Annotated in this window: 82 protein-coding genes, 12 pseudogenes, 1 riboswitch and 1 other annotated feature; of the genes and pseudogenes, 53 read left to right on the forward strand and 41 right to left on the reverse strand. The window is 62.0% G+C overall.

Annotation, left to right across the window (positions count from 1 at the left end):
- Positions 1–179 precede the first annotated feature (179 nt).
- The 9 genes and pseudogenes from X773_RS78370 to X773_RS75065 all read left to right on the forward strand — a co-directional run.
- A pseudogene (locus X773_RS78370) lies at positions 180–629 on the forward strand (transposase); the annotation flags it as partial.
- A gap of 1529 nt (positions 630–2158) precedes the next feature.
- Complete coding sequence (locus tag X773_RS65650) at positions 2159–3430, forward strand: amino acid ABC transporter substrate-binding protein (protein ID WP_031212438.1); 1272 nt, start codon at positions 2159–2161, stop codon at positions 3428–3430.
- 165 nt (positions 3431–3595) lie between these two features.
- Positions 3596–4468, forward strand: a complete 873-nt coding sequence (locus X773_RS65655; protein ID WP_023679126.1) for a branched-chain amino acid ABC transporter permease — start codon at positions 3596–3598, stop codon at positions 4466–4468.
- 8 nt (positions 4469–4476) lie between these two features.
- Complete coding sequence (locus X773_RS65660) at positions 4477–5463, forward strand: branched-chain amino acid ABC transporter permease (RefSeq protein WP_023679127.1); 987 nt, start codon at positions 4477–4479, stop codon at positions 5461–5463.
- Between the two features lie 2 nt (positions 5464–5465).
- Positions 5466–6206, forward strand: coding sequence for an ABC transporter ATP-binding protein (locus X773_RS65665; protein ID WP_156937422.1), 741 nt, complete (start codon positions 5466–5468; stop codon positions 6204–6206).
- Positions 6203–6919 (forward strand): ABC transporter ATP-binding protein, encoded by a 717-nt coding sequence (locus X773_RS65670; RefSeq protein ID WP_023679129.1) that lies wholly within the window; start codon positions 6203–6205, stop codon positions 6917–6919. The genes X773_RS65665 and X773_RS65670 overlap by 4 nt, the downstream gene beginning before the upstream one ends.
- Before the next feature lie 419 nt (positions 6920–7338).
- On the forward strand, positions 7339–8679 hold the full coding sequence (locus X773_RS65675; RefSeq protein WP_023679130.1) for an ISNCY family transposase: 1341 nt from the start codon (positions 7339–7341) through the stop codon (positions 8677–8679).
- A gap of 327 nt (positions 8680–9006) precedes the next feature.
- Positions 9007–9168: pseudogene (locus X773_RS76660) on the forward strand (ISNCY family transposase); the annotation flags it as partial.
- Between the two features lie 14 nt (positions 9169–9182).
- Positions 9183–9341 (forward strand): RES domain-containing protein, encoded by a 159-nt coding sequence (locus X773_RS75065; protein WP_023679132.1) that lies wholly within the window; start codon positions 9183–9185, stop codon positions 9339–9341.
- A gap of 30 nt (positions 9342–9371) precedes the next feature.
- On the opposite strand, the pseudogene X773_RS0138935 reads toward X773_RS75065, so the two are convergent.
- Positions 9372–9548 (reverse strand): annotated as a pseudogene (locus X773_RS0138935) (segregation and condensation protein B); the annotation flags it as partial.
- Between the two features lie 156 nt (positions 9549–9704).
- On the opposite strand from X773_RS0138935, the gene X773_RS65690 reads away from it, so the two are divergent.
- Together X773_RS65690 and X773_RS79370 are read left to right on the forward strand one after the other, a co-directional pair.
- Positions 9705–10694, forward strand: coding sequence for an ROK family transcriptional regulator (locus X773_RS65690; protein ID WP_348625943.1), 990 nt, complete (start codon positions 9705–9707; stop codon positions 10692–10694).
- The gene (locus X773_RS79370; protein WP_348625944.1) at positions 10622–11065 is read left to right on the forward strand and encodes an ROK family protein; all 444 of its coding nucleotides are present in this window, start codon (positions 10622–10624) and stop codon (positions 11063–11065) included. Before X773_RS65690 ends, X773_RS79370 begins: the two co-directional genes overlap by 73 nt.
- A 16-nt stretch (positions 11066–11081) precedes the next feature.
- Here X773_RS79370 and X773_RS65695 read toward each other — a convergent pair whose 3' ends face one another.
- From X773_RS65695 to X773_RS65730, 9 genes and pseudogenes are all read right to left on the reverse strand, one after another.
- Positions 11082–12557 carry an amidase gene (locus X773_RS65695; RefSeq protein WP_023679134.1) on the reverse strand — a complete coding sequence of 492 codons (1476 nt, stop codon included), beginning with the start codon at positions 12555–12557 and terminating at the stop codon, positions 11082–11084.
- 23 nt (positions 12558–12580) lie between these two features.
- On the reverse strand, positions 12581–13540 hold the full coding sequence (locus X773_RS65700) for a cyclase family protein (RefSeq protein ID WP_023679135.1): 960 nt from the start codon (positions 13538–13540) through the stop codon (positions 12581–12583).
- Complete coding sequence (locus tag X773_RS65705; RefSeq protein ID WP_023679136.1) at positions 13537–14316, reverse strand: ATP-binding cassette domain-containing protein; 780 nt, start codon at positions 14314–14316, stop codon at positions 13537–13539. Before X773_RS65705 ends, X773_RS65700 begins: the two co-directional genes overlap by 4 nt.
- Positions 14317–14319: 3 nt before the next feature.
- Positions 14320–15375, reverse strand: a complete 1056-nt coding sequence (locus tag X773_RS65710; RefSeq protein ID WP_031212446.1) for an ABC transporter permease — start codon at positions 15373–15375, stop codon at positions 14320–14322.
- 67 nt (positions 15376–15442) lie between these two features.
- Entirely contained in the window at positions 15443–16375 is a 933-nt protein-coding gene (locus X773_RS65715) for a sugar ABC transporter substrate-binding protein (RefSeq protein WP_023679138.1), read from the reverse strand.
- 219 nt (positions 16376–16594) lie between these two features.
- The gene (locus X773_RS65720; protein ID WP_023679139.1) at positions 16595–16777 is read right to left on the reverse strand and encodes a hypothetical protein; all 183 of its coding nucleotides are present in this window, start codon (positions 16775–16777) and stop codon (positions 16595–16597) included.
- A gap of 113 nt (positions 16778–16890) precedes the next feature.
- A complete protein-coding gene (locus X773_RS79110) occupies positions 16891–17013 on the reverse strand; it encodes a hypothetical protein (RefSeq protein WP_023679140.1) in 123 nt (40 codons plus the stop codon).
- Between the two features lie 43 nt (positions 17014–17056).
- Complete coding sequence (locus X773_RS65725; protein ID WP_245274778.1) at positions 17057–17761, reverse strand: gamma-glutamylcyclotransferase; 705 nt, start codon at positions 17759–17761, stop codon at positions 17057–17059.
- A gap of 198 nt (positions 17762–17959) precedes the next feature.
- Positions 17960–18685, reverse strand: a pseudogene (locus X773_RS65730) (NADP-dependent oxidoreductase); the annotation flags it as partial.
- Positions 18686–18748: 63 nt separating this feature from the next.
- On the opposite strand from X773_RS65730, the gene X773_RS65735 reads away from it, so the two are divergent.
- On the forward strand, positions 18749–18922 hold the full coding sequence (locus X773_RS65735) for a hypothetical protein (RefSeq protein ID WP_245274779.1): 174 nt from the start codon (positions 18749–18751) through the stop codon (positions 18920–18922).
- Between the two features lie 307 nt (positions 18923–19229).
- On the opposite strand, the gene X773_RS65740 is transcribed toward X773_RS65735, so the two are convergent.
- The gene (locus X773_RS65740) at positions 19230–22091 is read right to left on the reverse strand and encodes a winged helix-turn-helix domain-containing protein (RefSeq protein WP_023679144.1); all 2862 of its coding nucleotides are present in this window, start codon (positions 22089–22091) and stop codon (positions 19230–19232) included.
- A 273-nt stretch (positions 22092–22364) separates the two neighbouring features.
- Between X773_RS65740 and X773_RS65745 the strand changes: the two genes are divergently transcribed.
- From X773_RS65745 to X773_RS65775, 7 genes are all read left to right on the forward strand, one after another.
- Positions 22365–23618, forward strand: a complete 1254-nt coding sequence (locus X773_RS65745) for an epoxide hydrolase family protein (RefSeq protein ID WP_051406212.1) — start codon at positions 22365–22367, stop codon at positions 23616–23618.
- 130 nt (positions 23619–23748) lie between these two features.
- Positions 23749–24285, forward strand: a complete 537-nt coding sequence (locus X773_RS65750) for a hypothetical protein (protein ID WP_023679146.1) — start codon at positions 23749–23751, stop codon at positions 24283–24285.
- A gap of 47 nt (positions 24286–24332) precedes the next feature.
- A complete protein-coding gene (locus X773_RS65755) occupies positions 24333–24980 on the forward strand; it encodes an isochorismatase family cysteine hydrolase (protein WP_023679147.1) in 648 nt (215 codons plus the stop codon).
- Positions 24981–25192: 212 nt separating this feature from the next.
- A complete protein-coding gene (locus tag X773_RS65760) occupies positions 25193–25858 on the forward strand; it encodes a VOC family protein (protein ID WP_156937417.1) in 666 nt (221 codons plus the stop codon).
- A 91-nt stretch (positions 25859–25949) separates the two neighbouring features.
- Entirely contained in the window at positions 25950–26516 is a 567-nt protein-coding gene (locus X773_RS65765) for an SDR family oxidoreductase (protein ID WP_198023623.1), read from the forward strand.
- 108 nt (positions 26517–26624) lie between these two features.
- Positions 26625–27686, forward strand: a complete 1062-nt coding sequence (locus X773_RS65770; protein ID WP_023679149.1) for an alpha/beta hydrolase — start codon at positions 26625–26627, stop codon at positions 27684–27686.
- Positions 27687–27741: 55 nt separating this feature from the next.
- Positions 27742–28161, forward strand: a complete 420-nt coding sequence (locus X773_RS65775; protein ID WP_023679150.1) for an Ohr family peroxiredoxin — start codon at positions 27742–27744, stop codon at positions 28159–28161.
- 289 nt (positions 28162–28450) lie between these two features.
- On the opposite strand, the gene X773_RS65780 is transcribed toward X773_RS65775, so the two are convergent.
- The 12 genes and pseudogenes from X773_RS65780 to trbB form a co-directional block, all read right to left on the reverse strand.
- Positions 28451–28738, reverse strand: coding sequence for a DUF2274 domain-containing protein (locus X773_RS65780; protein ID WP_023679151.1), 288 nt, complete (start codon positions 28736–28738; stop codon positions 28451–28453).
- A 41-nt stretch (positions 28739–28779) separates the two neighbouring features.
- Positions 28780–28887 (reverse strand): annotated as a pseudogene (locus X773_RS65785) (DUF2274 domain-containing protein); the annotation flags it as partial.
- Positions 28884–30089, reverse strand: a complete 1206-nt coding sequence (locus X773_RS65790; RefSeq protein ID WP_023679153.1) for a TrbI/VirB10 family protein — start codon at positions 30087–30089, stop codon at positions 28884–28886. The pseudogene X773_RS65785 and the gene X773_RS65790, both read right to left, overlap by 4 nt.
- The gene (gene trbG / locus X773_RS65795; RefSeq protein WP_023679154.1) at positions 30086–31114 is read right to left on the reverse strand and encodes a P-type conjugative transfer protein TrbG; all 1029 of its coding nucleotides are present in this window, start codon (positions 31112–31114) and stop codon (positions 30086–30088) included. Before trbG ends, X773_RS65790 begins: the two co-directional genes overlap by 4 nt.
- Before the next feature lie 32 nt (positions 31115–31146).
- Complete coding sequence (gene trbF, locus X773_RS65800) at positions 31147–31833, reverse strand: conjugal transfer protein TrbF (RefSeq protein ID WP_023679155.1); 687 nt, start codon at positions 31831–31833, stop codon at positions 31147–31149.
- Positions 31830–33179, reverse strand: a complete 1350-nt coding sequence (gene trbL / locus X773_RS65805) for a P-type conjugative transfer protein TrbL (protein WP_023679156.1) — start codon at positions 33177–33179, stop codon at positions 31830–31832. Before trbL ends, trbF begins: the two co-directional genes overlap by 4 nt.
- Positions 33176–33544, reverse strand: coding sequence for a putative entry exclusion protein TrbK-alt (gene trbK-alt / locus X773_RS0138955; RefSeq protein ID WP_023679157.1), 369 nt, complete (start codon positions 33542–33544; stop codon positions 33176–33178). Before trbK-alt ends, trbL begins: the two co-directional genes overlap by 4 nt.
- Before the next feature lie 12 nt (positions 33545–33556).
- The gene (gene trbJ, locus X773_RS65810; RefSeq protein WP_156937423.1) at positions 33557–34270 is read right to left on the reverse strand and encodes a P-type conjugative transfer protein TrbJ; all 714 of its coding nucleotides are present in this window, start codon (positions 34268–34270) and stop codon (positions 33557–33559) included.
- 32 nt (positions 34271–34302) lie between these two features.
- Positions 34303–36810 (reverse strand): conjugal transfer protein TrbE, encoded by a 2508-nt coding sequence (gene trbE / locus X773_RS65815; protein ID WP_023679159.1) that lies wholly within the window; start codon positions 36808–36810, stop codon positions 34303–34305.
- 9 nt (positions 36811–36819) lie between these two features.
- The gene (locus X773_RS65820) at positions 36820–37083 is read right to left on the reverse strand and encodes a VirB3 family type IV secretion system protein (RefSeq protein ID WP_023679160.1); all 264 of its coding nucleotides are present in this window, start codon (positions 37081–37083) and stop codon (positions 36820–36822) included.
- Positions 37083–37424 (reverse strand): TrbC/VirB2 family protein, encoded by a 342-nt coding sequence (locus tag X773_RS65825; RefSeq protein ID WP_023679161.1) that lies wholly within the window; start codon positions 37422–37424, stop codon positions 37083–37085. The genes X773_RS65820 and X773_RS65825 overlap by 1 nt, the downstream gene beginning before the upstream one ends.
- Positions 37421–38437 carry a P-type conjugative transfer ATPase TrbB gene (gene trbB / locus X773_RS65830; protein ID WP_023679162.1) on the reverse strand — a complete coding sequence of 339 codons (1017 nt, stop codon included), beginning with the start codon at positions 38435–38437 and terminating at the stop codon, positions 37421–37423. Before trbB ends, X773_RS65825 begins: the two co-directional genes overlap by 4 nt.
- 482 nt (positions 38438–38919) lie before the next feature.
- On the opposite strand from trbB, the gene X773_RS79115 reads away from it, so the two are divergent.
- From X773_RS79115 to X773_RS65835, 4 genes are read left to right on the forward strand one after another with little or no spacing between them, the layout of a single operon-like run.
- Entirely contained in the window at positions 38920–39105 is a 186-nt protein-coding gene (locus tag X773_RS79115) for a type II toxin-antitoxin system VapB family antitoxin (RefSeq protein WP_084641534.1), read from the forward strand.
- Complete coding sequence (locus tag X773_RS79120; protein WP_280952127.1) at positions 39026–39244, forward strand: type II toxin-antitoxin system VapB family antitoxin; 219 nt, start codon at positions 39026–39028, stop codon at positions 39242–39244. Before X773_RS79115 ends, X773_RS79120 begins: the two co-directional genes overlap by 80 nt.
- Positions 39207–39305: a hypothetical protein gene (locus X773_RS79125; RefSeq protein WP_280952128.1), complete on the forward strand. Its 99-nt coding sequence runs from the start codon at positions 39207–39209 to the stop codon at positions 39303–39305. Before X773_RS79120 ends, X773_RS79125 begins: the two co-directional genes overlap by 38 nt.
- Entirely contained in the window at positions 39305–39691 is a 387-nt protein-coding gene (locus X773_RS65835) for a type II toxin-antitoxin system VapC family toxin (protein ID WP_023679165.1), read from the forward strand. The genes X773_RS79125 and X773_RS65835 overlap by 1 nt, the downstream gene beginning before the upstream one ends.
- 226 nt (positions 39692–39917) lie before the next feature.
- Here the strand turns inward: X773_RS65835 and X773_RS65840 are convergent, their stop codons facing one another.
- A complete protein-coding gene (locus X773_RS65840) occupies positions 39918–40973 on the reverse strand; it encodes a nucleotidyltransferase domain-containing protein (protein WP_245274780.1) in 1056 nt (351 codons plus the stop codon).
- A gap of 338 nt (positions 40974–41311) precedes the next feature.
- Positions 41312–41434: a hypothetical protein gene (locus X773_RS79130; RefSeq protein ID WP_280952129.1), complete on the reverse strand. Its 123-nt coding sequence runs from the start codon at positions 41432–41434 to the stop codon at positions 41312–41314.
- 268 nt (positions 41435–41702) lie between these two features.
- Between X773_RS79130 and X773_RS65850 the strand changes: the two genes are divergently transcribed.
- Together X773_RS65850 and X773_RS65855 are read left to right on the forward strand one after the other, a co-directional pair.
- A complete protein-coding gene (locus X773_RS65850; protein ID WP_023679168.1) occupies positions 41703–42605 on the forward strand; it encodes a hypothetical protein in 903 nt (300 codons plus the stop codon).
- A gap of 517 nt (positions 42606–43122) precedes the next feature.
- Positions 43123–43428 (forward strand): preprotein translocase subunit YajC, encoded by a 306-nt coding sequence (locus tag X773_RS65855; RefSeq protein WP_023679169.1) that lies wholly within the window; start codon positions 43123–43125, stop codon positions 43426–43428.
- A 768-nt stretch (positions 43429–44196) separates the two neighbouring features.
- Here the strand turns inward: X773_RS65855 and X773_RS65860 are convergent.
- Positions 44197–44373 (reverse strand): hypothetical protein, encoded by a 177-nt coding sequence (locus X773_RS65860; RefSeq protein WP_156937418.1) that lies wholly within the window; start codon positions 44371–44373, stop codon positions 44197–44199.
- 246 nt (positions 44374–44619) lie between these two features.
- Positions 44620–44850 (reverse strand): annotated as a pseudogene (locus X773_RS78375) (CopG family transcriptional regulator); the annotation flags it as partial.
- A 25-nt stretch (positions 44851–44875) separates the two neighbouring features.
- On the opposite strand from X773_RS78375, the gene X773_RS65865 reads away from it, so the two are divergent.
- The gene (locus X773_RS65865; protein ID WP_245274781.1) at positions 44876–45238 is read left to right on the forward strand and encodes an Lrp/AsnC ligand binding domain-containing protein; all 363 of its coding nucleotides are present in this window, start codon (positions 44876–44878) and stop codon (positions 45236–45238) included.
- Positions 45239–45453: 215 nt separating this feature from the next.
- Here the strand turns inward: X773_RS65865 and X773_RS76665 are convergent, their stop codons facing one another.
- Complete coding sequence (locus X773_RS76665) at positions 45454–45795, reverse strand: hypothetical protein (protein WP_198023624.1); 342 nt, start codon at positions 45793–45795, stop codon at positions 45454–45456.
- Positions 45796–45897: 102 nt separating this feature from the next.
- Here X773_RS76665 and X773_RS0138975 point away from each other — a divergent pair, with 102 nt between their 5' ends.
- The 10 genes from X773_RS0138975 to X773_RS65915 all read left to right on the forward strand — a co-directional run bounded on the left by X773_RS0138975 (position 45898) and on the right by X773_RS65915 (position 68711).
- Entirely contained in the window at positions 45898–46452 is a 555-nt protein-coding gene (locus tag X773_RS0138975; protein WP_031212469.1) for a DUF1566 domain-containing protein, read from the forward strand.
- A 372-nt stretch (positions 46453–46824) separates the two neighbouring features.
- Complete coding sequence (locus X773_RS65875) at positions 46825–47955, forward strand: hypothetical protein (protein ID WP_245274782.1); 1131 nt, start codon at positions 46825–46827, stop codon at positions 47953–47955.
- On the forward strand, positions 47952–49280 hold the full coding sequence (locus X773_RS65880) for a hypothetical protein (protein WP_156937419.1): 1329 nt from the start codon (positions 47952–47954) through the stop codon (positions 49278–49280). The genes X773_RS65875 and X773_RS65880 overlap by 4 nt, the downstream gene beginning before the upstream one ends.
- Positions 49277–53125, forward strand: coding sequence for a hypothetical protein (locus X773_RS65885; protein WP_023679177.1), 3849 nt, complete (start codon positions 49277–49279; stop codon positions 53123–53125). Before X773_RS65880 ends, X773_RS65885 begins: the two co-directional genes overlap by 4 nt.
- Complete coding sequence (locus X773_RS65890) at positions 53122–54462, forward strand: hypothetical protein (RefSeq protein ID WP_023679178.1); 1341 nt, start codon at positions 53122–53124, stop codon at positions 54460–54462. Before X773_RS65885 ends, X773_RS65890 begins: the two co-directional genes overlap by 4 nt.
- Positions 54463–54476: 14 nt before the next feature.
- Positions 54477–56504, forward strand: a complete 2028-nt coding sequence (locus X773_RS77560) for a hypothetical protein (RefSeq protein ID WP_198023625.1) — start codon at positions 54477–54479, stop codon at positions 56502–56504.
- Between the two features lie 19 nt (positions 56505–56523).
- Positions 56524–58650 carry an RICIN domain-containing protein gene (locus tag X773_RS73835; protein WP_023679180.1) on the forward strand — a complete coding sequence of 709 codons (2127 nt, stop codon included), beginning with the start codon at positions 56524–56526 and terminating at the stop codon, positions 58648–58650.
- 65 nt (positions 58651–58715) lie between these two features.
- Positions 58716–61550, forward strand: a complete 2835-nt coding sequence (locus tag X773_RS65905) for a leucine-rich repeat domain-containing protein (RefSeq protein ID WP_023679181.1) — start codon at positions 58716–58718, stop codon at positions 61548–61550.
- 25 nt (positions 61551–61575) lie between these two features.
- Complete coding sequence (locus X773_RS65910; RefSeq protein ID WP_023679182.1) at positions 61576–68028, forward strand: RHS repeat-associated core domain-containing protein; 6453 nt, start codon at positions 61576–61578, stop codon at positions 68026–68028.
- Positions 68022–68711, forward strand: a complete 690-nt coding sequence (locus X773_RS65915; RefSeq protein ID WP_156937420.1) for a hypothetical protein — start codon at positions 68022–68024, stop codon at positions 68709–68711. Before X773_RS65910 ends, X773_RS65915 begins: the two co-directional genes overlap by 7 nt.
- A gap of 194 nt (positions 68712–68905) precedes the next feature.
- On the opposite strand, the pseudogene X773_RS78380 reads toward X773_RS65915, so the two are convergent.
- The 7 genes and pseudogenes from X773_RS78380 to X773_RS65945 all read right to left on the reverse strand — a co-directional run.
- Positions 68906–69156 (reverse strand): annotated as a pseudogene (locus X773_RS78380) (type II toxin-antitoxin system Phd/YefM family antitoxin); the annotation flags it as partial.
- A 288-nt stretch (positions 69157–69444) separates the two neighbouring features.
- A complete protein-coding gene (locus X773_RS65920) occupies positions 69445–70434 on the reverse strand; it encodes a substrate-binding domain-containing protein (RefSeq protein ID WP_023679184.1) in 990 nt (329 codons plus the stop codon).
- A 73-nt stretch (positions 70435–70507) separates the two neighbouring features.
- A complete protein-coding gene (locus X773_RS65925) occupies positions 70508–71563 on the reverse strand; it encodes an ABC transporter permease (RefSeq protein WP_031212475.1) in 1056 nt (351 codons plus the stop codon).
- The gene (locus X773_RS65930) at positions 71563–73080 is read right to left on the reverse strand and encodes a sugar ABC transporter ATP-binding protein (protein WP_023679186.1); all 1518 of its coding nucleotides are present in this window, start codon (positions 73078–73080) and stop codon (positions 71563–71565) included. The genes X773_RS65925 and X773_RS65930 overlap by 1 nt, the downstream gene beginning before the upstream one ends.
- Positions 73077–74075 (reverse strand): LacI family DNA-binding transcriptional regulator, encoded by a 999-nt coding sequence (locus X773_RS65935; protein ID WP_023679187.1) that lies wholly within the window; start codon positions 74073–74075, stop codon positions 73077–73079. The genes X773_RS65930 and X773_RS65935 overlap by 4 nt, the downstream gene beginning before the upstream one ends.
- 364 nt (positions 74076–74439) lie before the next feature.
- Positions 74440–74874 (reverse strand): hypothetical protein, encoded by a 435-nt coding sequence (locus tag X773_RS65940; RefSeq protein WP_023679188.1) that lies wholly within the window; start codon positions 74872–74874, stop codon positions 74440–74442.
- Positions 74875–74878: 4 nt separating this feature from the next.
- Positions 74879–76876 (reverse strand): conjugal transfer protein TraG, encoded by a 1998-nt coding sequence (locus tag X773_RS65945; protein ID WP_023679189.1) that lies wholly within the window; start codon positions 76874–76876, stop codon positions 74879–74881.
- Positions 76877–77410: 534 nt separating this feature from the next.
- Here X773_RS65945 and X773_RS78385 point away from each other — a divergent pair.
- Positions 77411–77596, forward strand: a pseudogene (locus tag X773_RS78385) (hypothetical protein); the annotation flags it as partial.
- Positions 77597–77673: 77 nt separating this feature from the next.
- On the opposite strand, the gene X773_RS65950 reads toward X773_RS78385, so the two are convergent.
- Together X773_RS65950 and X773_RS65955 are read right to left on the reverse strand one after the other, a co-directional pair.
- Complete coding sequence (locus X773_RS65950; protein WP_023679191.1) at positions 77674–77931, reverse strand: hypothetical protein; 258 nt, start codon at positions 77929–77931, stop codon at positions 77674–77676.
- Positions 77932–78166: 235 nt separating this feature from the next.
- Positions 78167–78466, reverse strand: a complete 300-nt coding sequence (locus X773_RS65955) for a DUF1236 domain-containing protein (RefSeq protein WP_023679192.1) — start codon at positions 78464–78466, stop codon at positions 78167–78169.
- A 497-nt stretch (positions 78467–78963) separates the two neighbouring features.
- Between X773_RS65955 and X773_RS65960 the strand changes: the two genes are divergently transcribed.
- On the forward strand, positions 78964–79287 hold the full coding sequence (locus X773_RS65960; RefSeq protein WP_023679193.1) for a DUF3606 domain-containing protein: 324 nt from the start codon (positions 78964–78966) through the stop codon (positions 79285–79287).
- A gap of 199 nt (positions 79288–79486) precedes the next feature.
- Positions 79487–79694: pseudogene (locus X773_RS75090) on the forward strand (transposase); the annotation flags it as partial.
- A 386-nt stretch (positions 79695–80080) separates the two neighbouring features.
- Here the strand turns inward: X773_RS75090 and X773_RS65970 are convergent.
- Entirely contained in the window at positions 80081–80632 is a 552-nt protein-coding gene (locus X773_RS65970) for a hypothetical protein (protein ID WP_023679195.1), read from the reverse strand.
- Between the two features lie 148 nt (positions 80633–80780).
- Here X773_RS65970 and X773_RS0139010 point away from each other — a divergent pair.
- The 3 pseudogenes from X773_RS0139010 to X773_RS65985 all read left to right on the forward strand — a co-directional run.
- Positions 80781–81284: pseudogene (locus tag X773_RS0139010) on the forward strand (IS3 family transposase); the annotation flags it as partial.
- Positions 80901–81017 (forward strand) — a sequence feature (AL1L pseudoknot). Its footprint overlaps the pseudogene before it by 117 nt.
- Positions 81285–81674: 390 nt before the next feature.
- Positions 81675–81893, forward strand: a pseudogene (locus X773_RS65980) (tyrosine-type recombinase/integrase); the annotation flags it as partial.
- Positions 81894–82003: 110 nt separating this feature from the next.
- A pseudogene (locus tag X773_RS65985) lies at positions 82004–82150 on the forward strand (transposase domain-containing protein); the annotation flags it as partial.
- Between the two features lie 27 nt (positions 82151–82177).
- Here the strand turns inward: X773_RS65985 and X773_RS65990 are convergent.
- Together X773_RS65990 and X773_RS79135 are read right to left on the reverse strand one after the other, a co-directional pair.
- On the reverse strand, positions 82178–82600 hold the full coding sequence (locus X773_RS65990) for a cysteine hydrolase (protein WP_280952130.1): 423 nt from the start codon (positions 82598–82600) through the stop codon (positions 82178–82180).
- Between the two features lie 4 nt (positions 82601–82604).
- A complete protein-coding gene (locus tag X773_RS79135; RefSeq protein WP_280952131.1) occupies positions 82605–82958 on the reverse strand; it encodes an isochorismatase family protein in 354 nt (117 codons plus the stop codon).
- Between X773_RS79135 and X773_RS65995 the strand changes: the two genes are divergently transcribed.
- Both X773_RS65995 and X773_RS75100 read left to right on the forward strand, forming a co-directional pair.
- Positions 82957–83310, forward strand: coding sequence for a hypothetical protein (locus X773_RS65995; RefSeq protein WP_023679200.1), 354 nt, complete (start codon positions 82957–82959; stop codon positions 83308–83310). The two genes, X773_RS79135 and X773_RS65995, sit on opposite strands and share 2 nt — an antisense overlap.
- A gap of 118 nt (positions 83311–83428) precedes the next feature.
- Complete coding sequence (locus X773_RS75100; protein ID WP_084641544.1) at positions 83429–83674, forward strand: DUF6074 family protein; 246 nt, start codon at positions 83429–83431, stop codon at positions 83672–83674.
- 768 nt (positions 83675–84442) lie between these two features.
- On the opposite strand, the gene X773_RS66000 is transcribed toward X773_RS75100, so the two are convergent.
- Positions 84443–85093 (reverse strand): DUF4440 domain-containing protein, encoded by a 651-nt coding sequence (locus X773_RS66000; protein WP_084641548.1) that lies wholly within the window; start codon positions 85091–85093, stop codon positions 84443–84445.
- Between the two features lie 1145 nt (positions 85094–86238).
- On the opposite strand from X773_RS66000, the gene X773_RS66005 reads away from it, so the two are divergent.
- The 9 genes from X773_RS66005 to X773_RS66045 all read left to right on the forward strand — a co-directional run.
- The gene (locus X773_RS66005; RefSeq protein WP_023679202.1) at positions 86239–87783 is read left to right on the forward strand and encodes a Fic family protein; all 1545 of its coding nucleotides are present in this window, start codon (positions 86239–86241) and stop codon (positions 87781–87783) included.
- A 182-nt stretch (positions 87784–87965) separates the two neighbouring features.
- A riboswitch (TPP riboswitch) is annotated at positions 87966–88082 on the forward strand.
- Positions 88083–88186: 104 nt separating this feature from the next.
- Complete coding sequence (gene thiC / locus X773_RS66010) at positions 88187–90022, forward strand: phosphomethylpyrimidine synthase ThiC (protein WP_023679203.1); 1836 nt, start codon at positions 88187–88189, stop codon at positions 90020–90022.
- Complete coding sequence (gene thiO, locus X773_RS66015) at positions 90019–91020, forward strand: glycine oxidase ThiO (protein WP_023679204.1); 1002 nt, start codon at positions 90019–90021, stop codon at positions 91018–91020. The genes thiC and thiO overlap by 4 nt, the downstream gene beginning before the upstream one ends.
- Positions 90989–91186, forward strand: a complete 198-nt coding sequence (gene thiS, locus X773_RS66020) for a sulfur carrier protein ThiS (protein ID WP_023679205.1) — start codon at positions 90989–90991, stop codon at positions 91184–91186. Before thiO ends, thiS begins: the two co-directional genes overlap by 32 nt.
- 1 nt (position 91187) lies before the next feature.
- Positions 91188–91961 carry a thiazole synthase gene (locus tag X773_RS66025; protein WP_023679206.1) on the forward strand — a complete coding sequence of 258 codons (774 nt, stop codon included), beginning with the start codon at positions 91188–91190 and terminating at the stop codon, positions 91959–91961.
- Positions 91958–92563 carry a thiamine phosphate synthase gene (locus tag X773_RS66030; protein ID WP_023679207.1) on the forward strand — a complete coding sequence of 202 codons (606 nt, stop codon included), beginning with the start codon at positions 91958–91960 and terminating at the stop codon, positions 92561–92563. Before X773_RS66025 ends, X773_RS66030 begins: the two co-directional genes overlap by 4 nt.
- Positions 92554–93327 carry a hydroxymethylpyrimidine/phosphomethylpyrimidine kinase gene (locus tag X773_RS66035; protein WP_023679208.1) on the forward strand — a complete coding sequence of 258 codons (774 nt, stop codon included), beginning with the start codon at positions 92554–92556 and terminating at the stop codon, positions 93325–93327. Before X773_RS66030 ends, X773_RS66035 begins: the two co-directional genes overlap by 10 nt.
- A 411-nt stretch (positions 93328–93738) precedes the next feature.
- Positions 93739–94464: a GntR family transcriptional regulator gene (locus X773_RS66040; protein WP_023679209.1), complete on the forward strand. Its 726-nt coding sequence runs from the start codon at positions 93739–93741 to the stop codon at positions 94462–94464.
- A gap of 27 nt (positions 94465–94491) precedes the next feature.
- Positions 94492–95065 (forward strand): ADP-ribosylglycohydrolase family protein (locus X773_RS66045; RefSeq protein ID WP_245274784.1); only part of this gene is annotated, 574 nt, incomplete at its 3' end.

The raw sequence follows: 95065 nt of genomic DNA on the forward strand, positions 1-95065 counted from the left end.
GGCTGATGGAGGCGTTCCCGACCTACACGCTCACCCTGCAGAGACAGATCAACCCGTGGCGGGACAAGGTGTTCGCCGAGCGTTACGTCGAGGCGCTGGGCATCTCCGGCGTGCCGGAGTGATCGTCGCGTTTGCAAAGATGCCCTCTCCTGCGCGTCACGTCCGGCCAGGCGACGTCCCTTGATCCCGTGTCGCTTCTGGAAGGATAGTTCTCTGGCCGGCTTGTCCGAGGTGAGCGCGTAGAGCAGCTGTGAACAGCCGGCGCGAAGGCCGACGGACGGTTCGGCAAGCAGGACTTCGCCTATCTACCTGATCAGGATGTCTATCGCTGCCCGTCCGGAGCGTTGCTGACCTACCACTACAGCAACGTCGAGAATGGCATGACGCTGCGTCGCTGCTGGTCGACCGCAGCTTGCGCGGCCTGCCCGATCAAGCGGCAATGCACGCCGTCCAAGGAGCGCCGGATCACCCGATGGGAGCGCGAGCATGTCGTGGAGGAGATCCAGCGCCGGCTCGACGCCAATCCCGACGCCATGCGGACAAGGCGCGAGACGGTCGAGCATCCCTTCGGCACGATCAAGGCCCGCATGGGCGCCACCCACTTCCTGATGAAACGCCTCCACAACGTCCCTTGCCTGCCCATGTATGGCCATGGTTGTTCCAGCGCTTTCGCGGCGTCAGCTATCGTCTTGACTACCGTGGCGTTGCGATCAAGGTAGACGCCGGCATTGTTGTCGCTCTCCGCGTTGGGCGGCTCAACGCGAAGGTAGGGCCCGAGGTTGCATGAACGGGTACAGATTCCGACCGTGAAGAGCGTGCAGCGATGAACAGGCAGTAGAACCTCGGCTGTCGGCGCCATTTGCAAGATAGTTGTGCATGTCGGTTGCAGCGACCGCGGCGTGGCCGAATGCTACGGCAAGCTGATTGATCTCGTCGACGACGTCCCCGGCGGCACTATTGCAAGGTCCAAGGCTGACACTATGGCAGCAAAAGTCTCGCGACTAGAACGAGTGCTCAAGATAAAACCCGCCGCGCTCCGAAGCGCGACGGTTCGATCGAGCGTTGCACCAAGCACGGGGGCTTGGGGTCTGGTCGGGCTGTACCCCTGTGTCGCGGATCGTGAGAAACGATACGCGCGGTGCCAGTTTGCGTCTACCAACGCCAGTGGGACGAGTGTCCGTAGCCGGTTGGGGCGTGACGATCATCGCGAATGTCCGCTTCTTACACGCCGTTGACTTAGCCAGCCCAATGGCCCTTTCAAAATGCCTTTCAAACGCGCCGGCCCATATCCTTCCGACGTCGATCTTTGCCAGCGGATTTTCGACCAGATATGCAGCGACCAGCATATCGCCCGCTCATCCTTGGACGCCGAGCACCTAGCCCTGGAAATTTTGGTCGCCTTGCAGGAGGCTGACGCGGATGAGGCTGAGCTGCTTGAACTCGTCAGATCGAAACGGCGGGATACTCGTCATCTCAGAAATCCTGCAGTGAGGCATGGCGGAAGTCTTCTTCGCCCCTGAGAGGATGCTCCACGGGGACCATGATCCCCGGCCTGGATTCAGTGCGTGGTCGGCCCCTTTGGCAGATTCTTGGATGCTCGCTCACGCGTCCAGTCGGCCGTCTGGAACCTGCGCCAAACTGCCAGTTCTGGACAATGCCAAAGCACTCTCCTGTGGGGCATCGCGATCACCCTTTTGTTGCCCTGCTGGCCATATTCGTCCTCGGGCCCTCCTAATCGTTGCGACAGCAGGATTTGACCTGCGGGCGCCGGGTCGCTCCATCCTGGCTTGAGCTAAGCCGCCACTTCCGGCGTTTCTCCTCTCGATCGCGGAGTCGAGCAGCGACGAGCTGACCTGTCGTGATGACGACTGTCCCCTTTCTGCAGTTGACGGCGAGCGGCGCGGCATTGGGGAAGCGCCGGCCCGCGCTGGCATTAATCAAGCCGATGAGCAATCAGCTGGCGAGTTTGCAATAGTCATCAACATAGGGCTACCGAGCGGGAGCCATCGTCATTCCAGATGGCTTTCATCGCCGCCTGCGCCGCCGTGAGCCGAGGACGGCAGCGAAATCTTCCTTATCCGCACAAAGGGCATATAGTGGTAGGAACAAGAATATGGTCGGTTTCCAAATCTCATAGCCGGGCAAAGGGAGTTGAATGATGTCCACGAACAGCAAAGGTTTTTCGCGTCGCTGGGTCCTCGGCGGCAGCGCTGTCGCCTTCGCGGCCGGTCCGTTGGGAATGCCGTTCGTGCGAACGGCACACGCGCAGGTGGCGACCTACAAGGCCGGCGTTATTACCTCGCTGTCGGGCGAGAACATCCTCGGCGGCAACCTGACCAAGCGCGGTTACGACCTGTGGGCGGCGGCCATCAATGCCAAGGGGGGCGTCGAGGTCGCCGGCGAGCGTTTCAAGGTCGACATGTTCTACGGTGACGACCAGAGCAACCCGGCGACCGGCGCCGACGCCGCCGAGCGCCTAATCGTGCAGAACGAGGTGGACGTGCTGTTCGGCCCCTACACCAGCGGCTCGACCATCGCCGTGCAGCCGATCTGCCAGAAGTATCAGGTGCCGATGATTTCCGGCTCCGCGGAATCGCCGAACGTCTGGAAGGCCAAGCCGGAATTCAACTTCGGCATCATCCCGGCCGTAGACACCACTGCCGGTAAGTCGCTGGCCGTGCTGGCGAAACTGTCCAACCCCACGGCCAAGACGATTGCGGTGATCGGGGTCAACGAGCCTTTCTCGAAGGAAACCGGCGAAGGTTTCCGCGACGGAGCCAAGGAGGCCGGGCTGGAAGTCGTCGCCTACGAATTGGTGCCCGCCTCGGGCGACCTAACCCCAGTTATCTCTAAGATCGCAGCGCTCAATCCCGACATCGTCGCCGTCGGCGGCCATGAGGAGCCGCTGATCAATGTCGTCAAGACCTCGAAGTCGCTAAACTTCCGGCCCAAGGCGCTGATAATGCACTACGGCGTCACCGACCCGGCCTTCGCCGAGGCGCTGGCCGCGGACGCCGACGGCACCTGCGGCGTCTCGGTGTGGCTGCCATCGGTTCCGTACAAGGACGACGTCTTCGGCACCGCAAGGGAGTTTGCCGAGATGGCGCAAAAGAAGTCCGGGCACGAGCCCGACTACACCGAAGCGGCCTGCGCGGCCAGCGGGCTCGTTTTCGGCGATGCCGTCAAGCGACTCGGCAAGAAGCCGGCACTAACGCCCGAAGACAGGGTGGCGCTGAAGGACGCGATCGCGGAGACAGACATCCAGACCTTCTATGGGCCGATCAAGTTCGAGAAGGAAGGCAACCACTACCATGACAACGTCCAACCGGTTCCGGTGCTGATCCAGATTCAGAGCGGCAAGACGGTGGCGGTGGGCCCGAAGGAGGCCGCGTCGGCAAACCTCACCTACCCGCTGCCGGCCTGGAAATAAGCGGCTTCGGACAGGGGGTGGGCAGCCTCATCGCCATCACCCTGTCTGGGGGAACGACGACGGTTGCGCGTGCTCAGAAAATAACGGACCATGCCTAGAGTGCGGCCGCCTTGCCGCGGCACCCCGCGTTTTTTTGGTTTGGCTGACTGACGGATGGTTCCCGCCTTGGATCTTTTCCTACAGACCTTGCTGAACGGCCTTCTGATCGGCGGCGTCATCGCCACCTTTACGATCGGATTCCAGCTCGCTTTCGGCGTGCTGCACGTCATCGATTTCGCTGTGGGCGGCTGGGTCGTACTGGGTGGCTATCTCGGGTACTACATGGCCGCCGGACTGGGCGTAGACGGATTCCTGGCGATCCCCGTGGCATTCGTGCTGTTCGGCGCCATTGGCTATCTGATTGGGCCGATCCTCTACAATGTCCGCAACAGCCGCACGGCGCGGCCGGAATTGATGGCGCTGGCACTGACCTTCGGCCTGTTCACGCTGCTACGCGGCGGCATGCTGACCGCGTGGGGCTTCAATACCCACAGCGTTCCGACGGCGTTGAGCGGCGAGAGCCTTGCCGTCGGGCCGGTGACGGTGCCGCTGATCCGCGTGGCGGCGGCGGTGTTCGCCATCGCCATCGCCGGCGGGCTGTTCCTGTTCCTCTACCGCACCCGCTATGGGTTGGCCATCCGAGCGACGGCCGAAAACCGGCAGAACGCTGCGCTGATGGGCGTCAACATTCGCCGCCTCAGCGCCAATGTGTACGGGCTCTACGCAGGCATCACCGCCATGGCCGGCGTGCTGATGGGTGCAATTTTTTCAGTCAATCCGGAGGTCGGCCTGCGCTATACGCTGTTCGCGTTCTTCGTGGCTGTGCTTGCCGGGTTGGGCTCCGTCGGCGGTGCCCTTGTCGCCGCCTTGCTGCTCGGCGTCATCGAAGCCTTCGTCGCGACCTATGTCGGGTCGAGCTATTCGCTGCTGGCGATCTTCGCCACGCTGTTCCTCGTCCTGCTCCTGTCCCCGAGCGGGATCCTGCGACACGGCCTGTGAGGCCGGACATGAAGCAACGCCGGACCGGCCTCCTCCTGCTGATTGGGGTGATCATTGTGCTGGCGCTCCTGCCGATGCTGGTCAACAACTACTGGCTGCGCATCGCCACCGGCGCGCTGATGTGGGCGGGGCTGGCCTGCTCCTGGAACATGCTCGGCGGCTATGCCGGCTACATCAATTTCGGCCATTCGGCTTTCTTCGGGCTCGGCGCCTATGTCACGGCGCTGCTGATGGGCGACAAACTCGCCTGGCCCTTCTTTGCCACCGTCCCGGCCGGTATCGTGGTGACGGCGCTGTTTGCCATCATGATCGGCGCGCCGACACTTCGCCTGCGCGGCGCCTATTTCGCTATAGCCACCTGGGCCTTCGCCGAGGTGCTCATCCAGTTCACCTCGGTGATGGACTTCACCGGCGGCATTGGCGGAATTGGGCTGCCGCCCTTTCTCGACGAGCGCTTCTTCTACTTCGCCATGTTCGGCGCGGCTGCGCTGACCTACCTTATCACCTGGGCGCTGTTCGAGCGGTCGCGTTTCGGGCTGAAGGTCAAGGCGCTGCGCGACCACGAGCCGGCTGCCGAGGCAATCGGTATCAACACGTCGCTGGTCAAGCTGCAAACCTTCGTACTCAGCGCCGTCACCGCTTCGGTGTTCGGCGCGATCTTCGCCTACTGGGTCACCTTCATCAATCCGAAAAGCGTCTTCGGCGGCGACATCACCGACCAGATGGTGGTAATGGTGCTGCTGGGCGGGTTAGGCAGCCTGTGGGGGCCGGCACTGGGCGGTGTAGGGCTGTTCGTCGTCAACCGCGTGATCTGGATGTACTGGGGCGACACCGCCTTCTATATCGCCATATTGGGCGCGGCCATCGTGTTGGTGGTGCTGTTCATGCCGAACGGCATCGCCGGTCTGTTTTCGCGGGACGGGGCCAAGTCCGGCGCCGTGCTGGACAAGGCGGTCGGCAAGGTTGTCGGCGACGGCCAAGGAGGGCCCAATTGAGCGTGGTCGAGGGCAAAACGGCCGGGGCCGGCGACCCTATCCTCGTCGTGCGCGAACTCTACCGCCATTTCGGCGGCATCAAGGCTGTCAACGGTGTGTCTCTGGAGGTCGGTCGGCGCGAGATCGCCGGCCTGATTGGGCCCAACGGGTCCGGCAAGTCGACTCTGTTCAGCCTGGTGTCGGGCACGGTGGCGCCGGATCGTGGCCAGATCCGCTTCGACGGTCACGAAATTGGCGGCCGAAAGGCTCACGCGATCGCGCGGCTGGGGCTTGCGCGCACCTTCCAGATTCCGGCCATGTTCGACAATATGAGCGTCACCGAAAACCTGCTAGCGGCAGCGGCCGAGGGCCATTGGCAGGGCGCCCGTGATCGGGCAGCCGAAACGCTGGCGCTGCTCACGCTGGACCATGTCGCCGACAATCGCGCTTCGGACCTTTCGGGCGGCCAGCAGAAGCTGCTGGAGTTCGGGCGCGTCATCATGCGCCAGGCCACGCTCATTTTGCTCGACGAGGTGACGGCGGGCGTGCATCCCAACATCCGCAAGATCATCCTAGAGGCCATCGCGCGGCTGCGCGAACACGGCATCACCTTCCTGGTCATCGAGCACGACATGGAGATGGTACGCAACGTGTGCGATCGCATCATCGTCATGGATGCAGGGCGCGTCGTGGCCAGCGGCTCTTTTAACGACATCGTTCGCAATTCGGAAGTTATGCAGACCTATCTGGGGCGGCCGCAATGAGCACCACCCTCACCGCCGAAAACATCGTCACCGGCTACGGCAAGCAGGAGATCGTCCATGGCGTTTCACTAAGCGCGGAGGCTGGTAAGATCACCTGCATCTTCGGACCGAACGGCTGTGGCAAGTCGACCCTGCTAAAGGCGATTGCCGGCGCGCTGCCGGTGTGGAGCGGCACGGCCAGCCTGGGCGATGCAACGCTCTCCAACCTTGCCGTCCATGAGGTGGTGCGCCAGGGGCTGGTGCTGATGCCGCAGGGCGGCGGTGTGTTTCCGCGCCTCACAGTGATGGAGAATTTGCGCATGGGGGGCTACGCCATCGCGGACAGCCGGCTAGTCGAACAGCGCATCGAGGCGGTGATCGAGCAATATCCTTCTTTGGCGCGGCGACGGCGAACCGCGGCCGGTTCGCTTTCTGGCGGCGAGCAGGCAATGCTTGGGCTGGGGCGAGCGCTGGTCTCGGAACCGCGCTTCATTCTGCTCGACGAGCCTTCCGCCGGATTATCGCCGGCCATGGTCATCGAGACGCTCGAGCGCATTGGCAGCCTCACCGCGCACGGCATCGGCATCGTGATGGTGGAGCAGAATATCCGTGAGGCGATGCCGATGGCAGACAAGCTTTACATCCTGGCGGCCGGCGAAAGGCGCTTCGAGGGAAAGCCTCAGGATGTGCGCGACGATCGGCAGATCATGGATATCTATATGGGTGGAGCGTGAGAGGGCATTTGCAGTTCTGCTCTTGCGGTCGCAATCCTAATCATTCAGCTCGTTTACTAGAGATTACTTATAGACGCCCGGACGCAAGGGGCAGCGAGGTAGCCGCTCTGCGCGCCAATGCTCGAGCCGACTTCTCGCACCTCGAAACCATCGCAAAACCTGAAACCACCAACGTCCTGTCTTTTTCCTTTTGCATGCCGACGTTCGACGATCCCAGCGTCCGTGGCTTGCCAGTCTGGTCAGCGACGCCGGGCGAAATCATCGTGAAAAAGTGCTAGCTAGTTTCCGTCCACAAACGCCAACATATTGATATTGTTGGTGAATCGGAGTTTTGCGCAGGCAAGGCCCGGCGGTTTCAGGTACACTTTGGTCTCATGCCACTGATTCCAAAGCACAATCTGCAACCGCCGGAGCCGACAATGCGCCAAGAACGCACCGTCCAAGCCAGCATATTCGATCTTTTTGCCACGCACGAGATCTGCCACGAACTGAAGGCGATGTCGCAGTGGCTGGACGAGCACCACAATCTGCTTGGCTTGGTGACGCGAGACCTGGTTCGGAGCAGCGTCAGGGCCACCGGACGGCAAGGCCTACCTGCCGAAGCGGTGTTGCGCTGTGCGCTTCTCAAGCAATACCGGCAACTGAGCTATCAGGAACTGGCATTCCACCTCGAGGACTCAGCCTCGTTTCGCGCCTTTGCCCGCCTGCCGTGGTCCTGGAACCCGCAGAAGTCGGTGCTGCAAAAGACGATCAGCGCGATCCGACCCGAGACCTGGGAAGAGATCAATCGGGCGCTGCTGTCGAATGCCCGGCAGGTAAAACTGGAAGACGGTGCGGTCGTGCGGCTGGACAGCACTGTGACCTCGGCACTCATGCACGAACCGAGCGACAGGAGCCTGCTGTGGGACGCTGTGCGGGTCATGGTGCGCCTGTTGAAGCAGGCTGATGCCTTGGCCGGTGGCGCCGGCTTGGAATGGCGGGATCATTGCCGCGCGGCCAAGAAACGCGCCCGCAAGATCCAGTTCACACGCGGCCCACCCAACCGCATCCAACTCTACCGTGAACTGATCGCGATCGCCTGCGCGACCTTGGCCTATCTGAAGCAGGCGACGGAACGATTGGCTGTGGCGAGCACTCAGCTCATCACACTGTGGCAGGCCCAGGTTCGTCACCATCGGCCGCTGATCGAACGCATCATCAGACAGAGCGAGCGGCGGGTGTTGGCCGGGGACTTGGTGCCAGCCAGCGACAAGCTGGTCAGCCTGTTCGAGTCCCATGCCGATATCATCGTCAAAGGCAGCCGCGACACCGAATACGGCCACAAACTCAACCTGACAACCGGCAGGAGCGGCATGATCCTCGATCTGGTGATCGAGGCGGGCAATCCGCGCGACAGCGATCGATTGCTGCCGATGCTGGAGCGCCACGTCGGTATCTGGGGCCGGGCGCCGCGGCAGGCGGCGGCCGACGGCGGCTTTGCCAGTCGCGACAATCTGGCTACAGCGAAGACCTTGGGCGTTCGCGACATGGCATTCCACAAGAAAGCCGGCCTCAGGATTGAGGACATGGTTAGAAGCAATTGGGTTTACCGCAAGCTGCGCAACTTCCGTGCCGGCATCGAGGCCGACATCTCGTGCCTCAAGCGCGCTTACGGCTTGGCGCGCTGCACCTGGCGCGGTCTTGATCACTTCAAGAGCTACGTCTGGTCCTCGGTCGTGGCCTACAATCTCGTCCTCTTCGCACGTCTCAAACCGACCTGACGTCGAGCTATTGCGCGGATCAGCAGCCCGCCGGCAGGCGCCGGCTCCATAGCCATGACTAACTTCCGTCCGGCGAGTTCTTTCTGGCGCGATCCATTGGACTTCGCGTCGGCCCGGTACCGCAAACGACGTCCTTCCTGCGGCAAACCTCCGTAAACGCTCACCAAAATGGGCGTTTATGGACGGAAACTAGCTAGTTCCCGTCCATCAACGGCAAACGGTTGATTCTGTTGAATGAATCGCGGCTTTGCGCGAGCAAGGCCGGCGGTTTCAGGTATCTTGGATCATGCGACTGATTCCAAAGCCCTGCCACCGCCGGAGCCGACAATGCGCCAAGAACGCACCGTCCAAGCCAGCATATTCGATCTTTTCGCCACGCACGAGATCGGTCGCGAGTTGAAGGCGATGTCGCAATGGCTGGATGAGCATCGCGACCTGCTTGGCTTGGTGGCGCGCGATTTGGTGCGGGTCGACGTCAAGGCCACCGGAAGCTCGCAGACCAGGTGATCATCAAGGGGCTTCGCGGTATTTTGTTTCCGTCGCTGCGTCATGCCGGCGGGACGAATCTGGTGATCTTTCCAGCCAATCTTGTCGAAGGCGATGTGGTTGAAGTCCATGATCCCGATCACCGATTGCCACGCGATCGGTCATCCTGGACGTGAGATTGCCGAGAGTCGAAGAGACCTGTCTGCTCATGGCATCTCGCCTTCAGCGACGATGTCCACCTCATCATCACGCTCCCCGCTCGTCTGGCCAACCGGAATATCGCCGGCGAGCAGCTTGTCCTTGGACAGCAGGCCAGCGTCCTCGAGTGCCTCGAAATCCGGCAGGTCGCGCAACGTGTCAAAGCCGAAGTGGGTCAGGAACTTATTGTGACACCAATTAGTCAGGAGACGCCGAGCTGGCGTGTCTTTGAACATTTGCGACGCATCTTGTCCTGGTAATGCACGAGTTTGTTGCCTGCTCGCACAAAGTGCTCGAAACCGGTAAGGTCCTGGGTTAGAAGAGCTGGCAGGATGCCCCTTATGAAAAACCCGACGATGGACGATACCGACGATGGGCGCCCGAATGGCGGACGCAGCGCTCTGTTCACGCCGCCCGGCGATGCGTCCGGCGCGGAGCGGGTTTCGCGCCGGCGCAAGGCGCTGCTGTCGTCCTCGATGGTCGGCTCGACCAATCGCGGCCGTGTGCTGCAGGCCCTGTTCGATCTTGGGCCGACGAGCAGGGCTGAACTGGCCCGCCTGGCCGGGGTCAACCGCACCACCATTTCCGGAATCGTGCAGCCGCTGATCGACGATCAGGTGCTGGTCGAGAGCGACCCGGTTCCTCCCAGTCCGGGCGGCGGCAAGCCGGCCCGGCCGCTGTGGTTCTCGCCCAATGCCCGTCCGATCTGCGGTGTGCTGCTGATGCCGGATGCCGTGCATGCCTGCGTGGCGACGCTCGACGGCAAGATCGAATCGGAACGCAAGATGGCCCTGCCGGACGGCAGGGGGCCGGTCCGGCCAATCATCGAGGCGATCGCCGAATGCGTCGGCGACACTCTCTCCAGGGCGCGGCGCACGCCTCTCGGGATCGGTGTTGGCGTCGGCGGCATGGTTGACACCGATCGCGGGTCGATCGTCGCTGTCAATCTCGCGCCGGCGCTCGACCGCTACCCGCTCGCCGACGATCTCGGGCGACGCTTCGGCCTGCCGGTCAAGCTCGACCATCATCCGCGCGCCTTGCTGGTCGGCGACCGCTGGTTCGGCGCCGGGCGCGGCGTCAGGCAATTCGCGGTCGTCTACACGGGCGAGGTGCTGGGCGGCGCACTCTATTTCGACGGGCACCTCTATCGTGGCACGGCAGGCGCAGGCGGCGAACTCGGACACACTTTCGTGCAGCTCGACGGCGAGCCCTGCCGCTGTGGCAGGCGCGGCTGCTGGGACACCATTGCCACCTTGAGCTGGCTCCCGCGCGAGGCCGCCCNCCCTGCCGCTGTGGCAGGCGCGGCTGCTGGGACACCATTGCCACCTTGAGCTGGCTCCGGCGCGAGGCCGCCCGCGCGGCTCTGCCCGAGCCAGACCTGATCGACTCGGCCCGCCTTGTCGACATGGCGGCGCGGCGGCTGCCGGGAGCGGCGGAGCTGCTCGACCGCTATGCCCGCAACGTCGCCGTCGGCATCGCCAATCTGCAGCAGACGGTGGCGCCCAACATTTTCATCATGCATGGCGATGTCGTGCTCGGCGGCGATTGCCTGCTCGGCGCAATCGCGGAGCATGTCCGCGCCATGGTTCCGTCACGACCCGGCGGCGCGATCGAATTCATTGCCGGCGATGCAGGTGACCGGGCCGCCCTCCTAGGCGCAGCCGGTCTGGTGATTTCCGAGCTGCTGCAGCTTCCGATCTAAGTGTTCCGACATCCAACTATCCAGCGAGCCCCGGATAGCTCTGGAACCAGGGCTGCATACGCTCGAACTGAGCCGCCATCGCCAGAACGGCTTCGTCGGCGTGCCGCCGCCCGATGATCTGCAGGCCGACCGGCAGGCCCTGCGCCGTCAGGCCGGCCGGAACCGAAATCGCCGGATGGCCGGTATAGTTGATCGGATAGGTCATGCACCAGCCGATCAGCGGATCGACCGCCTCGCCATTGATCGATGTCGGCCCGATCGTGTTGCCGTCGGGGGCATTCTTGACGGGCGGAACGGCCAGCGTCGGCGAGACGATCAGGTCATGGGTTTCGAATACATCCTCGAGGCCGTCATGGACGCCGGTGCGCAAAAGATCGTCGAGCGCATGGTCGACGGCGGACACCTTGTAGGCGCCCTCCAGCATGGCGAGGAACTGCGGGGTGAGCACCTTGGCGTGCTTGCCCATCAGGTCGATGCCCTCCTGTTTCCAGTACACGGCGATGGCAGCATAGTGGATCGAGATCGTGCGCACCCAAAGCGCCGCCAGTTCGTTGTGATCGGCCCTGAAATCGAGCTCGGCCTCATCGACCTCAATGCCATGTGCTCGCATGACATCGACGGCCCGGGCAACGACGGTGGCGACCCCGGCTTCGACCGGAAAATTGCCCAGTCGCGGGCTGTAGGCGACGCGCAGTTTCGGCGTCCGCCCGGCAACGGCGCCGACATAGTCAACGCCGTCATCCGGCAAGCAGAACGGGTCGCGGTTGTGAGGCCCGGCCATGATCTTGGTCATCAGCGCGGCGTCCGCAACGGTGCGGGTCAGCGGTCCGATATGGACCAGAGGATGTCCCCACAAGAAGGCGTCGGGGCGAGTCACCGAAGGAATGCGGCCGAAAGAGGGCTTGAAGCCGACGGTGCCGCTGAACGAGGCGGGAATGCGGACCGAACCGCCGCCGTCCGTGCCTTGCGCCAGGGCCGCCATGCCGTCGCCGACCGCTGCCGCACTGCCGCCGGACGAGCCGCCGGAATTGTAGCCGATCGCGAAGGGCGTGCTGGTCGGCCCGAAGCGCAGATTGTCGGTGATACCTTTATGGCCGAACTCCGGCGTGTTGGTCTTGCCGAGCACGATGGCGCCTGCGTCGAGCAGGCGCTCGACCGCCACAGCACTTGTTTTGGGCACCCGGTCGTGCACCGCCCACGACCCCATCGAGGTCGGCACGCCGGCCATATCGTCGAGGTCCTTGATGCCGACAGGGACGCCATGCAGCGGTCCAAGCGGACCGCCTGCCATCACGGCCTTTTCGGCGGCCCGCGCAGCTTCCATCGCCTGGTCGCCGAGAACCAGCGTATAGGCGTTGACCACCGGGTTGCGCGCCTCGATGCGGCGCAGATAGGCCTCGGTTACTTCAACCGGCGACAGGTCGCGGCGCCGGATGCGCTGGGCCAGTTCCGTGGCCGGCAGGAAACAGATCTGGTCGTCTGCAGAAGTCATAAGCCGTTCCACCTTGTTGGGTGCTATTTGATGAACACTGGATTTGCCGCGCCGCCGGTGCCCTTGCTCACTTTGACCGGACTGGCGCAGTAGAAGCCTTCGTAGCGGCGGTCCGAGGCACAGTCGGCGGCCAGCAGGTCGAGCGATGCCATTTCGGTGAACGCCACGCCCAGATTGCGCATCAGCGCAGCGTGCAGCACCAGCATCAACCCGGTCTCGGGCTCGTAGGTTGTCTCGTTGGCCAGCGTGTCGGTAACCAGACAGGGGATCTGCATCTCGTCGAACCAGCGCACGAGGTCGAGGCTGAAGGTCAGTCCGGGTTCCCAATATCCATCGCCGACGCGCTGGCTTCCCGCCGCCAGTGCGCCGACCCAGCCGGTGCGAACGAGAAGGATGCTGCGCGGCAGGATATCGACCGCTTGGGCCCGGGCGCATTCCATGAGGTCGCGATGCGTGAATGTTTCAGCGCGCTCAAGGGCCGGTTTGCCGCGGAACCGGGCGATGTCGAGCAGCACGCCGCGTCCGACGATCCCGCGCTCCGCGATCGGCATGATGCTGGCCTTGGTCATGCCGCCATTGGTACTGCTTGCCGCGAAGCCGTTCCAAAGCGTGTCGTCGAACCACATGTGGCCGAGCGCGTCGCAATGCGTGCCGGCCTGTGCGAAGCCGGTGACATAGTCGTCTGCGAATTCGAGGCCGCCGGCAAGCGGTTGCCAGTGGCCGTTCTCGAAGCCGGCCTTGTCGGCGACCATGAAATGCTTCGCCGGCCAGCGGCCGGGAAAGACGGCATCGCCCTCAGAGGTCCCGACCGGCACGCCGAGGGTGAAGGTGCGGCCGTCCCGCACCGACGCCAGGCCGCGCTTGACCTCGTCGGCGGTCAGATAGTTGAGCGCTCCGATCTCGTCGTCGGCACCCCAATGCCCCCAGCGGCTCGGCGCATTGCCCAGCAGCCGGCGCAGCGTCATCGTTTCAGTCGCGCTCATGCTTCCGCCTGCGCGGTCGCCGGCTGCCTGGCGCCGGTGATATAAGCGACGACGTCCTCCATGTCGGTGCCGGAACTTGCGAGATCGGCGACCTTGCGGCCCCTACGCATCACCACCACGCGGTTGCACACCTGCCAGAGATGATCGAGATTGTGGGTGACCATGACGATCGTCAGCCCCTGGGCGCCGAGTCGTTTGATGAGGTCGAGCACCTCACGGGATTCGCGTACGCCGAGCGCCGCGGTGGGCTCGTCGAGCAGCAGCAGCTTGTGGCCCCAAAAGGCACCGCGCGCGATCGCCACCAATTGGCGCTGGCCGCCGGACATGCGATCCACCGGTTTGCTGCGCACCCCGGGGATCTCGATGTGCAGTTCCTCGAGGCCGCGCATCGCGATGTCGCCCATCGATTTGCGGCGGATCCAGCGCAGCAGCGCCGGGCCGCGGCCAAGCGCAATCTCGCGGCCGAGAAAGAAGTTTTCGGCGGCAGTGAACGTGCCGATCAGCGACAGGTCCTGATAGACCGTCTCGATGCCGAGGCGTTGCGCTTCGGACGGCGGCGACAACTTTTGCGGCCGCCCTTCGAGGATCACGTCGCCGGAAGTTGGGTCATGCGCGCCGGCCAGGATTTTGATCAGCGTCGACTTGCCGGCACCATTGTCGCCAACGAGGCCGAGTATGTCGCCCCTGGCGATGTCCAGCGAAACGTCATCGAGTGCCTGGATGCCGCCAAAGCTGCGGCAGATCCGGCGCAGGCTGAGCAGCATCTTCTGCGCCATGGCCTATCCCCTCGCATAGCGGCGGCCAATACCGCCGAGCGCTACGGCGACGACGAGAAGGCAGCCGGTGAACAGGAACTGCGTGAAGATCGGCGCGCCGATCATGGCCAGCCCATTGTTGCCGACGGCGACCGTCAGCACGCCGATCAAGGTGCCGAGGATATGGAACTGACCCTCTCGCAGCGCCGCCGAACCGAGGAAGGCGGCCGAAAACGACGTCAGCATGAAGCTGTCACCCGCCGTCACCTGGCCGGAGCCGAGATTGGAGGCCATCAGCACGCCACCGATAGCAGCACAGGTGCTGGCGATGGCGAAGGCAACGATGCGGCTGCGATCGACGGCGACGCCGGCGCGGCGCGCTGATTCCGGGCTGACGCCGATGGCCTTGATGTGTTGGCCCTGCACTGTTCGGTTGAGGATCACCCACAGCAACGCAAGCACGACGGCCATGATGATGACGAGGTGCGGCACTCCGGCAATCCGGCCGATCGCGATATTGGTGAATTCGCGCGACTGGGTGAGCTGCAGCGGAATTCCGCCCGAATAGGCGTAGTTCAGCCCGACGACGATGGTGCCCGTGCCAAGCGTGGCAATGAAGGCGTTCACCCCGATCTTCGAAACGACAATGCCGTTGACAATGCCGATGACCGTTCCGAGGCCGACGACAAGGAAGATGGCGGGTAGGATCGGCAAGCCACTGCTGCTCAACAGCCCGACCACGAGAAGCCCGCAGAAACTCGCGACATAGCCGATACTGAGGTCGAAATCACCGGCGACGAGGGGCACGGTGAGGCCGGCCGCGACAATGGTGCCGATCGCCATGTCGTTTACGATGTTGCGAAAATTGCCGATGGTTGCGAAGGTCCCCGGCTCCAGCACCGAGAAGATCCCCAGCATCGACGCCAGCACGATGATGGTGCCGTAGGTTCCAAGCAGGCGCATGAGCAACGCGCGCCGCTGTCGGGCATTGGGCGAGGCATAGCCGGTCTGCGTTGACGGCAGGATGCGGGGCGCCTCTGCCGGAGCGTGGGTTTCGGGCAGGGAATGATCAGCGGACATGGCGGCTCTCATGACAGCACTCCGGCCCGGCCAGGCAAGTCCGGCCCAGACCCACAATCAGGAGAGCTTACTGCGGATTGTCCTTGATGAACTTGTCGACGTTCTCTTTGGTAACGAGCGTATAGCCTGGCACGAAGGATTTGGGCTTCCACTGGTCGCCGGCTGCCAGGATGTCGGGAATCTGATCGACTAGCATTTTGCCTGCCGAAGTCAGATCGACACCGAGCGTGGCGGTCATCGTCCCGTCCTTGACAGCCTGGACAGCGGGCGCCGTGGCGTTGAACGAATAGACCTTCACGTCGCTGCGGCCGTTCTGCTTCAGCGCCGCGATCGCGCCCATAGCGTTGTCGTCATAGCAGTTGAAGATGGCGAACGGCGCCTTGGCGTTGGCATTGGCTGCAAGCCAGGCGCTGGTCGCGGCCTGCGACGATTCGGCAGCACCCGGGATGCTGATCTCGTGCGAGGTCGCCTTGAGCCCCGGATTTGCCTTGACCGCCGCATCGAAGGCGTCGGCTCGTTCGCGGCACGGAATGCCGGGATGGTAGGTGAGGTCGAGTACAGTTCCGGACTTGCCGATGTCCTTCAGCATCAAGTCGATCAGCGGTTGCGCAGCACCGGTACTTGCAGATAGCGCGATCCCGTCTGCCATGCCGCCGCCGGCCGAAAGCACGGGGATCTTTGCGTCCGCCGCCGCCTGGAGCCCGGCCGCCAGGCCCGTCGAATCGAAGACCGTGACGATGATGGCGTCCACCTTCTTGGTTGCCAGCTGCTTGATGCTGGTGATCGCTTGCGAAGGATCGCCATTGGCATTGAGCGTTTCCACCGACCAGCCCTTAGACTTGGCTTCCTGGCTCATCGTGTCGACCATCTGGTTTGTGTCGACGTCGGATGTCGAGAAGGTGACGATGCCGATCGTCAGCTTGTCATTCGTGGCGAGGGCGGTCGACGTGAAGGATGCTGCGACGAGCGCTGCGGTCGAGAGTTTCTGAAAGCGGTTCACTGTGCGTATCCCCTGTTGACCGAGTGTTCCGGCTCACCTCCAGACCGCGCAGCAGCCCAGCTTGGGCGCCATCTACAGGTCGTCACAGTCAGTCTGTTTGTTCGTGCGAGCCACGTACTAACTATAGGCACAAGCTCTTATGCCGCGCAACGGCTAATTTCAACCGGCTTTGGTCACTCGAGGTTCAATCGCTGTGGGGCTCTTGGGGCAAGCGCGCAGCTAGGCCGCCTTCTTGATCTCCGCGACCTGAACGCCCAGTCGGAACGCCTGACCGTCTGCGAACGAACGCGCGTAGCTCTCAGATGTAAAAGGGACCGTGGTGGTGGTGCCGTTGACCGTCACGCGAACCGACCACTCTTTGTCCCTAATGATTTCAACGGCATGTTGCTCATGCGCAGCCATGCATTCCTCCCAGAATCTTCCGTTGAGGATGGGAGGATAGCGTCGTAAAACTGGTTTGCATGCAAATAATCCGACACCGCGACGTCGAAATGTCGAAACACGCACAGCTAGGCTTAAGTCGATGGCCTCGCCTTGAGCTGTTCGAGGTGTTCCTTGGCGAGGTTGAAAAGTGCGGTGGCAGTCTCTTCAGCCTCCGCCCGGAAGCGGACATCGCGGGTGACAATGCTGGAGGTCATGTTCGCGCCAACTGCGGATGCTTGAAGCGACCGCTCCGTCGGCTCAAAGAACGTTCCGCTCCGCCGGGTTTCGCTCTATCAACTCCGCCACAAGGCGTTGAAGCCGCCAGAGGCTGCTGTCATGTATGCCTTTGGCTTCGAGGTGAGAAACCGTGTTGAACAGGTATTCGGCCCCGCTTCCCCAATGACCGCAGGCCAGGGCCAGGACATCGGCAACGGCTTCAAGCGACTGACGATCGGCATAGAGAGGTGACGCGCGGTTCATCACAAAGGCCAAGGCCGAGATTGGCCCGGAAGCGGTCGCCACCGTGATCCACCGGGGCATGCTGTTGGCCGGCTTGTAGGTGAATTCGCGTCGAAAGAGTTTGCCGAATTGGCGTTCGAGGTTGTCCTTTGGCAGGTCGTACAGGACGCCGCTGCATTGCCCCCCACGATCGAGGGCCATCATAAGGCCTGGCTGCTCCGGCGTGCCCCGAAAACGGGTCATGCGAAAGCAGAAAGCGCGATGCCACCCACGAGCGAGGCCTACCTGCTCACCGATATGCTCGATCTCCGGCTTCCAGATCAAGGAGCCGTAGGCGAACAGGCGGGTCGGTGCTTTCGGGGCCGGATGAGTTCGGATCATTTGCTCGACCCAGCTGTCGTAGTCGGCATCGGTGTGTAGCTCGGCACCTGGCGTCAAACCCTGGTCCTGAACGACCTTGTGGACCCGCGCGACGTGGTCCGCGGTCAAGGTCAGCTTTCTCATTTGGCTCGGCATCCCGTGCTCCATCGGATCAGGATCGCGTATCCTTGGCAGATACTACGGGCGTTGCAAGATACGAACCGATGCACGGCGTGAATGAGTCTTTGCCCCCTCACCGATGACAGCAAAGCGCCCCGCATATTCGCCCTCGAACGATTCCATGTGGTTTCGGCAATCTAGGTTTGGGAGACGCTTTTCTACTCACTGTGAAACCCTGACCAACAGCTTGCCGAAATTGCGGCCCTTGAGAAGACCGATGAAGGCCATCGGCGCGTTCGCGAGTCCCTCGACAATGTCCTCACGATATTTGACCTTCCCCGCTTGGAGCCAGGCCGAAACGTCCCTGCGGAAGTCGTCGATCTGCGCGCCGAAATCAGAAACGATAAAGCCTTGGACCGTCCATCGCTTCGTCAGCACTGCTCTCATGAACGCAACCAGACGGTCTGGACCAGCCGGAGGTCCTACATCACTGTAATGGGCAACCAAGCCACAGAGGGGGATGCGGGCAAAATCATTGAGAAGCGGAAACACGGCATTCCAAACATGCCCGCCAACGTTCTCGAAATAGATATCGATGCCGTCCGGGCAGGCGGAGCGCAACTGCTCCGCGAGATCGGCAGCATGATGGTCCAGCGCGACGTCAAAGCCGAGTTCTTCCCTGACATAGCGGCATTTCTCAGCGCCGCCGGCAACGCCAACCACCCGGCAGCCGTGCAATTTCCCGATCTGGCCGACCAATGAGCCGACCAACCCGCTGGCCGCTGCAACCACAAGTGTTTCGCCCTGTTTCGGCCGGCCGATATTGAGCATTCCGGTATACGCTGTCTGGCCTGGCATTCCGAGGACGCCGAGGGCCGTCGAAATGGACCCAACATCCAGGTCAACCTTCCGCAATCCCGTGCCGCTTGAGACAGTGAATGTTTCCCAGAAAGGGGAGAACGCGCGCTGCACGAGATGCCGAACTACGGCTCCTCGCACCGGGTGGTGATCATGGCGCTGGTCAAACTCAACCGGCTGGACGAAGCGCAGGCGGCGGCGCGGCGGCTGATGGAGGCGTTCCCGACCTACACGCTCACCCTGCAGAGACAGATCAACCCGTGGCGGGACAAGGTGTTCGCCGAGCGTTATGTCGAGGCGCTGGGCATCTCCGGCGTGCCGGAGTGATCGTCGCGTTTGCAAAGATGCCCTCTCCTGCGCGTCACGNACGTCCGGCCAGGCGACGTCCCTTGATCCCGTGTCGCTTCTGGAAGGATAGTTCTCTGGCCGGCTTGTCCGAGGACTGAGCGAGTAGAGCAGCCGTGAACAGCCGGCGAGCTCTCTGTTGGGTTCGCGTCGAACTTCCGGTTTCCACCCGAGTCAGTCCTTCGATTAAATTCTCCCGGCAATTTTACAGTTGAGCCTGCATTGCCTTGGGTGCGCCAATAGCTGCCGTCGGACCGTCTGCAAAAGTGTAAACGCGTATCGGCGGTAGCTAGCTCAGCGTCGCCAACAGGCGCGCGGCAGCCTTCAAATCTTCCGTACTCGCGCCTTCTACGAAATGCTCCGCAACCGATTGCAAGAGCTCGCGAGCGCCGTCGATCTCCCCTCGCCCAGCCATCAACGTTGCCATATCAATTGCGGTTCGCAGCTCCCATGCCCGCGCGCCCTGACTCCGGCTCAACTCCAGTGCCTGCATTAGGTATGCGCCGACCTCGTCGCGATTGGGTTCCGACAGTTGTTGGAGAAGAAGGCCTCCGTTCATCCGCAGCAACTCCGGAAGGTACAATTGGTCACCGTTCTTTTCGACTTGACCAAGTGAATCACCGATCAGCGCGACTGCTTCGTCGACCTGACCGATCGCGGATAGTCCTCTAACCAGCGAGAGGTTGAGCTCGGTCGTGAGCAATTCGTAAGGTGCTGCGTGGAGCTTTTGGAGAGAACTCTGGAGGCCCCCGACCCCACCTGTCGCATCCCCGTGCCGGATTGCGACTTCGCTTTTGAATCCCCGACCGACCAGCAGGTAAGGGGCCATGGAATGGGACTCGGCGCGGGAAATGAGCATGTCTATGTATGCCTCAGCACTCTCCAGTTCGCCTGCCCACAGGAATACCGATATTCCCCAGATCAAGGCTATCGCCAGCGTCAGCGAATGATCCATGGCGGCAGCCTCATCGATGGCCTGCCGGGCGCGTTCCATGGCTTGATCCGGGTGGCCTTGCAGCCAAAGGTTCCTCGCCAGAATAGCCTTGGCCAGGATTTTGCCTTCGAAACCGAGATAGATCGTCGTGGTTCGCTGAGCGCGCGGTCCGCGATCCAGCGCTGCCTCAAGCTCCGCGCGGGCTTCGGCCAGGTCACCACGAAGGTGAAGCGATATCCCCAGAATGGTATGCGCCAACGCAATCGCGACCGGATCCTCCAGGGTCGCGGCTATGGCTGAACAGCGTTTTGCAAACTGGAGAGCGGTCACGAAATTGCCTGTCCGCAGGTGGAACATGTTGAGCGGACCCAGCAGGCGCACTTGATCCAAGGTATCACCGCGTTCTTCGGCAATCGCCAGGCTTTTCTCCAGGGCGACGCGCGCCGCATCACGCCCTCCCCGCATGAACATCAGGGACACACCCAAGGCTGCCTGGAGATGCATCTCGTCAAGCCCGCCAAGAGCGGCATCGTCGAGAGCGAATATCGCGCGTTCTGACCAGCGATGACACTCCGGCAACAAGGACATCGCCAGGAAAACAGGCGCGGCAGCAGTGGCAAGTCCGATGCCGATATCGGCGTTTCCGCCCTCGCCGAAGCACCATTCCAGAGCGGCCCGCACATTGTTGATGGCGGCGAAGTGAGGAGCCCGCTCCTCGCCGGTCGCCAGACCTGGCCACTCGATACCTGTTTGCTCAAGCCATCTTCGATAGTAGGCGGCGTGGCGCACCGCCAGATCGGCGGCCTCGGCGTCATCTATGCTGATTTCGAGGACGTAGGCGCGCGTGGTATCCAGGAGCCGATAGCGCATCATCGCTCCGAGCGGGCGCGTCGCTATGATCGACTTGGCAACAAGACTATCCATGGCATTAAGAACGGTCGACCTGTCGAGGGCAGCGCTTGTGACGACTTCCAAGACCGCATCGAGCGTGAAATGACCAAGGAATACAGCGAGCCTGCGAAGCACTGCGCGCTCCAGGTCGGTAAGTAGCCCAAAGCTCCAATCCAGCGTGGCCTGCAGGGTCTTTTGACGCGGTGGCGCGGTCCGCGATCCCAGCCACAGCAAAGTCAGACGTTGATCGAGAAGCGCGGCGGTTTGTTGCAATCCATAAGACTCGACCCGCCGGGCCGCCAACTCGATTGCGAGCGCCACACCGTCAAGCTTTCGACAGATGCTTGCGACGATCAGGGCCTCCGCATCGCTGACATCCAAGCGCGCGCCACTTGCCACCGCGCGCTCCACGAACAGTTGAATGGCCGGGAACGTCTGGACAACCGCCGCCGTAAGCCTTGGGTCGTCCGGCGGACAGGCAAGGGCATCCAATCGGTAGATATGCTCGCCTTCGACCCGAAGCGCTTCGCGACTTGTTGCCAGAATGTGGACCTGCGACGCCGCGTCGATGATGCTTGCGGCCAGAGGCGCCACCGCATCGACGAGATGCTCGCAGGTGTCGAGGATCAAAAGCATCCGCTTGTTGCGCAGGTAGGCGATCAGATTGGGCGTCGCGTCACTCGATTGAACCGACAGCCCAAGCATGGAGGCGACGGCGGTCGTCACCAGGTCGGGATCGCCGAGCATTCCCAGGTCGACGAACAGCACAGCGCCCGCGAAGGCGTCAATGAGGTGATGTCCGACCGCGATCGCGACGGTGGTTTTGCCGACGCCGCCCGCGCCAACGATTGTGACGAAGCGCGACGCATTCAGTCGAGTCGACAGCTGGAGAACGTCGTCGTCCCGGCCAACCATTCGGCCCAAGCGGCTCGGAAGATTCGCGTGCGGAAAACTGGCGGCAGCTGCAGGCTCTTCATCGCGCGGACCGCCGATCTGCGAGACGGGCGCGATGAAGCAATAACCCCGCCCTGGTAGTGTCGCGATGTATCGTGCGCCGTCCTTTCCGTCACCCAGCGCCTTGCGGAGCCTGGTCATGTGAAACCGCAGGCTGCCTTCCTCGACTACGACATCGGGCCAAACCCGCGACATCAGATCCTTTTTGCCGACGATTTCATTCGGCGTGGATATCAGGACAATGAGAATGTCCAGTGCACGCGAACCCAGCGCCAAGGGAGCGCCGTCTTTTGTGACGAGCCTTTCGCTCGCAACCAGATGGAAAGGACCGAACGACAGTCCGTCCTTGGCCTGACCTGCCACTATCGTCATGGCGCTTCTCTCGGAGCCGCCCGCCACCAAGCCGATAGTCTAAGTCAAGTACAACACCTGCACCATAGGTGAACGGTGGCAGGACCCCGCTGCCCGGAGCCACCAGCGCTGACAGCGACTAACAGGGGGCTCACAACACATAACGGGCGATTCTCGTCCTGCGGGCGTAAGTTTTCGGCAGCACCGAGCACCCCCCAGGAGAGACCCATGAATACGACCAAGACTCCCGAACTAATCGATCAGGACCGCCGCCTGGTTTTGAGCACGGCCGCAATGGGCATAGCCGCCGTAGGTACTGCCAGCCTGCTCCCATCGGTCGCCGCAGCCGCGGGCGATGCGATCCGGCCCTTCAAGGTCAGCTTTCCTCAGGAGGAAATCGACGAGCTTAGCCGACGCGTCGCCGCGACCCGCTGGCCGGACCAGGAGAATGTGGCCGACGACACCCAGGGCGTGCAGCTCGCCACAATGAAGAAGCTCGCGAAGTACTGGGCGACGGATTACGACTGGCGCAAGATGGAGACCCGGCTCCATGCCCTGCCGCAGTTCATCACCGAGATCGACGGGCTGGACATCCACTTCATCCATGTCCGCTCCAGGCATGAGAATGCCTTGCCGATCATCGTCACGCATGGCTGGCCTGGCTCGATCATAGAGCAGCTGAAGGTCATCGAGCCACTCACCAATCCAACTGCATACGGCGGGACCGAGGCGGATGCGTTCCACGTGGTGATCCCGTCCTTGCCGGGCTATGGGTTCTCCGGCAAGCCGACGGCACCTGGCTGGATCCCTGCCCGCATCGCCAAGGCGTGGGCTACGCTGATGCAGCGTCTCGGCTACACGAAATACGTCGCACAGGGCGGCGACTGGGGCAACGCCGTGTCGGAGATGATGGCGCTGCAAGAGCCTCCGGGCTTGCTTGGCATCCACACCAACATGGCTGCCACCGTGCCCGCCGACATCTCGAAGGCGCTTGCCGCCGGCGGCCCGGCGCCCGCCGGCCTCTCGCCCGACGAGAAGCGGGCCTACGACCAGCTCGACGACTTCTACAAGAACGGGCTGGGCTACGCGATCGAGATGAACAATCGCCCGCAGACGCTCTACGGCATCGTCGACTCGCCGGTTGGTCTCGCAGCCTGGATGCTCGACCACGACATCCGCAGCTACGAGCTGATCGCACGCGTCTTCGACGGGCAGGCGGAAGGGCTGACGAAGGACGATATCCTGGACAATGTCACGATGTACTGGCTGACCAACACGGCGATCTCCTCGGCGCGTCTTTACTGGGACAACGCGCACCACCCGACGGGAGGCTTCTTCGACCCCAGGGGCATCAAGATCCCGGTCGCTGTGAGCGCCTTCCCGGACGAGATCTACCAGGCGCCGCAGAGCTGGGCTGAAAAGGCGTATCCGAAGCTTATCCATTACAACCGGCTCCTCAAGGGCGGCCATTTCGCAGCCTGGGAGCAGCCCGCGGCCTTCACCGCCGAACTCCGGACGGCATTTCGTCCGCTGCGCCAGCAAATCTGAACCCCCACAGGGTTCCGCTTGCAGTCACACCTCCTCGACTGCCCAAGGCAACCCGATTGAACCCGAGACAAAGGAGAGCGTCATGTCAGCAATCGCGCAATCTTCCGCATCGCACGAACCCGTCACGAAGATGGCAGCCCCCGTCGAGGACCATGAAATCGTCGATTCAAGCTTTACGGGTATCATCAACGCGCCGATCGAGAAGATCGACATTCCCAACTGGTGCTTCGCGCTGTCGGAACATGAATATCAGGGGTGTTCGCCCGCCCACATAGCGGCCGGTTTCACGACGGCGCCGGATGGCAAGCGCATGTCGATCAATGTCGAGATCATCGGCGGCAGCCTGATGGTGCAACATTATGTCGAGACGCTCGGCCGCAAGGATCACCTCATCCTGGAGTCGGTTTCAGACCTCTTCACGCCTACGGGCCGCACCACGATCCATGTGCATTGGGAGCTGAGCGTCAAGGCTATCGACAGTCGCCGATGTGAGTTTACCAACCATGTCCGGTCCTGGGCCACGAAGGAATTCATGGCTTTCTTCGAGCGCCAGGGCATCCCGTTCGAGGTGCTTCGGTCACAGCGCCAGCCCATGTCGATCGCTCACAACAAGGGCGAGACGCCGCTTTTTGCGGCCAGCATCGAACGAGCCGCGCTCAGGAACTGAGCGGCAGCATCTGGCTTGTGATCTAGCCGCTCCATGGAGGAGGCACAATGACGAGGCACGCACATGACCGGGAGGTCACCGCACTTCTGGTGATCGATCCGTACAACGACTTCATTTCCGATGGGGGCAAGATATGGCCCCGCATCCGGGCTGTCGCAGAGGCGAACGGCTGCGTGCCTCACATGCTGCAAGTCTTGAATGCCGCGCGTCAAGCTAAGCTTCGCGTCTTCTATGCAATGCATCATCAATACCGTCCGGGCGACTATGAGACATGGACTTACGTCGCGCCCGTCCAGAAGAGAGCATGGAAGAGCAAGAGCTTTGAATACGGCACCTGGGGCGGCGAGATTCGGTCCGAGTTCGAGCCCAAGCCAGGCGAGACTGTCGCCACCGAACATTGGTGTTCCAGTGGGTTCGCCAATACGGATCTGGATCTGCAGCTGAAAAGGCACGGAATCCAGAAACTCATTGTCATCGGACTGATCGCACACACCTGCGTCGAAGCGACCGTTCGCTTCGCCGCCGAGCTCGGCTACGACGTAACCGTGGTGAGGGACGCGACGGCAGACTACTCGGATGAGGAGATGCACGCGGCTCTAGACATCAACATGCCGAACTACGCCAGCGCGATTGTCACGACAGACGAAATCATCGACTCGATTTCTGCCGTCCAGACCTCGGCCGCCGAGGCGTAGTGATGGTCGATCTCACACGCGAGGGAATGGCCAACCGTGCGCATCTCACTCTGCACACCGGCGGACCGTTTCCGTGCGCTCGACGCGTCAAAATACGTCGAAGAGAACTTGGCTCTCGCCGACATCCAGCAGAGAGATCGAGAACAGGCTCGGTCATTACGTGGCAACGATCGGGCAGGACCAGGTCCCACCCAACTGGAAAGAAAACGACCATGTCAGATATCGCAACGGCCCGTCAGAGCGAAAAGACCTCCGACACCGCAAGCGCACGTCCCGTCGACCTGAAGTTCGAGGTTGTCGTTATTCCGGTCGCAGACGTCGACCGCTCCAAGCAGTTCTACGAGGGCCTCGGCTGGCGGCTCGATGCCGACTTCGCGGTCGGCGACACGTTCCGGGTTGTGCAGTTCACGCCTCCGGGCTCGCCTGGCTCGATCCACTTCGGCAAGGGTGTCACCTCGGCCGCGCCGGGGTCGACACAGGGTCTCTATCTCATCGTGTCCGACATCGTGGCGGCGCGCGCCGAGCTCATCGCTCATGGTGCAGATGTGAGCGAAGTGTTCCACCGTGCCGGTCCGGGACAGCCTGCTGTCAACGGTCGGGACCCGGAGGGACGCAGCTACGTCTCCTTTGCAACGTTCAGCGATCCCGACGGGAACGGCTGGCTGCTCCAGGAGATCACCACCCGGTTTCCGGGCCGGATCGACTCGAAGGCGACGAGCTTCGCCTCCGAGGGCGACCTGGCCGCCGCAATGCGGCGCGCGTCGGTCGCCCACGGAGAGCACGAGAAGCGGACCGGCGGCCAGCGCGACGAGAACTGGCCGGACTGGTACGCCGAATATATGGTGGCCGAGCAGTCTGGCGAGGAACTGCCGCAGTAGGACGAGTTTCCAGACGGCGGCACACTGCCGCCGTATTCGTCCGCGGCCTGCGGAGATCGTGGCGACCTGACGGCCTTTATCGGAGGAAATCATGAGTACCGCAGCCATCCCCACTCAGCGCGAACCTGAACTTCTTGGCCAGACGGTCGTCGTTATCGACGGTAGCGCCGGCATCGGTCTGGAGACCGCCCGGCGTGCCCGCGCCGAAGGCGCCCGCGTCATCCTCACCGGACGCAATCGCGACCGCCTCGATCAAGCAGCGTGCGAGATTAGCGCTGAGGGCACCGCCGCCTTCGACGCCAACGATGCGACCCAGCTGAAGTCGTTCTTTCAAGATCTGCCGGACTTGATCGACCATGTGATGGTTACTGCCGGCGCTCCCCATCGCTCACCCCTCGAAATTCCTCCCGAGGAGGCACGACACGATCTCACGGACCACCTATTGCTCGCGCTCAATGTGGCACGCAGCGCCGCTGGCAAGGTCGGGTCGGCCGGCTCACTGATATTCATGGGCGGCACGGGCGCACGCCGCCCAAAACCAGGCCTCGCGATCGTCTCGACGGTTACCGTCGCGTTCCCCGCGCTCATCGCCAATCTCGCGCTCGAGCTCGCGCCGATACGCGTCAACCTGATCGCCGCTCGCCGTTTACATCAATGAGCAACACGGCGCTGACGGGCGCGACATACGACGTCGACGGCGGCCAGCAGCTCGTCTCGTGACTACGCAGGAACAAAGCACATTGCCTCATCACAAAGAGACATCACCATGAACACGATCAGTGTTTGCGACAAAATCGATGAGCGCCGCCGTCGCCTGATCGGTGCAGCCGCAATGGGCATGACGCTTGCCGAACTCGGCATGACCGCGACAGCGAAGGCGGCACCCAGCGGAGTCGACCAGACGACGGCGTCTGCGATGCACACGGCAAAGAACTCATTCGGCGCACCCAGGCAGATCGATGCCGGTGTCCTTAATGTCGGCTATGCAGAGGCCGGCCCTGCCGACGGTCCGCCCGTTATCCTTCTCCATGGCTGGCCTTACGACATCCACACATATGTCGACGTTGCGCCCATTCTGGCGGTGAAAGGCCACCGCGTGATCGTGCCCTACCTGCGCGGATACGGCACGACGCGGTTCCTGTCGGACGAGACGATGCGCAATGGTCAGCAGTCGGCCATCGCTGCCGACATCGTCGCGCTGATGGATGCGCTGGGTATCGAGAAGGCGACGATTGCCGGCTGCGACTGGGGCGCTCGGACGGCGAACATCATCGCCGCCCTGTGGCCGGAACGCTGCAAGGCGATGGTCTCGGTGAGCGGCTACCTCATCGGCAACCAGAAAGCCGGCAAACTGCCGCTGCCGCCGAAGGCCGAGCTGCAATGGTGGTACCAATATTACTTCGCTACCGATCGCGGCCGTGTCGGCTACGAGAAATATACGCGCGATTTCGCCAGGCTGATTTGGCAGCTCGCCTCGCCGCAATGGAATTTCGATGAGCCCACGTTCGAGCGGAGTGCTGCGGCCTTCGACAATCCGGATCACGTCGCGATCGTCATCCACAATTATCGCTGGCGGCTCGGCCTGGCAGAAGGCGAGGCGCAATATGATTCACTGGAGCAGCGGCTTGCTCAGGCACCCGTCATCTCCGTGCCCACGATGACGCTCGAGGGCGACGCCAATGGCGCGCCGCATCCGGACGCCAGCGCTTACGCCAAGATGTTTTCAGGCAGATATAGCCACCGGGTAGTCATGGGCGGCATTGGACACAACCTACCTCAGGAAGCGCCACAGGCCTTTGCCGACGCCGTTGTCGAGGTCGACGCGTGATCGAGTTCGCGGCGCCGCCCCTCCGGCAGGTACTACAACCACCAAAAGAATGCCTATGAACCGGATCGCGAGGGTTGTTTATACGGCCAGGACCGCAACCACAGGTGGCCGCGAGAATGGCGCCTCGCGCAGCTCTGATGGCCTTCTGGACATCAGGCTTTCCATACCCGGATCGGCGCGCATCGGCACCAACCCGGAGCAACTGCTTGCAGCCGGCTGGTCGGCCAGTTTCGCAAGCGCGGTTGCGTCTGTGGCTCACGAACAAAAAATTACGCTGCCGGCCGGAGTGAGAATCGATGCCGAGGTTGATCTGAATCTCGGGGACGACGGCTACTCTCTCAGCACTCGGCTCAACGTCAGCCTGCCCGGCGTGGAGTACAATACCGCACGAGCCCTGATCGACGAGGCGCACGACATTTGTCCGTACTCGAAAGCGACGCGCGGCAACGTTCAAATTGCGATCAACCTGCTCTGAGTGGATTGCATCGATCGTTGAAGCAATTGGCATGGCCAGGGTTACATTTTGGATCATTCCTTCTCGCCAAGGTCTGCAAAAACCTGCCACGGCATCGCACCTGTCAGAGCGCATCCAGCACAAATACGGTCAGGATGACAGGAGGGGTATCCCTCCGGTCACCGTGATAATCCCTTCTGAGCGCGAAATGTCCGCTCTGGGTCATGGCCGTGAATTGGCCCGGAGCATGCGAGCTTCCGCTTAGGGCCGGAACCGATATTCCGCTTGGGGTAAAGCCATTAGGACAGCTTCAGGCGGAGCCATCACCTTCAGCACCGCTTCGCGTCGTGCTGCTGGCTGGAGACGCCCCTCGTTGACGGGCACGGCCGGCCTTCGACTTACGGCTGCGCCAACCGCGATCCGAACCGACGAAGGCTTCCAGCATGTGCGGAATCAGGGCAGCGGTGTCCACGGGTTCGTAGAGCCGGCTGTGCTCGGCCGCATACTGATCGAGTTCCTCCTTGAGAGGCTCCGGCAGGATGATGGTCATGCGGACGACGCCAACCTTCGGCAGCCGACCGAGCCTCAGATCTGGCATTGTTCACCTCCTGCTTGTGAGACAAAGACATGTTGACTGTTCAGATAATCTGCGTAGGCGACGAGATCGCGATGAACGGCGCCGGGCAGTTCGACCGTGACCTTGACCGGACGGTCATCGGGAATGGCGGAGCGTTTCAGCTTGGTCATGACGGATCCTTCGGCGCACCATACGGCACAAGAACAAGGTCGCGATTGACGATCACGCGAACCGGAAAACCGGGCCGCACCGTGAGCGTCGGCTGCACGTTGAGCTGATTGCGCACGATCTGCTGGCCAATATCGGAGGCCGAGTCCTGCGCGCTTTCGCGGATGGCCTTGGCGATTTCGCTTTCGTCGTCGCTGGACCCAAGCGATGTCCCAATGCCCAGCAATGTCGAGAGCGCGGCGGCCCGAAACATCTGGCCCCAATGATGGTCAACCTCGTCTTCAAGGCCAGAAAACCCTTGCGTGTCAGCGCCCTGCTGCCGCTCCAGCACGATCGATGTGCCATCGGGCATGATCAGCCGGTTCCACACCAGCAGCAGGCGCGACTGACCGAACGCGACCTGGCTGTCATACTGGCCGATCAGCCGTGCACCCTGCGGGATCAGAAGGTATGAGCCCGTTGGGCTGTCGTAGACATTTTCCGTGACCTGAGCGGTGATCTCGCCGGGCAGGTCGGAATGAATGCCGGTGATGAGGGCTGCCGGAATGACGGTACCAGCCTGCACGATATAGGGCGAGGCCTTCTCGGCGAGCCGATCGGGGCTGACGGTGCGCCGATCCGGTCCGGCATTGACGAAAGCGAGCTTGCGGTCCTGCATGTTTTGAGCGGGGCCTGGATCGATCGGTGGCTCCTCGATCGGCGGTGTCGGGCCGGACAAAGTGTTCGCGACCGTGTTTGCATCCTGTCTTACCGGATGCACCCGCGCGCTGGTGTCGGTGAACAGTTTTGCCACGCGGGCGGCCTCGATCTCGGCCAGGCGGCGCTGTTCTTCCGGATCGGCGCGCGGTCCACTGATGTTCGGCGCCCCGGTCGGCTGGCCGCGCTCCTGCGCACGCAAGATCGGCCGGCCAAGATCGCCAGGCAGCGCGGGGCCGAGTTGCGGAATCCCGGCATAATCCTTCGGCAGGCTCTGCAGCCCGTCGGCGGTGGTGCGGTTTTCAGTGGTGAAGAGCTCGGGCGGTTGTTCGGTGCCGCGCCGTCCAGTGTCGAGCGCCCAAATCAACGTGCCGAGGATCGCAGCGCTGGCAACCCCACCAACCCCTATCAGCACCTTGCGCGACAATCGCGTGACCCTGGCCGGTTCGGGCCGCAGGCGCAGTTCGGCTCGAATGTCATGGTTGAGTGCATTTGCAGCGTCGGTCATCGGAACAGCCCCGCGCCAGGCTGGCGTCGTTTCGCGTCCGTCCGCACGATGCGGACGCGCTTTTCGCTCGTCTTGTCGCCGAGCCTCAATTCAGCGGCCGCAAACAGCCGATCAACGACGTAGTAATTCTGGCGAGCGCGGTAGTTGACCAGTTCCGAACCACCCGAAGGGCCGATCACGAACAGCGGCGGCATTTCCCCCTGCCCTATGCCCGACGGGAACTCGATGTAGACCTTTGCACCGTCGTCGAAGGCGCGAAGCGGCCGCCAGGGTGCGGCATCGCCCTCGATGCGGTAGCGGAAATTCAGTTTCTGGAGGTCGACGCCGGTCGCAACCGGCTTTGCGGCGGAAGCCTGCGCATTCTGGCGCCGCAGCGCAATCAGCTGGTCCTGCGGGTACTGCCAGGAGACGGAGGCCATATAGGTCTTTTCGGTCGAGCGGAGCTCGAGATGATAGGTGCGGCGGTCGCTGTTTATGATGAGGTTGGTCTGGAGGTCCGGCCGTGTCGGCTTCACAAGAATGTGGACCTGCTGGCGCTCCCCTGTCCCACTTTGCGTGTCGCCGATGATCCAGCGCACTGTGTCACCTGCGGCGACTGGCCCGGAGCCGACAAGCTGCTCCCCGGGCTGCAAGGCGATGTCGGTGACCTGGCCGGGTGCGGCGTAGATCTGGTAGAGCGCGCCCTCACTCCAGGGATAGAGCTGGATCGCATTGACGAAACCGTCGCGAACCGGCTGCATGCGTGCGGCCTCATTGGCCTGGCTGATCCGCTGCTTCGGATCGGCTGGCTCCGGCTTCACCTTCGTGTTCGTGGCCTCGACCGGTTTCAACTGACCAGGCAGCGGAAGCGGCTTTGGCACTTCCACCACCTTCACTGGAGCAGGTGGGTCGACTTTCTGCACGGCAGGCCTGGCATCGTCATACTGGATCTCCGGCGGAATGTATTTCTTCGATGCACAGCCGGCGAGCGCCGTTGCTGACGTTAGTGCCAGGGCAAGCCTACGTGCCTTGGGCCCATTGCGCATGGCCGGTCTCGCCAATGTTCGTGCCGCAGACATCATGAAAGCTCCTTCGACCAGTTGATGGCATTGACGTAGACGCCGAGCGGATTGGCTTTCAGCCGGTCGGCATCGCGGGTTGGCTGGATCACGACTGTGAGGATTGCGGTCCAGCGCTCGGTGCCGGCCAAGGTGCCGTTCTCGTAGCGGCGCTCGATCCAGGCGACGCGGAAGGAATCCGGCGAAGCACGGATGACGCTGGAAACCTCGATGGCCATCTGGAGTTTGTCCACTTTGGCAAAAGGGTCGTTCAAGCGAGCATAATCATTGAGGGAAATGGCGCCGCGGTCTGTGGTGTAATCGTAGGCGCGCAGCCAGTTTTGGCGGACGATGACCGGGTCGGCCGGAATGCTTCTGACCTGTTCGATGAAGCGGGCCAGATGCCAGGCGATCTGCGGATCGGTCGGCCGATAGTCGGCAACGGCCGGAGCGACAACCTGCGCTTCGCCGAACTTGTCGACCTCCACCACCCAGGGAACCACTGAGCCGCGCGTCGACTGCCAGACCAATGCGGATGCAAAACCGCCGGCCAAGACGAGCGAGCCGAAGGCCATCAGCCGCCAGTTTTTCGCCTGGACGCGAGCCGAGCCGATGCGCTCGTCCCAAATCTGGGCTGCACGCTGATGGGGCGTCTCGGGTTGAGGCGTTTTTCCGTAACGAACAAAAGGGCGTCTAAAGGGAATCATCGGCGGGCGTCCTGATCAAGGGAAACATTCATCGAGCCGCCGCCATCATTGCTCGAGTGGATCGAATGCGCGGCGATGCTGGCTCCGTGGCTCATAGCCTGGCCGCGCTTCATGCGTTTTGCCCATGCGGGCGCAGAGTCGGCGCTGGCTTCGGTGGTCGGCCATTCACCGGAGGAAGCCGTTCGCGACGATTGCTCTCCACTCGCCGCATTCAAAGCTGCAAAGCGGCCGGCCTCGTAGCTGTCGGACAGGGCTGACGCGGCGCGTGACATCCCCTGCTTGACGGGTTGAACGGCAGCGCTGGCACCAACCTTTGCGATACCCGCCATGCCGGCGGCGATTGAGCCTGCTGCTGCAAGTTCCCAGGCGGCCGAAGTGCTGCCGGCCAAATGCGCGCCGCCGCGTGCGGCTGCTGCCGACATGCGCCCGCCTGCACTGAGCCCGCCTGCTGCGCCGCCTATTGCGGCGCGGGCGCCCATAGCGCCGGCTACGCCAAGGCCACCAACGGCGAGGCTCGTGCCAACAGCGGCACCTGCGCCCAGTTGCGGGGCACCAGAGACCAGCCCCGTCGCAATGCCGGGACCGAAGATCGACAGCCCCATCAGCGACAGAGCGCCGAGGACAAGCGACAGCGCATCCGTGATTGTGGGTTGTTCGGCGCCAAAGCCTTGAGTGAACTCGCCGAAGAGGCCCGAGCCGATGCCGACGATGACGGCAAGCACCACGATTTTCACGCCGGAGGCAACGATGTTGCCGAGCACTTTTTCAGCGAGGAAGGCGGTCCGGCTGAACAGCGCAAAAGGGATCAGCACGAAGCCGGCAAGCGTCGTCAGCTTGAATTCGACCAGCGTGACGAAGATCTGTACGGCGAGAACAAAGAACGCAATCAGCACGATCGCCCAGGCAATCATCAGGACCGCGATCTGAACAAAATTCTCGAAGAACGAGACGTAGCCCATCAACTGGCTGGCGGCTTCGAGGATTGGATTGCCGGCATCGACGCCGACCTGCGCGACGCGGCCCGGCTGCAGCAGTGCGGCGCCCGAAAGTGCCGAACCTCCCGCCTTCAGACCGAGCCCGGAAAAGCTCTCGAAGACGATCCCGGCCAGACGATTGAAGTTGCCGATGATGAAGGCAAAGAAGCCGATATAGAGCGTCTTTTTCATCAGTCGGTGCAGGACGTCCTCATCCGCACCCCAAGCCCAGAACAGGCCGGCAATCGTGATGTCGATGACGATCAAAGTGGAGGTGAGGAATGCGACCTCGCCGCCGAGCAGCCCGAAGCCGGAATCGATATAGCGGGTAAAGGTCTCCAGGAAGCGATCGATCACGCCGGTGTCGTTCATGGCGCCACCGTCTCCGGATTGAGCCGGTCTTCCGCGCGAGAGGTCGTCGGCGGTTGGGCCGGCGGCAGGCGCCTCGTGTCTTTTTCGATCGACGGAGCCGCGTTTGGCGCGATGGGGCGGGATGGTTGCAGGAAGCGTCGGCGGCTTTCCGCCCAGGCTCTCCTGCAGGCTTCGTCGTCAACGGCCGCCATGCCGATGGCCCGGCATCGGGCAAGCTCGACCTTAGCCGGCTCGCCGCCCGGATATGCGGAGCGCGGGGAGGACGCGTCCTGCGAGCCGTCGCCGCGCAGCGCCATGGAGGCGGCGGTCATGGCGGCGCCAAGGGCAAGAACGGCTGTTATCCGGGCGGCGATTTTGAGATCCATGCGACTGTGGCCTCAGTCGTGGAACATTTTTACCGATGACGGGCTGTAGCTGCTGCCCGTCATGAAACGGCTGAACTGTTCGCGTGCCTGCTCCTGCGCGGCCGCCCGCCTCGCCTGCTCAAGGGCTTCGGCTCGTCCTTGTGCGGCCAGCATCGCAGTGAGATCGGCAACTTGCTTGGCCTGCACGGCGAGGAGCTGGTTGCCGGCCTGCGTTGCCTGAAGCACGCCGACGGCCGACTGGCTGGCACCGACCAGCTCACTCGTCTGCTCTTGTGTCCCGGCGATGTTGTCGACCGCGACGGCGCTGGTTTTCAGCGAATGCTCAAAGGCAGACACCGAGGTCTGCCAGCGCTGACGCGCGCCCTCGACAAGCTGCTGGCTGGAGAGTTCCGAACCGAAATTCTTGTAAGCGGAGGTAAACTGGCTCTCGATGTCCTGGACGCTGTAGGCCAGCTTCTCGGCCTCGCCGAGCAGGCTCTTCATCTCGGAAAAATTGCCCTCGATCTGGCCAAGCAGCGAGGTTGGCAGCGACGTGAGATTCTTCGCCTGGTTGATCAGCATCTGCGCTTCGTTTTGCAGCGAGGTGATCTGGTTGTGGATCTGCTCCAGCGCACGCGATGCCGAAAGCAGGTTCTCGGCGTAGTTCTTTGGGTCGAACACGATCAGTGCCGATGCTGGTGCCGATGATAGCGCCGTCGCGACGACGATTGCGCCGGCTGCCGCCATGCGACGGATACGGCGACCTGCAAGAACGGAATTCATGAGGGAAGCTCCTTTGTGGATCGGTCGATCACGTTGGTGAGACCTGGGATGAGGTCGGCCGCCCAGGAGAGACCGCGCTCCGCTAGCCAGGCCTCGAGGAAATGCTCTCGGCCGGCCTCGGCGATTGTCCGGTCGATCGCGGCCTGGTCTGATTTGGACGATGTGGCGCAGAGCGCCAGCGCGATCGGACCGAGTCCCAGTTCGAACAGACGGTTGCCGCGGCGGCTTTGACAGTAATAGTCGCGCTTCGGTATCGCCCGGGCGATGATCTCGATCTGACGATCGTTGAGACCAAAGCGTCGATAGATCTCGGCGATCTGCGGCTCGATAGCGCGCTCGTTCGGCAAGAACAGCCGCGTCTGGCAGCTTTCGACGATTGCCGGCGCGATTGGCGATCCGGCGATGTCCGAAAGCGACTGCGTGGCGAAGACCACGCTGGCGTTCTTCTTTCTCAGCGTCTTCAGCCATTCGCGCAGCTGGTCGGCGAAACCGCCATCGTCGAGCGCCAGCCAGCCCTCGTCGATGAGCAGCAGTGTCGGCCGGCCGTCCATCCTCTGCTCGATGCGGTGGAAAAGATAGGCGAGCACGGCGGGCGCTGCACCTGTGCCGATCAGGCCTTCGGTTTCGAACGCCTGGACCGAAGCCTCGCCCAGCCGCTCGTGCTCGGCATCGAGCAGGCCGCCATAAGGGCCACCGATGCAGTAGGGAAGGAGCGCCTGCTTCAGCGGCGAAGATTGCAGCAATACGGACAGGCCAGTCAGCGTCCGTTCGTGGACGGGCGCAGAAGCCAGCGACGTCAGCGCCGACCACAGATGTTCCTTGACCTGCGGCGTGATGGGCACGCCTTCGCGCAGTAGAATGTCGAAAAGCCAGTCGGCCGCCCAGGCCCGCTCCGGCGTATGATGGATGCGGGCAAGCGGCTGCAGCGACACGGTGTCAACGTCGTCCGACAGATCGGTCAAAGTGAGCAAGGGCAACGGATCGTCAGACCCTTGCCCGCTTGCGGTATCGCTTCCGAGATTGTGCCAGTCACCATTCATGGCGAGTATGGCCGCGCGGATTGAGCCGCCGAAATCAAAGGCAAAGACCTGGCTGTTTTCGTAGCGCCGGAACTGCAGCGCGATCATCGCCAACAGGACCGACTTGCCAGCGCCCGTCGGGCCGATGACGAGGGTGTGGCCGACGTCGCCGACATGCAGGCTGAACCGGAACGGTGTGGCGCCCTCCGTTCTGGCGAAGAACAGCGGCGGCGCTCCAAGATGCTCGTTCTCGATCGGACCTGCCCAGACCGCGGAGAGCGGAATCGTGTGCGCGAGGTTGAGCGTGGAAAGCGGCGGCTGGCGAATATTGGCATAGACATGGCCAGGAATACCGCCCAGCCAAGCTTCGACAGCGTTGACGCCTTCGGCGATACAGGTGAAGTCCCTGCCCTGAATGATCTTTTCGACCAGACGCAGCTTTTCGTCGGCGATCGACGGATCGGCATCCCAGACCGAAACGGTGGCGGTGACGTAGGCTTCGCCGATCTGGTCAGAGCCCAGGTCCTGGAGCGCCGCGTCCGCATCGGCCGCCTTGTTGGCGGCGTCCGTGTCGACGAGAACGGATGCCTCGTTGGTCATCACCTCTTTGAGGATCGCGGCGACGGATTTCCGCTTCGCGAACCACTGACGGCGTATCTTCGTCACCAACTTGGTCGCGTCGGTCTTGTCCAGCATGATCGCCCGCGTCGACCAGCGGTAGGGGAAGGCAAGGCGATTAAGATCGTCGAGAATCCCCGGGAAGGTCATCGTCGGAAACCCCGTGATGGTGAGTGTGCGCAGATGCGCATCGCCAAGCCTCGGCTCTAACCCGCCGGCCAACGGCTGATCGACAAGCAGAGCATCGAGATGCATCGGCGTTTCTGGCACGCGAACGCGATGCCGCTTGGTCGAAATGGTTGAGTGTAAGTAACTCAGCGTCTCTCCGTCATCGAGCCAGTCAGCTTCGGGAACGAAGCCCTCGATGAGGTTGAGCACGCGGTCGGTGCGGTCGACAAAAATCTTCAGGAGCTCCCAAGGATCGACGCCGGTCCTTTCCCGGCCTTCGTAGAGCCAACTCTCCATGCGCGACGCTTCCTCGGCCGGAGGCAGCCACACGAAGGTGAGAAAGTAGCTGCTTTCAAACAGCACACCGGAGTCTTCGAACTGTTCGCGACGCTCGATGTCGAGAAGTGCGGATGCGCAATCCGGGAACCGGCTGTCTGGGTAGCCGCTGGCAGGATTGCGCTGCGCTTCGACAAAAAGTGCCCAGCCGGAGCCGAGCCGGCGCAGCGCGCCGTTGAGCCGCGCGGTCGTGCCGACCAGCTCCGCCGGCGTCGCGGAGTCCAGATCCGGCCCGCGAAAACGCGCCGTCCTTTGAAAACTGCCGTCCTTGTTGAGCACCACGCCCGGCGCTACCAGGGCAGCCCACGGCAGATAATCGACGAGGCTGGCGCTCTTCTTTCGGTATTCCGCGAGGTTCATCATGGCGAAACCTCAACATCCGAAATGCGTGGGATAGCGCAGGTGGCGGCGAACCACATCGACGAATTGCGCATCGCGCTTTGCCGCCCAGACGGCCACGAGATGTCCGACCGCCCAGATGATGAGCCCCGCGATCCACAAGCGAAGCCCCAATCCGATCGCGCCGGCCAGCGTGCCGTTTGCGATGGCGACCGCACGCGGCGCGCCGCCGAGCAGGATCGGTTCGGTGAGCGCGCGATGCACCGGCGCGAAAAAGCCACGGATCTCCTCATCCATCAGATCAGAGCTCCGCCACCGAAGGAGAAAAAGGACAGAAAGAACGAACTTGCCGCGAAAGCGATCGACAGCCCGAAGACGATCTGGATCAGCCGGCGAAATCCGCCTGACGTGTCGCCGAAGGCGAGCGACAAACCGGTGATGATGATGATGATCACCGCCACGATCTTGGCGACTGGCCCCTCGATTGACTCAAGGATTTGCTGAAGCGGCTCCTCCCAGGGCATGGAGGAACCGGCAGCATGGGCGGGCGCAATCGTAATGATCGCGGCGGTCGCCGCATACGACAGCTCCACGGCAAGTTTGCGGATAGCCGATGAATTGAAGCGGATCTGGCTCATTCTGAAGCTCCATAGGGAGAGTGGCGATTCACGGTCGTTGTGGTCTCGAAATTTGCTTCCAGGGTGCGGTAGTCGCCGGTGGCCGGATCGAGCCCGTCGACCAGGGCGATCTCGACGAGCCGGCGCGCTGAGCCGCGGCCAGCGAGAACTGCGATGAGATCTATGGTTTCGCCAATCAGTGCGCGCGGAACCGTAATGACCACCTCCTGCACGAGCTGCTCCAGTCGCCGCAGTGCGCCAATGGCAGAATTGGCGTGGATGGTGCCGATGCCGCCGGGATGGCCAGTGCCCCAGGCCTTCAACAGATCGAGCGCTTCCGCACCGCGTACCTCGCCGATCGGAATGCGATCGGGCCGAAGCCGTAACGACGACTTCACCAGATCGGAAAGCGAGGCGACACCGTCCTTGGTGCGCAGCGCCACAAGATTGGGCGCAGCACACTGCAGCTCTCGCGTATCCTCGATCAGCACGACGCGGTCGGCGGTTTTAGCGACCTCCGCCAGCAACGCGTTCACGAGCGTGGTCTTGCCCGTCGACGTGCCGCCGGCCACCAGCACGTTCTTCCGTGTCTTCACGGCAAGCTGCAGGACGCCAGCCTGGGCTTCGGTCATGATGCCGGCGGCGACATAGTCTTGAAGCGTGAACACCGCGACTGCCGGCTTGCGGATGGCGAAGGTTGGCGCCGTGACAACAGGCGGCAACAGACCCTCGAACCGTTCGCCGGTCCCGGGCAGTTCGGCCGAAACGCGCGGCGAGCCCGAATGCACCTCCGCACCGACATGGTGCGCGACCAGCCTGACGATCCGTTCGCCGTCGGCCGCGATCAGTATTTCATTGCTTGCAGCGAGTCCTTCGCTGAGACGATCAACCCACAGGCGACCGTCGGGATTGAGCATCACCTCGACAATGGCTGGATCGTCAAGGAAGCCTGCGATCGCCGGGCCGAGGGCGGTGCGCAGCATGCGCGCGCCGCGCGATACCGCTCCCTTGCTGGCATGATGGTTGGTCGCCATGCGGGGTCCCCGTTTCTCGCCACGAACTGATTCGTGGCGCGGTCGGGGATCATTAGAAAAGGCAGGAGCGCGGGCCTTGCAACAAGCAAAACCGGCGATCGTGGAATGACGTGCAGAGACTTGCGAAATGCGGTGCGGCGACCGCGATAGCTCAGCAACCCGGTGCCCGACTGGCTATCTCCGCTCCAGCAGAACAGCCGGCTATATCTAGGGCCGCAAGCGAAGCCCGATTGGGAAGTCATTATTGGCATCGACGTTCCAAGGATCGGCTCGACGTGCATGTTTTGCCGTCCGGCGAGGCGTTCTCGGTGGGTATGACCATGCCGGGGTGGAGGATCTGGTTCGGCGATTGGCAGCCCTTTCGCCGGCCGTTGTCGGATTGGAGTCGACAGGCAGCTTCGAGAGACTGGCGGTCGCCGCCTTGGCAGGCAACGGCCTGGCGATTGTCATGATCAATCCGGCGCGAGGCGAGGCTAGCAGGTATGTTGAAGAGCCTAGAGAACTATGGTGGAAATTGCCAGAAAGGTAGATTTTTGGAGTTTCTCGTGTCCCTGAATATCAAAAATCCGGCCACCGTTGCTCTCGCCGATGAACTCGCACGCCGCCAGGGTATCAGTAAGACAGCAGCCATCCNTCAAAAATCCGGCCACCGTTGCTCTCGCCGATGAACTCGCACGCCGCCAGGGTATCAGTAAGACAGCAGCCATCCATCAAGCGCTTGCATCGCTTGGGCTTTGGAGAGACCGCTCACGAGCGTCTGCTGGCAGAATTGCGCGCCATCCGAGAAAGAGTGGCACGATTGCCTGAACTGGATACTCGCAGCGACGAGGAGATCATCGGGTATGACGAGCATGGAATCCCTAACTGATGGTGATCGATACCTCAGCTGTTGTAGCGATCCTTCGGAGCGAGCCTGAGGCAGCAAGGCTGGAACGAGCGCTGGTCTCCGACCCAATCCGACTGGTCCCGGCAACCGGGGTGCCCAAGGCACGCATGGTGCTGGTCACCAGGCGCGGCGAACACGCATTGGCCGAGATCGATCTTTGGCTGCGCAATATCGAGGCCGACATCATTCCTGTCGACTCCGAATTGGTTGATCTGGCGACCCAGGGTTGGCTGACCTACGGCAAAGGCCACTACCCGGCGGCGCTGAATTTTGCCGATTTCCTGTCCTACGCTTTGGCAAAGCGTGCAGACGAACCGCTGCTTTTCATCGGCAAAAACTTCTCCCAAACGAATATCGAACCGGCATGAGCACGAGACTCTATGATCATCGGCTGTCTCCAGCTTGAACCCTGTAATAGCGCCAATTAGTTTCGATCCTGTCGGCTGGGCCTGCATCAAGGGGTGTCGTGCCAATTGGTCCCAAAGCAGAGCAAGCTGGCGTCTTTCGTCCCTCCGATCTGGCGCTGCTGGGCCGCGTCTTCGATCGGTCGGAAGTTGAGGGCCAATCCAGCCGGCCAACATGTTGCTCAGACATTCACGGCCGCGACGCTGGTTGTGCGAACAAATGATGGGCCTCGTCGAAAACGGCCCTTGGGAGGACCCGAAGCTCGCTTGCTTCGTAGGGGAGATGCTCGAGATACTGCGTCGTCAGCCGGGCAACCACTTGCGCTTGGGCCAGGTCGCGACGGCGCTTGATTGGCTCGCGATCAGCTCGTTTTGAGACCCAGAATTTGTGAGCGGAAAAAATACGCGGATCGGGTGCCACGAGCCGTAACGGTCCGCCTTTTTCATCGATGGCGATTGCTTCGAAAGCAGGGGCATTTTCCAACCATGCCAGGCCGGCGATCTCGGCGGCCACCAATTCGTCGTCAGCCTTCCCGATAGTTTCCCGGCTCGGCTTCCACGCCGGGTTTGCGAGCGGTTTGATCAGATCGACGAGATATCCGTCGCGGTTCACCGCGCGGAATGTGGCGGATGAACGCTCGAAAGACCGATCGACCTTGCGCAAAAGGTTGATGAGCGCTCCATCTTCGACGTTGGCGCCAGACATGATCCTGAGGGACTGGCGCGAGTCCATGAGGAGATCGATATCTTGCGTCGATGTGATTCCGGGATCCACGAACACTCCGGCCGCCGCCTCATAGGCGTAGATCGCATTCGTGCCTGCAATACGAATGCCTTCCCCGAGAAGACCGGCGTTATCGATTGCTCTGATAATTCTTGCGGCGATCAGGGGAACACGCCCAAGCCGGAGCGCGCGATTGACAGCAGATTGGCGCTCCATCTGCTCCTGTCGCGCAGAGAGCGTTTCTTGGGCGGACGCGCGAGCTGCTTCCCAATCCGCCTTGACAGCTTCGCTCGCCGGCGAGCGCCGACCCTCTGCCTTTTGGTGTCGTACGCCAGCGGCGTCGTAGTAGCTTCGCATCAAATGGTCGATGCCGTTCACGGTGTGCCAGACGAGGGATCCCCGAAAGCTCTTCGCCTTCCTTTGGGCCTCTTTGAGCGCAATGAAACGTTGGTCGGAATTGACTTTTTCCCGACGCTGATCGTTATTTAATTCAACAAAATCAATCAATTCAACAGTTACCATACGTTTAGCTCAGAGCTGTTGCAAGACACAATAGGCGGCGGAGCGCCCGATTGCAACAGCTCTCACGTGATTCCACTGCGACTGTTGAAGTAACTGTATTAATTAAAAAATATGACGACGGAGCGGCTTTTCTACGGCAGCGCAGTCGAAGCAAAAGCGCCGCTCGAACGCGGCCTTCGCTGGTTTTATTCGATCCCCAGACCACCGGGCCGGTGCAAACGGTGTGAGAAAGCTACCAATATGGCGATGGTGGTCATTCGTCACCTCAAGCCGATCCGCTCGATTTGCAACTCCGCGGATGTCGTGACAAAGCTCCCTTTCCCCCGGCTTGGAAGTGCTTAGCTGTCGTCCTTATAAGACTTGGCGGCATCATCGATCTTACGCCAGTCGTTTCCGTGGCGCCGCACAAGCTCCCGCGCCTGGGCTGGCGATACACTTTGCGTTTCGACGAAGTGGTTCACTTCCGTCTCCTCGCTTTCAGGGGACGCGAACGAGGGCTCGTTGGCCGTCTGGCAATTGGGTTTTTGCATCTAGTCTGGGCATGAATGGACCTCTCCTGGAGCAAAATAAACGGTCCGGCGCGGCGAAGCTTTCCCACGCTAGCATTCAGCAGTTTCACCGATCGCCTCATTGGCTGCCCCTAGCGGCTCTGACCATACGTTCTGGTGCTCTTGGACCCAAATGAACTGCACCGCGTTGTTTGCGAGCAGTGCTGTGCTTCGCAATCTGATGGAAAAATCCGACGCCCCTGCTGCACCGCAGCCAGCTCCTGGAGCCGAAGCGCGCTTTCCGTACGATCGCGCGGCGGTTGAGCGGTTTCGACAGGCATTTCCGCGCGCCAGGTGGAGTTACGAGCGCAAAAGCTGGTTCGTGCCGGGAAAGACTGCCGCGCGGCGCATCCTGCGCTGGCAGGCGCAAGAGGCGGATCTACGAGTAGCACATGATGACAGCAAGGGACGGGATGCCTTCGCCTTCGATCCCCTGTCGAGCCGGTATCTGGAAGTCGCGGACGACCTACGAATCCGCACGCCATATTCGCGGACGGTTCTTGAGGAATTGCGAGCCGTTCCATGGGCGAGCTGGGACGACGAACTGCGGGCCTGGAGGGTGCCTTTCCGCTCATACGAGGAGTTGAGGCGCCATTGGCCAAGCATCGAAAGGGCCGCAGGCCGCGCAGAACCGGAGGCGAGGAAACGGCGACGGGAAGCGTCCAAAGACTCCGAGGAATATAAAGCCGCTAGATTGCGGTATGCCGAACGCAGGCGACGTCGCTATCCACTGCCCCCTGACGATTTACCCCGGCTTGGCCGTGCCGTGGCGACGGAGCAATACGGCATTGTGGTCTTCACCGAGATTTCGGGCGAACTCGTCGACGCCTCGGAGTTAGCAGCGGTCTATCCGCATTTGATCGAGGCGAACGTCGACCATGTCTGGGGCAGATGGCGTCCGGCGACGTTGGCTGAATTGATTAGAACATGGCCCGCTCGGCGTGCTGCCGAGTTAGCGGAACGGCAACGAGGCTGGTGGCAACCAACGCTGCCCGAACTCAGGATAGCTCGCCAAAAAGCTCGAAGCCTGGCCCGAAGAAGGGCAAGGCTTGGGCCGCTTCCAGCGTCTGTCCGGTTGCTCTAGTGTTGAAATGTCAACCGATCGGAACCTTCCATGTGCAGCAATTGCGAACAACATATGAGCTGGCTGAACATTGCCGGATGATGGCGTCGCTGGCCTTGAAGATCGGGACGCATGAAACCGAACTTGACCTGCCGTAGGCGCGCGACACGCGCATCAATGATCTGGCTCCAATAACCCGCGTGGCAGCTGAAGCCAGCGTCGGCGTTCTTCGAATTTACCGGACGAAGTACCCGAAGGCGAAGGATCCATTTTCGCTCCACGCTCCGCGTTTATGGCCATCGCCGACCGAGAGGAAGTTCGCCGCTCCGCTAACACGGGCCTGGGCGCGCCAAGGTCATCGCTGAATGTAAAGCCATTTCTGCAGAATTCGACGCACACAATGCTGATCCGAGGCCAACTGGGAGTGCATACCCCAGCTTGGAATTGTGCGGAACCGTACGAAGCCGATTGCAAGCAACCAACCTGGTTGGCCGGGCATTAGCAAAGCATCAATTTGGAAAGCATCGGGAGGAAGACCATGCTGCACGTTAACATGCCTCGCGAATTTGAGGTCGGCGATGAGGTTGCGCTGGCAGGTACCGTCATCACGATTCTCCCCAGCGGGCGCGCCAGGGTGAGCATTCCTTCGTATGACCATCCTTATACGATTGATCCGCCACCCAAAGTCCGGGCCGGCGACCGAGTGGTTCTTGTTGGGGACGTCACCCGCATCGATTGCGGGGCGAACAAACTCTCTGTGCGGATTGACTGCGGCGGGGTGATCACGGTCGACAAGTCGGCGATCACTCGGCTGGGAAAGCACCGCCGGACTTCAGCGGGTTGACGCTCCGGCGATACAACGGCCGGTGTCGGCGTAGGGAAGATGCCAACGCCTTTGAACAGCCCAAGGGTGCGGCGCGGTCCAGCCGGATATGGAGCGGACGAACGGATAAATGGGAACTCGACAGCTAGGGCACGCGTCCAGCGTAGTGCGTCCCTGGCGTCTTCGGATTACTGGTGAAGCAAGTCGCAACCGCGCCTCACCTGCCGTCCAGCGTTCGGATTCGCGATCGTCGCTCTCGGCAACAGGCGACGCGCCCGTCCAGGACGTGTCGCACGTGTGCGCTGTGGAAGGAGACGCCCAGCACATTTCGGGTGAAGGCAGCGCGGGCATCGCGATTGATCGTAACCTTTCTCTGCAACGAGCGCCTGATCGCCGGTCAGCAGTTTCAATCGCGATGGGCTCCGGCTCGTACCCATTATGGAGATCACATGTTCGTCCCGGCCCCGATGCCGGCAATAGGTCTGCTTCGGAGCGTCGCGACGGAACTGGGCGACATGGTTGCGGTGGAGTAAGCGCCTCCCCTGGGTTAACAACCCGGTCGGTGACGGCCGCGACCGCATCGACAACAACCGCAACGGCAATCAAGTCGTCGCTGAAAGGCCGCAAGGTATCTGTCACGACATAGCGTGCCGGCGAAGCTCCGCCCTTGCGACGGGATTCGTTGTAAGCCGATCAGACGGCAACGCCGGGCCAGATGAGCGAGAACTTACCCTCGGTGTGGGTCTCGACCAGGCTCGACGTTCGTCGAGGGTCGTCGGTAACTGCCGACTATGAGTCAAGGTCGTAGGGCTCGTGGCCCAGCTCGTTGTGATGAAGCGCCTCTGCCATACACCTGATGTCGAACGCCTGACCGCACGCCGGGCAGACGACGAAATACTCCTCCTCCCGAAGTGGCGATGCATCGTGGTCTTGGGGGATGACGATGTCATTGTATTCGTCGGGCATTGGGTCCTCCGGCAACGCCGCCCGCCATCCTGGAAGGCCTGCCGGCAGGATTTGTTTCAAAGTTACTGCGCTTAAGAAGGAAGCCCTGAGCATCGATTGTGGTCCGATGTCCGGTTTCGCTGGCAATAACCCTTGCCGAGGCCCGCCGCTCCGATGAACGGTGATCTGATGGGCATCAGCTGCGCAAAATAGCTCCGCAATCGGGCACCGGCGTTGGGCTGTTGAAGCGCCTGCCTTGCCGGCAGCTCATCCAGTCGCTGGCGGCGCTGGCGGGACATCGTCGGCTATTTCTTGCCTCAGCCTTGGTCCTTTGCTGAGCCGGCGACCGAGCGCATCGACGAAATTGTCATAGCGCTGCAAACCCTTCGCGCGGGCTTCGGCCTGTGCGGATTCCGGCAAGGCTGGGGTCGAGTTGAGCCAAAAGCGGACGAACAGTGCCAGCGTCTCAATGGGTGCCCCCCCGTCCCTTTCCTTCCGCGGAGCCGCACGGCACAAATGCGCAATGGCAGCCCTGCGTCGAGACGCAAGATCTGACACCCTTGGGTTGCAAGGAAGCCGAACCGCCAGGGTGCCGCGTCCGATCTTCGAGGGTTCGATCACAGGCGTCTTTGTCGAGGTAAGGCTCGATCATACCGCGCCACACGTCTTCGACCGCTTTGCGGAGGCTGTTGCGAAGGCACCCGAAATCATCGAATGCCATATGGTGATTGGTGGTTTCGACTACCTGGTCAAAGCACGAATAGCTGACATGGCGACGTTTCAGGAATTCCTGCAGCGGGTCATTCTGCCGCTTCCTGGTGTCAGGGAAACGCATCGTTTCGCATCGATCGGTGATGTGAAGCCCGACGCGTTGTTGCCGCTTTGACGCCTGCGGATCGTCCTATCGATCACACAAGTGTCCACACGACCTAACGGGTAGCCAGTGGGGTGAAGATGTCTTCGGTCACATAGGGCGCGGCCAGCGTTGTCGTTCAACTATGTCAAAGTTACCCTCGATTCCTGGGGACTTGAGACACGCGCCCTCTCCGCGGCAGGCCATTTCCCGCTAGCGCATCGCTGACTGGCCAGGACTGCTTGATCTCACCCCTTATGCCACGCTTCCTCGATCGAGACGGTCGCTCGCGTCATCGAGCTTTGTTCAATCTCGCCGTCGTTAGCATGTTGCGCGGATGTGACCTTGTGAAGACCAAGATCGAAAGCTTGCTCATCGGTCCGAAGATGCGGACGCGTGCGGTCGAGCTTTTTCTCTAGCTCGACGGCGCAGAAACGACCGAGGATTACTTCCAGACCAGAATTGATCGTTCGGCGCATATGAGCACAAGGCAATACTCCCGGGTGCTCGATGAATGCGTTGAAAACGATCGGTGTTCGGCTCGAGGATTCCTGCACGCATTCGCTTCGTCGGGCCAAGGCTTCGATCATCTACAAGGCAACCGGGGAAGTGCAGGAACTTTCAATTGTTCGCCGGTTCAACTACGCTTATTCGATTGCCGTGTCGAACGCGCGGCCAAGGAGGAGGAAGGCATGCTTCGGATCGCCACTCTTGCGACTTTCAGCATAGGGCTTGCCGTTTTCGCAACCATATCAGCGCCACAATCCCAAGCCGCACCTTGCGGTATCGTGCACAAGCAGGCCCGCCAGCCGCTGAGTGATCAAAATTTCTGGCTGCTCGCTGAACATGACGGCAAAGCCTTCGTCGACCAACGCACTTGCCTCGTTGCCCGGCTAGACAGGCTTGATCAACCCGCAACGCTGAGCGACGCGATGGGGTACTGCGCTACGCTCGGGCAAGGCGGGCCGTACGGCGACATGGGCTGGCAGCTTCCGACGATGGCGGAACTGACGAGCCTCGATTCGGCGGACTGGCCAAGCCAGCGCGAGGCGTTCGCGCAATACAAGCTGCCGCCGCTCGCGCGTAGCGAAACCGAATACTGGACCCGCACTGAATGGCCGGGCCTGGCAGGGTCCTTTGCGGTCGTTGCGTTCAGTGCCCCCACCACTCTGGTGCGTCCGCTTGAAGCGTCCAAGAAGGCAGGCGTATGGTGCGTTTTTGGGGCGCCCGCCACAGGCTTGGACTAGCTAACCTGGCAGCCCGCGCAGATTGGTTGAGGTTAGGCCCAAGGCCGGATCGTGACCTCCCGCATTCGAACCGTGGGCGCGAACGATGCTTGGACGGGCCAAGAGAGCGGAAAAGACAATTCTTTACGAAACGTTAACTGCATCGACACTTAGGCACGGATTTCCGTAACGGAATGCAAAAAGCCACGTGTATCGACAGACAAACCGTTCTATCTTACTTTAGCAGTGCATTTTAAAGCGAAGTTGAATTTGAATTGGCCACGCTTTCCGTGGCCGATCCTCGCTGTAACGAGCCAATACAAAACTAATCCTGCAAAAATATTGCCTATAGAGGAGCGATGAGGCCGCCGCTTCGGTGGCCGGGGGGCTTTTGTGCATTTTCTTTTGATCGTCTTGCTGAAGAGATACATCTTCAATCCGGCGATCGTCGTGGCAGCGTTTCTTGTCTACGGCGAAGGGATTGACCTTGCGGCAGCTCAGCAAATGTGCGGCCCCGCGCTATCGCAGTGCGACCTGCAGACCGACCCCGCATGCCTTGAACGCACCTATGCGTGCGGCGAATATGATACCGTCATCCAGTCGCTCTTCGTCGAACGGTTCGAACCGACGCCTGACCAGAAATACTTCGTCGGCGCCTCGTTCTACGGCCGCCACATTCGCGAACGCGCCGCCGGCGTGCAGTGCGAGATGGTGAAGTTCGCGCGCGAATACCTGAGTGACTACCTGTCCGGAGTCGAGGCCAAGTTCACCACCAGCGGCTCGTTCGGGACGGTGCGACAGATGGATCAAATCTATCATGCCGCGCAGATGCTGACTGACCTCGGCGACGTCACCGGTTGCCCGGAATCGGCGCTCACACGCGCCACCGTCGAGGACATCGCCCGCAGTGAGGCCGTACGCTATGCGCGCTCCGTGTTCCTGCAGCCGCCGCCGGAAGCCCGTTCCTCGTTCAAAACGCTGCAAGGCGCGCTGAGCGGCTTCGTCAGTCGGGCGTCCGATCTCGAAACAGGCATCGCTTTGCGCCGCGTCGAGATCAAATCGGCCGATACGCACTTGAAGGCGATCCGCGTCATTTTCGCGGAGATCTTCGGACCGGTGAGCGGTGCGGGCGCGACGCTGGTCGCCAACACCTCAATCCTCGACGGGCTGGCGGCGAAGACGACGCAGATGCTGCGCTCCGTCGAAGTCTCGGAGGAAGAGTTCAAGCGGGCGCTCGGTGACGTAACGCCTGAGCAATACGCCAATCTCAATCGCAAGACGGTCGCAAGCGCCGAGGACTTTCTCAAAGTCTCCGCCTTCCACATCAACATGATCGGGGTGCTGCTGCCGACCGATCCGGCAAAGCCCTTCTGGCGACTGGATGCCGAGGTTCATGCCGACAACGCGGCACAGGGCGCATTCAACGATCTCGCCAAGATTAAGGCGGACTGGAAGGCGCACGGCGCTGCGACCGGCATCTGCGCCCAGGCTGGCGCGGCCGACAGGGTGTGGTACTGCCGATGACAAGCTTCCGAGACATTGCGTTGTTCGTGATCGTCAGTTGCGTGTTGGCCGGCAAAGCCGGCGCCGGATCGATCCTGGAGCGCGCTTACACGTCGGAGAAGCTCGATGGTTTCTGGAACGCGACGCTCTCCAGCGCGACGCCCGAGACGACCCGGTTCAGCCTGCTCGCCCCCGGCCCCGCCGCCGTCGAACCGAGTCACGAGGCGACGCAGCCCGATTTCGGCCTGCCCTTCACCGGCGAGGTGATCGGCGAGGCGTCAGGCCCCTCCGGCGGCAGCCGCAGCGTCGGCTTTCCGGTCATCCCGCTTTCGGCCGACGACGCCTCGGTGCTGATGCGACGCCTCGCCTGGGCGGAGATCTATCTGAGCCGCTACCGCTTCTTCGCCCCAGTCTCGACCGATAACGCCGAAGAGCTCGCCGCCCTCGTCGGCCGACAATACGCCGCTGGCGTCGAGGCCTATCTGATTACCGGGCGGCTTTACTTCTCCGGGGCCGACTTGCCGGAGAAATGCCGGCATCTGACGCGGATGAACGAGATCGATGCCGGGCCTTTATCGGGCGCAAGCGCGGATGTGCTGCCTGCCGCCTGGCGTCCGCTATTCCCGATAATCGAAGCCGTACGCGCACGGCTCGGCTCGGACGCGCTGGCGAAGCTGGTCTGTTCGGCCAAGCCAGTGCGCGGGCGCGCCGAAACGACCAATCTGATCGAAACGCGGGTGCGCGGGCAGATCGTCAAGGCGGTCAGGACGAAGGTCGACGACACGCTCAACCTGATGAACGCCGCTTCGACCGAATACCAGTCGCTGGTCAACGAAATGGACGTGTCGATCAAGTCTGCCGAGGTGATGGAGTTGGAACGTGTGCTCGGCAACGCGCAGGCCAACATGGTGCTCGTCAAGGAGGATCAGCTGAAGGCAGCCGAGACGATCGCCACGCTGCAAGCCGTCGATCTCTCCAGCCTCAACCAGCCGGATTCGCTGAAGGAATTCGAAGACGGCAAGGCAAGGATGACGCAGATCGTCGGGCAGATCGAAGGCGTGATGACGGCCCTGTCCGGCCTCGCGCATGTCGTCGACGATCCGACAATCACGGCAGAGCTTTCTTCCTGCGCGGGACTGGCCGGCGCGTATTCGGCGCTCGACCTCACGCTCGAGACCGGCGCACTGACCGCAAAGATCAACGGCCCCTACGAGGACTGCATCAACCATGCCCGGGCTGTGGTCGGGCGGTTCCAGAACCCATCGCTTTCCAAGGTGCAGATGGCCGAACTTGCCCGGCACGTGCGCCAGATTTCCGAGGTCTTGTTGACGACGGGGCAGCCATGAGACGGTTTTTCCTGCTTTGCGGACTGGTCGTCGGCTTCATCTTTGGCGCTGCCGGAATGGCGCGCGCGCAGGACTGCATGGCGCTCGATGTTGACGCGGCGGCCGGCCATGCCGGCGAGCTGACGACGCTGCTCAAGATCGCCAATTTCCGCGCCGACGTGAAATATATGGGTGAAGTCGCCACCGAACTCGAACAGTTCCTGACGACCTGCGGCAACGAGGCGACCGGACGGCTGGCGATCGTGTGCGATTTCGACTGCCACCTGCAACTCGGCCGCTATCGCTTGTTCCTCGCCGCCGACATGCCGTTCCTGTCGTCGGCCAGCGGCGTCAGCCGCAACGATACGCCGGTTTCGCCGCAGGCGGCGCAGGAATTCGGCCGCCAAGGCATCGAGATCGTCGACCGGGGCCTTCGCATTCTCGCACGACAGCAAGGCGGTGACCAGGGAGCCGCGGCGGGAGAGGATGCGAGTTACCGCACCTTCGTGCGGCAGCTAACGGCGCTGTCCTCTTTGAAGATCCAGTTGCTGATGAACACCGGCGACGTCTGGTATCAGACGCTCTCGGAGGCGCGCGTCAAGGCACTCGACTTCCTGGTCAGCGATACGCTGGGCGCTGCCGGAGGCGCCGGCCTCAACAGTCAACCCAACCTCTCCAAGGCCTACACCAATTACGAGGCCGCAATGTGGGTGCTGGTCGAGACGGAGATGGATATTCCGGGCGAGTCCACCTACGACGACCTACGCGCCGATCTGCTGCTTCAGCAGAGCGACCTTGATGCGCGCATGGAAAGCGTGCGCAAGGGTTTCCTGTTCCTCAACATCGACCCCATGCAGTTCACGACGATCCCGTTCGAGGAACTGCAGCAGGCCCTGGCCGAAAGCGAACAGCGACTGACCGAGGTCGAGCGCAATGTCGAGGCGCTGGTTGAGCGGTGGTACGCCAACAAGGAAGGCGAAGCGACGCGCGCGCTCGACGAGGAGCGGACGATCCGCAGCCAGGAAGTCAACCTGATCGCCCACAAGATCGGCAAGCTGGAGCACGAAGCGCAGACCTTCGCCACCACCGTCCAGCAAGAGATCAACGCGGTCGACGCCGAGAAGGACACGTTCGGCTATCGCCAGCAGATCAGGTCGCTAGAGATCGAGCTCGGCACCAAGATCGCCGAGTTCGAGAACCAGCGCCGTCAGATCAATGACAGACAGGAACTCGACCTAATCGTCCTCTCCAAGGAGGCCGAAGTCGAGCGGCGCAACGAACTGCGCTGGCTGCTGAACTGGGAAATGACGCAGATGAACCTCGATCTGCAGATTTCCTCGCTCGAGAGCCAGATCACCGAATATGCCCGCCAGACCGAACGCAACGCCAACGAGCTCGAACAGGCGGTTCGCCAGCGGCAGATCCTTCAAACGCAGATCACCAACAACCAGGGTGCGATCGGCCGCGCCAACGACGCACTCACCGAACTGCAACTGCGCCAGACCGACCTCTATCAGCGCCGCCGGGCCGTCGACCGCGAGCAGCTTTGCGGCATCGAGAACCAGCTTGCCCTGATTGGAGACACGGCCGACCATCCGTTCACGCCGCTGCTCGCAGGCGAACAGGTATGCCAGACTGTGACGCCGGCCTTCACGCGCAACCAATACGTTACCCAGATGTGCGGCCCGGACGGTCAGTCGGGCCTCAGGGCGCAGCTCGTGAACACGCAGACACAAGCGAGAGCGTTCCTGATGAAGTGCGTCATCGGCAACGCCGACTTCGCCGATGTCGAGCCGCTGATGTCCGACCAGCAAATGATCACGTCGAACATCCCGCTGCCGCAGGAACTGGCGAACGTCGATTGCGGTTCTTTTTCCCAGACGGAAACCGACTTCGCCAAGAAACTGTACGAAGCCGAGCGGGACGTCTATGCAAAGAAGAAGGCGGACCTTGAGGAGGCGCGTGACCAGGTCGACGGCCAGCTGACGGAAGTGATCACCTGGTTTGCCGCGTTCAACGGCACCACACAGGCCGCGCAGATCATCCTGACGTCGGTGCAAGGTGCATACTCGATCGGCGCCGCAGTGCCCGAAATCATCACCTGCGCCTGCGGTTTGGGCAGCGGCGTCGCGACGGTGATAGACGTCGCCAAACCGATCAGGGCGGCCTTGGAAGCGGCCCAATCCATCCTGTCGACGATCATCAACACCGGCCAGATCTCTCAGGCGAATATAAATGAAATCAATGCGCTGAAGCAGCGTCTTACGCAGCTCCGCCAGGCGATCGAGCAACTCGATCTTGACAAGGCCCTCAAGGCAAGGGCGCTGGTCGACACGCATTTCCAATTGGCCGGCCGGTTGGCGCAAGGGGCGCAGGACATCAAGGAACTGGCGCTGCAAGGCTCGATGGCGGCCGTCGACTGCCAGAGCCAGGATCTCGGCATCGACGAGCAGGTGGCGCGGCTCAAGTCCGACCACGAACGCATCCTCGCGGGGCTCGATCTTCAGGCGCGCGAAAACGACATGCTCAGTTTCCAGATCACCGACCAGCAGCGCACGATCGACCGGCTGACCAACGAGATCGGGATTCTCAATCTGGAACTCGACAAGCTGTCCCTGTCGGAAGCCCAGCTCAACCAGGATAATGCACGTGTCGCCGAACTGGTCGCTGCAACCAACGGCCGCATCGACCGCGTCCGCGCTGCGCAGACGACAGTGACCGGTCTCGCCGAGGAATCAAATGCCTCGACCAACTTGATCAACGAGCTGCGCGACCGACAGAAGGAGAAGATGCTGGCGCTGAACGATGCCGAACTCGCCTTCGTCGAGCAGCGCATCACGCAGTCGCGCGGCAACACCGAGGAACTCGTAGCAGGCCTGAACCAAGCCAAGGATCTCGGTCTCAAGAGCCGCGCGCTGCAGGACAGCATTCTGAAGTTCCAGGGCAACGTTCAGGCCGAGGTGACAAAGCAGCAGGAGAACATGACAAAGCTGGTCACCCAGATCGACGATCCGGCGGCGCGCAAGAATCTGTTCATCGCGACCCAGGACACCGTCGCCGACCTGATGAAGGGCATTCCCGAATATCTGGTGACCAAGCGGCGCGTGCTCGAGACCGCCAACCGGCTGATGCACCTGATGCGTCGCCGCTTTGAAGTGGTGCAGGCCTTCACCGGCGAGGCCGCAACCGTGCCCGTGGTCTATGTGCGCAACGCAACCCAGCTCCAGGCGATGATAGACGACATCGTTGCCAAGCGCTTCTTCGACGAGCGGCAGATCAATATCGATGTCGCCCAGATCGTAGTGCCCGCCAATTCCGGTTTCGCCCGCAAGCTGGCGCTCGACGAGAATGTCGAGTTCGAGGTTTCGCCCTTCGCGTCGACCGACGCGCTGATGAAGGCGAACGGCTATTTCGCGCTGTGGGCGCCCAACAAATTCCGTGAGCGCAAGAACCTGACCCTGATCGATGTCTTCGTCGGCACCGACTACCAGTGCACTGGCGCGCAGTGGAACCGCTTCGCCTTGCAACACCGCGGCAGCGGCTTCGTGTTCAAGCCGCTGACCAAGGGGTCGAACGAGGTCCGCGCCGACATTTCGGTCGGACCAGAGCGGGTCGCCTTGCAGACCTTTTTCAACCAGGCCGACAGCGGCGACGAGATCAGCCGGATCATCCGCTACTGGGTGCAGGATCGCTACCAGGCGCGCAAGTTTCCGCGCGCGCCCGGACCTTCGAACGACACCAGCCTGATCCTGCCCTATCTCGGCGCGCCGCTTATCGGCTCGTACCGGCTGTCGCTGCAGCCGAGCGACTGCCCCTTCGACGGCGCTGTGTTCACCCTCTATTTCATCTTCGCGAGCGCGTCATGAGAGCCATCGTCGCCACAGCAGCGCTCGCTCTGGCGTTTGGCGCGACGGGAGCGGCCGCGCGCGACCTCTTCGTCGACAATCTCGCCGGCTATACAATCGAATCGCGCGTTCTCGACGCTCCAAATTGCGAGGGGCCGGCCATTCCTGACGGCACGCTGAAGACCTTCGAGCAAGGCCTCTGCGTCTTCCACCGCCCAGCCCGCAGTCCCGACGACAGCCAACGCGCGGCCAGCCTGATGCGGGAGGCACAGACACGCGGGCTGCCGCCCGTCCACCAGCAGCTCGCCGGGCTGGTTTCAGGCCTGGCGATCTGCGCCGAGGCGACGCGTCACCTCGACGCCTACCGCGCTTCGGGCAACCAGAGCCGGATGGAGCAGACGCTGTTCTGCCGCGACCGGCGGCACAGCCAGGCAGACCTGAACGCGATCGAATGGAACCATGCGCTGTTCGAGTACGCCGACGGGCTCGCTTCGAACCGGACGCTCGAGCAGAGGCTGGCCGAGGTGAGCGCCTGCCAGGCTGGGCCCTTGAGCGCCGATTTCGACGCCCAGTGCGGCCTGATCTCCAATCTGTCCGACATCGAGATCGATGCCTTCGCCGACGGGGCGGCCGACAATGTGATCGAGAGCTACTTCGCCAGCGTCGAGAGCCCGATCACGGCGATGTTTTCCCGCAAGCTGAAACGCGCCGAAGGCCTGGTGCAGAGTTCGCGCGCCGGCATCGACGACATCAAGGCAGGCGCCGACACAGTGAACAAGGAATACGCCGCGCTGAACCAGGTCTACGTAGCGGCGCGCGACACCAGGATGGGGCCGATCTACAACGCCTACCGCGAGGCGATCCTGAGGGCGACCTCGATCCTCGACGAGTTCGACCGCTGGAAAGGCGGACTGTTCATAACCTCGGAAAACATCAACCTGATGCCGAAGATCACCGAACGGTCGGGCGAGATCGCGGGCGAGAAGACGCGGGTAGAAGGCCTCGCCTTTGGGGGCAAGGCGAGCGCGCTGATCGCCGACATCAAGCGCATCATCAATGCTGACGCCGAAAACCGCGCCGCGGTCGGCGCCCTCTGCCGCATCTACTTCTGCGAACTGACCAACCGCCGCGCGATGGCCGACGTCATCCGCACCTGTCGTCGGCCGGCGCTCGCCAACAATCCGCTGTGCGTCGGCCAGAACGGGCAGGTCACCAATGGAACTCTTACGGTCGATTTCCAGGGGCCGCACTCAATCTCGGTTAAGGCGCTGTGCCAGTCGGCTGGCCTCGATCCGTTGATGACGGAGGTCAATATGGACCCCACCCGCGCCGCAAGCTGCCTGAACGAATTGCGATGAGACAGGCGGCCGTCTTGCTCACCCTGCTTCTCGCGGGCGCTTCGGCGGCCCGCGCCGAGCCGCAGCTTGCCGCTTTCGTCACCGACCAGAACAACGACGTCTATGTCGCGCTTTTCGACGGCAAGGCGGTGGAACTCGCCGGCTGCACCAGCGGGAGCCAGGCGAAGCGGCTGCTGCACTTGCCCGACACCGCCGCGGTCTCGGAGGCGACGCTCGCCAAGCTTCAGGCTGAAAACGGCTTTGGGGCGCAGCCGCGGTTGCCATGTCCCGGCACGGCATTCAATATCGCCTGGCCCGCGACGACCGCGATCTGGGCCGATGTCGAGGCATCGGGCAACTATTATCTCCCCTCTCTCTCGGGCGGCGGCTATTTCGCCGTGCCCACCGCCTGTGTGGAGATCAAGGCGGCGCTCGCCATCCGCGAGCGCCTGCAACTGCCGGGCGTGCTCCAGGGCTTTGTCGCGCCGCCCGATGTCGGGACACCGTTCGTACTCGATTGCGGGCGCGGCGATCTTAGCGGCACATCGGATGTCGCGGTGGCGAGTGCGGCGCGCTGGAGCCTGCACCGGTTCGAAACTTTCCTCAGCGCCGAAAGCATTGGCGACACGGTTTTTGTCGTGGGCTACACGCCGCCGGGCGAAGGCGCGCAGCCCTCCTACCTGCCGATTGTGCGCCTCGACGGCAAGGCGACGCGCGACATCATCGCCGATGCACCCGCAGCGGAAGCGGCGGAGGAGAAACTGCGGTCATTCTTCGGCATCCCCGAGGCCGAAGCCGTAACCCCGCTCGGCGCCGACGCGGTAGCTGCGCTTCGCTCGGCGCCCTTCATCGACCTGTGTCTGTCGAATTGCGATGGCTATCAACGCGAGCACGCGGCCTTCGCGCAACCGGGCGTCGACCTCGGCTTGTCGCCGCTGTCCGCCGGTCTGTCAATCACCTCGCTCGACCCCCTCGGCAATGCGCGGCTGGACTGGACCTTCGCGCAAGGGCGGAACCTGTCGTTCACTGGCTGTCCGCTTCTGACCTCGGCGCTCGGCCTGTCCGCCCCCGGCATTGGCGACTGGATGGACGAGACGGATCGCGCGCTGACTGCCGCTCCGTCGCCGGGTACCGGCTTCGACTGCCGGGGCTCGGCCAGCGATACGTGCGTTCGCCGCATCAATGATGGTGGCACGCTGACACTGATGCAGTTCTCCTCTGAGGGCGATTGCGCCGGGCGGGTGAATCTCAGGCTCGAACTGCCCGCATCGGTCCAGGTGCCGCAGACGCTGATCCTGAAGGGACTGCCGTTCAAAACGGTGCACATGGCGCCGGCCCCCGGCGTCGCCCGGGCACGGCTCGTCGGCAACCCCAACAGGGTGCCGGCCGGCACGTCCTCATGCATCCTGTCGGCAACAGGCGTCATCATCGTCGCGGACGGATTGCCGCGGCTTGAACTCGAGCGGATCGATCTGGCGCGGGCAGCCGCTCAAACAACCGACGAGGTCGTTGCCGTGATCGCGCAGAACGGCGCTGTCGCGCTCGACGATGTGACCATCGGCACCGTGGCGGACGGATTGTCGCCGATGGCGCGCGGCGCGTCGCTGTGCCTGGCCGATCTTTATGCGCGCGGGCTCAGGGTGGAGGCAGACATGCTGGCGATCCAGGGGGTTCGGGCACGGCTGCTGATCTCGGCCCAGGCGCCCGCCCGCTCCACTATTGTCCGCGCGCGCTTCGGCGCGGTGCTTACCTCCGACAGCCTGATGCGGATGGACTTCACCGACATCGCCGCAGCCAATCCGCTGGTGCTGCGCGGGGCGGTCGTGGCGGGCCGCTCGGATGGGCTCGCGCCGATGGCAGCTGGCCTTGCGGTCGGCTCCGCCATCCAGCTCGAGCGCGGTTCGTCAGCGAATTTCACCACCTCGACGGTGTCGGGCTTCCGCTGCGCGGTCAGTTTCGCTGACAGCGCCTCTAGCGCCAGTTTCCTGCTGCCGGGCAACGACATCGCACGCGACAACACCAGCCGGGCCTGCGGGCCAGGCCACTTCAGCCTGGTCGAATAGAGCGGAGAGGAGAAACCAGATGAACCGCATCGCCCAATCGCTGCTTCTTCTTCTGCTGCTGGTGCTGCTTGCGGCGATCGACGCCGGTCCGGCCCGCGCCGAGGAACCGAAGGTGGTTCTGTTCGAGGATCCAACGCTGAACGTCACTCGCTTGCACTATCCCCTGCTCATCTCCGAAGGACGCGGCTACCGCATCCGCTGCGGCGCCCAGGCAGACGAAGAGGCGGTGATCCGCGGACTGGGCTTCGCCACCGTCCCGTCACAAGTGCTGACCGCCGTCGACAACGCGGTCATCGCCGCCGAACCCGCCGCCAATCCGCTGTTGTGTCCATCCGACGAGAACTACCCGATCAAGGTCTTCGCGCACGACGGCGGCAGCGGGATCGTATACTACCTACAGTTCCCGACGGATTTCGGGTCAACATCCTTCTCCGACCAACTCTACATTCCCGGCTGCGCGCCCCTCGTCGCGGAACTGAAGCTCAACCTCAATCAGGCGACTGACGCCGACCCCACCCCGTTCTTCGCCGGAAAGGTCCATACCATCGCATGCGTCGCGGGCCCGCCGGTTGCCGGACGGCCGACGACCTTCGCCAGCTGGTGCAGCAAGGATGACCTTGACCCGGCCCAGCAGACGACGGTCGAGGAACTGCTCGATCTGACACCCGGCGGGGCATCCGCGCTGGGCAATCCGGCGGCTTGCGCAAGCGCGCAGGACTTTCTCGCGTCGAGCACGACGCTCGACCTGGCCGGGCGACGGCTGACAAATCTCGAGCCGCTGGCGACACTTACCCATCTGACGCGCCTGACCTTGTCCGGCAATGAGATCGCCGACACGCGCGATCTGGAAAAGCTGACCAAGCTTGCGTTTCTCGATCTGTCGCGCAACCGGATCAGCAACATCAACGTGACGGCCGTAATGAAGGATCTGGCCGACGCCGACCTCAGTTCCAACCAGATCGCCGACTTGCGGCCGCTCGCCTCGGCACGGGCGCTGACGCGGCTGGTTCTGGCCAGCAACAAGATCACCGACGTGTCGCCGCTGCGGTTTCTGCAAGAACTCACGGCGCTCGATCTGTCGAAGAATCGGATCGCGGATGCGAGCGCTTTGATGGGCCTGACCAAGCTTGCCGCTCCGAACCTGCGCGCGAACCGCCTGGCCACGGCGCAGTCCGTCAGCGCCATCCTCCCGTTCAATCCTTCGCTGGACGGCAATCCGGTCTGCATCACCCGACCCGAGCAATCGACCGCGGTCACCGGGAAGATTTTCGAAGCGTGCATCACGGCAATCAAGGAGGCCGACGTGGTGCTGGCAAACATGCAGACCGGCAAATGCCTGGCTGTTGCCGAGGGGCGCGTCGACAACAACGCGCCGGCCGTACAGTTCAACTGCGACGGCGACCAGTGGCGCCGCTGGAAGCTGGTCGAGACGGATGACGGTTTTCAACTGCAGAACGTGCGAACCGGAAAATGCCTGACGATTGCAGGCGGGGTCAGCACCGACAACAACGTTCCGGCCCTCCAATTCAGCTGCGACCGGGACCCGTCGCGGCGCTGGAAGCTGACCGCGACCGGTGACGGCTTTCAGGCTGAAAACGTGCAGACGGGGAAATGCCTGACCATTGCCGGCGGGGTGAGCACTGATGACGACGTCCCTGCCCTCCAGTTCAACTGCGACCGCGATCCGTCGCGGTTCTGGAGCATCCGGGCGGCCGACCCCGAAGTCGTGCTGGTGAACCGGCAAACCGAAAGGTGCCTTTCGGTCGCGGAGGGACGAACCGACAACAATGCGCCGACGGTGCAATTCGACTGCGACGGCAGTCAATGGCAGCGCTGGAGGCTGGTCGAGACAGGCGATGGTTTCCAGGTGGCCAACGTCCGGACAGGCAAGTGCCTGACGATTGCCGGCGGAGTCAGCACCGAAAACAACATTCCAGCCTTGCAGTTCAACTGTGACGGCGATCCTTCACGCCGCTGGAACCTGGTCGAGACGCGCGATGGAGTTCAGGCGGCAAACGTCCAGACGGGCAAGTGCCTGATCATTGCCGGCGGGGTCAGCAACTTGAACAACATCCCGGCCCTTCAGTTCACCTGCGACCGCGATCCGTCGAGCTATTGGACCATCGAGGCGGCGGACGAGATGTAACGCTGCCAGTGGTTCGGGCTGATTGAGCCGCATCGATCAGCTTGGGCCTCTAAAGGAGGAACCAGATGAACCGCATCGCCCAATCGCTGCTCCTTGTTCTGGTCATGCTCGTGACCGCCGGCGCCGGCCCGGCCCGTGCGGACGAGCCGAAGGTTGTGCTGTTCGAGGATCCAGCACTGGAGGCGAACCGGCTGCATTATCCGCTGCTTATCTCCGACGGGCGCGGCTACCGCATCCGCTGCAAGGACCAGGCGGACGAGGAAGCGGTGATCCGCGGACTTGGCTTTGCGACGGTTCCCTCGGAGGTGCTAACCGCCGTCGACAGCGCGATCGTCGCCGCAGATCCCGCCGCCAACCCGCTGCTGTGCCCATCGGGCGAGACATACCCGATCAAGGTGTTCGCGCACGATAATGGCAGCGGTCTCGTCTACTACCTGCAATTTCCGTCAGACTTCGGCGCGACGACATTTTCCGACCGGATCTACATTCCCAGCTGCGCGCCGCTGGTCACCGAGTTGAAGCTCAATCTCGACCAGGCGCTGAACGCCGACCCCACGCCGTTCTTCGCTGGCAAGATCCACACCATCACGTGCCTCTCGGGCGCGCCGCTGGTCGACAAGCCGACCACCTTCGCGAAATGGTGCATCAAGGGCGACCGCACGCCGGCTGAAACGGCGACGGTGATGGCGGTGCTCGATTCAACACCCGGCGGGGTCTCCGCGCTCGGCAACCCGGCCGCCTGCGCCACCGCACAGACCTTCCTGGAATCGATCACGACGCTGAACCTGAGCGGCAAGGGCGTGCAATCACTCGAGCCCATTGAGGTGCTGGCGAACCTCGCCAGCCTGTCGATCGCCGACAACTCGATCGCCGACCTCGGGCCGCTGACCATGCTCAAGGTGCTGACCTTCCTCGACATTTCCAGCAATCACATCAGCAACATCAACGCGCTGGCGCCGCTGACTGCGCTGACGCGGGCCGACGTCTCCGACAATGACGTCACGGACATCCGCGCGCTCTCAGCACTGGCGCTGCTCACAAACCTTTCGCTCGACAACAACAAGATTGCCAGCCTTGAACCGCTGCAATTCCTGCAGGCGCTCTCGACACTGTCCATCGGCAACAATGGACTGACAGGCGACATGCTCGAACCACTCAGTGCGCTCGGCGGCCTGACCAGCCTCAACCTTGCCAACAACAAGATCGAGACCTTTGCCAATCTCGGCAGCTTCCCCTCGACGCTAGCCATCAATCTTAGCGGCAATCCAATCGTCGCGGGCGGCGGGCAGAACTTCGTTGACCTGTGCGTGCTGCACCGCGACGCGGCGACCCCGCTTGGGCAGACCATTCGCGCCATGGTCGAATTGGAGGGCGGCGGGACGTGCTTGGCGGTCGGCAACAAGCTGCTGGCGACCACGGCGCTCGACCTGTCGTCCAAGATCGTCAGCGACCTGCGTCCGCTCGCCACCTTACCGCAACTCACCTCGCTCAACCTGTCGAGCAATGACATCACCGACGTCGCGCCGCTTGCCGGTCTGACCAACCTAGCCATACTCAACCTGTCAAAGAATTCGATCACTAATGTCAGGCCGCTGGCGGCGCTGCCGGGCCTGATTAATCTCGATCTTTCCGACAACCCTGTGCAGGCGACCGAGTTCCTGTCGGCCTGCCTGATGCGGAACCAGACCGACTTTCTGACACCCGCGCAAGCCTCAGAAGTGAACGCGCTGCTGTCTATCTCAGGCAAGACTGTCTGCGGCAGAGCCTATGACGATCTCAGCTCACGCCAGTTCGCCGATGCGAAGAACCGCGGGTTGACCAGCGTCTCGCTGTTCCCGGTGATGGGCAATCTGACCTCCATCGACCTGTCCGACAATCAGCTGTCCGACGTCGCGGCGCTGTCGGCAGTACCGGGGCTGACGAAGCTTTGGATTCGCAACAACCAGATCCCTTCGATCCAGGGGGTATTGCAACTGCGCCGCCTCGAACAACTGAACGTCGACGGCAATCCACTGTCGAACCTGATCGGTGTCGGAGTGCTCAACAAGCTGACAAAGCTCTATTTCTCGAACACGCACGTGCAATCCGTGACGCCCTTGGCGGATCTGCCGCTGCTTGATGACGCCGGCATGCGCAACCTGCCGCTGCAGTACGCCAGCTTCGCGGAATACTGCATCGTCTATCGGTTCGATTCGATCGCGCTCGGGGACGCGCGCGGCTTCATGGCGGCGCTTGAGAGCCGCATGCAGGCCGACCACGTCGACAGCGCCGATTGCAGCGCAGCGCAGAACTGGGCGCAGTCACTGACCAGTCTGACGCTGAACAAAAAGTCGATCATCGCCGTCAACCCCGTCGTCCATTTCCGGGCACTGGGCGAACTCAACCTGTTCGACAATCTGATCACCGACGCCTCGCCGATCGCATCGCTGACGGGGCTTCAGAAACTGAACCTGGCCACCAATCGGCTGTCGGCGATCCCGCGCTTCGGCTCGGGCGGGCTCAAATACATCTACCTGGACGACAACCAGATCGCCAATGTCGGCAATCTGTCGAACATGCCGGCGTTGTCGAATATCGATCTACGCAACAACCGGGTCTTTGATGCACTGCCGCTCGGCTCGCTTCCGGCGCTGTCGATTGTCGATCTGAGGGGCAACCGGATCGAGAACTTCGCTCACGTCCATCCGGTGATCGGAAAGTCCTATCTCGGCAACAATCCGATCTGCTCCTTCCCGCAGCCGCTCCTCCCGCAAGTCGCCGAAGCGTGCAACCGCGAGCCGTTGCGCATCTTCGATGGAAACATTCACTTGCACGACGCGATCGCCGTCCAGCCTTCGGTCATCTGTCCGCGCCCGAACTGCTTGCAGCTCATCATCGTGGGCCCGCAAATTCATCAGTAATGCCTACACCCGGAGAGGTAGTCCCATGTTCGCAAAGACCCTTACCGCCCTCGCAGCCCTGACCGCTGGCGCCGCAGTAATCGGCTTCCCGGCTCGCGCCGAAGACAAATCAGCAACGTCGATCGTGCAGTTGCCGACCGCGGGCGGCACCGTCGCGCAGGAAGAGGGCAGCTTCTCGCTGAACAACAACACGGGATCGGCGAACTTCACCCTACCGCTACCCACCCTGCCAACGCGCGGCCAGTTCGGGCCGCAGATGAGCCTCACGTATAGCCAGTTCGCAGGCGATACGGGCAACGGGCTTGGCATCGGTTGGCAGTTCAATACCCAGGCAATCGCCGTCAATGACGATCTCGGCACGGCCGTTCCAGGCACCAAACCGGGCGGCGATTTCTTCTCTCGCTTGTCGTATATGGGCGCGCGGCTCATCTTTCTCGGAAACCAAAACGGCGTCTGGGAATACAAGCCCGAATACGCCGAGGATTTCGTCAAGATCCTCTACCACACCGGTGCGTTCGACGTCATTTCGCTCGACCTCGAGGGCGGCCTGCACACCGACACCGTCCCCTCCGGCTTCGAGGTGACCAACGCCGACGGCACGCGGCTGATCTTTAGCGGCGATCCCTCCGTAGCGGAGGGCAATTTCGACATAGCCAAGCCCTACGTCACGAAATGGCCGCTGGTACTGCAGCTCAACGCCAACCGCGAAGCCATCCGCTACGACTACCAGCGTTTCGGTGGACGCAGCTATCTGACAAAGGCCAGCTTCGCCGGCGGCCAGAGCAGCTATCAGTTCGACCTGATCGAGACGCAATCGACACTCGTCAGCCACACCAATGGCAGCAAGCAGGAGAACGCCCGGCTCTACGGCAAGGTAACGGCCAAGTTCAAGGACACCGTCTACGCCCAATGGTGCATAGGATATGTCGGCCGCGATACCAGTGACACGTCGAAGTTCGTCGTCCGGGCGCATCCGGACTGCCTGGCGAAGGCTCAAGCCGACCTCACGCCGCTCATCGACGCGCAGTCGGTCAATGTGCTCGACCAGCTGCGCGTGCTTTACCGGTATGGCGACACCAGCGGCTCGGCCTTGGCGCAATCGACACTGAAGCTCCCGGATATCCATTTCGGCTATTCGTCGTGGACAAGTGCCGAACTGGCATCGCGCCCCGTCGTGTTCGAAGCGCCGAAGATGGCGTTCGCCGGCGACATCCCGCCGCAGAATTTCGAGTTGGCCGACCTCAACATGGATGCCCTGGTCGACATCGTGCAGACCAAGGATGACGGCGCGACCGTGCATCTGGGCAGCGGCGACCTGAACAGCGCCTTCGGCGACACAACCCAGCTCGTGCTGTCGCGTCCGACCGAGGCTGGACTAATTCGTCAGATCACGCCGCGGCTCACCGACAATCGCTTCGCTTTTGCCGATATACTGGGCGACAGTTTCGTCGACATCGTCGAAATCGAAGACGGGCTGATGCATGTCTATGACGGCAAGGCCGACGGGACCTTCCCCTATCTCGGCCGTTCGATCCCGCTGCCCGGCGTCTCTCCCACGACCTTCGCGGGCGGCAATGGCCGCTTCGCCGACCTCAATATGGACAGCCTGTCCGACATCGTCACGACGCGCCTCAATGCCGATGGCCGCACCGAATGGCGGATATTGCTCAATCTCACCCGGCGCCAGCCCGATGGCGGTTATAGCGTCAATTTCGGCGGGCTGACCAAGGCGTTCCCATTCAACAGCCAGGACGGCCAGATCCTGGGTCGCAACAATGTGCGGATGGTCGACATCAACGGCGACCGGCTGCCCGATCTCGTTGTCATCCGTCCAGCCGACCAGGGCTTCTGTCTCTACGAGCACCAAGGCAACATCTTCTCGACGGACCCGAATGCGCTCCTGTTTGGTGACGCCGCGATCAACGACCCGGTCTGCGGTCATGGCACCTTCTCGAAGATAGGCGGCATGCAGCCCGGCGATAGCATCGCCACGATGTGGTACATCGACGCCAATGGTGACGGCATAATCGATTTCGCGTCGATGGGCGAGCGCACCGACCAGATGCGCATCTGGCTCGGCTTCGGCGACGGGACCTACCTGAAGGATCCGCTCAGCATCGCGCTCAATCTGCGGGTTCAACTCGGCACGTCGACGCAGACCTTCGCCTCGCGCGTCGCCGACATCGACGGCGACGGCCAGACCGAAATCATCGTGTTCCAGAAGCCGTCCGGCGACGAGGTGAAACCGGTCGTCGTCATTGACTTCAATCGCACCGACACGATGCAACTCGTCAAGGCCAACCTGCTCACTGTCGTCGACTTCGATTCCGGCCGCCGGCACGACATTCGCTATGCGACCTCGATCGACGAGATGCTGCGCGACCGCGCCAACGGCCAGCTGACGCGCAACTTGCATTTCCCCGTTGTCGTCGCCAAGCAGCTCGTCACGTCGCAGGGCATACCCGGCCAGGTTCGCGCCCAAGTGCAGACGGACGAATATTTCTACCACAATCCATTCTATGATGTGATCAATCGCCGTTTTATCGGCTTCTCGGAGGTCGAGAAGGTCGCTTACGGTGACGAGAACGCGGCCGGCCAGCGCATCACGCAGCGTTCAAGCCTCGATCGCGAACAGTATTACACCTTCGCGGAAACGGCGGCTGACCTGAACCTCGCCGGCAAACTGAAGATCCGCAAGACCTATGAAGTGAAGTCGGAGGCGACGCTCGTCGCGAGCGCGGAGACAACCGAGACGCTCGATCCGTCGGCGGCGGCGCTGCACTCGCTGTCGACCGCTACGCGCAGCCAGAAGCTGCCGACGACCGGCATGATGCTGAAATGCGAATCGTCGGTGTGGGAGGCGTTTTCGCGTGGCGACGGCTCGTCCTATCTCAGGAAGGTCAAGGAGACGCTGACCGACTCCGCCGGCGAGGCCGAACAGCAGGACGTGGCCGATCCCGAATGTAAGGATCCGGTCAAGACCCAGACCTATGCCGGTTTTGACGAATTCAACATGCCTGCGTCGGAGACGGTCAGGGTGCGCGACATTCTGGGACCGGAGAGCCTGACGGTTCCCGGCTTCAGCCGTACGACCCAGACCGACTACACCCAGTCGCGCGCCGATCTGGCGGCGCTCGGCATCATCAACGCGGCGTCCGAGCGGCGTATCCTGGCTGGGACCCGGCTGCTCAGCCGCGAGAGTTTCACCTACCTGCCAAATTCCGGCGGTCGGATGGGGTCGCGAACGCTTGAGGTACTGTCGGGACTTGGCGCGCTGCCGCCCGCGCTCGAACAGTTCCGCAACGCCAGCCGTAAGCTGGCGAAGACTATGGGTTACGATGTTTTCGGCAACAGTATTTCGATCGCCGACGAACTCGGCATCACCGAGTCAGCGATCTACGACCCAACCGGCACCCTGACGCTCAGCCACACCAAGCTGTCGGGCGGTGCGGCCGAGCTCGATCAGACGACGAAAATGACCTATGATGGGCCGCGCCAGGGCGCCGTGGCGACGACGACCACACCCTTGGGCATGGTCGTGATGAACAGCTACGACGCTCTCGGCCGCAAAACCCGGGAAACCGCCACGGACGGTGCCGAACGCTTTTACAGTTACAAGATCGGCGAGCATGGGCTGCCGTCGCTCATCCTGACGGCGCGCCGCCGCTATGCGGGTGTTGCCGAGACACCGGAAGGCGAGAGCGAGTTCATCGCGGACCTCGCCGCCTACGACGCGCGCAGCGAAAAGGTCGCCGAACTTGAAAACGTTGCCGAGGGCGGCGTCAGGGTCTTCAATTTCTCACTCTACAACCGCAACGAAAAACAGACCTTCCGCTGGACGCCCTTTGTGGTGACCAGCTTCGGCGGCGTTGACGATCTCAACCTGCAGAAGGTGTTCGACCTTGGCGATGTTCCGCGCCCCGATCGCGAAATCGGCAATGCCTACACCTATGACCCGGCCGGCCGGATGGTCCGCGAAACCCATCCGTCGGGCAAGGTTTCCGACATGATCTTCCGACCCTGGGGCACGCTCACGGTCACGACCTACAACGACCAGTTCGACGGCACCGTTCAAAACAGCGAGTATTCGCTGAGGAATGAGAACGGCGTGACCGCTTCCATCGCCAGCGACGGCAACGGCACGACGCATATTTCGCGTTTCGTGCGCGATTCCTTCGGCTACCTGAGCGAAATCTGGCTGCCGGGCGAGATGACGCCGCGGCGGCTGATCTACAACTCCGTCGGCGACATCGAATTCCAGTCGATCCCGGGAATGGGCGACCGCTACGCGTTCTACGATGCGCGCGGTCGCCAATCGGTGGTCGCCCGCGTCGGAACCAACGGTGAAACGTCGGTCCAGACCTACACCTATGACTTCCTGAACCGCAAGCTCACCGAAGCCAATGACGGCGTTTTGCACCTCGAATACGAGTATGACAGGGGTGTCGAGGTCGCATCCGCAGCAGGGTTCGAAGCGCCGATCGTGTTGCCGCTCGATAAGACGACGCAGATCACCATCCATGATCCCAACGGCGCGTTCGATGCAATCCAACGTTACGCCTACAACGCCAACGGCCGCATGGTTGCCCATGAGGTGGAGATTGGCGGCGCGAAATACGCCGACCATTTCCACCACACGCTCGACGGCCGCATCGACTCGTCAGAAGGTCCGCGCGGACTGGCCTCAAAGTTCGCACTCGGGCCCGACAAAAATCTGAGGTCTGTCACTGTGATGCACCCCGACTTTTCGGAACCCCAGAAGATCATCGAGAACATCACCTACAATGCGGAATCGCGCATTGAACGGGTCGACTATCGCCTCGGGGCGTTCACGCAACTGACCTTTGATCCGGCGACCCTGTTCCTCACGCATATCGTGACGCAAGCCGGCGGAAAGTCCTTGCAGGACCTCACCATGACCTTCAACTCCAATGGCTCGATCACCCAGATCGCTGACACATTGGCGCAAGGCGTCGGCAACGAGGGGCATGTCGATCGGTCGGGAACGTTCCACTACAACTTCAAGAACGAGCTCGTCCGCATCGACCGCTATGGACGGCCGGCCGACTTCGCTTACTCGCCGGCGGGGACGTTCGTCCGCAATGACGAGCTCGAACCCGGCGCGGCGATCGCGCCGGCGTCCGGTTCCGCGACCGGCCTTATTCCGGCAGGAACCGCGGCCAAGCCCTACACCTTCGACGGTTTCGCCCAACTTGCGAAATCGCCGACCCTGACGGGAACGGTGTTCGATATCAACGGACGACTGATCCGCGCTCAGACGGCCACCAATGAAGTGCTTTACGGCTACGACCAAACCGGGCGCCGCCTCTACAAGAAAGTAATTCCGGCGAACGGGCCGGAACAGGTCTACCTCTACCCGGTAGACACGTTCGAGATCGGACCTAAGGGCGAAGAGAGCTACGTCAACCTGGCGGAGGCCAAGCTTGTCCGCCTGGAGCACGGCACCGGCAAATGGTTCTACTACCTGAAGGATCACATTGAGAGCAGCGACTATGTCATCGCCTCGAACGGCGTGCCGGTCGAGCAGATGCTCTACAAGGCATACGGCACCGAACATAAGCCCGAGACATTGTCCCCGGCCTGGGCCAGGCACCTGACGGATGTCGCGGCCGACGTCCCGCGCGAGAAGACCCATCACCGTTTCACTGGAAAGTATCTCGATGACGATACCGGGCTCTACTACTATGGCGCCCGATATTACGATCCGGCGCTCGGGCGCTTCATCTCGCCCGATCCGCTCTATGTCGGCGACCCCGAGCGGTGCACGGGTAATTCGACGGCATGCAACCTGTTTGCCTACGCCAACAACAACCCGATGGCGTTCATCGACCCGACCGGCCTGAAGGAGATCGTCGCCGGCGACGCGGCCTACCGGCGGCAGGTCGAAGAGGACATCCAGCGAGTCGATCCGACCGCACGGGTCGACAGCAAGACTGGCGAGGTATCGCAAAGCTGGCTGCATGGCGCCTGGCTGGACGTGAAGAACTTCTTTGTCGGATCCAACTCCTTCGACAGCGGCCGCGAGCTGATGCGCCGGGTCATCGCCGACCCACAAACCACGACGATCCAGAACGAGCCGGGCGTCACCGCGGCCCGCAACAAGGATCCGTTGGGGAACCCGGAAACGACGAAGGGCGACGTGATCATCGGCTATGACCCGGCTGCGTCGCGCACGCGCACGTCTGTCGAGTTCGACAAGTCCTCGGGAACGACTGCCTCCAATCCGGCGGATCCTGGCATCGTGCTCGGTCATGAGCAAATCCACGCCACGCACCGCATGGCCGGCCAGCATTCGGGGTTCAAGGATGCGCCCTACATAGGCCTCGATGGCAAGTCATATGCTTATCGCAACGAGGAAGCACGTACCATCGGTGTCGGCGGCACGCGTCGACCCGACGACATAACGGAGAACCAGTTGCGCGACATGCTCGGCATTAAGCCGCGCGTCCATTGGTAACCGAGACCGCGACCAAGGATGGAGACTTTGACATGCGACGACTCCCGAAGCTTCCGGCGATCCTCGCCGGTTCCGTGCTCATGTTTGCGGCAGCGGCGGCGGCGCAATCCATGAGCAAGCAGCTCAAGGAACCGCAGGCCGTGCCGCTCGATTTCCTGACATGGATCGACCGCGATCCGGCCTGGCTGCAGCAACAGATGGCCACGCTCGGCGCCGCCGGCGGGGTGAAAATCGGCAATGACATGCTCGAAACAACAGACCTGGAAGCGTTGAAGGCGGTTAACCGCATCCGCGGCTTCGCCTACCTCGCGGCGAAGGGATTGAACCCGCCCTATTTTGACCTGTCTGTCGCCGGCGCGGATACGACCGTCCGATGCGTCACCTCGTATCCCAGGGGCATCGCGCCCGACATCGGGCCGATGGACTTCGCGAGGACGTCGTTTCCGGCGGAGGCCGCCGACCAAACTCAACTGAAATCCTGCACGGTCGCAGGCAAGAGCGGAGACTATGCCGAGCTTGAGCGGGCGGCCTTTCGCGATCGTTATTTTAACGCGTCGGGCACATTGAAGCCGGAATTCCGAGACTTGGGCGACGATCCTGCTTTCAAGGCCAAGGCGATCGACGAGGGCTTCTTCCTGACGACGGAGGACTATAGCGGCCTGCTGCAGCTGGACCTGCGGTAGGCAGCTGCGACGTAGCAAGCAACACCTGGCGCCGGCGAAGGGCTAGACTAGTATTGTCCACGTGCTTCGTGGGGGCCGACCAGCGCCAGCACCAGCCAGGGCTGGTCTTTGTCGCCTTCTTCGCGCCCTCCCGGTGTGCCAATGCCAGAGATAGGAATAACAGAAGACGTGTCCGACTTTGGTTTTGGCCCAGAGAGCTCGTGGTTGAGATAGTCGGGACTCGGCTCCATGCGGAGGCTTCGACCGCAGCGATATCGTCCTCGCTGAGCTCCGCTATCAGCTCGACCCGCCTGTCGCGCTTCAACAGCCAGACAAAAACCTCGTAGGCCAGCAGCACGGTGCGCGTGCGGCCGTTTTGGTGATGACGACCGGATTGCGGAACAGAGGTATCCTGATAAGCGCCGAAGTTTTTCGAGACGGCGGCGGCGGTGACGGTGGCGGTCATCGGCGAGACTGCTTTATTCCGGAATAGAGGCGCTTTTCGCGCTTTCCGCGAGTGTCTGGCGCCAACCAAATGGAAACGAGCCCGTGACAAGGCTGCTTGCAAGATCCAGCTGAAATCGCCGCGAGACGGGCTGAAGCCGTCTACGCGCTCAACTGCGTGCCGTCCTTCGACCGCCGGGATTTTCTAGCCGGAGTTTTGACCGACGACGACCACGCCGGCTCGCTCCCAAAAACAACAAGGCCCACTCTTGGGGGCCTTGCCGTATCAACTCTGCTGTCGGCCCTGCCCTCAGTTTCCCATCATCTGCTTGGCATTTTCCGGCGTGATCGCGGTCGTGTCCACCGTCACCGTCGGCTCCACCGACGAAGCACACTCAAGCAGGATCTTCTTCGACATCTCGATCGCTTCTTTGGCGCCGGTCGGGTAGGTGAAGGTTGCCGCCCAGTCGCCCTTGGCCACGGCCTCGATGCCGCCGGCCGGACCCGGCAGGCCATCGGTGCCGATGATCTTGACCTGCTTGCCCGCACCCTTCGCTGCGAGCAGCGCACCAGCCGCCATCATGTCGTTCGAGGCATAGAGCACCTTGATGTCCGGGTGCGCTTGCAGCATGGCGGAAAAGGCGGTTTGGGCTTTGTCGGGCACCCAGTCGGCGGCCTGCTCGGCCACCACTTGGATTTTGGCATTCTCCTTCACACCGTCCTTGAAGCCGTTGAGTCGCTCCACCGCCGGCGTTGAACTCGGCAGGCCTTCAAGCACCGCCGCCTCGCCGCCTTCCGGGAGCAGGGTCTTTGCGGTGTATTTGCCCGCTTCGAGCGCGATCTTGTAATTGTCGCCGCCGATGAAGGCGGTGTAGTCCTTGCCGGGGTCGCCTACCGTTTTGCGGTCTAGCTCGATGACGGGAACGCCGGCATCCATCGCGCGCTTCACCGCCGGTGTCATGGGCGCTGCCTCGAAGGGCGAGATCAAGAGCAGATCAACTTTCTGGGTTATGAAGTTGTCGACCTGCGAGGTCTGCGTGTTGACGTTGCCGGCGCCGTCGGCGATCTGAAGCGTGAACTGCGGCACTTCCTTGACCGCCGCGGTCAGCTCGTCATTGACATGCTGGCGGTAGGGCTCGGCATTGTTCGCCTGCGAAAAGCCGATGATGAACTGGCCGTCCTTGGCGCAGGTCTTGACCATCGGGTCGGCCGCTTGGGCAGCACCCGCCATGCACAGGCAAGAGCCTGCTAGAAAGGCGACCTGCAGGGCGCGCCTCGATCCTTTTTCCATCGTTGTCATGCTTGCTCTCCTCCTCGTCGGGCCTAGGGCCAGACCTTGGTTTCACGGTCTTCCAAATGCTGCCGCCGGCCTCCTATCGTCCCAAACCCTCGCGGCGGCGAACGAGGGATTGAAGCACTGCCGCCAGAACGATGATCGCGGCGGTCGCGAGCAGCTGCATGGCGGGGGTAATGTTGTTGAGCTGAAGGATGTTGGCGAGCGCGCCGAGCATGATCGTGCCAGCAACGGTGCCGACCATCGAGCCGGCGCCGCCGAACAGGCTGGTGCCGCCGATGACCACGGCCGCGATGGCCGTGAGCTCATAGCCCATACCGTCATTGGCGCTGCCGAAGTTGAACTGACCGGCATGCACGATGCCGGCAAGGGCGGCGGCAAATCCGGTAATGGCGTAGACCGAGATCTTGACCATCGAGACCGGCACGCCCGAAATACGCGCCGCTCGCTCGTTGCCGCCGACGGCAAAGACATAGCGGCCGAAGCGCGTGGTATTCAGTACCAGGGTAGCAATAGTGGCGAAGGCGATGAAGACAATGGTCGCCACCGGCACCGTGTTGTTGAACAGGCGCTCGCCCAGCACCGCGAAGACAGGTGGCGCCAGGCCGGGCCCGTCGCCATAGGAAATATTAATGTACTGATTGCCGGAAACGACCAGCGCGAGACCTCGCGCCGCCTGCAGCCCGGCGAGCGTGACGATGAACGGCTCGAGCCGAAAGCGGCTGGAAATGGTGCCCTGGATCATGCCGAAGACGGTGCCCATTACCAGCACGGCGAGGATGGTCGGGATAAGCCCGAAGCCGCCGGAGATCATCATCGTCGCGGTGACGACGCTGGAGAGACCAAGCACTGCGCCCACCGAAAGGTCGATGCCGGCGGTGATAATGACGAAGGTCATGCCGATGGCGATAATGCCGGTCTCCGACACCGCGCGCACGATGTTGGCCATGTTGTCGGGCGCAAGGAACAGTATCTCGCCATGGCGCCTCGGCGAGAAGATGACGCCGCCGATCGCCACCAGCACCAGGCCGATCAGGCTCTGGAAGCGCACGATCAGCGCGAGTGGATCGCGATGCTTTGCGGCCGGTGCGGCCAGCACCGGACCGCTCGCAACCGAAATCTTCTGCTCGGACATCACGCATCCCTGCCATTTGCCGCTGCCATCACGGTGTGCTCGTCAACGCCACCGGTGAATTCCGCTACATTGCGCCCCTGGCGCAGCACCACGATGCGGTCGCACAGGCCAATCAGCTCCGGCATTTCGCTGGAGGCAACCAGGATGCCCAGGCCTTGTGCAGCCAACTGCCGCAGCCGCTGATAGATCTCGCCCTTGGCGCCGACATCGACGCCGCGCGTCGGCTCGTCGAGCAGCAAGAGCCGGGGATTGCCAAGTATCTCCTTGGCCAGCACCACCTTCTGCTGGTTGCCGCCGGACAGCGCGCCGACCGCGACGTCGGGATTCTTCGGCCGAATGTCGAACTGGCCGAACGATTGTTTCACCGCCTGGGCCTGGCGGCCCGGCGACATCAGTCCGCCCGGCGATATTCGCCGGACCACCGACATGACCAGGTTGAGGCCAACCGCCATCCTCAGCATTAGGCCACTGCCACGGCGGTCGTCGGTGACGAAGGCGATGCCGGCAATGCGCGCGGCTCTGATGGAATCAAGCTTGACCGGACGGCCGGAAATGGCGACCCCGCCCTCCCAGTGGCCGGAAAGGCCGGTGCCGTAAAGCGCGCTCAGGAGCTCGGTGCGCCCTGCCCCCATGATGCCGGCCAGCCCGACGATCTCGCCTTCATGCACCTCGAGTGAAAGCCCTGTCGGGGCCTGCCAGCCGGCGCTGTCGCGCGCTAGCCGGAAGCTGGCATCGCGCAGGCTGAGCAGAGCCCGGCCGACGGCCGTGGTGCGCTGGGGATAGAGTTCGTCCAGTGGGCGCCCGACGAGCAGCCGCACCAGTTCGGCCTGCGGTGTGTGCGGATCGGTGATGCCGGCTACACGTCCGTCCCTCATCACCGTCACCCGGTCCGCGATCTGCGGCACTTCCTCCAGACGGTGGGAGATATAGACGATGCCGACGCCACTGGCGGCGAGCTTGCGCATGATGTCGAACAGCCTCTCGACCTCGCCCACCGTTAGGGCCGCCGTCGGCTCGTCCATGATCAGGACCCGCGTCGCATAGGACAACGCTTTGACGATCGCAACGACCTGGCGTTGCCCGATCGAGAGGTCGCCGACTAGCCTGGCGGGATCGATAGCCAGTTCGATAGCTTCCAGACGCTTGCGAGCTTCGCGGCGCATCCGCGCCACATCGAGCAGTCCGCCCGAGCGCATCAATTCGCGGCCAAGGAAGAGGTTTGACGCCACATCGAGCGTTGGAACGAGATCAAGCTCCTGAAAAATGGTCGCAATTCCGGCCGTCTGCGCCTCGCGCGGGTTGTTGAACCGCACCGGCTTGCCGTCAATCTGGATTGTACCTTCGTCGGGTGCGTAAACTCCCGACAGCAGATTCATCAATGTCGATTTGCCGGCGCCGTTCTCGCCCAGCAGGGCGTGGATCTCGCCTGGCTTGAGATCGAAATCGACACCGCGTAGTGCCTGGACGCCGCCGAAGCGTTTCACGGCCCCTGTCACCGATAGAAGCGGCGCGCTCATGCCGGCCTCCCGCAGGATTGGCGGGCATGCAGCGTCGCCTGAAGCCGCACCGAGCGGGGCTCTGTATCCGTTGATGCAATTCGGGCGCTAAGCAACGATGCGGCCTGCCGCCCGATTTCGGTGCAAGGCTGCGCAATAAGGGTCAGTCGCGGCTCAAAACAATCGGCCCATTCGAAGTCGTCAAAGCCGACAAGTGAAAGATCCCGAGGTATTGCGAGACCTTTTTCGCGAACCGCTCGGACCGCTCCGATCGTCGCCATATTGTTGCCGGTGACCAACGCCGTAGGCGGCGAAGCCAATGACAACATCGCGCGGGTCGATGCCGTAGCGCTCGCCGTGTCGACGTTGCCTGGCGGCAGATATTCCGACACGTAGGCAAGTCCGTTAGCCATCAAAGCTGACTTGAACGCATTGATACGTTCGCGAGTCGTAGCAAGGCCCGGCTGCCCCGCAATGAACCCAATCCGCTGGTGGCCGAAGGATGCGACGTGATCGATAAGAGCCCGCATCGCAGATTGGTTCTCCACGCCGATCTGGTCAAATCGTTCGTCGGCAAACCGGTCGATCAGAACGCAGGGAACCATTTTCTCGGCAAGGTAGTTGGTGGCTCGCTCTGGGGCACCCGAGGGCGCCAGAATAACGCCGTCAACACGTCGTTGATGGAAGGCGCGAACGACCGCAAGCTCCCGATCAGGATCGTCCTGCGTGTCGGAGAGGAAAACCATGAGGCCAAGACGCGCGCATTCCGCTTCCACGGCACAGATGATGTCAGTGAAATACGGGTTCGAGATCGCCGAAATCGCCAAGCCGACGCTGTTGGTTGAAGCGACCTTGAGAGAACGCGCCAGCGCATTGGGCTGATATCCAAGCAAAGCAATCGCTTCGTTAATGGCTTTCGACTTCGCAGGCGAGACAAAGCGCGTGCGGTTGATCACATGGGACACCGTTGAGACCGACACGCCGGCACGACGGGCTACCTCAACCATCGTTGCCATTGCGGCTCAAACGGAGTGCTGCACGCAAGCGCTCCTCCCTGATGTTGCGCTTTAAGCCCGCTCTGTCCTGGCGGGTATAATAACCATAGTGTCATCAAAACGTTTGCGCAATCGATTCGATGGGCGTTTTTTGATCTGATCAGACTATTGTTGTCTAGAGTGGAGCAAAGCAGACACACGACGTCCGCTCCCCTCACCACTCGAATTCTGTGGGCACGATTTTAGAAATGGTGCGCGAGCAGATTGCCAAACCCGTTGGAAAGATCATGGTCCCGAGAGATGGTTCAATCTGGCGTCGCGCGATGATCGGGCATAGCGTCGCATCAGGAATTCTCGCCTCTGCCAACCTATCTTGCCGGCTGATTCATCCGTTCACTGGCGGTACTGGCGGAACATCGTCGGCTATTTCCTGCCTGAGCCTTGGTCCTTTGCTCAGCCGGCGACCGAGCGCATCGACGAAATTGTCATAACGCTGCAAACCCTTCGCGCGGGCTTCGGCCTGAGCGGATTCCGGCAAGGCTGGGGTCGAGTTGAGCCAAAACCGGACGAACAATGCTAGCGTCTCAATAGCAATTCCGACGTCACGCTCGACACGCTGTACGCGTCGATCGATCTGGTCGAGACGGCGAGTTATCGCCGCTTGCTTCCGCTCTTCGGCATCCGGCGACAGAAACGATGCGAGCGCAGCCTCGGCGACCAGTGACAGCGAGACCTCGCGCCGCCCAGCGTAATCGGCCAGTCCGTTCATCACGTCAGGATCAAGATAGGCAGACAGACGTTTTTTCTTCGCGTTCTTCATGGGCTCAAAGCTCAATGCCATCACTGGGGTCAAGAGCGGCCTGACGTGCTGCGCGCCTCATAGCCTGATCGACACCACGACGGCGCATGGCGTCATCGTCGGGCTCGTCCCGGTCAAGATCGAACTCATCGTCGCGCTGTGTTGTTCGCTCCGGTGCGATGTCCTCATGTTCGGGAAGCTCGGGCTGGCGGCGGATGCCGCCATTGGCCGGATCGTCGTCCTGCTGATCCTTGGCGCGCCACGATTTTTGAGGATTGCCTTCCGGCTCAGCAAAGACTGTCGTTCCGGTCCAGTCGTCAGAGCGAGCGTTTTGCATGCTCTCTCCGGCTTTCGGTGGCGGCAGGACACGCTCGGCAAGCCGCTGATCGGCGAAGTAGCGTGCCTTCTTCGCTCGGATTGGGAACTGGCCCGAGATCATGACGATTGCGTCGGTGGGCGGCAGCTGCATGATCTCGCCCGGCGTCATCAGAGCGCGCGCCGTTTCCTGCCGCGACACCATCAGATGCCCGAGCCAGGGCGACAATCTGTGGCCGGCATAGTTTTTCATGGCGCGCAACTCGGTCGCGGTCCCCAAAGAGTCTGAGACGCGCTTGGCTGTCCGCTCGTCATTGGTGGCGAAGCTTACCCGTACGTGACAATTGTCAAGGATGGAATTGTTCGGTCCGTAGGCCTTCTCGATCTGATTGAGTGATTGTGCGATCAGGAACGACTTGATGCCATAGCCGGCCATGAAGGCCAGCGCGCTTTCGAAGAAATCAAGCCGGCCGAGCGCCGGGAACTCGTCGAGCATCATCAACAGACGCTGTCGATGATCCTTCGCATGGAGATCTTCCGTCAGTCGGCGGCCGATCTGGTTAAGCACGAGGCGGATTAGCGGCTTTGTGCGGCTGATATCCGATGGCGGCACGACCAAATAGAGGGTCGTCGGCCGTTTCTCCTCGACAAGGTCGGCGATCCGCCAGTGGCAACATGAGGTCACCTTGGCCACAACCGGATCGCGGTAGAGGCCCAGAAAACTCATGGCCGTCGAGAGCACGCCGGAGCGCTCGTTTTCGGATTTGTTGAGCAGTTCTCGGGCAGCCGACGCCACGACCGGGTGCGGGCCGGCATCGCCCAAATGCCGGGTCAGCATCATGGCGCGCAACGTCGTCTCGATTGGCCTCTGTGGATCGGAGAGGAAGTTCGCCACGCCGGCAAGGGTCTTGTCTTTCTCCGCATAGAGCACATGCAGTATGGCGCCGACCAGCAGCGCATGGCTGGTCTTCTCCCAGTGGTTGCGGCGTTCCAATGTGCCTTCCGGGTCGACCAGGACATCTGCCACGTTCTGCACATCTCGAACTTCCCGCTCGCCTCGTCGCACCTCCAGCAGAGGGTTATAGGCCGCGGATGCGGCATTGGTCGGATCGAACAGAAGCACCCGGCCGAAATGTGTGCGCCATCCGGCCGTCAGTTCCCAGTTTTCGCCTTTGATGTCGTGGACAATTGCCGAACCCGGCCAGGTCATCAGCGACGGCACGACCAGGCCAACACCCTTGCCGCTTCGGGTCGGCGCAAAACACAGCACGTGTTCGGGACCGTCATGGCGTAGATAGTCGTGGTCGAGCTTGCCGAGCACCACGCCATCATGACCGATTATGCCTGCGGCTCTGATTTCGTCTCGCGTCGCCCAGCGTGCCGAGCCATAGGTCGCGGAGTCCTTTGCCTCGCGCGCGCGCCATACCGACATCCCGATCGCGGTGGCGATCGCCATCAGGCTGCCGCTTGCCGCAATCGCCGCGCCCTCAACAAAGACCTTCGGCGCGTAGGCGTCATAGAAAAACCACCACCAGAAGAATGCCGGCGGGGGATAGATGGGCTGTCCCGCCAGTTCGAACCAGGACGGACCGAGTTGGCTCTGAAAGCCGAGCCGCCATGCCGTCCATTGTGTCGCTGCCCATGTTGTCACGAGGACGAACCCAAGGGTGGTGAGGACCTGTCCCCACAAAATCTTGGATGCCGGCACTTGTCGTTTCTCCGATCTGAATAACCCGAACAACGAAGAAAGACCGAGTGTCGAGATATGCAAGGGGAAGGAGTTGTCAAAAGCGGCAGGACGTACTGTGAGATAGAAAGACTTGCAGAATTCGGTCGGGGACCTTCTTTGGAAAGTATTTCACTTGGGCAGAGAGATCAGAGTCGGGTCGTTGCCATTGCGCCACCATGGAACAATCGTGACTGTTCTCATTCTGGTGGTCGTGAAGGAGATCAACTAAATCGCAGATCTGCACAACTATCCCACTTGCGCCTCGAATGGGAAAGGGGTCCGACACCTGGCACATGGAACGTCCGGCCCAGAGCCGCTCGATCTCTTGTGCCCGATCGCACTGTCTGCCGACGACCTGATCACGTGCAGCCGCGCATAAGATCCGCAAATTGCAAGATGATCGCGGCTGCGGTGGCTATTTGTCGACGAAAGCCGGCTGCAGGACCGTCGCTGGTTCTCAATGGAGACTGCCGCAACCGCGCCAAAGCGCGACGTTATCGGGAAAGAATCCGTGCGTTGGGTTTAGCTCCGCTTCGCAGCGCGCTGGAGGAGCGCCTACGTCGATTCGGATCCGACGCTCGCAAGCCGGCAATGCTGGAAGACCTAGCTGCCAGCCGCCGGCGCTGGGCCGCCCTGCCCGTGCTCGATGCTCGCAGCGCCGACGAGATCATTGGGGGCGCGGCCAGCAAGGACGCTTAGTGCGCAATCGATAGGACCTCCTCGCAACCCCGTTTGGACATGGACTTGGAATGGCTGAAAAATGCTCTCGACAGCCGTTATTTGGACTGGCGCGCGGCAGCGATGGCCTGCAAGAGATTAATGCTGCTCATGTCAGGTTGACTGGATGCGGCAACAGCCAGTGCTGCGGCATCGGCCATTTTCGCGACGTCGTCGCTGCTGATGGTTCCGCGCTTTTCCAGCAGGTTTAAAAGTTCGACAACGAGAAGGAAGGCGTTCACGCCATACCGTTCGGCTCTGAGCTCGAATTCGCCCCGCGCCAGTTTCTCCGAGTCTGCCTCGACCCTTTTGTCCATGATTTGGTCGCCTCCCGTCGCGGCAAAGCTATCATAAATTAACAACGTGTTCTAAACCCTCCTCCATCTGAAAAACCCGCCGTGCCCATGAGCACGGCGGGTTGATCAAGCGTTGCGCAAGGCCTGGTGCTGGCAGATCTATAGATCGATTGCCGCCCGACAGCCTATCAAACACGCTTCGCCCCCCGCCGCCGCACTTGGTAACGGCGGGCTTCTCCTCCCCAAATCGTTCAGGTCACTGGATGACTTTGACGATCTTGCGTGTGCCTGGATCAACGACAACGGTCCGGTTGTCGACGACGACGTAGCGGTATTTGACGTTCGGGACCTCATGAAGCTCGACTGTGTCGGGCAGGGTTGAGCCGATATTGAGCTCCACTCCAGGAATTTTCACCGAAGCGAGTGGCTGCTTTTTCACATATTCCTTAATCACCGTCTCCTGTTCCGGGTCGATCACCACGTCCTGAGCGGCGGCAGCACCGACACCAGCCAGCAGCAGAAATCCCGCGGCTGCGGTGGAAAGACGCATTCTCATAGCTATCTCCTTGTGAGCTCTCTTGCACTGGGCGCGAAACTTTGCGCCAAAGCTCCCCCAGACATGAAGCTTGTGCAGACGTTCCTCACTGAGCCTTCGGTCTGGCCGTGCATAGGACCAAAGTCTGCGCTGCAGCGCGCAATAGCCCCGCACATGCAGCCACCCGGAGCTGTGTCTGTTCGTACTCGTTGGCGTCGCTCAACGGAGGAGCCTATGGAGAACAGTGTCCACCAAGCTCGCTGGCTGCTTGCACCGGTTTTCGCCGTCTCCATCACCTTCTTGGTGATAGGAATGGTTGCTAGCTGATGCTCGCTAGTCAGAAATGACGCTCCAACAGCCCCGAATTTGTATCTGCCCAGAAAAGTCCCTTCCTGCGCTGATAGGATCCGCCCGCCATTCCTCGATTGGCGGACGGATCCTCATTTCCCAGCTGCGTCGGATGTCGAGTGAGTAGGAACGGAAATGGACGAGAACAAAAGCAATCGAGACTCGTTCACTTGTTCGACCGAGGCCGCCTGTCGGTCGATGCGCTTTATGAGGTGGAACATTTCGCGCGGGAAAATGGCGTGTTGCCGAGCCAGGTCAGCAAGCTGATCAAAAAGAACGGCAACGACCGTCTGACCCTCACCAAGGCAGTGAAGAGCTGCGAGATCGGCATTGAAAAACCCGCCGCACTCTACAGCACGACGGGTCGATCGATGCGCCGAGCACGGGGGCGTGGGCGCTGGGGTGGGCTGTGCCCGGTGCGACCGATCGTAAAAAACGATACGTGCGCGGCTGCTTGGCGTCTACCAACCGCCAGTTGGGGACAATTTTCGTAGCCGGTTGGGGCGGACAATCATTGCAAATGTCCTCCTTTTACATACCGTTCACTAGTTCATCCCGACGGGCGCTAATTTTGATCACCAGTGACGGCCTTTCTGAAGCATGGGGGTTCCAAAAATCCCTTTCAACAGGCCGGTTTATACCCGTCCGATCCAGAGCTTCGCCAACGCGTTTTCGACCAGGTTTGGAGTGACGAGGTCGGCAGACGAACGCCGTGCGTCGCCAGGAAAGGAGCCGCGCTATTGTCGCCGATCTCGAACCTTGGCTGCGCGAGAAGCTCGGCCTGATCAGCCACAAGACAAAGCTCGCCGAGACGATCCGCTACACTCTCACGCGCTGGGAGGGCCTCTCGCGCTTCCTCGACGACGGTCGCATCGAGATTGACAGCAACACCGTCGAGCGGGACCGAACAATCGACGCCCGCCTGCAGCAGCTCCATGGCAGCGCTGTGCCTCAAAACATGGGGCGGCAAAGCGTTCGAAACGCAACCGGAAGGTGCCCATTGGTCCAAGCATGGCGTCGTCAGCAGCGTGAGAGTGGCGATATCCGTGTATGAGAGCAGAGTTGAAGGCACGGTCAAACACTAAAAAAGCCGGCGCCGTGTGGGCAAATTGGACGTCCATTGCCGCAGCAATTTCGGTCATGATGGGAGCAATTATGGCCGGGGCTATCTTTGCCTCTCCCCCCTTCCCCTGGCCTCCAGAACCTGCGAAACTTCGCCATGCGGGCAACATATCACCATGGCGACAAATAAAAACCCCGACCGAAGCCAGACGGCTGTTCTGAGGCCTACCGCTTAACGCACATCCGCGGTTCCGCTGTGCCGCAGATTTCACCTATGCCGCAATCGAGATCGCGACTGCAGGGCGGCGGCATCTGCGGCGGCTCCAGCACGATGAAGGGCGTCATCACCTTTTCGCCGGGCGCAACCAGCTGCGGTGCTGCCGCTCCGGCGGGGCCAAGCGACCGGATATAGCGGTAGAGCGAGCGCACGTCGGTTTCGTCCATCTTGCGGAGATTGTACCAGGGCATTGGCGGCGCTGCGTCGAAAAAGCGGGCAATGCGCACGAACTCATCTTCGCCGTCGTCTGCCACCATGAGCCGCAGGTTGGCCGGATAGCTCGTCCCCCATGGACCCCGAAAACCGATGTTGCTGCCCTTGAGCGCCTTCTCCGGGTCGATCTTCCCGCCGCTTTCCCGATAACCCATGGTGTGACAGTCGTGGCAGCCGCCGGTAATCGAGACGTAGAGGCCGCGTTCGACCGAAGGTTCCTCGGCGCGGGCCGGGATGTGGGCGAGCGAGAAAAGCACGGCACTGCACAGCAAAACGATCGTGCGCATGGCATCCCCCGAAGCAAATGCGGAAGAGAGACTATCAAGCCTAGCATCACCCGGGCAAATGAAAAACCCCGGCCGGGGCCGGGGTTCTGAGTGAAACGTGGCGGCTCGTTATCTCACGCCAGCCGCACTGGATGGCTGGCTGAAGCGGATGGAGGTGGACAGCGGCCAACGTGCAGGGGTTCCCCACCGAAATGACGGAGCGGATGAAGGCTCTGGAGCGGGAGAACCGGGAGCTTCGGCAGGCCAATGAGATCCTGCGGAAAGCATCCGCTTATTTTGCCAAGGGGGAGCTCGACCGCCCGTTCAAAAAATGATCGCCTTCATTGATGATCATCGTGGCGACTACGGGATCGAGCCAATCTGCAGGGTTCTGCCGATTGCCCCGTCCACCTATCACGCGCGTGCGGCACAACACCACGATCCTTCCCGCCTGTCATTGCGGGCGAAACGGGATTTAGCTCTGAAGCCGGAGATCACAAGAGTGTTTGCAGAGAACTTCGCCGTCTATGGCGTGCGCAAGGTGTGGCGGCAATTGAAGCGCGAAGGCTTCGATGTGGCCCGCTGCACCATTGAACGATTGCGGGAGACCGGGCTGAACGGCGCCATCCGCGGCAGGCCGTTCAGAACCACGATCAGCGACAAGGCCGCGCCCGGTGACGTCGTGATCGGGCCGACTGGTGCGGTCAAGGTCATGGTGGCGACGAGGCCAGTCGACTTCCGGAATTACGTGGAGCGTCTGATTATGCGGAGTCCGCAGCGGCAATTGCTTGCCGCCTGCGGTATTTGAGCAGCGATCACTCGACATAATCTGCCGATCGGCTGACGGACTTCAGCACTGCCAGCAGCCTGGCGGGAGTGCGGAAGCGACCCGACTTGAGCGACGGTGGCGCCATCGCGGCAAGCGGTCGGCTCGGCCCGCAGGTAGATTTCAGTGCTTTGGAGGCTGGCGTGACCGAGCCAGAGCGAGACTTTGCGGACATCCCGGGTCGCCTGCAGCGTGTGCATGGCGCAGGTGTGCCGTCTATGTCGACCAAGACATAAGCGGCACACCGCCGCCGTGGAATTGCTGCAGGCGGGTGTCGATTGCTCGGTCATTGCCCTGTGGCTGGGCCATGAGACGATGGAAACGACGCTGATCTATCTTCACGCACATCTTGAGCTGAAGGAATCCGCACTCGCCAAGCTGAAGCCGTACGAACGCGCCAAAGCCGAGCGATTTCGACCAAACGACCGGCTTCTGGAATTCCTGAACGCCCTTTGAGCATGAGAACTATGCCGAGTGTCAACGACTGGCCTGCGGCCAAACGGCGGGAGAAGCACGCTCTGGCCGCCATGGTGAAAGAGGCACTCGGCATAGTTCGACGGTCGGCACAAACATGCAAACTTAACGGCATCGAGCCGCTCGGCTATCTCGCCGACGTCCTCACTAGGATCGTCAACGGCTATCCCAACAGCCGAATCGACGATCTCCTGCCATGGGCCTACGTCACCGCACCCAATCTCAAGGCCGTGATCTGAATTCGGGTGATACGCGGCCTCGCCAGTTCATTCGGCTAGTTCAAGACCCCCCTGAACTCGCTCCTCGATCGCCTTCAGGAAATGGTCGGACGTCGATGTCCATCCAAAGAGTATCTGCACGAGCGTGATCGAGGCATCATGATTGCTCCTTGAGGCGTCCCAGGAGATGGGCTCGCTAGTGCAATCCGTTAGCAGTATGCAGTGATAGTCCCTGAAGAAGGCATCCCGAATTGTCGACTCCACACACACGCTGGTCGTGCATCCTGTCACGATGAGGTGTTTGATGCCTGCGGTCTTCAGAACAGAATCGAGTTCGGTCTCGTAGAAACCGCTGAACCGCGTTTTGTAGAGGACGACATCCCCTGCCTCTGGCTTGAGGTCGTTAACGATATCTGTTCCCCAGGTGTCGCGGATCAGAATCCGGCCCTCGCTACCGTCCGGGGCTGTCATGCTCTCACGACCCCAAAGATCTGGAGATGTCGGATAGGTTGGGGGCGTCCGATGTCCCAAGGTCCGAGAGGTCGGAATAATACCCCATCTTCAGATAGACGATGGGCACTCTCAAATTGCGAGCGGCAGCTATTACGCTGGCAGTAGGGTCGACAGCCCGTTGAATCCCGGAGATATCGATTCCGGCTCTGTCGAACATTCCACCTTTGGAGCCGAAGTCATTTTGCATGTCCACCACGAGAACTGCAGCGTTAGCGGGATCAATTGAAATAGGTTGAGGCTTCGCGTCTATGACAAGTGGCTGCATTTTTATCCTCCCACCAGCATGAGGGTCGCTCTTTGCGCCCTTGGTTATCATGATCGGCCACCTACATCGCGTCAACAAAAGGGGGAGCTACATCCTGCTTGGGAGCCCCAGGAACAGCGGTTATACTGCTGCGCGGGGCAATGAAGTCGATCGGCTGGCGATGCCGGAGCGTGCCGGCTTGCTCCGTCGCGCAGCAGCGACGATCAAATCCTATTGTGACGACATCGGCTATTCCGGAACGCCAGCCAATGACACCGGCTCTGACGACGTCGTCTTCGATCTGGAATCGATTGGGAGCATTGTCGAGATTTTTCCGGCCCTGAAGAGCGGAGATCGGCCAATGTCCGCTCTTACCCATTCCTGCCCGACAGTTTGCGCCCAAGCCATCGCGCTCATTGGCTAATCGCGGCACCGTTCACCGCCCGCACAGAACTCTTACTACTACCAAAAAGAATACGCCGTTAACCAGATTTTCTAACCCGCCAATGCTTAATCGCGAGACTGAATGGGTGAGGTGATCGGTGTCAAACATAAGGGCGTTTCCGCTGTATCGGCGGCGGAAGTTGGTCGAGGGAGTTGCCCGCGTGCTGGAATCCAAGAACGGCGAGGAGGCGAATGCGTTCTGGCGCAGCACCGCCAAGACAATTCTCGTTCAGTTGTCCGAATCAGGAATTGCACCCGGGCGCGCCGAACAGGAAATTGGAACGCTTCTTCATGCCGTCTTACGCGAGATAGCCAGCCGGAGTGCTGCGAAACGCACACACTAGCGTCGACTCACGACGAATGATTGCCGCTTGCAGACTCGACTAGGCTTCGCACATGCTACTGCACTGCTCCCGTCGAACGCCAGGTTTCTCACCCCTCATTGCAATATGCGCAGCCGAACTGGCTCGGCCAAGCCGGTTTCGGCAAAAGGCAGGCAGCTAGCGCGGCTCCCGCCCAAAAAGCCGGTTTCGAATATTTCATTGTTTACTCCAGCTGGCACGTGCCCGGTGGCAGCCAGCTGGAAACCTGGCGGAGCCAACCAATTGAGATCGTGAAACACTCCACTTACGCCAACGGTTACGCTCGCTGCCTATCGCCGCGCTGGCCCTAATCACCGTCCGTCGCGGTCTATAATGGGTCGGCTGGCTGCTCCGCGTCGCAATGCTGAATGCCGAAGGACTGGCGCGGCCATGGACGGGCAAGCGCAGGTCCTGATGCGATGTTTGGTGAATCCGGTTTGCTGGGCTTGCATTCCATGGTGGCTCTATCGGCTGGAATAAGCTTCTGGCGGGCAGTGTCCGTTCGAATGATGCTTTTGCGTTGCCTTGAGCGCAAGTTTTTGGCCAGCCAGCCAGCGCCTCCTCTTAAGCATGCTGCTGGTCAAGGCCCAGCGGCCTCTAGCTGCTAGTCCCCCCTCAACCAAGCCGCTGGGCCATACCCGCTAGAGCGAAGCGTGCTGTCTCGCACATTAGCAATCCCTTGCTTAAGGCCGTGCACGCTCCAGACTCGTTTCATGAAGCGGGGAATTGGAATTGGTGACGTGGTCGCAATCACCGCGACTGATCAGCGATCCGCCAAATTGGCGGCAAATCCATTGGAAAGCGCGCCAGACCGAAGCTATACCGCGCGGTTAGCCGGTCCCCATCGTCCTGCCACTCGACAGCGCTGGCAATAGAGCACCAGATCCCGGTCAATACAGCCGCCCTACCCTTCGCAAGACGGTCGATGAGGGCCTGGATATCTATCCCTATTCGGCCGCACCTAAGTTCCAGATGTCCCGATGCAGGCGCCATGTCCCGTCGTCGCCCTTTCCAGACGACGAGATACTTGCCCGCGACGGTGGAGAGGGCGCCGCCTTTGCTCGGCACACCGAGCGTAAATGCGCCAACTTCGTAGGCGAGATTCCCGCTCCCTTCCACTTCCAGCGCCCTCAGGGTGAGATTCTTCATCCCGGCCTTGATTGCGCCCTGCCAGAATTCTTCCACGCCCTTGCGGTCATCGACGCGTTTGCCGTCGGGTGGCAGCAGGGCGGCATCGTCGGTATACATTTGACCTACCGCTGCTGCGTTTCCGCTGTTGAAGGCGTCCATGAATTTTACCAACGCCGCTTCGATGTCCTCACGAGCCGAGTGGGCGGCCGCAGACAATGCAGACGAAAGAAGCAGCACAGCAGCAAATGCAAATGACTGAACCAGTCTCATTTCGTCCTCCCTTGCGTGCCCGACATGGCCACCCGATGAATAGCGCCGACCCGAGGGCGCCGCGGCGTTCGATGGCCAGGCGCGGATTATATTAGACTTATCTGATATGACGGCGCAAGCGCAGCTGCGACCCTCTGAACGACCAGCGTAGCAGCTGCCGGAGAGCTTCAAAGCGGCGGCTACCGCCTCACTGTCCTCCTCGTCTCGACGAAAGAGTTCGTTCGAATGATGCTTTTCCGTGGCTTTGCTCGCAAGTTTTCGTCAGCCAGCACAGGGCCTCCTCTTACGCTCGCTGGTCGTCAAGGCCCAGCGGCCACTAGCTGACAGTCCCCCCGCAGCCAAGCCGCTGGGCCCCTCGACGTGGGGAACGAGCATTGGAGACGATGTCGCGCTTTCCGTTACAGCCCGAAGGCGGGTGACAGATGACCGCGTCAGCCTCTCCACCCCGAGCTACGATTTCACGCATTCGATCAGGCACAGCTCTCTCGGGCTAGCGCGCCAAGCATGAGTCAGCTCCCGAATGAGCAGGTGCCGCCCAGTTCAGCTTCGGCCCTTGCGCGCGCAAAGGTATTGGGCGAGATCGATCGGCAGTCCGGTCGGCAAATTGGGGCAGCGATGGCGAGATTGAATGCCAGGAACTTCCCTTCGGTGCCGCTTCGTCGATCTGTTTGCCGAGAAGACGCGCGCGCTGCGTGCCGCCCCCCATACCGCAGAGAACTCACTTCAGGTCACACACACACACACGACGCCACCGAGATCCTGCATCACTTTTCTACTCCGACGCCGCCACGTCACCAAGATCAGTCGCGAGCGTGATCGCGGCTATCAAATCGGGATCGCGCACCGGAGCGCTCTATGAGTGAGCCCCGAACGGCGCGCTCGAGCAATCCGGCTCGACGTAAGGCGGGCCATCTGTGCCGGCCTCGTGACTAAGAGACGGGCGAATGGCGGTTCCTGGACTCACCTTTCTGGTCTGAAGTCGCTTCCTTGAGCCGGTGGCGGAGTTCTTGCTTGATCGACTTCAGCACCGTTTTAGAATCGGTTTTCGGAAAATTTGTCTTGTGGCATCAATTTTCATGGGATAGGATCATTTTTCATAGGTTTTGGCCGACTAAACCAAAATTCGATGGAAGGATTCGCTTTTCATGCCTGCGGTGCAACAGCACCAATTTTCAGGTCCTGTTACCGTTTTTCAGGAAATCCGCCTTCCTGAAACGGCGACCCCGGCCGGGTACAGCGCCCTGATCGGAGCCTACAGGCTCGCCGCGCCCTTGCCCCGTAGGTTGTTCGCCACTGGCGAGCATCATCGCATTACCGAACGGGAAGGCTGGCGGATCATGACCCCCCGCCATGCCCCAAATCCTACCCTCGAAGGCCACCTGACCTTTGCGCTCAAGTACGAGGGACTGGACCTTGCCGTCCTCAAGCGGCTGTTCCAAGTGACCGGTCCCGCGCCGATCGAGGCGCTGGTCCGTGAAAGCCCGACCGGCAGTTATGCCCGCCGCATCTGGTTTTTATATGAATGGCTGAGGGGCGCGCGTATCGATCTGCCGGACGCGGAGGCCGGACGATACATTCCGGTTGTCGATCCCGAGCTGCAGTGGCCCGGACCCGACAAGACCGCTTCGCGCTATCGCGTAAGGGACAATCTCCCCGGCACGCGTGAGTTCTGCCCTCTGGTGTTCCGCACCAAGATTCTCGAAAAATTCATCGGCCTTGAACTACCGCGGCGCGCGGAGGCAATCGTAGCGGACGTGCCGCGCGACCTCCTTGCTCGGACCGCCGCCTTTCTTTTGCTCAAAGACTCGCGATCAAGCTATGCGATCGAGGGCGAGCACCCGCCGCAAGATCGCATCCAGCGCTGGGGCCGCGCCATCGGCGAAGCCGGCCGCTGGCCGATCGATCGCGATGAGCTGCTGCGTCTGCAAAGAATTGTACTTGGTGACGCTCGTTTCGTAAGACTTGGCTTCCGAAAAGAAGGAGGTTTCGTCGGTGAGCATGACCGAGACAACGGCACGCCCTTGCCCGATCACATCAGCGCTCGGCCCGAGGACCTGCCGCGGCTAATCGATGGAATGGCGGCGTTCGATCAGGGCCCCGCGCAAAAGCTTGATGCAGTCGTAGCCGCCGCAATCCTCGCCTTCGGCTTTGTCTACATTCACCCGTTCGAGGACGGAAACGGCCGCATTCACCGCTACCTAATCCACCACGTCCTTGCCATGCGCGGCTTCAATCCGCCGGGAGTGGTCTTTCCCGTCTCGGCCGCGATCCTGGACCAGATCAACGAGTACAGGGGCGTGCTCGAGAGCTATTCGCAGCGCCTTCTGCCGTTGGTGGAATGGGAACCGACGCCGCAATTCAACGTCCGGGTGCTGAATGACACCGGTGATTTCTACCGGTTCTTCGATGCAACCCCGCACGCCGAATTCCTCTATGCTTGCGTTCAGCGGACGATCGAACGGGACCTTCCCGAGGAAACCGCATTTCTGCAGCGCTACGATCAGTTCCGGCAGCAGGTGGACGCCTTTATCGACATGCCCGAGCGGTTGACCGATCTGCTCTTCCGTTTTCTTCACCAGAATGATGGACATCTATCGAACCGCGCGCGCGAAAAGGAATTCGCCGCGCTGACCAGTGACGAGGCAGGAAGAATCGAGGCGATCTACGCGCAAACCTTTGGTGCCCATTGAAGGTGTGATCATCAGGATTGATTTTTAGTCCGACGGTTTGCGATTCCCTTGTCCCTGCCTTCATCTCCGACGCTTGACTTGTCGCCGAGACATGCACGATTTTTTCCGCACGGTCTGACCGGCCGCCGATCAGCCGCGGCCAGAACGCGCTTGACAAACCGGAGCCGTCCCGTCCAACCTCACGCATTCACCAGGGGAGTCCCGGCAAGGGGCTGAGATACTGCTGGCATTCGCGGCGCAGTGACCCGTTGAACCTGATCCAGTTCATACTGGCGTAGGGACGGTGCAAGCGCTTTGCGGGAGTTTACGCCCGAGGTCCTGTTTCAGCAGGTCGCTAGAAGCGTCTTTTCATCCTTCCGGCACAGAACTGGGTCTCCAATGCAACGAGCAAAGGAGCCTCAAGATGAATGCCCTCACCCCCGCCGTCTCGACGGGACCGCTGCCTGCCTCACGCAAAATCCACAAATCCGGTACCATCCACCCGCAGCTCAGGGTGCCGATGCGCGAAATCTCCGTCCATCCGACGGCAGGCGAGCCGCCGGTGACCGCTTACGATCCGTCCGGCCCCTATACCGACCCGACTGTCGAAACCAGCATCGAAAACGGCCTTGCACGGCTTCGCCATGAATGGGTCACCGCGCGCGGCGATGTCGAAGCCTATGACGGCCGCCACGTCCGGCCAGAAGACAATGGGTTTGCGGCGGGCGAGCGCCTAACACCGGAATTTCCAGTCCGCAACCGGCCACTCCGGGCCCAGACCGGCAAGGCGGTGACACAGCTTGCCTATGCGCGCGCTGGCATCATCACGCCCGAAATGGAGTTCGTCGCCATCCGCGAGAACCTTGGTCGCGAGATCCTGCACGGCAAGCTTGAGCGCGACGGCGAGGCCTTCGGCGCGGCGATCCCCGACTTCGTCACGCCTGAATTCGTCCGCCACGAGGTGGCGCGCGGACGCGCGATCATTCCCGCCAACATTAATCATCCCGAGAGCGAACCGATGATTATCGGTCGCAATTTCCTGGTCAAGATCAACGCCAATATCGGTAACTCCGCCGTCACATCGTCGATGGCTGAAGAGGTCGAAAAGATGGTGTGGGCGATCCGCTGGGGCGCCGACACGGTGATGGATCTGTCGACCGGCCGCAACATCCACAACATCCGCGAATGGATCGTCCGCAACTCGCCGGTGCCGATCGGCACGGTGCCGCTTTACCAGGCGCTCGAGAAAGTCGGCGGCATTGCCGAGGATCTTACCTGGGAGGTTTACCGCGACACGCTGATCGAACAGGCCGAACAGGGCGTCGACTATTTCACCATCCATGCCGGCGTGCGGCTGCACTACATCCCGCTGACCGTTGACCGGGTCACGGGTATCGTCTCGCGCGGCGGCTCCATCATGGCCAAATGGTGCCTGCACCATCACCGGGAGAGCTTCCTCTACGAGCATTTCGCTGAAATCTGCGACATCTGCCGCGCCTATGATGTGTCCTTTTCGCTCGGCGACGGCCTTCGTCCCGGCTCGATTGCCGATGCCAACGACGCGGCGCAATTCGCCGAACTGGAAACGCTCGGCGAGCTGACGCAGATCGCCTGGGCGAAAGATTGCCAGGTGATGATCGAGGGGCCCGGCCACGTGCCGATGCACAAGATCAAGGCGAACATGGACAAGCAGCTCGCCGTCTGTGGCGAGGCGCCGTTCTATACGCTTGGACCGCTGACGACCGACATCGCGCCGGGCTACGACCACATCACTTCCGGCATCGGCGCGGCGATGATCGGCTGGTTCGGAACGGCCATGCTCTGCTACGTCACGCCCAAGGAGCATCTCGGCCTTCCCGACCGCGATGACGTCAAGACCGGCGTGATCACCTACAAGATCGCAGCGCACGCGGCCGACCTGGCGAAGGGCCACCCGGCGGCGAAAGTCAGGGATGACGCCCTTTCCCGCGCGCGCTTCGAGTTCCGCTGGGAGGACCAGTTCAACCTGTCGCTCGACCCCGAAACCGCACGGTCCTTCCACGACCAGACCTTGCCCAAGGAGGCGCACAAGCTGGCGCATTTCTGCTCGATGTGCGGACCGAAATTCTGCTCGATGCGCATCTCTCACGACATCCGCGCCGAGGCACAGAAAGAGGGCATGGCGGCGATGGCGGCGAAATACCGCGAGGGCGGCGATCTCTACGTGCCAGCGGACGAGACCGGCGCACCGCTCACGCCTCAGCCAGGTAAGCCATCATGAAGGTGCTGATAAAGGGGGCCGGCGTCGCCGGCCTCACCGCCGCCTTCGAACTCGCCGCCCGCGGCGCGACGGTCACTGTCGCCGAGATCCGGCATGGCCTTGGAGGCAATGCGTCGTGGTTCGCCGGCGGCATGCTGGCGCCATGGTGCGAGCGTGAAAGCGCCGAGCAGCCGGTGCTGGACCTTGGACGTGACGCTGCCGACTGGTGGGATGCGGTGCTGCCGGGTCAGGTGACACGGGGCGGAACACTTGTCGTGGCCCCCCCGCGTGATGCCGGCGAGCTCGACCGCTTCGCCAGCCGCACGTCGGGCCATCGGCGTGTCGATGAAGACGAAATTGCGCTCCTGGAACCCGACCTCGCCGGCCGCTTCCGGCGCGGACTGCTCTTCCCAGATGAGGCTCATCTCGACCCGCGCCAGGCGATGGCAGCACTTCATGACAAGCTCGCAGCCATGGGTGTCAAATTCCACTTCGGCACCGACGCCCGGCATGTTTCCGGTTTCGATCGTCAGATCGACTGCCCGGGGATGGCCGCCGTCGATGACAGGCTTCGCGGCGTTCGCGGCGAAATGCTGATCCTAAACACGCCAGACTTCTCGCTGTCGCGCCCCGTCAGGATGCTGCATCCGCGCTTTCCACTCTATGCAGTGCCGCGCACCGACCACCGTTTCATGATTGGTGCGACGATGATTGAAAGCCAGTCCGCCAGACCGGTCACGGCGCGTTCGATGATGGAGCTTCTGGGTGCTGCGTATGCCCTCCATCCGGCCTTTGGCGAGGCCGAGATCGTTGAAGCCGGCGTCGGCGTCCGTCCAGCCTTTCCCGACAATCTGCCGCGCGTCGAAATGAGCGGAGACACCGTCGCGATCAACGGGCTCTATCGCCATGGCTTTCTTCTCGCCTCCGCCATGGCGCGCCTGGCGGGCGAAATTGTCTTCAATCACGACAAACCCGTGGAGCTTGCTCATGAAACTGATGGTCAACGGCAAAGTGCATGAGGTTGCCGCCACCACGCTGGCCGAGCTGCTTGCCGCGCTTGACTATGAGGGCGATTGGCTCGCGACCGCCGTCAACAACGACCTCGTGCACAAAGCCAGCCGGGCGGAATTCCAATTGAACGACGGCGACCGGATCGAAATCCTCTCGCCCATGCAGGGAGGCTAGCATGTTCGATCTTCTCGGGACGACGCTTCCCTCCCGCCTGCTTCTCGGCACGGCTCAATATCCTTCGCCGGCCATCCTTGCCGATGCAGTCAGGGCATCGGGCACCTCGGTGGTGACCGTCTCGTTGCGCCGTGAAATGGCAGGCGGCAGGGCTGGCGAAAAATTCTGGTCGTTGATCCGCTCGCTTGGTGTCAGAATCCTGCCCAACACTGCTGGCTGCCACTCCGTCAAGGAAGCGGTCACGACCGCACAAATGGCGCGCGAAGTCTTCGGCACGCCCTGGATCAAGCTCGAAGTGATCGGCAATCACGACACGCTGCAGCCGGACGTGTTCGGTCTGCTCGAAGCCGCCCGCATCCTGTGCGAGGACGGTTTTGCGGTGTTCCCGTATACTACCGACGACCTTGTCGTCGCCGAGCGGCTGCTTGCGGCGGGCTGCAAGGTCTTGATGCCCTGGTGCGCACCGATCGGTTCCGCCCTCGGGCCGGTCAACATCATGGCGCTGCGCTCGATGCGCGGACATTTCCCTGATGTCCCGCTGATCGTGGATGCTGGTCTCGGACGGCCATCGCACGCGGCAACAGTCATGGAGTTCGGCTTTGATGCTGTGCTCCTGAACACAGCGGTCGCCAAGGCGGCCGATCCGGTCGGCATGGCGTGTGCGTTCGGCAAGGCGGTCGAGGCCGGTCGAGAAGCTTTCAGCTCGGGGATGCTCGAACCCCGCGACGTCGCGGTGCCATCGACACCAACATTCGGCAGGGCGGTTTTCTCATGAAGCTCGATCCCTTCTACCTGATCGTCGACAGCGCCGCCTGGATCGAACGGCTGGTGCCACTTGGCGTCAAGCTGGTTCAGTTGCGCATCAAGGATAGGGACGAGACCACGCTGCGGACGGAAATCCGCCGCGCGAACGACGTCTGCGCGGTCCATGGTTGCCAACTGATCGTCAACGACTATTGGCGGCTCGCCATTGAGGAAGGCTGCGACTTCGTCCATCTCGGCCAAGAGGATTTGGCCGCGGCCGACCTGCTGGCGATTAAGTACGCCGGATTGAAGCTCGGGCTCAGCACGCACGATCATCTCGAACTGGAAACGGCGATCGCTGCCGAGCCCGACTATATCGCGCTCGGCCCTATCTATCCCACCATCCTGAAGCAGATGAAATGGGCGCCGCAAGGGCTCGAGCGGATGAGCGAGTGGAAGTATCGGGTGGCGCCGATCCCATTGGTCTCCATCGGCGGCCTCAACCCCGACCGGCTCGACGGTGTCTTCGAGGCTGGTGCGGACAGCGCGGCGGTGGTCACCGACATCACGTTGAATGCCGATCCCGAAGCGCGCACGCGAGAATGGATCGAAAAGACAAAGCCATGGCGCTGAGGCGAGAACCGCATGTGCTCGTCGTCGGCGGATCAGACTCCAGCGGTGGGGCTGGAATTGCACGTGATATCGAGACGATCTCTTCCATTGGCGTGCGCACCTGCCTGGCTGTCACAGCGCTGACGGTGCAGACGCACGAAGCCGTGATGGAAATCCATCCTTCGCAGCCCGATCTTGTGGCCGATCAGATGTGCGCCGCGCTGCAGGCCAACAAGGTGGCGGCAATTAAGATCGGCATGCTCGCAACGGCTGAGATCGTCGTTGCCATTGCCGGCGTGCTGCGCGAAAATCCGCAGGTGCCGGCAGTGCTCGATCCGGTGCTGGCCTCGAGCTCCGGCCGGGGGCTTCTGGAAGCAGGTGCCATCGCTGCCATGAGGCGCGATCTGATGCCGCTTTGCTGCCTTGTGACCCCCAATCTCCTCGAGCTGGCGCTCCTTGTTGGTGCGGAACCGCCAGCCGACGAGAGCGACGCGGTGAGACTGGGACGGAAATTGCTGGCAGCCGGCGTGCCGGGCCTGCTGATCAAAGGGGGCCACGCATCAGGACCTCGATCAACCGATATTCTGTTGCGTTCGGATCAAGAACCAATCCGCTTCGACGCACCTCGTCTTGTCGCATCAATGCGCGGGACGGGTTGCATGCTGGCTAGCGCGATTGCGGCGCATCTGGCGAAGGCGAAGCCGCTCGAAGACAGTGTGCGCGAAGGCAAGCGGCTTGTCTTGGCCATGTTTAAGAAGAATGCAGCAGACCGACGAAACTTGTAAGATTTTCCAACTCTCGAAAGACACGCCTGCCTCTCGCGGGTCCGGGCTGGTAATTTCCCTTCGTAATTCACCTCACTCGACAGGAGTAGTTTGACGGCCTCGCCAGGCGGCGACCGCGAGATCAACGATGGCGAGGCGGCCGTCGTGCGCCGTATCTAGTGCGTTGTGTGGCATCCTTTCCCCACATCCGACTGCGATCCTGGAATTCACCTTGGTCGCGAGCTCCTGCTAAACGACGCCCCTCGACGGGAGCGGTCGATCCCGCGTCTCGGCTGCGGCGGCGCTAGGCTGACGCTCCTTATGCCGTCCTGTTGAACCGGACTCGGGATCACGAACTGCTCCATGCGGCACTCGTTGACAAGCCTGCCGTGATATGAACAGGATTATACAGGCTCACTGAACAGGTACCATATGAAGCGGCGCTCGGTTCAACTGTCTCCCGGCACGGGCAAACCCGAACAGATCGCCACCGTTCTCGAACATGAAATCCGCTCCGGTGTTCTCGGCTTCGGCGACCGGCTGCAAAGCGAGAACAAGCTCGTCCAGCGTTTCTCCGTCAGCCGCAACACCGTCCGCAAAGGCCTCGAGGAACTGTCCAACCGCGGGCTGATCACCACCAAAGTCGGCATCGGCTCTTTCGTCACCTTCGATGGCAAGCCCGTTGATGACTCCATCGGTTGGTCGCGGGCGCTCGCCAACGCCGGCGCCAACGCCGAGACGCGGACGCTGCGGCTCGAGGTGATCGAGGACCCCGGTCTTGCCGCACTGCTTGGTATAGAAAACCCGTTTTTCATCGCTGTCGACCGGGTGCGCACCAATGCCAGCGACGGCCACGCCATCTCCATCGAGCGCAGCCGCCTGCCATTATCGCCGGAACTGGAGGATGTGCCGTTGCGCGGCCTGCGCGAAGGCTCGCTGCACCAGACGCTGCGCGGCGCGGGCCTCATTCCCGACCATGGCGAGGAATGGGTCGGCATCGAAATGCTCAACGCCGAGGACTCTGCAATCCTCGGTTGCCCGCAAGGCACGCCGTTCCTTCGCGGTCGCCGGTTGACCCGCGCCGCCGATGACCGGCCGATCGAATATGTGACCAGCCTGCTCAACCCGGCGCATTTTGCGCTGCATATGAGGTTCTGAGTGATGCCGGACGACAACACCGGGAATATGACTGATCGGGCCATGGGGGCGCTTGTCGGCGGGGCACTGGGGGATGCGCTGGGCATGCCGACGCAGCTTTTGTCGCCGGCCCGGATTGCCGAACTCTACGCCCATGTAGAGGGCTTCATTGCTCCTTTCGCCGACCATCCGGTGTCGAAGGGGCTTCCCGCTGGAACGATCACCGACGACACCGAACAGGCGCTTCTGCTTGGCCGTATCCTGGTCGAATCCGGTAACCGCTTCGATCATACGCGGTGGGTCAACGCGCTGCTCGACTGGGAGCGCGACGTCAAAGCGCGCGGCAGCTACGATCTGCTGGGACCATCGACCAAACGCGCCATCGACGCCATCAACAATGGCGTGCCGGCCGAGGAAGCGGGGCGCAGCGGCGACACAAATGGTGCGGCCATGCGCATTGCGCCGGTCGGCATCATGATGCCGCCAGAGCCGCTGGACGCGCTGGTCGCCAAAGTTGCCGAGACCTGCCGGGCCACGCACAACACCTCGATTGCCATTGCGGCCGCAGCCGCCGTTGCGGCGGCCGTCAGCCGCGGCGTCGCCGGCGGCGACTGGCGCGCCA

This window comes from Mesorhizobium sp. LSJC280B00, assembly GCF_000502835.1.
GTDB lineage: Bacteria > Pseudomonadota > Alphaproteobacteria > Rhizobiales > Rhizobiaceae > Mesorhizobium.

Bases quoted from the DNA above. Each gene is read 5' to 3' on its own strand.
- X773_RS65650 (WP_031212438.1), top strand. From the start codon at position 2,159: ATGTCCACGAACAGCAAAGGTTTTTCGCGTCGCTGGGTCCTCGGCGGC.
- X773_RS65660 (WP_023679127.1), top strand. From the start codon at position 4,477: ATGAAGCAACGCCGGACCGGCCTCCTCCTGCTGATTGGGGTGATCATT.
- X773_RS65670 (WP_023679129.1), top strand. From the start codon at position 6,203: ATGAGCACCACCCTCACCGCCGAAAACATCGTCACCGGCTACGGCAAG.
- X773_RS65675 (WP_023679130.1), top strand. From the start codon at position 7,339: ATGCGCCAAGAACGCACCGTCCAAGCCAGCATATTCGATCTTTTTGCC.
- X773_RS65695 (WP_023679134.1), bottom strand. From the start codon at position 12,557: ATGACTTCTGCAGACGACCAGATCTGTTTCCTGCCGGCCACGGAACTG.
- X773_RS65700 (WP_023679135.1), bottom strand. From the start codon at position 13,540: ATGAGCGCGACTGAAACGATGACGCTGCGCCGGCTGCTGGGCAATGCG.
- X773_RS65705 (WP_023679136.1), bottom strand. From the start codon at position 14,316: ATGGCGCAGAAGATGCTGCTCAGCCTGCGCCGGATCTGCCGCAGCTTT.
- X773_RS65710 (WP_031212446.1), bottom strand. From the start codon at position 15,375: ATGTCCGCTGATCATTCCCTGCCCGAAACCCACGCTCCGGCAGAGGCG.
- X773_RS65720 (WP_023679139.1), bottom strand. From the start codon at position 16,777: ATGGCTGCGCATGAGCAACATGCCGTTGAAATCATTAGGGACAAAGAG.
- X773_RS79110 (WP_023679140.1), bottom strand. From the start codon at position 17,013: ATGACCTCCAGCATTGTCACCCGCGATGTCCGCTTCCGGGCGGAGGCT.
- X773_RS65725 (WP_245274778.1), bottom strand. From the start codon at position 17,761: ATGAGAAAGCTGACCTTGACCGCGGACCACGTCGCGCGGGTCCACAAG.
- X773_RS65735 (WP_245274779.1), top strand. From the start codon at position 18,749: ATGGCGCTGGTCAAACTCAACCGGCTGGACGAAGCGCAGGCGGCGGCG.
- X773_RS65740 (WP_023679144.1), bottom strand. From the start codon at position 22,091: ATGACGATAGTGGCAGGTCAGGCCAAGGACGGACTGTCGTTCGGTCCT.
- X773_RS65745 (WP_051406212.1), top strand. From the start codon at position 22,365: ATGGGCATAGCCGCCGTAGGTACTGCCAGCCTGCTCCCATCGGTCGCC.
- X773_RS65750 (WP_023679146.1), top strand. From the start codon at position 23,749: ATGGCAGCCCCCGTCGAGGACCATGAAATCGTCGATTCAAGCTTTACG.
- X773_RS65755 (WP_023679147.1), top strand. From the start codon at position 24,333: ATGACGAGGCACGCACATGACCGGGAGGTCACCGCACTTCTGGTGATC.
- X773_RS65760 (WP_156937417.1), top strand. From the start codon at position 25,193: ATGTCAGATATCGCAACGGCCCGTCAGAGCGAAAAGACCTCCGACACC.
- X773_RS65765 (WP_198023623.1), top strand. From the start codon at position 25,950: ATGAGTACCGCAGCCATCCCCACTCAGCGCGAACCTGAACTTCTTGGC.
- X773_RS65770 (WP_023679149.1), top strand. From the start codon at position 26,625: ATGAACACGATCAGTGTTTGCGACAAAATCGATGAGCGCCGCCGTCGC.
- X773_RS65775 (WP_023679150.1), top strand. From the start codon at position 27,742: ATGAACCGGATCGCGAGGGTTGTTTATACGGCCAGGACCGCAACCACA.
- X773_RS65780 (WP_023679151.1), bottom strand. From the start codon at position 28,738: ATGCCAGATCTGAGGCTCGGTCGGCTGCCGAAGGTTGGCGTCGTCCGC.
- X773_RS65790 (WP_023679153.1), bottom strand. From the start codon at position 30,089: ATGACCGACGCTGCAAATGCACTCAACCATGACATTCGAGCCGAACTG.
- trbG (WP_023679154.1), bottom strand. From the start codon at position 31,114: ATGCGCAATGGGCCCAAGGCACGTAGGCTTGCCCTGGCACTAACGTCA.
- trbF (WP_023679155.1), bottom strand. From the start codon at position 31,833: ATGATTCCCTTTAGACGCCCTTTTGTTCGTTACGGAAAAACGCCTCAA.
- trbL (WP_023679156.1), bottom strand. From the start codon at position 33,179: ATGAACGACACCGGCGTGATCGATCGCTTCCTGGAGACCTTTACCCGC.
- trbK-alt (WP_023679157.1), bottom strand. From the start codon at position 33,544: ATGGATCTCAAAATCGCCGCCCGGATAACAGCCGTTCTTGCCCTTGGC.
- trbJ (WP_156937423.1), bottom strand. From the start codon at position 34,270: ATGGCGGCAGCCGGCGCAATCGTCGTCGCGACGGCGCTATCATCGGCA.
- trbE (WP_023679159.1), bottom strand. From the start codon at position 36,810: ATGATGAACCTCGCGGAATACCGAAAGAAGAGCGCCAGCCTCGTCGAT.
- X773_RS65820 (WP_023679160.1), bottom strand. From the start codon at position 37,083: ATGGATGAGGAGATCCGTGGCTTTTTCGCGCCGGTGCATCGCGCGCTC.
- X773_RS65825 (WP_023679161.1), bottom strand. From the start codon at position 37,424: ATGAGCCAGATCCGCTTCAATTCATCGGCTATCCGCAAACTTGCCGTG.
- trbB (WP_023679162.1), bottom strand. From the start codon at position 38,437: ATGGCGACCAACCATCATGCCAGCAAGGGAGCGGTATCGCGCGGCGCG.
- X773_RS65835 (WP_023679165.1), top strand. From the start codon at position 39,305: ATGGTGATCGATACCTCAGCTGTTGTAGCGATCCTTCGGAGCGAGCCT.
- X773_RS65840 (WP_245274780.1), bottom strand. From the start codon at position 40,973: ATGGTAACTGTTGAATTGATTGATTTTGTTGAATTAAATAACGATCAG.
- X773_RS65850 (WP_023679168.1), top strand. From the start codon at position 41,703: ATGGAAAAATCCGACGCCCCTGCTGCACCGCAGCCAGCTCCTGGAGCC.
- X773_RS65855 (WP_023679169.1), top strand. From the start codon at position 43,123: ATGCTGCACGTTAACATGCCTCGCGAATTTGAGGTCGGCGATGAGGTT.
- X773_RS65860 (WP_156937418.1), bottom strand. From the start codon at position 44,373: ATGCCCGACGAATACAATGACATCGTCATCCCCCAAGACCACGATGCA.
- X773_RS65865 (WP_245274781.1), top strand. From the start codon at position 44,876: ATGGCAGCCCTGCGTCGAGACGCAAGATCTGACACCCTTGGGTTGCAA.
- X773_RS76665 (WP_198023624.1), bottom strand. From the start codon at position 45,795: ATGATCGAAGCCTTGGCCCGACGAAGCGAATGCGTGCAGGAATCCTCG.
- X773_RS0138975 (WP_031212469.1), top strand. From the start codon at position 45,898: ATGCTTCGGATCGCCACTCTTGCGACTTTCAGCATAGGGCTTGCCGTT.
- X773_RS65880 (WP_156937419.1), top strand. From the start codon at position 47,952: ATGACAAGCTTCCGAGACATTGCGTTGTTCGTGATCGTCAGTTGCGTG.
- X773_RS65885 (WP_023679177.1), top strand. From the start codon at position 49,277: ATGAGACGGTTTTTCCTGCTTTGCGGACTGGTCGTCGGCTTCATCTTT.
- X773_RS65890 (WP_023679178.1), top strand. From the start codon at position 53,122: ATGAGAGCCATCGTCGCCACAGCAGCGCTCGCTCTGGCGTTTGGCGCG.
- X773_RS73835 (WP_023679180.1), top strand. From the start codon at position 56,524: ATGAACCGCATCGCCCAATCGCTGCTTCTTCTTCTGCTGCTGGTGCTG.
- X773_RS65905 (WP_023679181.1), top strand. From the start codon at position 58,716: ATGAACCGCATCGCCCAATCGCTGCTCCTTGTTCTGGTCATGCTCGTG.
- X773_RS65910 (WP_023679182.1), top strand. From the start codon at position 61,576: ATGTTCGCAAAGACCCTTACCGCCCTCGCAGCCCTGACCGCTGGCGCC.
- X773_RS65920 (WP_023679184.1), bottom strand. From the start codon at position 70,434: ATGACAACGATGGAAAAAGGATCGAGGCGCGCCCTGCAGGTCGCCTTT.
- X773_RS65925 (WP_031212475.1), bottom strand. From the start codon at position 71,563: ATGTCCGAGCAGAAGATTTCGGTTGCGAGCGGTCCGGTGCTGGCCGCA.
- X773_RS65930 (WP_023679186.1), bottom strand. From the start codon at position 73,080: ATGAGCGCGCCGCTTCTATCGGTGACAGGGGCCGTGAAACGCTTCGGC.
- X773_RS65935 (WP_023679187.1), bottom strand. From the start codon at position 74,075: ATGGCAACGATGGTTGAGGTAGCCCGTCGTGCCGGCGTGTCGGTCTCA.
- X773_RS65940 (WP_023679188.1), bottom strand. From the start codon at position 74,874: ATGAAGAACGCGAAGAAAAAACGTCTGTCTGCCTATCTTGATCCTGAC.
- X773_RS65950 (WP_023679191.1), bottom strand. From the start codon at position 77,931: ATGGACAAAAGGGTCGAGGCAGACTCGGAGAAACTGGCGCGGGGCGAA.
- X773_RS65955 (WP_023679192.1), bottom strand. From the start codon at position 78,466: ATGAGAATGCGTCTTTCCACCGCAGCCGCGGGATTTCTGCTGCTGGCT.
- X773_RS65970 (WP_023679195.1), bottom strand. From the start codon at position 80,632: ATGCGCACGATCGTTTTGCTGTGCAGTGCCGTGCTTTTCTCGCTCGCC.
- X773_RS65990 (WP_280952130.1), bottom strand. From the start codon at position 82,600: ATGACAGCCCCGGACGGTAGCGAGGGCCGGATTCTGATCCGCGACACC.
- X773_RS65995 (WP_023679200.1), top strand. From the start codon at position 82,957: ATGATCGGCCACCTACATCGCGTCAACAAAAGGGGGAGCTACATCCTG.
- X773_RS79135 (WP_280952131.1), bottom strand. From the start codon at position 82,958: ATGATAACCAAGGGCGCAAAGAGCGACCCTCATGCTGGTGGGAGGATA.
- X773_RS66000 (WP_084641548.1), bottom strand. From the start codon at position 85,093: ATGAGACTGGTTCAGTCATTTGCATTTGCTGCTGTGCTGCTTCTTTCG.
- X773_RS66005 (WP_023679202.1), top strand. From the start codon at position 86,239: ATGCCTGCGGTGCAACAGCACCAATTTTCAGGTCCTGTTACCGTTTTT.
- thiC (WP_023679203.1), top strand. From the start codon at position 88,187: ATGAATGCCCTCACCCCCGCCGTCTCGACGGGACCGCTGCCTGCCTCA.
- thiO (WP_023679204.1), top strand. From the start codon at position 90,019: ATGAAGGTGCTGATAAAGGGGGCCGGCGTCGCCGGCCTCACCGCCGCC.
- thiS (WP_023679205.1), top strand. From the start codon at position 90,989: ATGAAACTGATGGTCAACGGCAAAGTGCATGAGGTTGCCGCCACCACG.
- X773_RS66025 (WP_023679206.1), top strand. From the start codon at position 91,188: ATGTTCGATCTTCTCGGGACGACGCTTCCCTCCCGCCTGCTTCTCGGC.
- X773_RS66030 (WP_023679207.1), top strand. From the start codon at position 91,958: ATGAAGCTCGATCCCTTCTACCTGATCGTCGACAGCGCCGCCTGGATC.
- X773_RS66035 (WP_023679208.1), top strand. From the start codon at position 92,554: ATGGCGCTGAGGCGAGAACCGCATGTGCTCGTCGTCGGCGGATCAGAC.
- X773_RS66040 (WP_023679209.1), top strand. From the start codon at position 93,739: ATGAAGCGGCGCTCGGTTCAACTGTCTCCCGGCACGGGCAAACCCGAA.